Genomic DNA, 115343 nt, shown 5'->3' on the forward strand with positions numbered 1-115343 from the left:
AATAAACAATTAAAAACACTTTCTAAAGCTATTCAAGATGAGTTAGAAGGTCCTTATTTCTACACTCTAGTGGTTCTTATACTTCTTCACATGCATTTGTTTTCTATAGCTATTAATTATTCATTTAGAGCTAAAGATTTAATTGTTTCAGCATTTGGTATTGATAAATCCTTACTTAAAAAGGCAGAAAGTCTAGTAAAAAGACATGAATACGAAAATAATAGTTTAGATGAGTTTTCGTCACAAAGAAGCGAAGAAGTAGTTGTAGATTCATATGTTTTCTTAGATGAACTCATTAATAATATGGAGTATTTGGATATTCAGGATTCTGAGTCACCAAGTATATGGAGGAGTTTAATTGAAGAAGATCGTATCAAGGAAGAAAAGCAACTAGAGGACTTTCTTAATCATTACGTAAATATAGATTCTTAAATTAAGAGTACTTCGTAAAATGCACCCGTCATTACCGATTCGTTCAAATCTCGTAAAAACAGGAACATATATGCAAACTGAAAGGAAAAGAAAATATAGAAGAACAAAAAATGACCAACTAAAAAGGTTAGATAATAATGAAGCTTAAGAATACTCTTATTTTAAGGTCCAACTAATAAGGTAAGAAGTTTAAAGATGCTTTAGGGATAGTATAAAGAACTTAAACATAGAATTAAAGATAGAGAGAATAAAAATGTGCTAAAAAGACAATATAGAAAGACAGAAGCAAAGCTTAAATTCAAAAAGACAATAAGTAATTAACACTAATAGAATTTGAAAAGACACAGGCAGCATATAACATAATATTCACGCTGGCGGGCATATGCCCTTGGTCCGGCATACGCCGGACACATCCGACTACGTCGAACGTCGTGAATACGGGAACGTTATATGCAATTGGGGCAAATACTATTTTGAAAGGTGATCGATGATGAGTAAGTACACACAACCAAACTTCAATAAATGTGCGGTTATTACAATTGATACTCAGAATGATTTTAGCCTACCAGGAGCTGTTGCTGAAATAACCGGAACATTAAACGTAATACCGCAAATGAAGCTAATACTAGATGCTTGTAGAAATCGACAAATCCCAATTTTGCATGTGATTCGGATATATAAGGAAGATGGATCGAATGTAGATGTCTGCCGAAGAGAACTGATAGAAACAGGTGTTCAGATTGTAACACCAGGATCGGTTGGAGCAGACTTAGTCGAAACAATTAAGCCGAAGAATGCAGAAAAGCTTAACTATGAAGGACTGATTGAAGGCTCTATACAAATTATTGGAGATAATGAATGGGTCATGTATAAACCAAGATGGGGTGCATTCTATCAAACCCATTTAGAAGAGTTTTTGAGGAATAAGAATATCGACACTCTGATTTTTATCGGATGTAATTTTCCGAATTGCCCAAGAACAAGTATATATCAAGCAAGTGAAAGAGACTTCAAGGTGGTCATGGTCGAGGATGCAATATCAGGAGTTTATGATAAGGGAATTCATGAGATCCAGAGTATTGGGGTTAAAGTATTTAGAACAGAGGAACTCATAACACAACTAGCAAGCAAATTCGAGGAAGGCCCCAACAGCATATAACACCATATTCACGCTTCGGCAGACAAGCTGCCTCGGTCCGGCACGAAGTAAGAAGAGAATATGGAGAGGCATTTCAGTAGCGAGGAAGTATAATCAGCCGGACACATCCGCACCACCTAACCGCATCGCGGCCGTCCTTCGGGCTTAAGGTGGGGGACGTCGTGAATACAAGAACGTTATCAGAAATTAATGCCAGTAGAATATGTTTTGAATGATAGCTCGGGGGTGTGAAATGAAAAGAAAACTTGCAGATCGATTGGATTGGAATCGTGTATTACATCGAAAATTTATAAGCAAGTTTGTTGATGAAGTCGATTTTAAAGGACATATAACTTTAATAAGTATTTATCAAGTAAAGGAATCACTTAGAAGAAATATTAATGGTCAGGAAATTTGTTTAGTCGACGATGGTTATTTTTGGATGCAACACTTTCCATCAGATTCAAATTACTGTGTTACAACAATGTTTAACGAGAAGAAGGAAGTAGTTCAATGGTACTTTGATATTTCTAAGTGTGTTGGGGTGACTGAACAAGGAATACCATTCTGGGATGATTTATACCTAGATATAGTCGTTTCCCCTACTGGGGATTTTTATATTAAAGATGAAGATGAGCTTGAAGAGGCTTTACTTAAAAAATATATAAAAGAAGATGACTATAGACTGGCAAAGAGTATAATGACTGACTTAATAAAAGAAATTGAAAGAATGGAAAACAATATTATAAAGAATAGCACAAATCATTTTGAATACATTTTGATGGAATCTCAAGGAAGGCATTAACATCCGATAACACCATATTCACGCATCGGGCTTTCGCCCTCGGCCCCAGAAGCGGCTTCAAGGAAGGCGTTGCTGTGGACACACCCGGCATTCACCGGGCGTCGTGAATATACGAAACGTTACATGAAATCAATGCTGTTTATTTTGGAGGATCATTCAATGAAGGTTTATTTAGAAGCATTATCAGAACAAGATTTTACAACGATCATAGAATGGATAAATCAAAAAGATGAAGATTTCATCGTACAATGGGCAGGTTTAACTTATTCCTATCCATTAACCATAGAACAATTGAAAGCACATTACAGTAAAGGAATAAATACGATTGAATCGGATGTTTTTATATATAGGATCAAAGAGGCAGAGCAATTTGTTGGAACAATACAACTATGCAGGTTTAATAAAGAACTTGAAGAAGCTGCAATTGGAAGATTTTTAATTGGTGAAACGCAAAATCGAGGAAGAGGAATTGGAAGCAAGGCATTAAAGGAAATTGTAAAGATTGGATTTGAACAATTCAGATTAAAGGCAATAAATTTAAACGTATTTGATTTTAATGTATCGGCAATAAGATGTTACGAGAATATTGGTTTTAAGAAGATGAATCGTATGGAGAATGTATATCAAGATAAAGCAGGACGCACGTGGAATAATATCGAAATGAAATTAATCAAAGATCATTTTGTGGGCTAATTCGAGAGGGCATTGACATCATGTAACATAATATTCACGCATCGGAGCCTGGTGGCTCCTCGGTCCGTGAGATGTGATCGGCAGAGGAGTAGATTCAGCGGACACATCCGCACCGACTACCCGCATCACGGCCGGACACTGGGGGGGCCTTAAGTCGGTGGGACGTCGTGAATACGGGAACGTTATTTGAAATCAGCCTAAATACACAGAGGAGAATGTGAATGATAATTCGTGAAGCTGAAACAAATGACGCCGAAGCTATTGAACGACTATATAAAGAGTTGCTTCCAAACAACCCAAAAATAAAAGTGTTGGAAGATAGAATAGAAGAAATTAAACAAAATCCTAATAGTTTCTTGTTCATTTGCGAAGTAGACCAAGAGATCGTTGCAACTGCACATCTGCATCTATGTTTAGATGCATTGATAGAGTCACAACCTTTTGGGGTTGTAGAACGTGTAATTGTATCTGGAAACAGACAAGGTCAAGGTTATGGATCGCTCATTATGAAGCATATTGAAGATCTGTGTATTTCAAGGGATTGTGTTAAGGTCTTTTTAACCAGCGGAGCTTCGAGGAAGCAAGCACACGAGTTCTATACAAAGTTAGGTTATGACGGTGATTCGAGTAAAGCCTTTAAGAAGTACTTATAATTTTTGAAAGTTTTTCGAAGATGAGGCAGACATCACATAACACTATATTCCCGCAGCGGGGCGTTCGCCCCTTGGTCCGCCAAGAGCGAAGGGATTTCACTGCGAAGCGAATTCAGAGGTACAGGGAAGCGTTGGCGGACAACCCTGCGAACCTAACCGCGCCGCGGCCGGCCCTTCGGGCCTTAAGGTTCTCGGGTTCGGGAATACATAAACGTTATGTGAAATCAGCTTAAATAAAAAAGAGAAAGAGTGGGGTAGATGATTCAAAGTAGATATTTATTTGTATCTAGTGAAGGCAAGGTTGTAAAGATTGCTCGGCCTAAAGATCATAAGTATAAATCTGTCCCTCAATTGGCAGGTGAAGATGTACTTGAAGTGATCTTGTATTACAGGAATAAAGACAGGAAACCGCATCAATTACTCATGGTAGAATTTGATAGATTCCATTTGGATTCTCACGGAAATTATGAACAGACAGAAGAAGATAGAAAAAGAGCTTTTCATAATTTTCTTTCTTTTGGGATGGCTAATTTGCTTGAAGGAATAGAAGTAGAAGATAAGCCGCTACCTATACCTGTTGCTCCGATAATTCCGACAACTGCTGAGAAAAGATCATTATACAATTGAGAAATTACCCAGTTTTTCAGATGATGCTCCCTACGTAGTAGAAAGTAAAATTAAAGCTTCTAGAGAGAAGTATGAAGAGTTTAAAAGCATGGCAAAGAAATCAAAAAAGCTGCCTAAGTAGTTCGAAGAAGAAGCTGACATCACATAACATAATATTCACGCTGCGGACATTCGTCCTTGGTCCGGCAGTCGCCGGACACTCAGCATGCGCTGAGTCGTGAATACGGGAACGTTAGGCGAAATTAATCCAGAAGGGATCGAAAAACAATGATTCAAAGAATTACTGCAGTAATACCAGTATCAATGCCATTAATGAATATTGGTAAGTTTAATAGGAAAGATATTGGATTGAAAACACTCAATCTTATAGTGGAAAGAAACAAATTACATTGTTTTGATTTAAACGAATACGGACAAGTCTTTCCGATTTTCAGTATCGAAGAAATTTCAGATGAGATAAAAGACATAGTAAGGATTCCAATTTCTTTAAGTCTCAAAAAATTGTTATGTATTACTGCGGAGGTAGAACTCCCTGAAGATATTGAAGATTTTAAGAGTAATGGTGATTTGCCTGAGTTAACTTCTAAAGATATGTTGGAATTTCACAAATCAATTGTTAGTTCAATATTCAAAAAAAGAATTTATGATTATGCAATTGCTTTGAATATGTGTGGGGAGCACTATCTATGTTTATGTGAGGGCATCATAAAGTTTGATAATTGTAATTATCTTTATAGAACAACTAATCTTAATCCTGATTTTATTTTTGAGGCTATTACAATGTCAGAACAAATTAACTGGCCCCAATTTAAAAGTGTAACAATAGATCAGGTACTTAAGTGGTTAAATAATCAACAAGGATTTTTGGATGGTTTCGGTGGTGGTAAAGTTGGAAGGGCATTAAATGCAATTGTAAATATTTCTTTTAAACATGAAACGTCTTCTCCAGAATCTTTATTCTGGGCAATGATTGGTCTTGAGAGTATTTATACATCGGGGAAGAGTGGACTACTGGAGCAGGTGCGGGATAAAAGCCAGACTCTACTAGGAAAGCAAGATAAATTTAAGAAGATACTAAATAGAATGTATGATATTAGATCTAGGTTTGTCCATGGTGACTTGGATTTTGCGACTCCTAATTACTTATACGATAGTGATGAGTTAGAGAAGTATCAATCTGATATTTGTGAAGCACAGCAAATAGCAGTTGCTGTGCTTCTCTGTACCATCCAAGAACTAGTTATCCAAAATTGGAATGGGGTTAGTTTTAATTATTCTGTAGCGGATTCGCAAGAAATGGACAAACTCTACTCTACCTAACAACAGATTCAATCATCGGTCATAAGCCTTCGGTCCGGACCGGAACTGTAGTCGATATGAATGAAACGAACTCAAAACAAGGAAGCGGAATCAGCCGGACACATCCAACCAACTAACCGTATCGCGGCTGATCCTTTAGACCTTAGGGGAGTTGGGAGTCGAGAATACAAGATAGTTAGGTAAAAATAATCGATTGGAGAAGACTGACTATGGCATTTTCAGAGAAGGTAAAATTAGAAGCAAAAAGGCGAGCTTGTTTTAGATGTGTTATTTGTCAAGAACCATTTGTTGAAATACACCACATTCTTCCACAAGCTCATGGTGGCAAAGATACAATTGAGAACACCGCCCCACTTTGTGCTTCCTGCCATGATCTATATGGAGGTAATCCAGAAAAGCGTAAACAAATACGAGAAATGAGAGACCATTGGTTTGAACTAATGGAGAAAAGGTCAAATGGAGAAATTAATATTTTAGAACCTATTCCCAATAATAAACATTATAAAAACATGCTAAAGAATAAAGGTATTGCTATTTATCATAGCGTTTATAAACACGAAGATTTTACAGAATCAGCTAACATATTAGTGAAATTACTTCAAAATGCACAGAGTCAGTTTCCAAACCAAAAACGTTTTTTATATTTAGACATTGAAGATCATCGAAATAATTCAGGTGGTTTCGATCACGATATGTTTGAATTACAAACTGATTTTGCGCTTGGGTTTTTAATGCAGTTTCTTACAACAATTCATATGCCGCTAGGTAGTGTTAATAATAACAAACTTCAAAGTAATGATGTGCCGAAGGAGTTTGAAGTCTTTAGAAATGAAAAATTGTTGTTGAAGAAGATTAGAAAGGAATCCAAGAGTAAGCATTTTATATTATATCCTAACGAAGTCGATTAACATCACCTAACATTATATTCACGCATCGGTTCTATCGTCCCTCGGTCCGCGAGAAGCAATGGCAGGGAAGTAGATTCAGCGGACACATCTGCACCGACTAACTGCGCAAGCGCAGCCGGCCTTCTGGCGGAGCCTTAAGTCGGTGTGACGTCGTGAATACGGGAACGTTAGATGAAATCTCTGCAATATTTATTTTAAGTAATTCTAAGTAGAGAGGGTAAGAATCTATGATAAATATTTCTCATTTAGCATTAACAGAACCAATTAAAATCATTATAGGTGCTTCATCGCAGAACTATGAAGGATGGATACAAACACAAGAGGATGAACTGGATTTACTAAGATTAGAAGATTGGGAACAAAGTTTCAAAGATCGCAGAATTGAAGCAATACTATCAGAGCACGTTTGGGAGCATTTGACTTACGAAGAAGGAGTTCAAGCTGCAAAGATTTGTTACAAGTATTTGAATACGGGAGGTTATATTCGTTGTGCAGTTCCTGATGGATATTTTCCAAATGAAGAGTATCAGAACATAGTCAAGATTGGTGGGCCAGGACCTCTAGATCACCCGGCAGCAAGTCATAAGATAGTACATAATTATAAGACTATAACTACTATGTTTGCGGAAGCAGGCTTTGAAGTAGAGTTATTAGAATATTGTGATGAAGATGGGGAGTTTTATTTTAAAGACTGGAATCCAGAGAATGGATTTATCTATAGGTCTAAGAGATTTGACCATCGAAACCAGAACGGAAATTTGGGATTTGTATCGTTAATTATTGATGCAAAAAAGAAATAATTGGATAGTATCTCGAAAAAGGCAGAGACATCATCTAACATAATATTCACGCTGCGGGGATTACCCCTTAGGTTGCTCGATGTATAATAATGGAAGATAACTCAGACGACACACGAGCCGACCTAAGATAGGAGCTATCTAAGTTCGGTTCGCGTCGTGAATACGGGAACGTTATAGGAAATCAGCGCAAATCATAAAAAACTTTAACAATAATAGTAAGTTCTATTCTTGCAGATATTTAACTAACGGGCAGTTTAACTTAATGACTGATTCAGTTTTATCCTAAGACATAAATATCCTTATTGTGGTAATATGGGTTCGAGAGATAAAAGGATTTGGAGGTGTTGTATTTCATGAAATTTGGTGGAATTACCTTATTTGTTTGTGGAATTTTTCTGTTGGGTTTATTTCAAAATAATTTTATTTGGTTGACCGGATTGCAAACACCCTGTAAAATTTTGTAAAGTTTTTACTTTAAGGTAATGAACTTACTTAAAGGTAAGGGGATGATTTATCAATGATTCATCAGCTTGAATGTCCAGTGGAGACAATCATTCATGTTCTAGGTGGCAAATGGAAACCAATGATTTTATGGCATTTGATACAATCCAATAAGCGATTCAACGATCTGGAAAAGCTTATACCTGATGTTTCTCAAAAAATGCTTTCACAACATCTACGGGACTTGGAACGAGAGGGCATAATCGATAGAACGGTCTACCCGACCGTCCCTCCTAAAGTAGAATATTCCCTTAGTGAATATGGAAAAACATTGATTCCTGTAGCAGAAGTCATGTGTACTTGGGGAGAAAACCATAATAAGCGGAAATATGAAGAACCTGCTTCTTAAAGATGGTTCAATTAATTTGTACACTAATTCAAGCACTCATAACAAAAGCTGCCACGGGATTTGACCTGGCAGCTTTTTCTCATTTACAGTCAGCATTCCTATCCTTTTCTGCTTATGCTTACTTTTAAGTAAGTACCCTACATTAAAGTGGGTTCTTATCAAGATTTTGAAACGATGCTACGCTTGAGTCAATCCAAAGATGAAATTTGGGAGCATTTATAAAAGGAGGAAAAAATGATGAAAATTATTGTTTTCGGAGCAACGGGAAATACAGGGAGAAGAGCGCTGGAGCAAGGGGGTAAAATGGGACATGAAATGACAGCATTCGTGCGAAACTCTGAGAAGTTTTATGAACAGCAAGGCGAGCGTTCCGCAAAACATGTGAAGGTGATCGTGGACGATATCATAAACCCAGTAAGCGTCGGCGAGGCGCTCTCGCATCAAGACGCCGCTATTATTTCTGCCGGCCATGCAGGTCAAGGAGATGAGTTCATTCGTCTCGTTGATAACATTATAAGCCAATGTGAAGTCCACCCTTGTTTTTCTGGGAGGGTATGGGTAATGGGAGGTGCCGGCCTGCTGGATATTCCATATACTGATCTCATTGGCAACAATCTGCCCGGCTTCCCATCCGCGTATAAAAATCACAACCGGAATTTTGAACGACTGCTGCAGTCTGAGCTCGATTGGTCAATTATGTGTCCGGGAACTATGATTGATTCGATAGAGCCTCCGGCGTCGGTTCATCTAAATGTGACAACGGAAACCTTACCCATATCAATTCCGAAGACGATTAAGGAATTTTCCGAGGCAGATATAGCCGGTTACTTGTTCAGCCGGCTTCAAGAGCTGGATGTTGCTTATGATGATGTCGTGAAATGCATGCTGGACCATATCGAGCTCGGAGGGCCTTTTAAGAGAAAAAGGGTCGGTCTCGCCTATCAAAGCGATATTCCGGTGCGCTAAGAGCAAGAAGGAGATGATCAGTTTGTTTGGATGGCTCCTCGTTTTGCATATATTGGCTTCTATCGCGGTAATCGGTCCCTCTTTCGTGGTACCCGTCATTCGAAGGTCCGCTAGAACCACCGGCCAGTTGCGCTTTGCTTTTGATGTAACGAACAAGCTTGCCATCCTGCCTAAAATTGGCGGAGCCGTACTTATTATTACTGGGGTTTGGCTAATGATCATAACCCAGATGGGGTTGTCCCAAATGTGGCTAAATATATCGGTCCTTTTATCGCTACTCATGGTCGCCACGATCGACGGATTGATCGGGCCGCGCATTAAAAAGATCATGCAGATTGCATCTATAAGTCAAGGCAAAGGTGATGAAGTACCCGCCGAGCTCGGTCGATTGATGAAAAAGATCGTACCAATCGAGACGGCGTCACAGCTGCTGATGATTGCCATAACCGTGCTTATGGTCCTTAAGCCATTCTAAAGAAGCCGTCAAGCCTTTTAACAATCGGCCCGTGATTTATGTTGTAACTACGGAGATCTTGAGGGTGAACAGTTTACCGGGGATACTTGGACCGTACCCGTTAGAATTACAAGTCAGATTGAAGGAACATGGCAAACATATGCGGATGTACGATTTTTAGTCGATGATGCGCCTTGGGGAGATCTTGTCAGTGGGTACACCTTTAGATTATGGGCAGGAAGAGAGATTGCCACGGTAAAGGTTCTATAGTTCGCACAAGAGGTTACGCTCCCTCGATATGATTCAGTTTCCTCACCCAGACTCATGAATTCGCAGGATTTCACCCTAGATTATGATGAGAGAAGAAGACATGGAGGAGCTTGTGGCTGGATTGAAATGAAAAGGGGCATGCACAAATAAAGGTGAGTCACACTTCACCCATATTGTTCCATTTATGCACGTCTCCACTTCGCCTTAGCGATTCTAGCTCCCATATCTCAACGGGTCTATGCCCTTTCATTCCTTCGTCACATCTAACTAAGGGGTGGAGGTCGGTCTTTCTAACGGAACGGGTCCGAGCCCTTTTGCGTAACGTCTCCCGATACTCCGTGCTTCTTTTCATCCTGCGAATGCATGAGTCGGTGAGGATCAACTGGTTTTATGCGGCCTGAGGGAAAACTTTAGACGAGTCGTAAGCTTCGCTACTTTTAGCCAGACCGACAAGCATACGCGCAACTTTACCACATAATTTCATAATAGATTTCATCCTTTTTAATTTTTTTCCCTCAACATTGTAGTGGTGTAAAGCCCGAACTTCTGGGTTAGTCATCACCATACACATCGTCATGAGATAGAGAAAATGACGCAGACGTGGACGACTGCGTTTGCGGAGTACCATTTTCCTCGCCATTTCCCTGAACTGGCCTCAGCTAGATTCAACCCGGCATGCCGCAGCAGAGCATTTCCATGCGAATAGCCACTTAGATCACCGGCATCACCGAGTACGCCAGCTAGACTCGTTGCATTGACGCCTCGTATTTCAAGCAGCTTTTGTGCGTAAGGAATACGTTCAAGAATGAGATGGAGCTCGTGCTCAATCTGTTCAAGTTGGCGCTTCGCCAAGTCATATTTTTCAAGCAATTGCCCAAGATGAAGCTTGTAAGCGTGGAGTGCCTGGGTGGTTCCAACACTGGATTTTGCAAGTGAAATGAGGAGCTCAGCGCGTTTAACCCCAGCATGACGCTTCACATATTGCTTCCAACCGTCGAGGACCTGTTCCGTGTTTAACCGACTGATTTCTCTCGGTAGAGGAAAGGTTCTGAGTGTTGCGATGGCACTCGTGCAGGTAAGGATTTTAAAGACCTGACGGAGCTCGGGAAAGACAATGTCTACCCAGCGATGAATCTGATTAACCGCACTGTTGAGGCGCTTGGTAACCGTCTCTCGGTTAGCCATGAGAATGCGCAGTTCCTCGTATGCTTCTGGATGAAAACGAACAGGGGAGTAGTACCCGTTTTTGATCATATCTGCAATGACAAGGGCGTCCTTACGATCGCTTTTAGACGGTGTATTGTCCCGGTTTTCCTTGTTCTTTTTGACGAGATGAGGATTAACCAGGACAGCTTCAATGCCTTGAGCGACAAGCCAACGTGCTAGGCTGAACCAGTAGTGGCCGGTGGGTTCCATTCCAACCATGACGCTGCTCAGTTTGTAGGTTTTGAGCAGATCCTGTATCCAACGTTCGAACAGCTTGAACCCTTCACGATGGTTACCGAATTCGAGCGGAGTTCCCAGAGCAATGCCTCGAAAGTTGACGGCGCGGGCCACATGGACTTCCTGGGCGATGTCTACGCCGACGACCAAGTGATGAACGGTAATGTTTTCAATGAGTTGATTTTGCTTGTCCTGTGCCTTAAACTTCATAGTAGAGCGACCTCCTGATGGGCTTTTTGAGGCAATGACCTCGTGCGTAACCCCATCTTACAGAGGCGCTCGTTTTTGTTCAAACTCCAAATTATTCGTATTACAGGAATTCTAACGGGTAACGATAGTTCAAGAAAACTGATGAAGATATTTCAAAGAAGACGCTGACATCCTATAACAATGTGTTCACGCATCTGAGCTATCGCCCCTCGGTTGTCAGATGTATAATCAAGGAAGAAGCTCAGACAACACACGACCCAGCCTAGGATAGGAGCTATCTAAGGCTGGGTCGCGTCGTGAACACGGAACGTTATATGAAACCACCAGAAGAATAGAAAGGAATCTAAATAGACTCAAAAAATCTTTAAAAATTAATTGGCTTTAAGAACTTCGCTTTTCTAAGTCATAAAGGCACTAAGCAGGTAATTATGGATGGCGTATAATATATTGAAGACTTGCAAAAGGGAGAATTACAATGAAGAAAATACTAAGTAAAACAGGCACATCAACAGTATGTGTCATCCTACTTATCGTGATAATTACTACTATAGTTTGTTGGGATGAACTTGGGAGTTTAGTAAGGACAGGGAGTTATGATAATACGGATAATATGGTGAAAACCATAATGTCCAAAACGGCCACTCCAGGAGTAGCAGCGGTAATGTTAAAGCAGGGCAAGACAGAATATAACAATTACGGATATGCAGATGTTAAAAATAAGAAGAGGGTAACTGAAGAATCATTGTTTGAATTGGGATCGACTACAAAGGCATTTACGGCTTTGGCCGTTATTTTATTAGAAAATGAGGGATACTTATCTTACTCAGATTCTATTACAGATTATATTCCTACGTTTGAGCCAACCATTAAGGGTGAGAAAGTTAATATTACTATTAATCAGTTGTTAGCTCATACAAGTGGAATTCCACCTAGGAGTATTCAGTTAATTCCTGAAGGTACAACGGAGGATATACTTGAAAAAACGATACATAATGTTTCAGACATTGCATTAGATGCGAATCCTGGGACAGCATATAATTATGCTACCGTTAATTATGATATTTTAGCGATGATTATTGAAAAAGTTACAGGCAAACGTTATCAGGATTACATAACTGAAAAAATACTGGTTCCTTTAGGAATGACTGATAGTTATTTTTCAACAGGTCAGGAAAAGGAATCTGATAAACTTACCAAAGGATATCGTGTATTATTTGGCAAGGACTTAGAATATGATGCCCCTAGATATTATGGGAATATTGCTGCGGGATATTTGGTAACGAATTCAAAAGATTTAGAACGCTGGATTAATGCCCAAATGGGGATAGGCGATATACCTGATAATTTATTGAATGCTATACAACAGTCTCATCAAGTCGACATCAAAACGGCTGGATATGGGGATGCAAATCAATACTATTCATTCGGATGGAGTATTGATACTAAAAATAAAGTTGTTAGCCATAGTGGTGCTAATCCTAATTATTCCTCACAGGTAATTATTAATCTAGAAAAGCAGCAGGCCATTTTTGTACTGGCTAATATAAATTCAACTGCACCATCGCAAATTGCTAATAATATATATGAAAATATGAATGGCAATCCTATGAAGAAATTTAATTATGATGACGTTTATGTATTAATTGACTTGATATTTTCATTCTTAGTAATAGTAGCAGTCGTTAACTTATGTCGTAAGGCAATAAAACTAGTTAGAGGAATAAAACTAAACATTAAAGATGAAAAGACAAGAGTCAGGAAGTTAATTGGAAGTAGTGTCAGACTTATCTTAAGCATTATATTTTTGGCATTGGTATTTAGTTGGCCTAATCTATCCAACTATAATTATTATATGATAAAGGTGTGGATGTCGTATTCAATATTTATTTGGATGGGTCTTGCTGCTATCAATTGCATTTTATCGATTATTATTAATATTAAAAGAATAGTAATAATTAGAGGAAGTTTATAAAAAAATTAGGGATCGTTTCGTGATTAACTGAACGTTATCGGAAATCAAGGCTTTTATTTTTAAATGCATTAAACCAAAAAGTCATAGTTTCTCTTGCTATGTAAAATTCTCTGAATTTCCACATAATCAGGCATAGCAACATAAAATATAGGTGGTATCATCTAACACCGTATCTACATTTTGGGCCATTCGGCCCTTGGTTCGCAAGATGAGGTATGCAAGAGAAGCGAATTCAGCTCACAACCCTGCGAGGCTAAGTCCGGCGGACCCGGCGCGTATGCGCCTTAAACCACTCGGGTTCGTAGATACAGAAACGTTAACAGAAATCAACAAAAGTTGTATTTAAGATTCACATAGATGCCTATCTCAATCAATAGGATAAGCCTTCTTAATATTGGTTCTGTTCAGAAGATAGTCTGTACTGGTTTGATGGAAATCGGCAAGTTTAATCAATATTGTTGTGGGGATGTCAACTTCACCACGTTCATAATTGCTATAGATTCGTTGACTACAGTTTAAATATGCAGCAATCTGTGACTGAGTCAAGTCTTTATCTTCACGTAGGCTTCTGATTCTTTGGTACATGCATAACACCTCCATATCAAAGATACTCTAGCGAAATATTCGCTATTGAGTTTAGCGATAAAATCGCTAAAATATTCTGTAACGAACTTATTGGAGGGAGAGGCAGGGAATGAGCAATATATTGGAACAGTTATATGTTGGAGAAATTAGACCTGAAGAAGTGATTGTACCAAAGAATCCTGAATACAGAACTCTAAATAACAAAATTTCCAATTCGAAGGAACAACTAAAGATGAAGCTTTCAGAAACAGATATGGAACTACTTGAAGAAACGTTTGATTTACTTAGCAGATCTTCCTCAATGTATTCAACCGAGGTTTTCATTTATGGTTTTAAAATGGTGCTTTAATGATTAACGAAGTCTTTGCTAATAGAGGATAGTTCAAGTGATTTTTTAAAGTATCTCAATAAAGTGTAAAGATTTTTTCAAGTTCAAGGATATAGTTTTTCGGAGAGGTCGTCGACTTCAGTTAACACCGTATTCACGCATTAGGGCTATCGCCCCTTGGTTATCAGATGTATAATCGTGGAAGAAGCTCAGATAACAAACGCCCCAGCCTAAGATAAGAGCTAACTAAGGCTGGGGCGTTTCGTGAATACAACAACGTTATCTGAAAGGGCCGCCATTGTATTAAAACCATATTTAGAATCGAAAATCCAAAGTCATAATAAGAACGCTTGTACGCAGATGTAAATAAAGGTAAAATATAACTACAATTGAATCTTGGGTGGTCATGGTTTCCCTTCGAAAGGAGGTGAAGCCATGGAAGTGAAAGATGCACTAACGATTATGTTCCTATTTGGATCATTCATTCTTGCACTTTTAACTTACATTAATAATAACAACAAGAGAAAGTAAAAACCCACCCTAAGGTTGACCGCCGAAGGTGGGTTTCCGATCGCAAATGACTATCAGTGAATCGAGTAAGATTTCTAAAGAATTATGCATAATTTAACACCATCCAGTTCATTTGATTTTGCGAATAAAAGTTTAACTTATTGAATATAATCTTACTATATCGAACATTCAAGTCAAGACATGTTGAAGATGTTTTTGATAAAGAAAATATACTTTCATATAATTAAAGAAAAATTCACTTCGCGTTTGAAAGGAATATCAGATGATTAGTTACAAACCTTTTCAAAAGTTATTGATCGACAGGGAAATTAAGAAGCAGGATTTACTTAAAATGACGGGGATTTCATCTGCTACAATGGCGAAGCTCAATACGAATGAATATGTTTCGCTAGAAGTAATTGATAAACTATGTACAGTTTTAGGTTGTCAGCCAGGAGATTTATTGGAACATATAGCAGAGCAATGACAGATTGGGATCAAGAATGAATGTTGGTTAATCTAAGAGTAATTCCGTCGTATAACATATAATATTCAAGCTGCGGCTCCTAACGGAGCCTCGGTCTGCCAGATGGATTTCGAAAAGGGAATCCAACAGACAACCCCTTGCGGGGTTCATTGAATACAGACACGTTATATGAAACCTCGGTATTGTATGAAAGAAGGAAAAACAAATGAATAAGGAACAGTATTTTGAAGATCTTCAAGATATAATAAACGATTTAATTTATATCGGTTCCTCTGAAGCTGATCTTCAAGAAGAAATTGAAACAAATATGTGGAGAATCTCGATTTCTCCTGATCTGATTAATCAAATTACAACTGACGATTTCGATGAATTTATAAATAAAGTTCTACAGAATCGGAAAGATCAAATAGAACGCTCTAGTTCAAATCTAGGTATGTATTTTTATTTATGGTTTGATATTATGGCAAGTCAATTAAGATTCAATCTGATATCTGACATAAACAAGAAATTACCATTTAGCTGTGAAATACAAATATTGAATAATCCAAGAGAAATACTTGATGATTTTTTAGGGTCCCCATTTCATAATGGGTTACTAATAGAAGGACATAATGATGACTCAGAAGATAAAGAATATATATTAAAGATTTATAAATTGCATTTAAAAAAGGACTAATATGAAAGTAAATCAAAGATGACTGAGGCATCACATAACATAATATTCACGCTACGGGGCTTACACCCCTTGGTCGCCAGATGTATATAATCGAAGAAGATAACTCGGACGACACACGAGCCGACCTAAGATAGGAGCTATCTAAGGCCGGCTCGCGTCGTGAATACGGCAACGTTATGAGAAAGTGATGTATTTATAAAACATTGTATAGTGGGAGATTATTCTAGATGATTCGAAATACAGTAAGAGCACTGATTATTCAGGATGATAAGCTTTTATTAATTAAGAAAAAGAGACCGAATATTGGTCTTTATTATGCACTACCTGGAGGAGCTCAAGAATCGAACGAAACATTAGAACAGGCACTAATTCGTGAATGTATAGAAGAACTAGGTATTGAAATATCGAGTAGTAATTTAATTTGTGTAAGGGAATACATATCTCGCAATCATGAATACTCTTTCATAATGAAGGAAGTTCATTCTATTGATTTTATTTATGAGTGCAACACTCAATTCCTTAATAATGAATTAAGAAGCTTACAAGCTGATATTGGACAGGTCGGGATTGAATGGTTACCAATTAATGAAATTAAGAAGACAGTATATGAATCAGAAGAATCATTAAAGTCATATAAATTCCCTAGAACAACCTATGAATTCTTTAAAGAATATTTTTCAGATCAATTAATAAAACTATATTCTGGTAAGATATTTGAGAGTATCCCATAGAAGACATCACCATCTCATAACATCGCATTCACACCGCGTCGCCTGACGGCTCCTTGATCTGCCCGAGGAATTTCGGAGATGTGGAACCAGGCAGATAACCCTGCAAGGCTAAGTGGCGGAGCCACCCGGCGCATACGCGCCTTAAGCCTTTCGGGTTCGTAGATACAGGAACGTTAACGGAAATTACCTGTAAATATTATTATAAGGAGTTATATTGATGAAGAAGTATTATTTTGAAGAGCACGAAAAGACCTATCAAGAAATAAAGAGAGACAATTTATGTGCATGGGATCAATATCATGACCCTAAGCAATATAATTTTGATAATTTTATGATGAGACCATTCTTAGAGAGAGCATTAGATCTGATCAATGTTAATTTTGCAGAGTCTAATGTGTTTGAGTATGGATGCGGAACGGGCACAGGAGCATGTTTTTTCAAACAAGGATTATCAAAAAAGGGGCCTCCAACGTGAAACAAAATAGCGACAAGGTAAATGTCATTGTAAACGGAAAGCAAATCAAAGACGGTAAGCTTGAAAATGGTGTAACCTATGTCCCTCTGCGGGCCGTTGGTGAGGCGCTAGGGGCAACAATTGGTTGGGATAACACATCCAAAGCAGCTACAGTTACGACATAGCCATAATACCCTTAGGTACACAGTATCAGGAATACGAATATAATGGATCTGAGTACATTTTTCCTTAATGGACATGCACTCGCTTCAACTTGATTCATGACGAGCCAAGACCCTGTCAGCTATGCGCTGGTGGGTCTTTTTTTTATTCATATGGACATTCGCCTTGTCAATAATTAAGAAACTGAATACCTTATGACATATAACCACAATAAAGGAGGAAAACCCTTGAGTGAAGTTGTAAGACACGGTCATCATGGTCATCATTGTCATCACGGTCATCACGGTCATGGTATTGGTGCAATCTTGGTCCTTTTTATCTTGTTGGTGATAATCACTAGTGCTTTCTGTAGTTGGATATAATTCTCTAATGATGACGTAATTAATGCTGATGTCACGCAGAAAAAGACCCTACCGGCTAAGTGTGAAGTGAAGTGCACCCCTTAGAATGGACATTGGAATAAACCCCTGGTTTATCCGATGAAATTCTAGGGGGTGCATTTTTGTATGGCAATTAAGGGACAAAAGTATAAAACGTATTCGGAAGAGATCAAGAAAGAGGCAGTTCGTCTGCATGTTATCGAGGGATGGACTTACTGAAAGATTAATGAACACTTGGGAATTAATGATCCTCAACGGATGAAGAAATGGATGCGGAAATTTCGGGAACAGGGCGAGTTTGGACTGGTGGATCAACGAGGTCGACGGGAAGCATACATCGACGAAGATCGGTATGTTCAAAAGCTCAAGCGGGAAAACGAAATGCTAAAAAAGTGCTTGGATATCTGGATGCAGGAGGTGAAGAACAGAAGTATAAAGTCATTGAAATAGCTGCCTCTAGCTACCCCGTCAGCAGCCTGTGCAAACTCTTCAAGGTCTCTCGTAGCGGCTACTACGCCTATCTAAAGCGCAAGCATATGGACCGGGACAAGGAAGCTGCATTGCTCATTCGTCAGGTGTATGCGCGCTACGAAGGGAAATACGGCTACCGCCAAATCCAGTTGTTTTTGTGGCAGGATGAGGGCATATGGATGAACCACAAGAAAGTATTGCGTCTGATGCAAAAGCTCGGACTTCAAGCCAACATTCGCCGCAAACGTCGTTTTAACACGGCGTACCAAGCGGGGGAACGCGTGGCGGAGAATCTGTTGAAGCGAAATTTCACAGCAGAAAAACCGAACCAGAAATGGGTAACAGATGTGACGCAATACCGGGTAGGTGAGCGATGGCTGTATCTTTCGGCAATCAAAGATTTATTCAACAACGAGATTGTGGCCTACCAGCTTAGCGAACGCAACGACAACGAACTGGTACTAAAAACGTTCGCCAAAGCGTTTGCCAAGCAAAAAGACGTGACCGGATTGGTCGTTCACAGCGACCAAGGGTTCCAGTACACGTCTCATGCTTACCACGACATGCTGCCAAAGGTTAGCGCCCAAATCAGCATGTCTCGTCGGGGCAATTGCCTAGACAATGCCTCCATGGAGAGCTTCTTCTCGCATCTCAAAACGGAAGGGCTCTACCCTTATAATATCCGAAATCTGGCAGAGGCACAAAGCCGAATTGAAAAATACATACGATTTTACAACCAGAGACGGCCGCAGCGTAAACTAAATAAACTGACGCCGGTAGAGTGCCGACGCCAGTTTGCAGCTTAGGTGTTTTTCCAATGTCCACAAAATGGGGTCTTGACCAAGTGCTGGCAGGGTCTTTTTTTTATTGGGAAGATTGAACGACTGGCAGTAGATTCCGTTACACGTCTGCAAATCAACCAGGATCATATTTGATACCTTATATAAATACCGGTGACAAAGAAATCTCCTTTGATGGGACAATTTCTGTCCTTATAAATGATTCTGATAAAAAAGAATCTCTGATGGGCCCAGTACAAGTAAAAGGTACCGTCGTCGACAATTTTCATGATAGTGTCCGGCCGTATTCACTGGAAATGGCTCATTATAAAAATTTCCTCAACAGTTTTGATTTCAAAAAAATCTCCTCTTTGCGAGGAGATTCAAGAGATCAGATTAAGGCAAGCGCGAGCAGCGTGAACAGGCTTAATGTTAAAATGGAGTTGCGAGTCTCCAAGAACACGTTATCACGATCCACTCTTAGGATTCTTCCTTCGTGTATACATCCGTCTCTTGTCCAAATGCGGACTCTCTGGTTCATGCATCGCATGCAGTTATGATAGGCGTCCATCTCTTCACCCCTTTCTTTGAAAATATCATATGAACGCGTTGGACAAAAGGTCACGGCAGTTATACCCTCAACAATGAATGTGATTGACGTTTGTGATAGTAATGAAGCAGTTACGCGTACAGGCTAACGCGCTTTACTACAAGTTATGCAAAGAGGGAAAAGATTTGTCTGTATACACAAAGTAATATTTTGTAAAATAAACACAACATATAGGGACGCACAGTGGTGCAATCCGATGGCATCGGTAAAAAGAACCTCGCTGGCTTAGGCTGGCGAGGCTCTTTTTTTTGTTAAAGCATATTGGCCCTGGCATTGCATGAGATTTTGAATATTTTATATTGATAACGTAGAAAAGGAGGAGACCTCATGGGCGAAGTTGGTTACGATGGAGGATACGGCGGTAAAAACTCAGTCGGAGCGGTTCTTGTTCTCTTTATCTTGTTGGTCATCATTTTAAGTTCTTTCTGGGTTTAATTTCTCCAGTTTAACAAAGACCCTACCGGTTAATGCTGGTAGGGTCTTTGTTATCTTTACGATTTTTAATCCAATCGAATAAGGTTCGTGATTGTTCTTGAGTGTAGAAATTCTTGAAGAATTCTATACTGATAATCATTTGATGACGATCTAAGAACTCTCGTAATAGATCCTCTGTAACATAAAAACAAAATTCTCCATATGCGTTAAACGTGGTGAACCGAATCTCTTCCATTATCTTGTTCCTTCCAAGGCGTCTTTACACTTATTCTACCGCATAGTTGCTTATATCCAGGTCTAGATAATTCCGCATAAGTCGTGCAAGACAGCTACGATCAATACGAAGGTATAAATCATTGTTGAACCATAAATGTCACGTTGGTTATAAGAGCAAAGACCCCACTGGCTTAGGCTGTCGGGGATCTTTTTATCGTTCGTATTTAATATACAGGGTTTTCACTAATGTCACGGGAACGTCGTGAATACAAGAACGTTATATGACAGTGCAGAAGAATAATCATACAATGAGGTGTTTTTAATGAAGAATGTAAAACATACAAAGATTGGTTATCATGATGCTACAATACTGGCTGGGCGTATCATTATTGAATTTTATGGAGATAGCTCCTCCGATTACGATTATTTAAATGATTTTATTGAGGATAATTTCGATGAAATAATAGTGAAATTTGTTTAGCCTCAAAAATTTACTGTTCTTCATATGCTTATAAAATATTATGATGATTTAATCTATTATGACGGTATCAGAGAGATTTTGAAGAATATAGATTGGGATGATTATGAAATATTCCTTGAATATATGAGTAATATGGTTACAAATACAGGAGTTGACATAGGAATTAGGTTTCCTGATTTTAAAATAATTAATGAAGCAGAAGAATTAGATGAGTGTGATGAGTTCCATTATGTCGATAATTATGTTAATACTTTGGAAGTTAAGCGCATTGAGGCTCAATCAATACTTGTTCATTCAACTTTTCATGTTTTAATGATTAATAAAATATTTTTACGTGATTTAAATGAATTTTTTGCGACATACTTACAGAAGCACATGGATAGGGACCTCTTGAATTCTAGATAAAGATAGAAAACTATTAAGAAATTCTTATTGGAATTCATGGTTGAAGAGGGGGATTTTCTTTAGAGATAAAGGAGTTTGTACCCTGTGCAGAAAGGACCTAACAGGTAGTTATAATCTAGGGATTAATTTTGAGATAGATCATATAGTCCCGTTATCTAAATATGGGAATAATGATCCTTCTAACTTACAAATACTCTGTAACGAATGCAATTTATTAAAATTAAACCGTAGCAGTGAAACTTCACAATATGATATACCTTTATGGAATATGGTAAATGATTAAAAAACTTTTTTAGGATTACTCAAAGACACCGTCATATAACAAAGTATCTACGCTGCGGACTACGCCCTTGGTTCGCAAGAAGGGAAAGGCAGAGGAGTGGATCCAGCTCACAACCCTGCGAGGCTAAGTCCGTCGGACCCGGCGCATTCGCCCCTTAAGCCTCTCGGGTTCGCAGATACACAAACGTTATAAGAAATCGGTGAAAATGATAAGGAGCAGAAAACATGAAATGCCCTCACTGTAACAACGAATTAAATGAACTTCCTTTATGTTACGGAATTGAAGCACCATATTATTTTTACACTGTACCAGAGGAGAAAAGAACAGAATTAATTAGAGATTTTTGTGTAATTGATGAACAACATTTTTTTATTAGAGGACATATTGAAATACCAATAATTGATAATAAAGAGAGATTTATATGGAGTGTTTGGATTACTCTTAGTGAGGAAAACTTTTTGAAATCTAATGAATTATTGCACGTTGAAGGAAGAGAGAATGAAAAACCTTATTTTGGATGGCTATCGACTGAACTTTCAATATATCCATTAACTACATTATCGTTAAAAACAATGGTACATACGCAAGAAGTTGGTGCTGTTCCGTTAATAGAATTAGAACAAACGAATCATCCACTTGCGGTTGAACAAAGAGAAGGAATTACAATGGAGAGAGTTAAAGAAATTGCTCATTTAATAAATCATAGTTAGTAATAAGAAGAATTTGAAAGTATAGTCGAAGAAGCCACCAACATCTTATAACAAAGTATTCACGCTGTGGTCGCTCCGCTCCCTTGGTCTGCCCGAGGCATTTCGAGGAGAGGGTCAGGCAGACAATCTCTACGAACCTGACCGCGTCGCGGCCGGGACTCTGTCCCTTAAGGTTCTCGGCTTCGTGATACAAGAACGTTATATGAAATATCTGCAATATTTAATTAGATGAAAGAAAGGAACTGACAATGGAGGGATATACTGAAGTATCTTTTTATTTGCCGTTTTTTGATTTGATTGATGATACAGATGAGGCATCTAGTTTAGAAAAATTAATTAGACAATTTAATATCAAACTCGATATAACGGAATTATATAGTAAATATTTATCATACGGCGAAGGAACTTATAGTGTTGGCAAGGGGGACGTTATTGTATTTTTTAAGAGAAATGATACGGAAAGTTTTATATTAATAGATTTGTTTCATGATTTTACCGATCAGCATAATATGGTGAAATTAGGAGTACGCAGTTCAATTGAAGATTTTGGGGCAATAAAGGATGTAATATATAGTATCCACAGAAGGGCAGAAATTAAAAGTGAAATAAATAAAAGTATTGATTTACTGAAACAGGAGATATCAGAGTATCCCATAGAGATTCGATATGGAGATCTAACGTACATAAAAAACATCTTTTATGATACTATTTAAGCATTTTCAAGAAGGCAGATACATCATATAACAATGTATCTACGCTGTGGGCTGCGCCCTTGGTTCGCAAGGAGTAGTAGGCAGAGAAGTTATTCAGCTCACAACCCTGCGAGGCTAAGTCCGTCGGACCCGGTCGCGTTCGCTCCCTTAAGCCTCTCGGGTTCCTAGATACAGAAACGTTAGACGACATTACTTGAATGGAGATTACTATGAAAAGCTTAAAGGAATATTGGAATCATTCATTTCAAAGACCAAACATGAAGCCCACCTATGATAATTGGCTTGATAAATATTCAAAAGAATTCAATGAAGCTAATATGCGGATTATTGATTTAGGATGTGGTATAGGGAATAACAGCCTTTATTTATCAGAGAGAGGATTTAATCCAATAGCATGTGATATCTCTGAGGCAGCACTGAGAAAACTTAAGGGATCAATTCCTGATTGTGCGACGCATTGCTTTGACATGAGTGAGGCGATACCCTTTGATAAAGGATCCATAGACATATTAATAGCGGATCTCAGTCTGCATTATTTTGATGAAGATACGACCAATAAAATAATAAATAACATACATAGTGCGTTAAATACGAAAGGACTATTGTTGTGTAGATTAAACTCGACAAAAGAAATAGTAAATAAAGGTGAAGTTCAACAAAGCCAGGACAAGTATCTATACAAGAATGAAGGGATTAATAGAAGATTCTTTGATCAGAGTGAGATAGAGCGGTTTTTCAGCAAAGATAAGTGGGAGTACATGTACATAGAAGAATATGAACTTTTAAGGTACCAGAATAAGAAGGTCATGTGGGAAATCGCTCTGAAGCCAAGTAACGTCTTCTAACATTATATTCACGCATCGGGCCATTCGGCCCTTGGTCCGCGAGAAGCATTTGGCTGTGGAGCTGATTCAACGGACACATCCGCACCGACTAACCGCATCGCGGCCGGCTGCTGACGCAGCCTTAAGTCGGTGGGACATCGTGAATACGAGAACGTTATACGAAATCCTTGTAAATCATTAAGAGAAGGAGATTAAATGAGACATTTAATAGTATTAATAATTTTATTTTCTCTTATTACAGTTGGCTGTAACAATAATATTGATTTTAATCAATTAGTAGATTCATTAGTTAAAGCGGAGAAGACCATGAATAGTAAAGAGCTAGTTACTACTACTGCAACGAGTTCGAGTTCAAGTGATGGTATGATCAATATTAGAATTATGGTAGAAGATAGATTAACAAATGAACAAGCAAAAGAACTAGTCTTTGATTTCTATGATGAAATAGAAAGAGGAATTACAGATTTAAACTTGTTTAGAAAAAGCTATCAAATTAATTTTGATATAAAGTCAGAAAAAGATGGAGATATATTATATAAAGGGCAAAGAAATAAAGGTGATGAGCAGATTTGGTGGCAGTTCTAGAAGACAAGGACATCGTATAACAATATATTCACGCTTCGGCAGAAAAGCTGCCTCGGTCCGGCATGAAGTTAGAAGTGGATTCCGTGAGGCATTTCAGTTGCAGGGAAATGCAATCTCCGCACCGACTAAGCGCATCGCGCCCGGCGACATTCGTCCCCTTAAGTCGGTGGGACGTCGTGAATACGGAAACGTTAGGTGAAATACCCGAAAGACCATTAAATTATATAAAGGACATTGAAATATGAACAATATAGAAAATCAAATTCAGTTATTAAGGGCTGAAGAGCAGGATAAATCAGTGATTAGAAATTTAATGCAATATTATCAATATGATACTACCGAATATAATAATGATGACCCAAGTTCGTTTGGTTTGTTTGATTATAAGTATCTTGATCATTACTGGACTGATTATGGGAAAGAAATTGAAGGTCGAGTTGCTTATATTATCAAGATAAGTGACAGCTTAGCTGGATTTGCATTGGTTAATAATTATAGTGTTTTTAATAAAGATTCTAACACAAAGACCATAGCTGAGTTTTTTATTATGCGGAAGTGGAGGAAGAAAGGAATAGGTAAGGATATAGCGTTTAGAATACTTGATACTCATGAGGGATTATGGGAAGTAAAGCAGGAGAAGGAAAACATTATTGCTCAGAAATTTTGGGAGTCTGTAGTAAATCAATATACCGATGGAAGATATAGAAAGCATGAATCTCATCAACCTGAATGGGACGGACCAATAATATATTTTAACAAACAGATAGAAGGACATTCTTAAGTTAATCGAAGAAGCCGGGTACATCACCTAACATAGTATTCACGCAGCGGGGCTTACGCCCCTTGGTTGTCAGATGTATAATCATGAAGAAGCTCGGACAACACACGACCCAGCCTAAGATAGGAGCCATCTAAGGCTGGGTCGCGTCGTGAATACAAGAACGTTATCGGAAATCAGCGCAAAGAATTAAATGGTTTTAAGAACTATGTCTTTCTAAGCCATAACGGCACAAAGTAGGTATTTGTGGATGGTGTTTAATTATATAGTTTGGTCCATTATTTTTTTAGAAGACTTACAATTGGGAGAACCACAATGAAGAAAACACTAAGTAAAACAGGCACATCAACAACAATGTGTGTCATCCTACTTATCACAATCATTACTACTATAGCGTGTTGGGATGAACTTGGGAGTTTGGTAAGGACAGGAAATTATGATAATACGGATAATATGGTGGAAATCATAATGGCCAAATCAGCGACTCCAGGGGTGGTTACGGTAGTATCAGAGCAGGGCAAGACGGAATATAAGAATTACGGATATGCAGATGCTAAAAATAAGAAGAGGGTAACTGAAGAGTCATTATTTGAGTTGGGATCGACTACAAAGGCATTTACGGCTTTGTGCGTTATTTTATTAGAAAATGAGGGCTACTTATCTCTTTCAGATTCTGTTACAGATTATATTCCATCGTTTGAGCCAACCATTAAGGGTGAGAAAGTTAATATTATGATTCATCAGTTGTTAGCTCATACAAGTGGAATTCCACCTTGGAGTATTCGGTTAATTCCTGAAGGTACCACGGAGGATATGCTTGAAAAAACGATACATAATGTGTCAGACATTGCATTAGATACGTATCCTGGGACAGCATATAATTATGCAACAGTTAATTATGATATTTTAGCGATGATTATTGAAAAAGTTACAGGCAAACGTTATCAGGATTACATGACTGAAAACATACTGGTTCCTTTAGGAATGACTGATAGTTATTTTTCAACAGGTAAGGAAAAGGAATCTGATAAGCTTACCAAAGGATATCGTGTATTTTTTGGAAGGAGCTTAGAATATGATGCCCCTAGATATTATGGGAATATCGCTGCAGGATATTTGGTAACGAATTCAAAAGATTTAGAACGCTGGATTAATGCACAAATGGGGATAGGCGATATACCAGATAATTTATTGAAAGCGATACAACAATCTCATCAAGTCGACATCAAAATGGCGGGATACGAAGGTGAAAATCAATACTATTCATTCGGATGGAGTATTGATACGAAAAATAGAGTTGTTAGTCATAATGGATCAAATCCTAATTACTCCTCACAGGTTCTTATTGATTTAGAAAAGCAGCAAGCCATTTTTGTTCTGGCTAATTTGAATTCAACTGCACCATCGCTAATTGCTAATAATATTTATGAGAATATGAATGAGAATCATATGAATAAATTTAATTATGATGACGTGTATCTATTAATTGATTTAGTATTTTCATTCTTAGTAATAATAGCCGTGGTTATCTTATGTGTCCAAGCAATTAAACTCGTTAGAGGAATACAACTAAATATTAAAGATGAAAAGACAAGGTTCAGAAAAATGACAGATAGTAGTATCGCACTAATCTTAAGCATTATGCTTTTGGTATTGGTAATGATCTGGCCTTATATATTAGATTATAATTATTTAATGATAAGGGTGTGGATGTCGTATTCAATATTTATTTGGATGGGGGTTACTTCTATCAATTGTATTTTAACGATAATAATTAATATTAAAAAAATCGGAATTATTAGAAGCAGTTTATAAAAAAATAGAGGTAAAATGTGAAAATCAAATTGTTTGTCTGATCTTGATTTCTCAGATCTTTAAAGAAGATTAGGTGTATTTCGAAGAAGGCGCTGACATCCGATAACAAAGCATTTCTACAGCGGGCATTCGCCCTTGATCGCTAAGAAGGATTTCCAAGGAGTTTATTCAAGCGATACATTCAACCAGCTAAGTCTGACGACACGTTTCCTACGATCACTTATGCTGTTTGAACGTCAGGAATGCCAAACGTTATCCGAAACCTCCGATTAGCAAAGGAATAACCTTAATTAAAGGAGGCTTACATGAAGCTAATACAAGCATTAAGTATAGTAGTTATAATTATCCTTTCAGGTTGCAATGCAGATAATAATAAAACTTACCATTCGTCAATTCCATCGTCTTTCTTTTCTGACGTTGAGGGGAAGTATTACATCACGGCAATTGGTACCACTGATGAACAAAATCTTGAATTTCAAGAAGTGTTTGACCAAAACATAAGGATTCTTAGTGGTTATTATCAAACCGGAAGTCCAGATGATAAGGAACTACAAATGTTAAACATTGATGATGTACCAAAGTATATTGTTTTTGATACAAAAAAAGAATTATATCGAACAGACAATTTAAATGAACTTAATCAATTTCTTTCGAATCAAAGAACAAAGTAATAATCAAATTCAAAAGAACGAAAAGGATACTAAAGACTAAAATTGAAAATGAATAAAGACGATAAAGGACGAATTGTGTAGGTATATCAAAGAAGTCGGAGGCATCGGATAACAAAGTATTCACGCATCGGGCCATTCGGCCCTCGGTCCAGCAGAAGTTAGAAGTGGAATCGGCGAGGCATTTCATCTGCAGGGAAGTGAATTCAACCGGACACATCCGCACCGACTAACCGCATCGCGGCCGGCTCCTGGCGGAGCCTTAAGTCGGTGGGACGTCGTGAATACGGGAACGTTATTTGAAATCAGCCTAAATACACAGAGGAGAATGTGAATGATAATTCGTGAAGCTGAAACAAATGACGCCGAAGCTATTGAACGACTATATAAAGAGTTGCTTCCAAACAACCCAAAAATAAAAGTGTTGGAAGATAGAATAGAAGAAATTAAACAAAAATCGTTGCAACTGCACATCTGCATCTATGTTTAGATGCATTGATAGAGTCACAACCTTTTGGGGTTGTAGAACGTGTAATTGTATCTGGAAACAGACAAGGTCAAGGTTATGGATCGCTCATTATGAAGCATATTGAAGATCTGTGTATTTCAAGGGATTGTGTTAAGGTCTTTTTAACCAGCGGAGCTTCGAGGAAGCAAGCACACGAGTTCTATACAAAGTTAGGTTATGACGGTGATTCGAGTAAAGCCTTTAAGAAGTACTTATAATTTTTGAAGATTTTTCGAAGATGAGGCAGACATCACATAACACTATATTCCCGCAGCGGGGCGTTCGCCCCTTGGTCCGCCAAGAGCGAAGGGATTTCACTGCGGAGCGAATTCAGAGGTACAGGGAAGCGTTGGCGGACAACCCTGCGAACCTAACCGCGCCGCGGCCGGCCCTTCGGGCCTTAAGGTTCTCGGGTTCGGGAATACATAAACACGTTATATGAAACCACACGAAAGATATTTATTTTGAAGGTGATATCATGGGAGTCTTTAAGAAAATCGATAACCTTATCTCTCTCGTTACAATAAAAAATGGATCTGCGGAAGATATTGTTGGTGAAGTATGTACGAATCTCTATAAAGAAGAAGGTTCTAAAGTTAAAGAAGATTTTAATTCTTTACCTATTTGGCTGCAAGATATTATTTTACTTATTGAGTTCGATACTGAATTAGCGATGAGTGGAATAGTTGGATTTCTAGAGAATTCTACAGGATTAATGTTAGATGAAACAATTGATACTCTTAAACGCATCAATGCAATTGATGATTATAGGGTAATGAATAAAATTAAAGAGATATTGAAGAAGAATGGAATCGAAATAAAAGTACTTAGAGAAAATATTAATAGAAGAAGTGAATATGAAGTCTTAAAAAGCCAAGAAGTACATGAATTGAATTTTGAAGAAATAATAAATGAAGAAACGAATTTATATCTATATCAAGATCGAAATATATTTGAATACTTATTTGAGTACATAGATTTAAACCGAACTGAATTATTAACATACATAAGGAATTTGTAAGTTTGGCTTCGGAGTCGTGTGGCATCATTTAACACCATTTTCACGCTGCGGGAGCTAAAACTCCTTTGGTCCGGCGAGGAATTTCACAGAAGCAGAGTCAGCCGGACAACCCTGCGAGCCTAAGTCTGGCGACCCGTTCCCTGCGGTCACTTAAGCCTCTCGGGTTCGTGAACACAACAACGTTATGCGCCATTACCGGTAAATACTAAAGATAATATTTAAGGAGATAATTTATGAAGGGTAAAATACTCTTATTATTCTTTATTACGTTAGTGTTTTCATCTTGTCAAAATATTAGTCAATCGACTACCTTGAACAGCGAAACTAAATCAACAATGAATTCTGAACTGCCCCCTGATGTAGCGAGTACAGGTAATGGAACAGATTCGAAAGAAATAACTGAAGTTCGATCAGATCATTCTAACAATGAAGTGTTATCCATGAGCATTGGGAACTATGAGTTGAAAGGAGAATTCTATGATGAAATGCTTCGAAATCCTATAGATCATGATTATGAAGTGGATTTTAATGAATTTCAGAATTCCAAAGAGATTATAACAACATTGGCATGGGGGGCGTTGGAAGGCAAATATACAGAGATTTGGGATAAAGAGTTGAACCAAATATATAAAAAACTTCTTTCTAAGTTGGATAGAGAACCAAGAGAAGCACTAATTGAATCGCAGAAAGAATGGTTACAGTATCACTTAAGGGAAACAAAATTTGTAGAGAAGACATTTATTAGTAATGGTTACCTTGGATCACAAGGATCGGTAAGTCTAGGCAGGGTTATAAAGGAGAGAATTAGGGAAAGAACAATGCAATTATTTGAATATCGATATTTGCTAGATGGTGAAGTTGAGTTTTTATACCAAAGCAAAAAATAGAGTTGGAATCTTGACCAAAAGTTTTTAGGTGATGCTTCGAAGACAGTAACCGCGCATAACACTGTATTCACGCTGCGGGAGCTTAAGCTCCCTTGGTCCGGGCCGAGGAACTTCGGAGAAGCAGAGTCAGCCGGACAACCCTGCGAGCCTAAGTCTGACGACCCGTTCCCTGCGGTCACTTAAGGCTCTCGGGTTCGTGAATACAACAACGTTATGCGAAACCCTTGCAACATGATATTGAGAGGATGATTTTAATTGACAACAATGACAAATGAAGAAAATTTACATTTTGCTTGTTACAACCAAAATAAAGAGTTGGTACAAAGGCTTTTGATTAACGTAAAGCCTAGTGCACTCAATAAAAAGCTTACTGACTATTCAAACCCAATTCAAGGGACTCCTTTACAAATATCCTGTAGAAATGGAAATCTGGATATTGTGAAACTTTTAATTGAAGCAGGAGTAGACAAGGAAATTAAAGATGTTGCAAAACAAAGTCCGTTATCAATTGCTGTTACTAACAATCACTACGACGTTACCAAATACTTAGTTGAAGTTGGAGCAGACATCTATTCAAAAGGTTCAAACAATCTGCAACCTATTCATTTTGCTTGCGCACACGGAAGTAGGAAGATAATTGAATTACTATTATTCATGGGGGTTGATATAAATCAAGTTGATGGTCTGAAAAGCTCACTACTTGACTTTACAACGAATCTTGATGGCGGAAATTTAGAAGCAACTAAAACATTAGTAGAAAACGGAATTGATAAGATATATTTTTCAACAGCGTTCAAATGGGCTTGTTGGAGAAACAACATAAAAATTGCCGAATACTTATTAGAGAATGGGGCGGATTTCAAAAGTGAAACAACCCCTAAATCAGAGTTATTGTTCTGGATTTGCGGTTTAGGATATAAGGAGATAGTTAAACTATTATTAGGACTAGGTGTTGACTTTAAAACTCACGTGAAATTCAAAGGGAAAGTATTATCTTATAATGGAAGTCCTTTGGACAGAGCTATTGAAACAAATCAAACCGAAATCGTAGAACTGATTAATGCTAATTAAAATCAGGAGCTTATATAGTAGTGATGCTGGTTTTTTCGGTTGTTAGAGATAATCAATTGAATATATGTAAGTTAATCAATGAGGGAAAGGGCATCGCATAACACCATATTCACGCATCGGGCCATTCGGCCCTCGGTCCACCGCGGCGACTATTCGAGGAAGCTAATTCAGGCGGACACATCCGCACCGACTAAGCCCATCACGCCCGGCGACTTCGTCGTCTTAAGTCGGTGGGACGTCGTGAACACAAAACGTTATCGGAAATCAGCACAATACAAATCTATGGGGGATAATCTGTGAAGTTAGTTAGTCAAGTTCAAGAGGAATTAGTAATAGCAGAGTTTTTATTTGCAGAGTTTAACTCTGATAGATTTAAGAACGGAATAATAGATGCTCTTGGTGATCATGATTCAAGTTTAATAATTAAACCTAATTTGAATGATAAAACTGAGAACCAATTAAGAAGAGATATTCTAGGACAGACAAGAGGATTTGGCTGCAATACAGATTTGTTTGAGAATTTTCCTACAGAAGTTAAATGGTATAAAGCGGTTTTTCAGAAGCAAGATCTAAGCGAAGTAATGTATATTAACTATAGTTATTGGAATGAATTGTCAAGTGGTACTAGACTTCCTTTGTATGCATCGAAGAATATCATTAATCAAATTGAAGTTTTTGGAGTTAGTAACCAGGGATTTATTGATATCTCTTTAGCGATCAAGAAAGGAATAGCGTTTCCAAGACTAATCTTTGTGTCAATGAATGAAAAGTCGAAAGTAGTTGTACTTGAAGGCCACGCTCGGTTGACAGCTTATTTTATTGATAGTGAATATTTACCCGATGAAATAGAAGTATTAATTGGGTACTCTGAGAAGTTTAGTGAATGGGATTTATATTAAGAACATTGTGTAGGTTGTGCATAGAAGGTAATTACATCATATAACACTATATTCACGCTTCGGATCGGCTGTGCCGACCCTCGGTCCGCGAGAAGCGATCGGCAGGGAAGATGATTCTGCGGACACATCCGAACCGACTTTACCCTGGCGGATCCTTAAGTCGGTGGGACGTCGTTTGAATACACGTTATAGGAAATCAGCGCAAATCGTTCAAATCATTCAATAACTTAAATTTGAGTAGAAGGAGAATAATTCATGAAAGTTGAACTGAAATCTCCAACATATGAAGAGAAGGAAGTCTTAAAGAATTTGCTTGAACTTTATCTTTATGAATTAAGTTGCTATTCAGAACAAATCGAGTTGAATAAGTTTGGTCTGTACGGATATCGATATTTGGATCATTATTGGACAGATGAAGATAGACAAGCATTTTTGATTTTTTCGGAAGATAATTTGGCAGGATTAGCACTGGTTAGAAAATTTGATTACAGCGGGAATGATAAAGATTATAGATGGTTAATGTCTGAATTTTTTGTCTTGAGGAAATATCAGAATAAAGGAATTGGTAGATTGGCTGCTCATCAACTTTTCAGCCGGTTTTCAGGTCCATGGATTGTCGCACAAATGGAGAATAACATCCCATCGCGTAGATTTTGGGAGAAGGTCATTTACGAGTATACGAGTGGTGAATATAAACAATCTAAGTTAGGGAATCAACCTGCACAGGAGTTTATTTCTGAAGGTAATGTCACCGGGAATGAAAGTAGATATATAATCTAAATAATTCGGGGGACTTCAAGAAGGCACTGACATCCTATAACACCGTATCTACACCGCGTCGCTAACGCTCTTTGGTCTGCCAGATGCTTTTTCGAAGAAGTGGAGTCAGGCAGACAACCCTGCACCACCTAACCGCGTTGCGGCCAGTCGCTATCGCTCCTTTAAGGGTGGTGAGGGTTCGTAGATACAAGAACGTTATGAGAAATCAGCGGACAAGAAATAACAGAGGTGAATACAATGAAGGTCATAACACTATGTGGATCAACAAAATTCAAGAAAGAATTTGAACAAGCGAATAGATACTTAACCCTTAAAGGTAATATTGTTATTAGTTTAGCTTTTTTTGAGCAAAGCGAAGGAATTGAGATTACCAAGGAACAGGCAGAATTATTTGGAAAAATCCATTTTTGTAAAATTGATATGTCAGATGAAATATTTGTAATCGATGTTGGTGGTTACATTGGCAGTAGTACAAGAAAAGAAATTGAATATGCAATTGAAAATAGGAAGATAGTTAAGTTCTATTCAAAAAGCGAATTAGTAAAACACGATAAGACAAACGACTTAATTCTGGAATAATATTGGTGGTAGTTCAAAGAAGTCGCTGACATCTCATAACATGTATCTACGCTGCGGTCCGTTCGGCCCTTGGTCTGCAAGATGTGATTCGGGGAAGTAAATTCAACAGACAACCCTGCGAGGTTAAATCCGTTGGACCCGGCGCGTTCGCGCCTTAAGCCTCTCGGGTTCGTAGATACAAAAACCGTTAAGTGAAATTACTACAGACAACATTACAGACCTTATATAAATAAAAAACAATCAATAAAACCTATAAAAGCGTTATAAATTGAGTTATACTGAGGTAAGAATAAGTAAGGAGCCGTGCTGGAACACGACTCCTTAGCACAATAACTGGATAAAGAGCAGTCGGCCACAGGAGTTAGGTCGAGAAATAGACCGTTACCTTAGCGAGGGCGGTCTATTTCTTTTTCATGTAGGTGAGCAATGCCAGAATGAACATGCCGAACATGAACATTAAGGAAAGTGCATCTTTGACCTCCATGGGCATCACCTCCCTTCTGGGAGATTAGCCGACCGCCCTTAAAGCCGTATATTGTACTAGAAAATTATAACATATAAGACATGATGAAATACCATTAAAATACCATAAATAACTAGAATACATAAGAAACAATATATATCTGTAAAACATTTATGAGAATGTAAATACAGAGAAGGCAGTAACATCACTTAACAATGCATCTAAGCTGCGGGTCATTCGCCCCTTGGTTGTCAGAAGCAAGCTCATAGTCGTAAATTCAGACAACACACGACCCGGCCTAAGATAAGAGCTATCTAAGGCCGGGTCGCGTCATAGATGCGATAACGTTATGTGAAAGCCAGGCATACGATTAACTGAAAGCAGGTGCAGAAATGCAGTTAGAGGAAATTTTTGAACCATTTCCGGTATTAGAAACTGAACGAACCCGATTAAGGAAAATAACTTATGAAGATCAGAATGATATGTTTAGTTACTGTAAGAATCCAGAAGTCTCAAAGTACACAGTTTGGGATGTTCATCAGTCGCTAGATGATACTAATCATTTCATTGATTTTGTACATAGCCGGTACGAGAGTCAAAAAGTCGGCCCTTGGGGAATCGAAGATAAACTTACTAATAAGCTTATTGGCAGTTGCAGCTTTGTAAGTTGGGACAATCGAAACCAAAAAGCAGAGCTAGGATATGTATTATCCTATGATTATTGGAACAAGGGATATATGAGTGAAGTTATCAGAAGAATCATTCTTTTTGGCTTCCATGATATTGGACTGGTTAGAATCGAAGCTCGCTGCCATCCCTTGAATTTAGGGTCGGCGAGAGTTATGGAGAAGTCTGGAATGCAATATGAGGGTCTGCTTAGAAGACATATATTTGCTAAGGGCGATTTTCAAGATGTTAAGATTTATTCAATCATACGAGATGATTTTGTAAGTTAAGTCGAAGAGGGACTATCCATCATATAACACCGAAATCACGCCTCAGGTCTGTCGCCCCTCGGTCCGCGAGAAGCATTACCTAAAGTAGCTGAGTCAGCGGACAACCCTGCACCGACCAACCGCGTCGCGGCCGTTCCCTTCGCTCACTTAAGCCGGTGAGGGTTCGTGAATGCCGAAACGTTATATGAAAGGAATGCATATTTGGAGGTGTTACCTTGAAGCAATATCCTTTTGATTGCATTACTCAACTAGTATTTGTAAAAGAAGAAGAGCTATTACCGGCAGATGTCATCCTTGTTCCCGGAGGAAGTCATACAAAGCCGATGAAGATTGCATGTGATTTATATAAATCTGGATTAGCACCATATATACTTCCATCCGGTGGTAATAATCCTAAGTTAACAATCACTGAATGGGAATTTCAAAGAGACATCGGTTTGTCACTTGGAATTCCTAAAGAGGCAATTCTTAAAGAGGATCAAGCTAAGAACACATTCGATAATGCAAGAAACTCATGGCAAGTCTTAAAAGAACATAACATTATGGTCACTCGAGCTATTATAGTTTGTAAATCATTTTTCTCAAGACGTGCATTAATGACTTATCAAACAGTATTCCCGTCAAATATAGTTTTCCAAGTAAAGCAAGATGATTTTAGAATAAGCAAGAATAACTGGTTTTTAAATGACCAAGGTATCAAGTATGTATTAACAGAAGCTGAGAAGATTACTAAATACTTTGGTCATCACATACCAAATTGGGTAAAGCAATTGTCTTAAACTCGAAGAAGGCATTCCCATCATATAACACTGCATTCACGCTGCGGGCCAGAAATCTGCCCCATGGTCGCCGAGAGGCATTTCAGGGAAGTGGAACCAGGCGACAACCCTGCACCGACAACCGCATCGCGGCCGCTCCCGTTGGTAGCTTAAGTCGGTGAGGGTTCGTCAATGCGGGCACATTATATAACATACTTGCTTAGATAAAATTCATTATTATGATACAAATGGTATACCCATAATTGTGGGCTAAAATAATTAACTATCTAGGTACACGGAGGGGAAATATGCTATACGGACAACGAGTAACATTACGACCTGTTGTTGAAGAAGATTGGGAACTACGATATGAATGGCTGTCCGATCCTGTAGTTAACCGAACGTTACCATCAGGAAGTGGTATGCCCCTAACACCGGAAGTGGTCAGAGAACGTACACGGAGGTACGCGCAAACAGATTCATCAGCTGTCTATTTTACCATAATAAAAGAAGACGGCATCCCGATTGGCAGTACCCAATTGTTTAAGATCCATCCTTGGTCCAAGCATGCTGAATTTGGTATTTGGATTGGGAACAAAATGGTATGGGGGCAAGGTTATGCAACAGAAGTGACAAGTGTTGTCCTGAATTTTGCGTTCGAGCGTTTAAACCTTCATAAAGTGTATTTGACGGTAGATGCTGATAATCCTGGTGCTATTCGGAGTTATGAAAAGGCTGGTTTCAAGAAGGATGGCATACTAAGAGACGAGGTCTATAAAAATGGTCAATATGTCGATCGTATAATGATGAGTATTTTGAAACATGAATATTTTAAAGAAATCCAATTTTTCCCAATAACATAGGGGAGAGTAGCTAATTGTGAGGAGATTCTACTTATTTTTACTTATCATGGTTATTTTGTTTTTGTCGGCTTGTCAATCATCAGAGCAATTAAAGCCGATAAAAGAAGAAACAATTGATTTCGACATAAACACTGCAATTGAAATGGTTGAGAAGAAAGAAAAAATGATCATTGATTTAGCATTGAGAGAAAAGGTGTCAAAACTGGAGTATAAGGAATTAGAGAAATCTTTTACTGAAGAGTTTGGAGTCCATGCTAAGGATATTCTATCTATATTATTTATCAATAATATGGATTCCGATCCCGAGTCAGATATATATGTACAACAGACTACATTATACCCAACTGTCTTTCATAAAGGAATAACTATAACAAATGCGGTCATTTATAAGAGTTACTTCGAGCATGAGTTTTTTAATCAGAGGATTTCCGAAAAAGTGGATTCAGCAGACAACCCTGCGAGGCTAAGTCTTCAACCCGGCGCTACGCGCCTTAGGCCTCTCGGGTTCGTGAACACAAGAAACCTTATAGGAAATCAGCGCAAGAAATTAATTGATGAATTAACCTAAAGGGCAGTTATGCTTAGTGTAAATGAGTAAAAGCAGCCTATCCTCTGACGAGGAACGAGCTGCTTTTTACTTTTCTATCTCTTTTTCCATCTTGGAAGTACCGATTCCCTCAAAATAGAGGTTTTTGCAGGGCTCTCTATTCAGGTGCGAAAAATTATTGCCAATACGGTATTAGGTTCTCGTTTTAACGGCTAACCCACTAAACGATATCGGCCCAACAACATCGGCTCTTGTATTTGCAGTAAGATTTTCTGCTGTGACTGTGTAAACATGGGTACCAGCTAATACATTTCTATCTTCCGCCTGGAACGTAACAGCATAATTTTGTTCAGAGCCAGCAGATTCGATACCTTGTTGTGTGTTGAAAATCTCTCTTCCATCGCGGAAGATTCTAAAGAGTATTTGTGCAATACCAGTGACACCTCGAACACCCACGGTTGCTACCAAATCTACCCGATTACGTTGAGAATTTACTGGAATCCGTATAGTGATTGTTGCAAGGCGAGATCTTGCTGGTGAACGACGGATAATAAATGAGTTTGCTAAGTTGAATCTACGGCGCGGCTGGACGGCAGCTTTATCGAGAATACGTACCAAAATATCAACTCCTTTTATTTGATATCTCCAAGATATGTTGAACAAAAAGAGAATGATTGGACAATTATGTAAGATGCTTTAATTTGATTCAAATAGACTATGAACAATGGTAAAGAGCATATTACAGGTGGTGGTGAATAAGGGACGTACAAGAAATCCTAACCATTCAACGTATTTCACGACTGTAATGTTACTAACTAAATAATTGTTATCCACCAGGAGCGCCTCAGCAGACACGGAATCAGTTGCGTTAACGGGAAGCGATAGTTAAGAAACAAAGATTTTGTATTTCGAAGAAGACGCTGACATCCTATAACACAATATTCGCGCTGCGGGCCGTTGGCCCTTGATCTGCCAGGAGTTTTTTCGAAGAAGAGGAGACAGACAGATACATCCATTCCCCTAAGATAGGAGCTTTCTAAGGGAAATGGACGTCGCTACTACGAGAACGTTATCAGAAATCAGCGTAAAGAAGGTGAAGATATGAAAAGCGGCAGGACAAAAGGGCAACAACTAACAAAGAGAAGGTTATCTCAGTCTGCCTCTTTTATATAATGCATCCCCACTTAAAAACTTGGCTATACAAAGCACCCGGATATATATATCCGGGTGCTTTGTCATGCTATTCATAAATTCACAACTTGAAAATCGCTATCAGGATTTGGGCCAATCCGATGATGTTTTTTCGATTTTGTGCGGCGGAAAGTACGGTAATACGTATTCTCCTAGTTCTTGGATCACCTCATCAGCCGGACGCTGACTATCAAAAAGAGCAAAGAAAAGGTGATTTACACCAATATTTTTATAGAGTTCAAGCAATCCTAACAATTCATTGCGCCCAATTCGAAAACCAAGGCGAATCGGTTTAGCTTTTTCATGTGGATCTTCTGCAAAGTCGAGATGCATCGGCATGGAAAATGGACCGAATTGAGTGTGATTTTGACGTAGGGCTCACTCTTGCCATGCGTTTATCGGCGAGCTCTTTATTTCCGGAAATAGATCGAAATTGAAAAGGAAACTGGTGAAAAGGGACAAGGAGCCGTTGTGGTTTTCTCTGAACTAGGCATTTGCACAGTCATTTAGTTATTCGCCTACGTATTATATATGGGAAAACGAAAGAGCTTGGAAGAAAAAACGCAATTGTACAAACAAATCTCTTTTATAAGGAGTGAAGTCAAATGTCATTAGTGCCACAATCTCCTCCCCCTACATTCATCCCAGAAAAACCTGCTGTATCTTATATAGTTGACTGCTTATTTCAATACACTTATGTTTGGCTATTGAACGGGGAGAGATTTTGGTTTTACCCAACCCGGCTTGAATACGGTGAAGCTTCAGGTTATCGATGGAATGGGGCATATTGGACTTATTATGGATTTGATCCAAGATTTATTGATGCTGTTTCATGTCAAATTCCTACACTATTCTAAAATATAAAATGCCATGGTTGCTTCCAATTAAAGTTGGTAATTAAATTGAGTTATAAATTTGGTGATGGATGGATAGTAGGTCGATAAGGTGCGGTTTGTTGTACAGGGTCACCAGTCAGAGCGGTCTGCGACCGTCATTTGGGGTTCCGTCGAGACTTTAAGCTGCTCATCGGTGATGTGGAACGCGTTTCCCCTACACCCCTTTGAAGGACAAGGTAAGAATCGAACTTCTAAGAGAGAGGATTTGGATTGGGGAATAACTATTCTGCAGCTTGTCATCGATCTTTTCCCCGGTATGAAAGTGGTGTCCGTAGGGAAGAAGGCTAAATCCTCATGCCGGAAACTTCGAATCAAAACGATCGCGCATCTCAACCATCCGCACCGGGCTGATATATTCCGGGAGCAGTTTGACTTTCTGTTTCCAAATAGGTATGGAGATCATGAAACTACATTCGGTCCTGGAGCAACATAACGATGATCGCCCTTCTTTTTCCAACGAAGCTGACTTTAAGGACGCCTCTGATCTGATGCGAACAGATGTATGGCGTAAATTGAAGTTTTGCCGCCTATAAGGCGGCGTTTTTATTTTTAGGATAATCGTACTTTTTACTTTATTTGTTGTTTTATTGCATGATTTATTTAACAACTAACGCTACATATGTTCTAGTGGATTTGTTGAAACCATGGAACTTACTAAATATCTTATAAGAAATTCTTGAAATTTCAGAAATTTATCCGATAGGGGGGTGCTATTATACAACTACAAATAAAGATGAGGTGATGATATGCAAGCAAAATTGGCAGCGGACGCCATTCCCCTCTCCAAAAAGCGGAAGTCATGGATAAGAACGCTACAAAAGTATAAAGTGATGTATGCTCTCTTATTGCCGGCATTAGTTTACTTTGCCGTATTCAAATACATTCCTATGGCGGGAATCATGATTGCGTTTAAAAACTATAACCTGGCTTTGGGACTATGGGATAGTCCGTGGGTGGGATTTAAAAATTTTACGGATTTTATGAACGGCGTTTATTTCTGGGACATCATGGGAAATACGATTATCATATCGCTGTATAAGCTATTGTTCGGTTTCTCCGCTCCCATCGTACTTGCTTTACTCCTCAATGAAGTTTATAGCCAATGGTTTAAGAAAATCGTACAAACGATCACTTATTTGCCTCATTTTCTGTCATGGGTCATTGTTTATGGAATCTTGGTGGCATTATTAGCCCCAGGGGATGGTCTCTTTAACATGATTTTGAAGGAAATTGGGGTTGAACCCATCTCATTTCTAACGGAACCTGCCTGGGGCAGACTGCTGATCATCTTATCTGAAGTATGGAAGGATATTGGATGGGGAGCGATATTGTACCTTGCAGCATTAGCAGGAATCGATCCAAGCTTATATGAAGCAGCTCGAATGGATGGCGCTTCCAAATGGAGACAGCTCTGGCATATCACTTTACCCGGCATTCGAGGAGTCATTATTCTGATGCTGATCCTTAAATTAAGCCACATTCTGGATGCTGGCTTTGACCAAATATTCATGTTTGCCAACACCTTTAACCAGGAGAAGATCGACATTATCGACACATGGGTATACCGTGAAGGGTTGGAGCGTCTTAAGATTGGCTTGGCTACTGCTGTAGGATTGTTTAAAGCTGTCATCGGATTTGTTTTAGTGTTGGCAGCGAATAAGCTCGCCAAAAAATTCGATGGGCAAATTTGGTGAGGTGGTTTTTAAAATGATCAATTTGACAATCGGGGAAAAAGTCTGGCAAGCCGTCGTTTATTTGATTCTTATTTGTCTATCCCTACTTTGCTTACTACCTTTTCTATATGTGGTTGCTGTCTCAGTGACGCCAGAATCGGAAGTGTTAAGAAAAGGGATTGTTATTATACCAGAATCCTTTACCTTTATAGCCTATAAAGAAGTATTCATTTCTCATGGTATCGGGCAGGCGTATAAAATTACATTGTTTCGAACGATTGTAGGCACTGCGTTAAATGTATTTTTTACGGTAATCGCGGCGTACCCGTTATCCAAAAAATATTTGCCGGGTCGCAGTCCGTTTTTACTATTCATTGTGTTTACCATGATGTTCAGTGGGGGGTTAATTCCAACTTATTTACTAATCCGCTCTCTCGGATTGCTAGACAGTCCGTGGGTATTGATTATTCCAAATCTCATTAGTGCATTTAATCTGGTGATTATTAAAGGCTTTTTCGAGCAATTGCCTGGCGAAATCGAGGAATCAGCGAGGGTTGACGGTGCAAGTGAGCTTCAGTCGTTATGGCGGATCATTTTACCCCTGTCTTTGCCCGTCCTTGCCACCATTTCCTTGTTTTACGCCGTCGGCCATTGGAACAGTTATTTCGATGCTATTGTTTACATCAATGATTCGAACCTCATGCCACTTCAAGTTGTCTTGCGCAACATTCTGCTTAACGTCGCCACACAAAGCGCTGATTCGATTGCCAATTCCGGAGCAGTTAGCACATTCGCTGTGCAAATGGCCGCTGTCGTCGTGACTACGGTTCCGATTTTGATGGTTTATCCATTTATGCAGAAGCATTTTACCAAAGGTGTGCTCTTGGGATCAGTTAAAGGTTAAAAGGAATTGCAACCTAAGTTATTACGGGGAAACCGTGATAATATATAAGCAAAAGGAGAGGTCAATATGCAGCGTAAAAAGATTTCATTTGCTATTCTGACGGCAATAGTTGGTTTAGGAACGGTATTGTCAGGATGTGGGGAACAGGGAGAAGTTACCTCGACAACTTCGAGTAATTCGCAAGGTCAGTCCAGCCAATTTGAAACCAAAATGAAAATTTCAATGTTTAACCAAGGTACTTTCAATGCTGCTGCTCCGATACCCCCACGTGATGAAGATATTCAACGCCAAATGTTAGAAAAAGAGATGAACATCGACTTGGATATGATGATTCCTCAAGCTGGGCAGGCAACAACCAAACTGAATACGCTCATTGCAGGCGGGGATATTCCAGATTTGATCTTCTTGAAGAGCCGTGCTGATCTCGCACAATATTATGACCAAGGCGTTCTTGCGGATTTGACACCGTATCTGGATCAATTTCCTGAATTACAGAAACGTTTTAGCGACGACTCCTGGGAGGCGATGTCCTATCAAGGAAAAACCATTGGAGTTCCAGGCTATGATAATGTAAACGGTATCAGTCGAAGCTTCTTCATCCGCAACGATTGGCTGAAAAAGCTGAATATGGAAGTGCCAACGACACCTGACGAGCTGTTTGAAGTTATGAAAGCCTTTACAGAGAAAGACCCGGACGGTAATGGCAAGAACGATACGTACGGATTTATCGGCGGTATGAATAAAGAAGGCAATCTGCAAACCTACGGCTTCGATAGCTTGATGTGGATGTTTGGCGTCAATCCTCCTTCAGCCGTTGAAGTGAAAGATAATGAACCGGTATTCCTATTTATCGATCCCAAAATGAAAGAGGCGCTTGCTTACATTAATAAAATGATGGCAGCCAATGTGGTAGACCCAGACTGGGTGACGATGAATTCGCCTGAGTTGTTGGACCAGAAGTTATTTAAGGGTAAAGTTGGCTTCATGATCAGAGATGCCCGGAGGCTGGAGCCGGATTATCAGCAGAAAATGAAAGAAATCAGTGGAGAGGTGCCGGAATGGATCGTCATTCCTCCGATGAAAGGTCCTTACGGTGATCAAATTGTAGAGAGAAAATCGTTCCAAGGCAATTCATGGGCCATATCCGCGAAAGCGGATAAGGACAAAATCATTCGGATCTTGTCCATGCTGAATTATCTCTTTACGGACGAAGAAGCCTATCCGAACTTTGCATACGGAATTAAAGGGATTCATTGGGATGTGGTGGACGGCAAGATCAAAAATAAAACCTCCGAATTATCGAAGGAAATGAAGGAAAAGTACCTGTGGGTCGATCATTATAGAATGCCGCGCCGTGGTGATGATGCTGAATACTTCAGCTTCCAGAATCCGAAGACGGCGGAAGCTTTCAAGAACAACCAGAAATATGTGGGGCCAACGTTGCCCGGAAATTTATTGACCCCAGACCCCAGCGATACCTTGGATGCTGACCGCCAACGTTTCATTAATGAAAGCTTGGTCAAATTTATGACGGGCAAAGAGCCTCTTTCGAGCTGGGACAATTTCCTCCAAACGCTGGATACCAAGTTTGACATGCAGAAATATAAGGATTCAGCAATCAAGCAATTTAAAGAAGCCGGCCTTATCAAGTAAAATATAAACGAAGAGAGTGGCTATTCGTAGCCCTCTCTTTATTGTCATATGCTATTCTTAGTTTACTATGGAAGTAAAAGGAAGATGATCGATGCGAAGAAGATTCAGCTTGCCTTTAAAATTATTTTTTATCGTATTTGCATTTGTATTAAGCTGCATCATCTTGATAAGTCAATTGTCTTATCGCTATGTCCAAAAGGAAATACGAACCAATGACCTTTATTACACCAACCAAATACTTGACAAGGTAGACCAGTATTTCACCGTTAATTTTTCCTCCTTCCAGACGATCCTGTTCTCGGTCGAAACATCGGTAAAAGCCAACATTGATAATACAGAAGTGATTAAAAAGCAATTAAGAGAGCTGTATGAACTCAACAGTAATTACGTCAGTAATATTTATTTGATCAAAAGCGATTTATCCATTCTAGGGGGAAGTACACCTACCCGAATATTCGATGAACCCTTATCGGAAAGAGAGCCTTTGTTTGATGCGGCTGACAAGAACAGAAGGACTACCTTTGTTAGTGATCCTTACAAATCCAAGTATTCAGGCTGGACAGTTACAATGGTTCGATATCTGAACGGAGCTCCGTTTCCTATGGCTATTGCGGTAGATTTGGATCTAAATGCCATTGAAGAGACTTTGTTCAAGATTAATAAACAGGAACAAATGAATCTGGCTCTGATCACCGCATCGGGTCAAATTATTGCCGGATTTTCTGAGAATAAAGGACTGCTGAATATTCAAGATCATACGTTTTCAATCGGAGAAACGTCAGCGGAACAAATTCTGGATACGACAGAAACAAGTCTTCAACTGCATACCAAGGATGGCATTCCGGTCTACCTTCTGAAAAAACCGACGGAGAAATTCAACTGGACCATGATCTCGATCAACGATGAATCACGCTTGAAAGCAGCTTTGTCCAGACTGGAAACCTATTATATCGAGCTGCTAGCTGCAGGTCTTCTCTTAAGTTTGTTCATTTCTTTTTTTATTGCCAAGTATATTAGGAATCCACTCTATGCGCTCAAAACAAAAATGAAGCGGGTGGAGCAAGGCTTCCTCACAACGACCATAACGATTAACCGAAACGATGAATTTGGTGATCTTTCCCGAGCCTTCGATCGGATGCTGCAGCAAATTGTGGAACTGATTCGGCGAGCGGAGCTTCATAATGAGCTTGAGCGGAAGCTGGAGATCCAAGTGCTGCAGTCTCAAATAAACCCTCATTTTCTGTATAACACGCTTGGTTCGATCAGCAATGTTATACGTCTCGGACAAATAGAGAAAGTAGATGTTGTGATTGGGTCGCTCATTTCATTATTGGAATACGGAATAGATGACGCTTCAGAGAAGGTTTCCCTACGCCAGGAATTACGAAATGTAGCGGACTATATCGAGATCCAGAACATCCGGTATAACAGAAACTTCCACTTGATTGAACATATCGAAGCAGGGTTAATGGATTTTCCGGTTTTTCGAATGCTGCTGCAGCCCCTTGTGGAGAATAGTATCTTCCATGGTTATAACGGAGGGGGGATCGAAGGCCCGATTACAATTCATGCGTACAAGGAGGGCGGCATCGTCATCATAGAAGTCGTTGATCAAGGCGAGGGAATTCCAGCTGATCAAATAAAGCATATTTTAATTTCAGAACCGAGTGATGTGGAAGTAAAAAGGAAAAGAATCGGGTTAAATAATATTCATGGCCGAATAAGACTTCACTACGGAGAGCAATTCGGGCTCCAAATCATTAGCATACCTAAGGAAATAACCCGTGTACGCGCCTTATTCCCGGCAGACTTGCAAAAAGGAGATGCATAATGGTGAGAGACTATACCTGCTTCATTGTTGACGATGAAGACCTAATCATTCAAAGATTGGAATTGTTTTTTAATGAGCTCTCCCATAGGGATAGGCGATTTGTTCTAGTGGGAAAAGCGAATAATGGGCTGAATGGGATCGAGGAGATTTTAAAACTTAAGCCGGATATCGTCATATCCGATATCGTTATGCCGCGAATGGATGGAATCTCCATGATTGAGCAGCTAAAGGTGGAGCTCCCCCATACCCAATACATACTTTTGACCGCCTATTCGTCCTTTGAATACGCCCAGCGAGCTATTCATGCCAATGTATTGGAGTACATTGTAAAGGTTCCGCTAAAGGAAGTGGATTTGGATCGAGCTTTAGATAAGGCAGCCGGAATTTTAAATGAGTTTAAGAAAAAAGAAGCTGAATTTCAATCGTTAAACGTATCCGTGCTTGAAAATAAATATAGAGTCCGCAAGCAATTTTTTAACGAGCTGATCAGAGGCGAAATTCCTTCTCATCGGGCATCGGATTTTGCCAATCGCATGCAGTTTCATTTCTTTCAAGCCAACTATTGCTGCTTCATCGTTGAAATGAATACGTATGAAAGTTTCCGAAACGAATACTCAGCCGCAGATCAAAACATCTTGAAATATGCGATTACGAATATAATCGAAGAAACGGTGATGAATGGTGGCAGTGGCGTAGCTGCGGATCTGTCCGATAATCGTTTTATTGGCTTTTTATCCTGGGAAAATAACCGCAGTGATATGGAAACGGAATATGCTTGCCAATCCTTGGGAGGGCAGATCGTCTCTCATTTGCATCAATATTTGAATCAAAGGGTATCCGTCGCTTTTGGAGGTCCGTACCGAGGCTGGGAATCGATCAAACAAGCGTACACGGAAGCTAAAAATGTGAGTGACGATTTCTATTATCATACAGAGAAAGTAGTAAAAACACCCATGCATCGGTTCCAATATCATAATGACAAAAAATCAGACTTTCAGCAGAAGCTGGCTGATTTTCTGATATGTTTGAAAAGAAAGATTTCCAAGGAAGAGCTGGACAATGCACTCGCCGATCTGAACCAATTCGTAACGGACCATAAAATCCACAAATCCATCATGGCGCCAATGATCAGAGACTTGTACAGAGACATTACCAAGAAGTTTAAATCAGGGAACAAGCTGCCCACGGAAGCAGCAGAATTCCCCATGGAATTTATGGCATTTCAGGAGCAGCTTGCCTATATTGGCGACTTCACATTCGAGTACGTACACGCTGGTCAACTATTACATCGTGCAGAAATCATGAGTGCTATGCATTTTATAGAGAAAAACCTGAAACAGCGTTTAACGCTCGAGGCGATTGCCGAGGAAGTGAATCTAGCTCCATCGTATTTTAGCAGCTTATTCAAAAAAACAATGAATGAAGGCGTGATCAGCTATATCAACCGAAAAAAAATCCAATTAGCTCTCGAACTTTTACAAGTTCAGGATTATTCTTTATTGGAATTGTGCGAGGAAGTAGGCATCGTCAATGAAGGTTACTTTTGCAAACTATTTAAAGAATATACGGGTGATACCCCTAAGCAGTACCGGATAAAAATGACACGCTACGAAACCAAATAAGGATGCTAAAAATGTATGATTTTTTCGCGAAATCATGTAAAAAAAAGGGGACCAAAACAATTACCATGATAGAAGCATCTAATCATGGAGGTTATCAAAATGGAGCTTATAAAAGCAGATGTAACCGTCGTAGGCGGAGGTATTGCGGGATTATGCGCTGCCATTGCTGCCGCACGCCAAGGGCTGCAGGTTTCACTTATTAATGATCGGCCGGTTCTTGGGGGAAATGCGAGCAGCGAGGTCAGGGTTCATATCAACGGGTCGGCATATCTCGGAAACAGTCCATCCTATTATGCTCGCGAGGGCGGGTTGGTAGAAGAACTCAAGCTGAAGATCTTTCATTATAATCCGTTATACAACAAGAAGCTTATGCTTTCGCTTTCGGATACGGTCTTGCTCGACATGGTTTATGATGAGCCTAACATTTCTCTATTCCTGAATACATGCGTGCATGAAACGGGCATGGAGAACGGCAGAATTAAATGGGTGGAGGGCCTTCAATTAGCTTCCGAAAGAAAATTTCGTTTTGAAAGCCCAACCTACATCGATTGCTCCGGCGATGGAATTGTTGGATACCAAGCAGGTGCTCACTTCCGATGGGGAAGAGAGGCGAAGCATGAATATAAGGAGGAGTTGGCTCCAGAAGTGGCGGATCATTACACCATGGGCGATACGATTCTGTTTCAAGCCCGTGACGTAGACTATCCCGTTCCTTACAAAAGACCAGGCTTTGCGTATGACATTACGAAGTTGGCCTTTTTCGATAGTATCAGAAAAGGCTTAAACCATCGGTCTTTTCCGAGGAAAATCAACGGGCTTGGCGGATTATGGTGGCTGGAATACGGCGGACATATGGATATTATCAAGAATAATGAAGACATCGCCTTGGAACTGCGAAAATTGGTGTACGGGATTTGGGATTATATCAAAAATAGCGGCGAGTTTGATGATGTGGACAATCTCATCTTGGATTATGTATGCCCGATTCCGGGAAAGCGGGAGTCTAGAAGGTTTATCGGGGAGCACATGCTGTCTCAGAACGATCTTACAGCAAAGCCACATTTCAAAGATGCGGTATCCGTCGGAGGCTGGTATATGGATCTGCATGCGAACAAAGGCATCTACGATGAGGGGCCGGCTACAGCGTGGAATTTCGTGCCGGGATTGTATAATATCCCTTTCCGCAGCTTATTTTCACGAAATATTCCTAATCTCATGTTCGCTGGGCGCAATATAAGCGCTACCCATGTGGCTTTCGGATCTACAAGGGTCATGGCAACCTGCGGTTGTATGGGGCAGGCCGTAGGAACGGCAGCTGCGTTATGCTTAAAATACGAGGCCGACCCTGCAGCCATAGTCAAATCCCATATGGGTGAGCTTCAAGCGCAGCTGCTTCGAGACGGGCAAACGATTGTAGGGCTTCAAGAGGAGTTGGATCCTTATTTTGCTGACGGATTAACGATGCGTGCCTCGTCTCAGCGCAGCTATGATAATCTTCATCCAACCGAAGAGATTTCCTTGGAGAAAGCGTTATGTTTGGTCTTGCCGATTCAGACATCCGTGGCTGAAAGTGTGCGAATCAAAATTAAAAATAGATCCGAGCATTCGGAAAATTTGCAAGTGAAGCTGTTTGGCGGGGAGCGGAAGGAAAACTATATTCCCACAAGCGGGCTGAAAGACTATCACTTGGTTGTTTCAGGTGGTCACGATGACTGGATTACGCTGGACTTGGGCTGCAAGAAGCCAGCTGACGACAAAATCTACATCGTATTGGAAGGCACGGCGAGCCTTGCCGTACACGGCAATGAAGAGAAAATAACAGGGGCAGTCAGCTTCCATTATAGGCCGGAAGAGCCGTCCAGGCTGAAGAAGCTTAATAAGAACATTTGCTTCAAAGACCTATTGCCATCTCAAAATATGTATAGCCCTGAGAATGTCGTCAACGGTTTCTCTAGACCTTATGGTCTGCCAAACATCTGGATTTCTGAACGTACGGAAGGGCAGGAATGGTTGGAATTCAGTTTTGCAAGCCCCAAGAATCTGGATGAAATCCATCTTGTGTTCAATTCGCAGCTGAATTTGGAGCATTTCGATGATCCGATCGAGCCACTTATCCAAGATTATGATGTGACCTTAACCTTAGAGAACGGAACCGAGAGAGAAATTAATATCCGTGGGAATTATCTTTCGTTGAATAAACATCAGGTGCATGCAAAAGGGGTAACCCGAATCCGGTTTGATTTCTGTGCAACGTATGGTTCGCCTTATTATGAAGTGTTTGCTGTAAAATTTTTTGCTCCTAAAACGCTAAGTGAGGCCAGGTGAAGTTGCGATGAAGGAATTTTTCCCTCGAAGAGGGCTGCCTAATGTCATTCAGAAGTTGGAAAATGGGGAAACCGTGACCATCGTTTATTTTGGCGGCAGTAATACGCGTTCTGAAGGATACAGGGTCATGACGGCGGATTGGCTTCGAGGACAATATCCCAATGCGGATATCCGCTCTGTAAATGCAGGCATTGATGGGACAGGATCGGACCTGGGCTGCGCCCGTTTGGAGACTGATGTACTGCGTCATCAGCCTGATCTCGTGTTTGTTGAATTTGTTGGTAACGATGGCGGAGTTCCGGAGTCCAAGGCGCGGATCGAAGGAATTGTCCGACAGATCCGCAAGCGGAGCCGGTTTACCGATATCCTGTTCGTATATACGCTGAAGGAGCGAGATGTGGCCCTATTTCAGTCCGGAGAATACCAGAAGGGAGCTATTATGCAAGAGGAAGTCGCGGACTATTACGGCATTCCTTCGATTCATCTGGGCGTAGCGGTCAGTCAATTGGTTTCGGATGGAAAGCTCATTTTCACCTCAAGGGCAGACGTGTCCATTCCCGGAGCCGTTATTTTTACGCATGATTCGATCCATCCGACGATTCCCGAAGGACACCAGATTTACACGGATACAATCACCCGGTCGTTTGAGAAAATGAGCGAACTTCGAGATCACGTGGGAAAGGTCGAACACCACTTGCCACAGGACACTTTGGTCCCGGCCAATCCTTGGGAGTATGCAACCATGCTGCCACTGGATATTTTTACTCATTTTTCCGCAGGGTGGACTTACATGACCCCCGATGATTTCTCTTTAGTGCGCGAGTATGATTGGTTATTTCCCGGTCTATGGCGAGCAGTCGATCCCGGAGAGACGATCACAGTGGAGTTTGAGGGGACCCACATCGGATTATTCGATATCGGGGGGCCGGATTCAGGCAGACTGAAGGTGTCGGTGGATGGAGGGGAACCCTTCCTTATCGATCGATTCACACCATATAACGACCATAATCGAAATCAGTATGTTTTCTTGCCTGAGCTACCGAATGGGAAACATACGGTTCGCTTCGAAGTTGATCACAAGAAGACAGACAAAGCGGCCGTGTTTGAGGCAAGCGGCAATGAAAGAAGTATGGAGCATGTTCGGCAGCATCCAGCTTGGTATGATCAAACGGTCATTCAGATTGGAAAGCTGCTATTGGTGCAGCCGCCATTATAATTGATTTTTCCACTTGGAAGACCTACATTCTATCTGATTGCAATTGGGCGATCAATTCGAATGTAGGTTTCTTTTTTTACTTAAAATCTTATAAGAAATTCTTGAAATGAAAGAAATTTCACGGTGATATGGCATGCTAATATAAAAACGACAGAGCGGGATTAGCCAGAAGGATAAGGTTAATTGCATTTTTGCGATCTTCGAACAAAGGAGGGCATTATTATTTTGAAAGCGTTATCAATTTAAGGGAGGCTGTGAGTTGTATGGTCAAAAGGAAGCTGTTTTTCTTCATCGTTTTCATGTTGACGATAGTAGTTCCTTTCAGCCTGATCGGAATAAGGGCCGCTTATGCGGAGACCTTACCTTATCAGACGATTATCATTGATGACGGGAGCATCACGATCAATGATGTTGTGACACCTGATGCGGGTAACGCCAATAACGGGTTCTCCGCTCCTTATTGGACCACAAGCGCAGGAGTGAAGGGATACAATAATTCCAGTTCAAAATATACGGATGCCGTAGGTAGAAGCATCACATGGAATCCACGCTTGGAAGCAGGGACGGCGAGAATATCGTTCTATAAGCTTGACTGGGCGGATAAAGCAGATAGTAATGTGAAGATTGAAATTGTTCATAACGGGATTACGGATGTTAAGTTTATGGATCTTAGACCTTCGTCGGGGCCATCGGTCGGATGGGTTGATTTGGGGGAGTATGAATTTAGTGGTAATGATTCTGAATTTGTCAGGCTGACTCGTACGCAACCTACGACGGGCACGATTATTACTCGGGCCGATGCAGTCAAGTTCGAAGGAAATATCAGGCAGCAAGCACCGCCGTTGCCCCCGCTGCGGAGCCGTACACTAGCGAATCTCAGTTACACGGAAAAGGGCAGCATCGAAAATGATAACTATAAGGCGACCTTCTATGAAGCAGCATGGGATGGAGGCAAATCCATCGTTCGTGACATGTTCTACAGGAACACGGACACAGGAAACTGGATGCCAATAAATAATGTGTCGGAAAGACTTGAGGAGCAATGGGTTTTATTGGATGGGAATGCAGGGAGCCGAACCAATTACTACGATACGATGAACAAACGCTGGATTACATTCGACGGGATCACTTTTCCCGACAGCCGCACGGCGGTATTAACCGATTCTATGAATGGAAGTGATTACGATTTTGAAGTGAACTGGTCCATGGCAGGGGATAAACCTGATGTTTCCTTCGCCTTTACGCCTCGCCGCGATGGCAATTATGTGATTGGATATCAGTCCTTCACAACAGAGGTAGTCTCTGGCATCAATGAAGTGTTAAATGGATTCAGGTCGCATGCAAAAATGGTAGGTACGGTAGAATCAACAAGCTTGAGGGAACTGAGCGCTCCAATGAGTCTGGTTGAGAAGAATGACAGTTCGGGGAATCCATTGACGTATGGAGTATTTGTACCTTCGCAAGAGCTTCCGGTTGAGTTTGAACCGACGGGAGGCGTTACGAAACAACGGCTTGGCATGAGCCTAGTCAACAATGAAGGCAACGTGCAGCCCATCCTGTATGCTCCTCAATTAGGGACTTATTCGCAAATGACCGCAGAAAACACCTATCAATTTCATATGGGGTTAATCGCTCAAAAAAGCAATCTTTATGAGTCCTATGCGGATATTCTTCGCAACGAGTACGGTTATTCGGCATACCGGGAAAATGTCTCAGACCAGTCGCTTACTGACGCGATGTTCAATATGATCGATCTACTTAAGATTGACCCGCAAGGGGACGACTCTGTTCAGTATGTCCCGTCACCCAGCGGGTGGTGGAGCCGTGCCAAGGGCTTTATTGATATCGAGAACGAGGATAGTGTTCGAACAAGCTCGAATGCGGTTCTTCTGGGGGCTTATTATTTGACCGGGGATGACCAGCTTTACGATACGAGAGCATTGCCCTCCGTCCAGTATGGCGTATCGCGAAATGGTATAGGTTGGTCGCCAACGCAGAAGAAAGTATACGGCGTGCCTTCGTTATGGAAAATGGCCACCCTGCCATTCGATGTTTCAAGCGTCGCCGCTGTTAATCAGATGATGGGCACTTCGGCAGGAATTGGGGCGCTGGCACAGGAAGAGTACCTCGTGCGTGATCCTGACCAGAAAGACCGCGGTCCTGTCATTCAGCCCCTGATGATGTATCGTATGACAGGAGATGCGCAGTATTTGCAGGCTGCCAAGGATGCAGCCGACAGCTATATCATGCAACATATCGATACGCCTGCATCCGTGAATGTGAGTAAAAATGAGTTCATATATTATTATAGCAAGCTGTGGATGGAGATCTTGGAGCTTTACGAGGAAACTCAGGATCCCAAATACTTGAATGCTGCATATAAGGAAGCCAAACGTTATGCAACCATGTTCGTTGCTCGTCCGGTTCCTGAAGGTACCGTTACAATTCCGCAGCCCGAGACGTATAATTACGCGGAATCGTTCCATTGGCCAGAAAGCGGTAAATACCAGTATCCTAGAACCAAGCTCCCAGAAGATATAGCCGGAGGCGTACAAGCGGATCGTTGGCTTGTTTCACCGAGCGGATTGACGTTTGAGGCGGGAAGTACAACCGGCTATTATCGGATGAATGCCCAGGAAGCCCCATTCATGCTGAGGTTGTCGCTCTATACAGGGGATAAACTGCTGCAGGACATTGCTCATAATGCGATTATTGGTCGATATTCCAGTTATCCAGGTTATTACTATAAAGGCTTCGCCGTTAGCCAACTTGAACCGGACTTTCCTCTAGAAGGCCCAAGCGGGGCTACATCCATCTATTATCACCATATCCCGGGGCAGCTCGGGCAAACCATGGATTATTTGATCAGCGAGCAATCATTGAAGTCGAATGGGAGTATTTCATTTCCTTCGGTATTCGAAACAAATTTTTTATGGTTCAAATATCACCTCTATGGGAATAAACCGGGCCAATTTTATGGTAATTCGGACGTTTGGCTCTGGATGCCCAAGGGGATTATTAAGACTAATCATCCTCAATTGAACTGGATAACGGGTGAGAGCGGGGATAAATTCTACATCGGGCTGAGCAACGTATCGTCAGATGAAGTTCAGACTCCGATCGAATTGAATAAACAAATCATTGGATTCAACCCGGCACAAGATTATACCGTAACGATCATCCGCGATAATGGCACACCAGAACAAGCGGTTATGAGTGGCGGAATCATTCAAGCCACGGTTTCAAGCAAGGGAATAACTGCTATCATTGTAGAAGGACTCAACATTGATGTGCCGCTGCACCAGGTCAGAACTGCTGATACATCGGATGCAAGCTATTTCTTCGATATTCACAGTCCAATCGATGCAGTTAAAGGTATGCTGATCGTCAAGCCTGACGAAACGGTTTATGATGCTTATGTGCAGGCCAAAACGACGAAACCAGCGACAATTCATTATTCCTTGGATGGCGGGGCTACGTATACAACCATCCCAGATACGATATATCCGATGGAATGGTCGATACGGGTGAACGATTTATCTCAAACCTTCACGTATTATGTGGAATCGGAAGGGAAACAGACCCGCAAGCGGACACTTTATCTGCCTGATCAGGTAACGGAAACTCCAGTCCAACCCGATGATGGGCAGGATGGTTCATCTATCATTGTGGATAATACGGAGGCGGAGGCAGAAGGCGTCTGGATAAGGGATACGACGGCTAACGACTATTACTATGAGAACTATGTGTATGCCAAATCGACGGCCGGCACAGCGACAAGCAAAATGAGATGGCGGCCTGATCTTCCAGAAAGTGTCACTTACAGTGTGTATTACAAGCTTCCGCAAATAACCGCTGCGAGTGAAAACTGGGCAACGAATGCCTCATTTACCGTTTATTATAGCGGGGGCTCCGAGACGGTTACCGTTGATGAGACAACGGCGAATGGAACTTGGGTGCACCTAGGTGATTATCCTTTTGCTGCAGGCGATAGCGGGTACGTGGAATTAACCAATAAGGCCAACAAGTCAAGGGTAGTTGCGGATGCGATCATGTGGGTGGACCCGAACAGGATACCGCAATTGGAGTCTGCGGTGATCCTGTCCGATCGGAACGAGCTGCAGATGACTCAAACCGCACAACTGAGTGTAACCGGTTATTTGGATAACGGTTTGATCGGTGATCTGACACAGGCCACTGTGCAGTATTTCGTGGATCGTACGGATCTGGCTGAAGTGGATAGCAGCGGTCGGTTGACCCTTCTAAATCTCGATGGGGAAACGGATCAGATTGAGGTATGGGCCACCGTAACGATTGACGGAGTGTCCTTGACAACGCCGCCATTGACCATAACGATCAAGGACCTAACGGTTATCGTCGACAGTACAGATACAACGGGGTTATACACGACAGAAGGGTCTTGGAGCCAAAGCAATTTAGCCGGATACAAAATTGGGGTTAAGTCCCGTTACACTACAGTTCGAGGATCATCAGCAACGTGGAAAGGCCAGTTTCCAGAGGGGAAATATACGGTCTCCATCTACAAGCTCGTCCATACGACGGCAAACGATAATCATGTCAAAGTGGAAGTGAAACATCAGACGGGTACCGAGGTGACGTATATCGATGCAACGGTCGGCTCATCGGGTTGGGTTAATCTAGGAACGTTCGACTTTACGGGAGACGGTAGCGAGTATGTTCGTTTAACCAGGGAGACTCCAACAACGGTAGATCCGCCAACGCTTCCTGCCGATATGATCTATACGAGGGCTGATGCAGTCAAGTTCGAACGGCATTCCGTTAGTCCGGAGCTGCTTGCAAATGAGTCGCCAGGTAAACCAACACTTTCCGAATAATAGCGGTGTTGAGATGAATCCCGGCAAACCTGTGTTGTCCAGCGACAAATGGGATCTTGGTGGGAACTATACCAAGTGCTCTATCGGCCATTACACAAATTTCTGGGAGATCTCCTGGCATTTATTAATATCGCAGTGAGTATATGAATGGAAGTAGAACAACGGTACGTGATGTTATACAAATTATTGTAAAATAACCCTAAGCGCTGAGTGGATGAGAACGATCCATTCGGCTTCTTTATTTCTTGGAATTTAGTATTGAACTATGCAAAATGCTTGTAAAACGATGATGTAAGAAGACAGCGCATTTTTGGAACAAATGCCGGAGCATCCGACCGTGTTTAATCTAATCTTTCAAGGCTCACAACTGGGTGATATTTACACTGAAATATTGATCTGTTTCTGAAGAAAGTTGATTGTATTCGGTATGATGCTCTAAGAGTTCAGTGTAGAGTAATTCCAAACGTATCCTTATGAGTGGTTCTGCTAATGAATCTAATGTATTAACCATATGTCAGCCTCCTATTTAACTCTACAGAGCTATTATATAACTCTACAGATCTATTGTATAACTCTATAAGATTAATCACAAGGTGAATATTTGGCTTTATAGAGTTAAATATTCGCTTTTTGTTGATGATTGCTGGTATGGGAGATAAGATAGAGTTATGGAGGGGAAAAAATGAACATTATCAAGTGTAATATAAGAGAACTTATGGCAGAACATCGAATAGATGATATAACCGAATTAATGGCGAAATCAGGATTAAGTCGGAATTCAATTAACAAGTTATACAGGGAAACCAATATAGAAACAACAAAATTGGAAACCCTATTCAAGCTATGCGATACATTTAACTGCAAATTATCTGATCTGATTGATTATGTACCTGGAGAAGATGCGTAGTGAAGGTCGATTCATGAAGAGATTCCGTCGTATAACATAATATTCAAGCAGCGGCTCCTAGCGGAGCCTTGGTCTGCTGGATGGATTACGGGGAAGCAGATTCAGCAGACACATCCGACTTCGTCGGAAGTCGTGAATACGAGAACGTTATAAGAAATCGGTGAAAATGATAAGGAGCAGAAAACATGAAATGCCCTCACTGTAACAACGAATTAAATGAACTTCCTTTATGTTACGGAATTGAAGCACCATATTATTTTTACACTGTACCAGAGGAGAAAAGAACAGAATTAATTAGAGATTTTTGTGTAATTGATGAACAACATTTTTTTATTAGAGGACATATTGAAATACCAATAATTGATAATAAAGAGAAATTTATATGGAGTGTTTGGGTTACTCTTAGTGAAGAAAACTTTTTGAAATCTAATGAATTATTGCACGTTGAAGGAAGAGAGAATGAAAAACCTTATTTTGGATGGCTATCGACTGAACTTTCAATATATCCATTAACTACATTATCGTTAAAGACAATGGTACATACGCAAGAAGTTGGTGCTGTTCCGTTAATAGAATTAGAACAAACGAATCATCCACTTGCGGTTGAACAAAGAGAAGGAATTACAATGGAGAGAGTTAAAGAAATTGCTCATTTAATAAATCATAGTTAGTAATAAGAAGAATTTGAAAGTATAGTCGAAGAAGCCGCCAACATCTTATAACAAAGTATTCACGCTGTGGTCGCTCCGCTCCCTTGGTTTGTCCGAGGCATTTCGAGGAGAGGGTCAGGCAGACAATCTCTGCGAACCTAACCGCGTCGCGGCCGGGACTCTGTCCCTTAAGGTTCTCGGCTTCGTGAATACAAGAACGTTATAAGAAATCCCCGCAAACCATACAAAAACTCAATATCTGAAGGGAGAAAGAAAAATTAAAAAATATCTTTTAATTCATTTAATTCTTCTCTTTCTAGTTGGATGTAGTGAAGAAGTAGTCAAAACAGAAAATAAGGAAAATGGAGAAACAATTGATTCTGAACAATTGGTTGAAGTAAGCAAAACAATCGAATTCATTAATGAAGACCATGATATTCATATTACTGGAAAATTATCTGAACATGGTGATAAGATTTCAGATTTTATTTATTAGGAATAATGAGGGTGAAGTCGGACCCTTTCAATGGAATCAAAGTTCTTTGAGAGATCCAATAATTTACTATGAGGATATTAATCAAGATAATCAAAATGAGATTGTCTTTATCAACATTTTTGATCATGGAACTGGAATTATTCTTTCGGAAGCGCATGTAATAGCAATCAATTCGACCGAAGTCATCGTTGAACCTATACAAGAAATCATCAAAGAGAACATAAGATTTTCAGGAAAACAAGTATATCTAGAGGATAGATTGATATATGAAACATCAAAGTATGGTGACTTAAAGGCATATTATGACGACTGGATAAATTATAAGGTGGTCAATGGGAAATTAATTGGCGGCGTGAGAATTGGAGATGGAAGAACAGAGCAGTATGCTGGTTATTTAGAGGTAGAGTATGCTTTTTATGAAGGGAAATATGTTGTAAAAGAAATTAGACATATTGAAGACGACGAGATGCAAACTGAAGGATTACCTTTGCCATTGACTATACGAAAGAAATATTGAGTAACGCTTCGAAAGCGGGGACATCTTATAACACAATATTCACGCATCGGGCATTCGCCCTCGGCCCGGCACGAAGTTAGAAGTGGAATCAGAGAGGCATTTCAGTAGCAGAGAAGCGGATTCAGCCGGACACACCCGCACCACCTAACCGCATTGCGGCCGTCCCTTACGGGACTTAAGGTGGTGGGGCGTCTTGAACACAATAACGTTATAGGAAATTCCTGCAAAGCCTAAAAATGAAAGGAGAATTCAATGAAGGTAAAACTCGACCCAGTAGATATTGAGAGCAAGTCTTTAAGTTGGCTATGTATAAAGCCAATGTTGTTAGCTGTTCGGGGGAAGGACATCTCAGCCAAGTCCGAAATGTATAACCAATTAAACGAAGGACAAAAGGGACTCTACTTATTTTATTCTTTTCATAACCACACTAAGACTTTAGAGGAGTTTTATTGGTTTTCTGCTTACTACATAAATGAACTGAAATCTTGGAATGGAATAAAAAAAGGATTGAATTATTTTAAAGATGTTACTCTGCCCAATTTATTAGACGATATAGAGATACTCATTATAGAACGAAATAAACTGAAAAAAACAGTGAGTCCAACAGATTTAGAAAATGACAAAGAGTTAATGAATGATGTGAAAAATCTGTATGAACAATACATTAAATACTCAGAAACTTCAATAAATAGAATGAACGACTGGATTAAAGCGAATAGAACAGAATTCATTGAAACTGATTTGTGAGTATTTCAGGATGGCAGGAACCTCACCTAACATTATATTCACGCATCGGGCATACGCCCTCGATCCGGCAGAGGGATTTCGGAGAAGCAGGGGCAGCAATCAGGAGAGCCCCATCAATTTGATGCTTTTTATGAATTTGATGTAGTCGGAACCAAGCATAGAGTTGCTATTGAATGTAAGAACGAGTTTGTAAAATAAATTGTGTAAACTCCCAAATCTATTAAAATGGAAGTGATAGAAAGGTTGGGGAGAAGGAGAATAAGCTGGTCACGGCTCAAGATGCGCAAAATGCCTTGAAAGAGCTGTTTGCCGAAACATTGCAGGAGATGTTGGAAGCCGAATTAGACACGCATTTGGGCTATGAGAAGCATGAGGTCAAGGCCAAGATGACACCGCATAGTCGTAATGGCAAAAGCTAGAACCGTGGTCACAGAGTACGGGGAGCAAGAAATCACGGTTCCACGGGATCGACTGGGAGAGTTTGAACCGTTCGTTGTCCAGAAGCATCAAAAGAACGTAACCGGCATCGAGGATCAGATTATCGCTTTGTATGCCAAGGGTGTGAGTACCCGCGAGATCCAGGATCATCTGCAGAACCTGTACGGGATCGAAGTGTCACCTACCCTTATCTCCAATGTCACCAACAAAATCTTGCCACTCATTAAAGAATGGCAGAATCGGCCACTGCAGGGCGTATATGCCGTCGTTTATATGGATGCTATTCACTTTAAAGTGAAGCAGGATGGGGCCATTGTGAATAAAGCCGCCTACATGGTCATTGGCATTGATTTGGATGGGAACAAAGATGTGCTGGGCATGTGGATCGGCGAAAACGAATCTTGCAAGTTCTACTGTATGCAGAGGTCTGACACCGTAGACTTGGAAAACTCCATGCCACAGAGTTCGTCGTTAATCTGAGTAACTTTGCGAGTGGAGACCCCGTTGATAACCATCTCCATAAGGGAGATGGTTAAGTCCCCATGATAACGAGATCTTTTCCGTTTGATTAAGACAGTGTTATTTCCACGTTATTCTCATGAAAGATGATATTATCGATGATTAAGTTTGCGAATTAATTCTCGTGTAATATACTTAGTATATTAATATTATGATGTCAGGGTGGTTTTGTGGAATTGCATTTATACGAGCAGATATATATCTATATTGTACAAGAGATTAAAGAAGGCCGATTAAAAGAAGGAGATCGAGTCTCTTCTGAAAAAGAGTTGGCTGAAAAATTTGGCGTCAGTCGTATTACATCTAAAAAGGCTCTGGAGAAATTGGCGGATTCTGGGGTTATCAAACGAATACAAGGAAAAGGCTCTTATGTGGCCGATGGTATAATTGGAGGACAAGAACCGAAGCACTATTCAGAGGTAAGAACGACCTTGGTTTCTGAGGATGATAAGCGGTTGATCGGGTTTATTATACCGAATTTTTCTGACGAGTTCGGCCTACAACTTCTTAGATCGATGGAAAAACGGAGTGCTGAGCACAATTATCAACTCATTATCAAGCGAACTTGCGGGGATCGGGATGAGGAAAAACGCGCGATCGACTTATTTATTCGTTTAGGCATCAAAGGATTAATCGTGACCCCCATTCATGGTCAACACTATAATTCGGAGCTGCTTCGCCTTGTATTGGATCGGTTTCCAATTGTTTTGGTCGATAGATATCTAAAAGGAATTCCGGTTTGTTCGGTTTACACAGACAATAAGAAAGCAGCCATGGATCTTACGCGCCATCTGATTAACAAAGGCCATAAAAAAATTGCCTTTTTATCTCCGCCGGAAGAGAACACTTCAACATTGGAGGAAAGGCTGCTCGGATATACGTTTGCCTTCACCCAAGAAGGAATGAACTTGAACAAAGATTATTTATTGACGAACTTGAAGGGCACCCTTCCCATGAACATAAACGGAACAGCGATTGAAAGTGATAAAGAAACAGTAAAGCATTTTTTGAAACAACACCCTGATGTAAAGGCGTTTGTCGCGTCGGAATTTCTAATAGCTACCATGCTGGCTCAGGTCATCAACTCGATGGGGAAATCTCTGGAGGAATTCGAGATTGTTTGTTTCGACTCCTTGAACGATCACCTGGGTCAACCCATCTTCACTCATATTGAGCAGGATGAGAAGCAGATGGGTGAATTAGCCGTGGATATGCTAATCTCTCAGTTGCATGGAACAGCAGTTCCCGAGCTGAACATCATTGAACATCGTATGATCGTGAAAAATAACGGATAGGGTAATAGAACTGCAATTCAACAAAAGCAAGGATATCGCTTGTTCAATGTGCCGAGAAGTCCCCGGGGGCTTTTCGGCACTTTTTTAAGTTATCAATAAACTTCGAAGCATGGACCTTCCTGATATCGCAAGAAAAACTTCCGCTATATGCGGTCTGTCTTCTGAGAAAATACGTCGATAGACGTTTTTCTTATGGTAAAGCTTGTTCCACATCAGGGAATTGGTTAGGAGATCGGAGATTAACGAACCTCGAAAAGTCGATTTATATCTAATTATAGCCATGCATCATGAATTTTCATGTCGTAATATTGCAATTGACACATCACATGATGTCATATTAACATACTTAGTATAACCAGTAGATTCCTTATAACAAATTCACTTCGTTCCTCATTTTCTGTTTTTAATAGTACATATCACCAATCATGTTAACGCTTACATATATCTAAATTTGACTATGTTTCTATTATGTACATGTAAATGTGAATCAGAAAAATGAAGTGAGTATTATAGGAATTCAAGGTAAACTAATTAATTTAACTAAGGGGGACTTTGAATGAGGAGATCCAAAAAATTCGCATTTCCAATTCTTGTTTACTTTCTGGCTATGTTATTACTTGTAACCGCTTGCTCAACGAAGGGAGGCTCAAGCGATCAGGCGGGAGAGGGGATTACAACGGTTACGATGTGGCATGGTCTTACCTCAATTGATTTAGATAATATGAATAAAGTCGTGAAGGCATTTGAGGAGAAAAACCCTACCATCAAAATGAAATTGGTTTATACAGAATCCAGCGAGGGATCCGATCAGAAGCTGCTAACTGCAGTCGCAGGCGGCAATCCTCCTGACGTTGCACTTTTCGACCGGTTTAAGGTCGGTACTTGGGCTGCGCAAGGTTCTCTGACTGACTTATCCTCGATGGCAGCAGAATCCGGAATTCGTAAGGAAATGTATTATCCATTTGCTTGGGAGGAGTCCAGTTATCAAGGAAAGCTTTATGCAATGCCGATGGATACGGACTCTCGCCTGCTATTTTACAATAAGGATCATTTCAAAGAAGTAGGGCTGGATCCCAACAAACCACCACAAACGATCGCCGAGCTTGAAGCGGCCGCCGAAAAGTTAACCATCAAGGAAGGTAAACGTTTCAAACGGATCGGGTTCATCCCATGGTATTCGCAAGGCTGGCTGTATACTTGGGGATGGGCATTTGGAGGAGAATTCCAGGATGCTGGCACCGGCAAAATTACTGCAAATGATCCTAAAGTAGTTGAAGCGCTACAATGGATGACCGACTTCGGCAAAAAATACAATGTCGAGGATATTGCCGGATTCACAAGCGCAGCTGGCTCGGAGGAAATGGATCCGTTCATTTCCGGTCAAATCAGCATGAAGATAAGTGGAAACTTCACGGTGAAGGGTATCGAAAAATTTAAGCCGGATTTAAATTACGGTGTTGCACCAATACCGACCCCAACAGGTACTAATTTTACGACATGGTCGGGAGGAGGGTCCGCTATTATCCCTAAAGGCGCCAAGAACGTCGCTGCTGCTTGGAAATTCCTCGAATTCTTAGGGAAAGAAGAGGGGCAAACGTTATTAAACGCTGACTCTCAAATTTCGATTATCGATTCGGTTAACGACAAATACGGTTACAAGGACGATCCGATTATGAAAGAATTTATCAATATTTTACCCAATTCACATAACCGCCCAGTTATTCCTGAAGGACAACTGCTGTGGAATGAGTTAGCTTCCGCAACGGAAAAGGCTACCCGCGGTAACGGTACTCCGAAAGAGAACCTGGATAGAGTAACAGAGACTGTTAATAAGGCTTTAGAAAAATACGACAAATAGGGTGCTCGGTAGGCAGGGAGCGAACCTTTCTCTCCTTGCCTATTAATGAATGACAATTGGAAGGAGAATGCACATGGCGAAACTGGCCGATTCAGTTCAAGTAAACGCAATTCCATCGGCAAGGAAACGAGCACTCCGCAGAACTAACGTGATTGGGTGGCTGTTTGCTTCACCTTGGGCTATAGGGCTGCTATGCTTTTATGCAATTCCGATGCTAATGTCCATCTACTTCAGCTTCACTACTTACAGCATTCTGCAGCCTGGTGAATTTGTCGGAATGAATAATTATAGAGATCTTTTCCATGATCCTTTGTTTTGGAAATCCATATACAACACGATTTATTTTACCGTATTTTTTGTTCCATTAAGTATATTTATTGGTGTGGCACTCGCTATGATGCTGAATATGAAGGTCAAAGGGATGGCTGTATTCAGAACGATCTTTTTCCTACCTACACTTGTGCCACAAGTGGCTTTGGCTGTTCTGTGGATGTGGTTGTTACATCCAAACTTCGGATTGGTAAATGGGATGTTAGCGCATTTCGGTATCGATGGGCCTCCTTGGCTTGGTGGTGAAGCTTGGTCCAAGCCTTCACTCATCTTGATGTCGCTTTGGGGTATTGGGCAAGCCGTCGTCATCTACCTTGCTGGATTAGGAGACATCCCTGATGAGTACTATGAAGCGGCGCAAATCGATGGAGCTAACTGGTTTCAGAAAACGAGAAAGGTAACCCTGCCTTTGCTCACTCCCGTTATTTTCTACAACCTGGTCATGGGAATGATCGGTGCATTCCAACAGTTCACTCTTCCCTATACGTTGACCAAAGGGCAAGGAACTCCTGCAAATTCCATGACTTTTTACGTCATGTATTTATATGAGAACGGATTCAGGTATTTCAAAATGGGTTATGCCTCCGCAATGGCCTGGATCTTATTTATTATAGTTATGGTATTAACCGGAATTATTTTTATTACGTCTAAACGCTGGGTTCATTATCAAGGGAAATAAGGAGGAGGAAGTAAGGGATGAATCCTATCGCTATCAAAAGAATCAATCGTGCGTTAGCCTATTTATGTCTAATTGTTGCTTCTGCATTTTTCATTATTCCGTTCATTTGGCTGCTTTCGACTTCTCTTAAACCACTCACACAAGTCTTTACATTCCCACCAGAGTGGATTCCGCATCCAATTCTGTGGAGTAATTATTCCCGTGCCGTTGAGTATATCCCTTTCTGGACATATCTGAAAAACACGGCGATTATAACAATCGTTAGTACGCTTGGTGTGATCATATCCTGTCCCTTGGTTGCATATAGTTTTGCCAAGTTAGAGTACCGTGGGAGAGGCATACTTTTCTTTGTTACCCTCGCTGTTATGATGATTCCCGGACAGGTGACGATGATTCCTCTATTCCTGTTGTTTACTAAATTAGGTTGGGTAGGAACATCTCTTCCACTGATTGTACCCCAATTTTTTGGAGTGCCAATTTACATTTTTCTATTGAGACAGTTTTTCATGGGACTGCCTGATGCCCTGCGCGAAGCGGCCCGCTTAGACGGCGCTAGTGAGTTCCGCATATATTTACAGATCATGTTTCCACTAGCCAAATCCGCCGTTTTAGCCGTGGCATTGTTTCAATTTATGGGGAGCTGGACTGATTTCATGGGCCCCTTGCTCTATTTAACCAATGAACCATCTTACACGGTTTCGCTTGGATTGCAGCAATTTCAGAGTCAAAAGGGATCCGAATGGGGTCTATTAATGGCCGTATCCACCTTGATGACATTACCTATTATTGTATTGTTCTTTTTTCTTCAAAAGACGTTTATTAGCGGCATTACATTTAGCGGTATAAAAGGTTGAACATCATTTGTATGAATTAAGCTCCAGCGATGCGGAACCCCAGGGATGTTAGGACGGACCAAAGGCAGAAATGGGAGGCTGAATTTGATTAAACGCAAGGGTGTGCATTCCGTGAATGTGCATCTTTTTTTGTTACGTCCCGGTATGGGTCATTGGTATAAGAATAGGAGTTTAACGTCCCTTATTCACGATGGCCGGAAGTTAGATTGATTACTTCTGGCCTATGCTTTTTTTTAGGAAAATACGGCTCAAGCCAGACCCTCCATTTAAAACTTGCGATATAATTAAAAAATAGGTATGAATAACTCGAAAACTAGCGTATACACATGGTTGACGCAGCAGTGAACCATCATGGACGAAAGAATGGAAAAGGAATGGAAGGGAATCATGAACGCTGTAAAAACGAAAACCGGAGCCGGGCTGCTTTTGTTTTTGCCTTGCTGTTGGCGGGGATTCAAGCAGGTCCACGCGGATGCAAATGGACCCATTAAGGTGGCCGTGGATGCGAAATAGGTGTCCCTGTCGGTCGATCCGGTGCTTGACGGCGGAACCACGCTGGTGTAAATGCGTTTAAATCGATGGGCATCTTCCTGAAATGGGACCAAAAAACCAGACGATTACGGGGTAAAAGGCCTCCATGTCATTCACCTTAAAGGTGGACAGCTCGAAAGCGGTTCTGAACGGGAAATAAATTAAGCTGGATAAGCCGGCCCGGACCATTCATGGCAATACGCTGGTGAAGGACCCGCCAGGAATGGGGCAAACGGGAAGCGGCGATGAAGAAACGGCTCCGGCTGCGCCGGTTCATCTCGATAAGCTTCAGGGAATGTATGTCGGATTGCGGCTCGATCCGAGCGGACGAATGCGGTGGAGCATGCTGGGATTACTACACCTTCCTTCCCGGACAAAAAAACGTTGTCAGTGAGCCTGTCTCCGGCGGACCCGAAACGATCTATTGCGGAAAACAAGCTTGCAGCACATACAGCATAAAAAATAATCGTTTAACATTAAATAACGGCAAATCCTATTCTATTCGGGTGTCGGCCAAAAGGAAATCTGTTCATCGAGGATATACAGCTAACGCCAATTACGCCCGTCGCGGGGAATCTCAAGCTCAGCGGCAGCTACGTGTATAGGGGATATTCCGGAATGATCGGCATAGATTCGTTCTCCTCGGCTTGGGAGGAATGGATTATGTTCCAAACCGATGGCACATTCAAAAGTGATAATCTCACCATAGGGACGCTGGGGGGGTCAGGAACGACGAACTCTAGGCTGCGCGGGAACATACAGCATTTGCGGAAATACGATCATGCTCAAATTTGCGGACGGCAAAACGGAGCGGTTCGTGATCTTCATCCATCCGGGGAAGGATGGAAATCCGAATTCGCAGGATATCCAAATTGGCGACCGCTATTTTTATGTGGATAACGATGGACAGGTTTCGTTCCGAAAGATGCCAAGCTACAATCTCGTTATTGTATAAATCCTGAATGACAGACAGGTACATAAATTGTATAAATTGTTCTACAGCACGAATATAGGTAATATCTGTGACCAGTTTAGTTCGAGGCGTATCTCTCCTGCACTGTGTACATCGTCTTGCTTGAAGCGTTCGATAACGTCCATGACCCCAGCAACGTCAGGCTGAACCGCGAAAGCGGCGGACTTCTGGAGGCTGCCCCCAGTACTCGACGTAGGATAAGGACTTGGGACGTACAAAGTCGCGGTTCTGTACGTCAACGACTACCTGTTGACTTTCTTCACACAGGCCGGAGCACAGGTGTCGAGATAAGCCAGGGTTTAGTTGATATTAAAAGAAATATGCAGTTGAATTTGGTGCGAATGTTGATTTCTAACAAGGAAACGCATCTGATATTCCTTGCGCTGATGAAATGTTTGATCTCTGATTATAGATATGAGCCGGGCAGCAATCTCTGATGATACAAAGCGAAGTCATCAAGTCGGGTATGAAAGGTTTTGACCGCTGGTTTGTCAAATTTGCATTCAAGACATTTCTTCGGCTAAGCACGTATACAATGGAGGACTTTGAAGAACTGATTAAACAGACAACATTTTATCGTCATGAAATATAAAAAGATGGTATCAGTTTATTTGTTTTGCTTCCAAGAAAGGGTTAAAATATGGTATATTCTCTGATATATTAAGCTAACTGGAAAAGATAGTTGAACAAAGCGAGAAAATGAAAGGGCCATCCCAATAAAGGATGGCCCTAAAACTTGCCGTTACAGACAGCGCGAAGTTGATGGGTCGACGCTTAGCAAGCCCGGTTTGGATATGATCCTGCGGCAGCATTTAAGTATTAGCTCGCGTGTTTTTATTTTCTCTTAATATCAATGTTAGGGATGATATCAGGAGTACTAGTATACTACCCAATAACACCCAAACGACATTTTTAAAAACAACTAAAGTGTGGGCTTGGTCTAGGCCACTAGTTAAATTTTTAGTATATAGCAAGGTGATTAAAGCTGTGCCTATTGATGCTCCAATTCGCTGCAGCATGTTTAGGATAGGTGAAGAATCAGGTATTTGATCGGGAGCAACCGTGGTTAAACCAGCAGTCATAGCTGGAACAGTGGCTAGTGCTGTACCTAATCCCCAGATGAAAAAAACGAGGGCAACCCAAGTTGTGCCTGCATTTACTTCAATAAAAATTAGCGAAAGCATAGATATCATCATTATGATACCACCTGTAAATATAAGTCTTCCAGCTCCATATCGGTCTGTAAAACGACCCGCAAGCGGAAAACCAACAGCTGTGCCAATAACTTGAGGCAAGATTAGTTGACTTGCAGTAAGAAGACTCAAGTGGCGGACATCTGTTAAGTAATGGGGGAGAAGCAGCTGTGCTCCGAAGTTTATTGCACCACCCAAAAACATAACGACAGCAGCTACTGAAAACACCCCATTACCAAAAAGTCTTAGTTGTAATATAGGTTTATCACGTTTTAATGACCTTAAAATAAAGCCAATGATAAGAACGGCTCCTATAATGATAGTGCCAATCGGAACTGCGTTTGCGGTGTTTCCAATGGAGGTTACACCATAAATGAGCAGGGGTACGCCACTTAATACGAATAAAAAGCCAATCCAATCAAATTTACCAGCCTCAGAAACCTCGATTTTTGGAAGCCACTTCAAACCAGCAAAGAACGCTGCTATACCAAGAGGGATGTTGATCCAGAATAGCCAAGGCCAGCTTAAACTACTAAGAATTGCACTGCTTAAGGTGGTACCTAACGTTGGAGCAACAACAACGGCTATGCCGACGATGCTCACCACTCTACCAAGACGCTTCGGACCTGCTGCTATGCTTGTGATAATTTGCCCGGCAGGTACAAGCAAACCACCTGATAAGCCCTGCAGAACTCTACAGATGATAAGCATATAAATCCCTTTTGATTCAGCACACAATATTGAAAAAACCATGAACAAAACCAGGCTAATTAGCCAGAGTTTGGTTGGTCCAAGTTTACGGGATAACCAGGCACTGAGGGGGACACCTGCAGCTAGAGATAGAAAGTATCCTGTAGCTATCCATTGTGCAATGGAACTTGAAGTATGCAGACTTGCTGCGATTGAGGGTAGGGCTGTGTTAAGCATTGTAGAAGACAACATAGATGTAAATGCACCAAGAACAATAATTATGGCTTGCCCCCATAATATAAAGGGTATAGGGGCAAGTTTAGCAGATTGCTTACCAGAGCTAGTCATTACGAGTTTCCCCCCAAGTGATCAATGTGTTTAGTAACAACGGGTTAAGAAGTTGGGATTTCATGTCTGTTGCATTGAGGCAAGTAACCACCCCTCTGTCAGGGGTGTTAATTCTGTTCGGTGATCACGGAGTTCCACAAGTTCCCCATCAGGACCAAAAACATCACCAACTGTCTTGTTAGTCATAGAGTTTGTAAGTTTGAATAGTCGGTGTCTAAGCCTTTCAATGGGGAGTCTTTTGCCATAAACACCATGGGTTGATATGACCGGGTATTTTCCAGGCGCAGCCGGGCATAATACATCGGCAAATACGATTATGCTGTCGTCCATTTCGATGGGCAATCGATTTGCACGTATTCAGCAGGTTTTAATTTCATTGTGGTAGCTCCTCTCGATAAAAATAACAAAAACCTATCGGTGATAGATTCATGAACAATTTGATCATAATCTATCACTGATAGGTTTGTCAATATGATATACTAGATCATTGATAGTTTTTAATACGGAAATAAGGAGAATTTTTAAATATGGCAAAGATAAAACGTGAAGATGTTATAGAGGAGGCGCTTGAACTTCTTAAAGAGGGTGGATTAGAGGCGATTACAACAAGGCGTTTAGCACAGAGATTGGGAGTTGAATCAGCATCACTTTATTGGCATGTAAAAGATAAGGCAACGCTGCTTGGTGAGATGGCTTCTACAATAATCGCCAGATATCACACCATTAAGACGCCGCATGATACGGGACAATGGGAGAAATGGTTCATAGATCATGCTTACAGCTTTAGAAATGCTTTATTAGCTTATCCAGATGGAGCGATGCTTCATGCCGGCTCAATTCCCACTTTTAATGATCTTGTTCAATTAGCGCCAAAAACTGAATATTTAGTACGAGCAGGTTTCTCGGAGAGAGAAGCTCAAATGGCCATGCTGACCATGGGCCAATTTACTTTGGGATCTGTAATGGAAGAACAAACACGAAATAAAAGGAGAATATTAAAATCATCTCCTATAGAGAAGGTTAAAGGGTCTCAACGCAATGCAGATGTGGATACATTAACTTCCGATGTAATGAATACGATTGAGAACGAGGCGGAAAATGCCTTTGAATTCGGAATACAACTTATCGTTAAAGGATTGAAGAAATAGAGTGGCCGAAGGGAACTGTGTCGAATGTTCGCGGTGAACGTCCATCGTCGTAATTTTCTTGTCGGGCACGGATTTGTCCTTTTAAAGATGAGTGATGACGATACGCCCAATACCAACCCATGAGATTAAGAGTAGACATGCTGGCCCTTGAGATGAGAATGCTGAAACGAGGTTCCTTGAATCGCGTGTGTGTAGCCTGTGACGAAGGCTACACACACGGAATCATCCAGTATTACAAAAATGGGGTTATAGTCTCGCTGAGCACACGCTTTAATTTGCTGAAAAGCGACACGTTGAATGGTGCGTTTCAGGTCAGACGTGTTCCAGTTTCGTGGGCTAAGAAATGACTCAGGATAATACAGCGGAAGTTTCCACTCTTCGAACCGATTGTTCCAATGATTTTGTTGTGATAAAGTATACGTATGAGACATATCTTATTCTCCTCTGCGTGGGGTGGTTGGTGGTAATTCTATTTTACGCAGAGAGCCAAGCGTGTCTCTTTTTTCATTTCATGGAATCGATTTTGAGCAAGTACAGTTGTTATTTTGTAGTTGCCGCCATTTATCCATTATCATTTATATTTTTCTGTTATACACTTTAACTGTTATTGGTGCAACAATCAAAACAAGAAGTATGCCGATAAGGATGGTCATTGATGCACTAGAAGTAAACTGTCCATGGTTTGCTAAATCTTTAAAAGCAGTGACCAAATAAGTAACAGGATTATACTCAGCTACTTTTTGTAAAAAAGTTGGCAAAGTATTCGTAGGCACGAATGCATTGGATAAAAACGACATCAACATGGTGACCATTGTTGAAACGCTGGAGATCGTTGCTGCGGATTTGGATAGCAAACCAATTAATGCAAACACCCAACTGATTGCGCATGCACCAAAAATAGCCAAAAGCGAAGCGATAATTAGCCAACCCACCCCGGCTTCCGGGCGCCATCCAAGTATGAAGCCCGTGCCAATTGAGAAAAAAGCTGCCATGATATATCGCAAAATATCCGATACCACTAAACCAGCTAGTGGAGCAATCCGTACAATGGGTAATGATTTAAACCGATCAAATACCCCCGTATCCAAATCTTCACGTAATTGTGTACCTGTTGCCGATGACGACATGACCAGCGTTTGAATTAGAATTCCCGGCACGATTATTGGCAAGTATCCTTTTACACCACCAGCAATTGCACCTCCAAACAAATAAGAAAAGACGATCATGAAGAAGATGGGTATCACGGTTACATCAATCAATTTATCGGGATTGTGTCTAATTTTCAGGATATTTCTTTTGGCCATTACTAAAATATCAACCAAGGTACTCTTTAGGTTGTTTTGTTTACTTATTATGGATTCCATTTTCATTTCTCCTCGCATAGCATTAATTTTTAGTTAATTCCAAAAATACCTCATCAAGCGTTGGTTTTCTAACCGAAAACTCTTTGATTTCTATATCTCGCTGAGTCAAACATAAAAGTAATTTCGTCATGATTTTTGTGTCAGCAAGCTTAACGGTTAATTTGGTTCCTTCAGGTGAGCTCATGGCTTCTTGAGCGATTTCTGTCTTGATTAGTTTTTTGCTTCTTTCTACATCCTTCATGTGCTCCAGAGTAATTTCAAATTGAGTCTCACTTAACAAAGACTTCAATTCATTTGGAGTTCCTTGGGAAATAATTTTTCCATGATTTATAATGGCCAGTCGATCAGCTAATTGATCCGCTTCCTCCAAATACTGGGTTGTTAGCAAGATCGTTGCTCCATCATTTGCTAAGTTACGGATCACTTCCCACATTTCTCCTCGTGTACGTGGATCTAAGCCCGTTGTCGGTTCATCAAGAAAAATGAGGGGGGGCTTCACAATTAAACTCACCGATAAATCCAACCGTCTACGCATCCCACCCGAAAATTCACGAATCGGTCGATCCTTTGCTTCAGTTAATGAAAACTGATTGAGAAGTTCTACGGCCCTCGCTTTGGATTGTCTCGCTGATAAACCATTCAATTGTCCAAAAAGCTTCAAGTTCTCCATCGCGGTCAATTCCTCATCAACGGTTGCATACTGACCCGTTAAGCCAATCAAGCTTCGAACTCCTCGAGCATCTTTTGTTACGTCTTTGCCAAAAATCATTGCTTCCCCATTTGAAACTTTAGTAATCGTTGCAAGCATCCGTAAGAAAGTTGTTTTTCCTGCACCATTCGGACCTAGAATACCGAAAATCTCTCCTTTTTTTATATCTAAAGAAATACCATCGACTGCTCGTTTGTTAGGAAACTCTTTAACGAGCTCTTTAGTTGAAACGGCTAGCTCTGTCATTCTGTTTTCTCCTTCGTATATTTAATAAGGGTGCCTTACTATTAAGATAAGGTACCCTTATTAATTTGTCAAGAACATGATTTGAATTACTTCGGTGACCTGATAAAATAGAGGGAGACTGAGAATAGATAAGGAGAAATTGTTGTGGATGAAAAGCAATTAAATATCGAAATAACCGCTAATTTTATGAAATTTAATGATTTACTTACAGCGTTTTTAAAAGAAAACCTATTTAAAGGCAGCGTGTTTACTGCTCCTAATCGAGGACAAGGAAAAATATTGAGTATCCTTCATCAAACACCCAATATTTCTCAAAAGGAATTAGTCAGTCAATTAGATATGCGCCCACAATCTGCTTCTGAAATGATTAAAAAGCTTGAAAAAAAGGGGTTCATCGAGCGGTATAAATCTGAAGAGGATCAGCGTGTGATGATGATTACTCTAACTAAAGCCGGTAGAGTAGTATTAAATCAAACTGGAGATTTTCAGCCTGTATTTTTAAATGTTCTAACGATGGATGAAAAACAACAATTCAATCATACACTCGAAAAACTTGTATCCGAGATTGAAACCGAAGTCGCGAAAGTTCGAAACAAACATTAAAAGAGCCATTCTACTGGATAAGGCCATCGATTCCGGGATTTAAGCAGCTTACGTAATTATGGAGAGCTGGTTATAACAATGAACAGGCATATGTGGTATCCACATTACTTAAGGAATAAACTTACCAAACTTAAGTTTCGTATAAAAGGTCATCTAATGACCGTCTCGGACCGCTTTTTTTAGTCATAATTATCGCATAACTGAAGATCGCCAATAGTCCACAGAAGACGTTGAAGAAGTTAAATAGTCCCAACCTGATTCTCGGTAGGGTTGATTTTCCTTGAGCATTCGGTAAATCATTCAGAAGATTAGATGTGCCGTCGCTACGGTAGCCTTTTTCTGTTCTCGTCGTTTCTATATACGGTAAAATCGAAGTGCAAGCCGATCATCATGCGATGATGTTTCTTCATTCGCCCATTTAGAGCTTCAAGCAACTCGGGAACTTTACGCTTAAGGGATGTATTTACTTTTTCTTTGATTTGCTCCGCCTCTAAGACTTCACCATTAATAACGGACTCAATTAATGCACGACCGGATACACCGAAGATATCAGTGATATACGTAGTGAGCTTCAAATTAGTACAATCCAGGCTGCATCCGCAACATCGGTCTGGGTTTACTATCTCTGAACTTAATTCAGGGGATATTGAGGCAGAATGTGAACACACGCGAGCTTATCTTGTATCTAAAGTAGTAACTTTTGCCCTCTTAAGATATCGCTTGTTATAAGAGATACATGCAATTTACGAATGCACAAAAAGAAACAAATTCTTGCATTATTCCTTATAAGCAATTTTGAATTTCAACTTACCTTTATGTAATCTGCATTTTATCTTTATCAGGTATGAATATAATTTTTACAGTAATTCTTCATACAAAAAGAATGTCCACTACGAGGGCATTTGTCTAGTTTTTGAAAACATGTTAGGCATGCCGGTGATTCAAATAGTTTGAAGGCAAGCGTACCTAGAAAAACGTTGAGAGGTTGTCCTATGTCAAGAACAATACTGATTGTAGAAGATGAGCCTGTTTTGCGGGAAATCATGAAAGATTATTTGCTGGAAGAAGGATATGAAGTGCTTGAAGCGGGCGATGGAAAAAATGCTCTGACGTTATTTCAAGAACATAAGCTGGATCTGATCATACTGGATATCATGCTCCCTGAATTAGACGGATGGTCTGTATGCAAACGTATCCGAAAGATATCGAATGTTCCGATTATCATGTTGACCGCCCGTTCGGATGAAGATGATACATTGCTGGGTTTTGAACTAGGTGCCGACGACTATATAACCAAACCGTACAGTCCTCCAATCCTGCTGGCACGGGCGAAACGGCTTTTAGAAACAAGGCAGATCCGGGATCAAGAGGAAGATACGTTGTCCAGCTGTGGTATCTCGATTCATTTCCCATCTCGAATCGTTACGATCGATGGGGAACAGTGCAGTCTGACGCATACCGAATTAGAAATACTGGCGTATTTGATGAAGAACAAAGGAATTATCGTCACCCGGGATCAGCTGATTACAAAAATCTGGGGATATGATTTCGTCGGCGACGATCGGACCGTTAACAGCCATATTCGCAATTTGCGTTCCAAGTTGGGGGAGCATGCCAAGTGTATTGTCACGATCGTTCGATCTGGTTATAAGTTCGAGGAGAAGTTATGAAAAAAGGCATTGTTCTTAAGCTGTTCCTATTAACGACGGGATTATGCTTTTTCACCCTTGCCGTTACTATTACCTTGCAAACCGTATTTTTCAAACAGTTTTATGTTCATCAAAAAGTGAAGGACGTCAACGCGGCGCTTCAGGCTTATGAACAAGACTACCTGAATCATGCCTCGAACACCCAGGAGATGGCAAAGCTGGAGCAAGACTTTTTTCAAAAGCATAACACCTGGATCACGGCTTTGGACACCCGCGGTAATTTAAAGTATGCCGACGATTTCTTCCTGGAGATTAAGCTGGATAGTTCGGAAGAATCTGCGCTTTCCGATAAAACGATAACCTTACCTCTATACAGTTTTATCAACGTAGAGGACTTCAGCAGCGATAATTCGTTCCTCGCTCCTTGGATTCAAGAAGGGGAATGGATCGCGATTGAAGGCTTGATCATGAACAACCAGCCGGTTATCCAGCGGATGGGGAGGAGCAGATCCAATCTGAGAGATGAAAGCCGGCTGGAAAATCATCAGATGGTGAGCAAAGAGTACGAGGTCGTCAATCGATCGAACGTGATCCAATATCGTGAAAAATATTCCACATTTCTGGTCGAAGGAACCATTACGAAAGTTCGGATACCGGAAGGGGCGGGAGTCTCGCGTTACACCAATCACTTGTTTCTGGACCGTATCAAATCTTTCCAAGCGGATCTATTGTACGGCGACCTTAAGGATGCCACGAACGCAAATCAGATCGTAGATTATGAAGAAAATCACGCGAACTACAAAATTTTCGTGGACCGCATCCAAGATCGCGACGGAAATCCGACATACCTGTTCGCGATGACGTCACTTCAGCCGGTCAATGAAGCCGCAGGGATGATCAAAGATTACTATGTGTACATCATTATTGCCACTTTGTTTCTCGTGCTGCTGGCATCATTTTATTTTTCTCGCCAGATTGCCAGGCCGCTACTACGTATCAACCGTACGACGCAGCAAATGGCAGGGCTCGATTTTTCGGAAAAAATCCCTATCACTACGAAGGATGAAATCGGCGACTTGTCGCGAAATATTAATGAACTTTCCGAGCGGCTGCACTCCTATATTCTTAGGCTCCAGCAGGACATCGAGAAAGAAAAGCAGCTTGAGTATACACGAAAAGAATTTATATCCGGCGTATCCCATGAGCTGAAGACTCCGTTAAGCATCATTCAGAGTTGCCTTGCTATTTTGAAGGACGGGGTGGCAAGTCATAAACGGGATTATTATTTTAAGGCTATGGAGGACGAAGTCAAAAGGATGGATCTGCTAATCGTGGATATGTTGGAATTGGCAAAATATGAATCCGGAACGTATACACTGGATATGGATTCCTTTTATGTCGACGCCGTTATCGAGCGGGTATGCGCAAAATTGGCTTCGGATATCAAGGCCAAGCAATTACATCTTAATACGTCACTGAAACCTGCTGAAGTGGTGGCGAATGAGCGGCGAATTGAGCAGGTCGTCGTCAATTTCCTCAACAACGCGATTCGTTATACGCCGGAGCGGGAGTCCATTCTCATAACCACCTCGGAAGATCAGGACGCCGTTAAAATTTGTATCGAAAATAAAGGAGCTTCCATTCCGGACGAACAACTTGAGAAGATCTGGGATCGGTTTTATCGCGGCGAACCATCTCGCGGGCGGTCGACCGGAGGCACCGGGCTCGGCCTCGCCATTTGCAAAAAGATTCTGGAGATGCACGGGGTGGCTTACGGCGTTACCAATACCTCCGATGGAGTTTTGTTTTATTTTCAATTGAATAAAAAAGCGTAGGAATACGGAAGAAAGCGCAGACCTCGGTTCTGCGCTTTTTCTTTTTTTAAATTGCGTTGATTTCATCTGCACTTTTTCTGCATCTCTCCCTGTTATTCTTTCTATTTGAGAGAGAGGGGGTGGATTGAAAATGACAGCAGGACCAAACCTTGGTCGGGGTCTGAGAGAAAGAAAGCACAGAGCAAAGAGGCGCAGACGGCAAGCCATTTTTCTTGCAGCCGTTGGCCTGCTTTGTTTTTGCCTGATGAGATTGATACCACTCGATAGGGCCGCGATTGCGGAGCAGCATGGAGAACAGTCTGTGTACCAACATTCTACGAGGAATGTCAGTGAGGCTAATGCGGAAGGCGAGGATGCCAGGCCGAAAGGGAAGATCGTATATTTAACGTTTGACGACGGTCCTAGCGACTTGACGGGGAAATTTCTCGACGTGTTACGGCAACATGGCGTCAAGGCCACTTTTTTCATGCAAGGAAGCCAATTGCAGCGAAAAAGTTTACAAAGCGACGTGAAGCGTACTGTACGCGAGGGGCATTATGTCGGAGGACATAGCATGAGCCATCAATATAAAAAGCTGTACGAAGAAGGGGAATTCGTGTCCGAAATGAAAGAAAACTTGGCGCTCATCCATGACATCACAGGCGAGAATCCACATTTGGTGCGTCCACCTTACGGCTCGGTCCCCGGGTTAAACGAAAAGAAGATCCGCGATCAAATCGCAAAAGAAGGAATGAAGATTTGGGATTGGACCATCGAATCGAACGACTGGAATCTGAAAGACCATCCGGAACAAATTGTCGAGAACATTAAAAAAGCGACGAAAGTCGATCTGGAGGTGGTATTGATGCATGAAAAACCGCAAACGTTGCAGGTTCTTCCGGAAATTATCGCGTTTTATCAGAAAAAAGGTTACCGGTTTGGCGTTTATACGGATGCCGCACATTTTCACCTCAATTTTCAGAAGGATGATCGTTTATAGCCACAGCGCGGCACTGAATCAGATTTCTAGAAGAAGGAGCTGTCCCGAGGTCTTCGCACATCTCGGTTGGACGGCTCCTTTTTTATCCTATTGCACTCTGATTCTTTAAATCAATTTGATATGATCTGCACTTTATCTTTATCTCGGGCGATTACTCTCTATATTGTAAGGAGGAGAGAGAGAATGAGGAGAGAGAGAATGAAGAGAGTGAGAATGAGGAAAGCCGTACTGACGGTCTCATTCTTGTTGTCCGCGGTGCTGATCGTTTTGCTGTACAGCATCAATTCGGGGTATGGGGCCGGAAGCCGCAGCAAGACTCAACAAAATCATCGGATGATGGACCTATTAAGCGGAAACAGTAATTCACCTCATCAGCTGGGGACGCCGTACAAAATCGTCATTGATCCCGGGCATGGTGGAAAAGACCACGGGGCGACAGGGGCCAGCGGAAGCTTCGAGAAGGATTTTACGCTGAAGCTGGCGCACAAGGTGGAGGAATTGGCGAAGCAAGAACCGCGAATCCAGGTGTATATGACCCGGACGGACGACCGGTTTATATCCTCGGTGGACCGGGAAAGGCCGAAATTCGCCAATGATCTGGGTGCGGATCTGTTTATATCCATTCACGGCAATACGTACGAGGACCCTGGCGTGTCGGGTACGGAAACGTACTATTACCATGAGAATTCGCGATCCTTGGCCGATATCATGCAACGACAAGTCGTTCAGGCAAGCGCGTTTCGGGACCGGGGAGCGAAGAAACAAGATTATTTTGTCCTAAAGGATACGGAAATGCCGGCTGTCTTGATCGAGATGGGATATTTAACGAATCCGCAGGAAGAGAAAGCAATGCTGACAGAAGATGTTCAAAACCGAATAGCTGCTTCCATTCTGGAAGGCATAAAGGAGTACCTAAATTTAAATTAAGAGAGGACAATGATCCCATGTATAAAAAAGTCATTTCAACACTATTTATAGGCAGCATCGCACTTACCTTGGCAGCATGTGGGGATGGGCAATATACGATAAACAAGACGCCTATGGCAGAAGTCAATGAAACAGCACCCATGGAGAAGTCAAACAATACTTCCTATAAAACGATTTTTCAACACAGTGTATTTCTGGGGGATTCGATTACAGAGGCGCTATCATACCATGACATTTTGGACGAGTTCAATGTAGTGGCAGGTGCCGGAACGACTACCGAGCTAGCTCTGGAGGCTGGATATGTCGATAAGCTGGCAGAGAGGAATCCGCAGCATGTATTTATCATGCTGGGATCCGATGATATCCTATTGCCGCCCCAAGTTACCGATAACCCCAAGCAGTATTCGCTAAAGTTTTACGCCAAATTGATTGACAGCATCAAGGAGAAACTTCCGGATGCAGCCATAACGGTTTTACCGGTTACTCCGGTTACGCCGGAAGCTGAAAAAGTGGAACCACGCTACAAAAATATCAACGATTACAACCAAGGCTTAAAAGAGCTGGCGAGCAAGGAGCAGGTCGGATTTGTCGATTTATCCTCCATATTTGCGGACAGCCAAAATTTGTACAGTTCGGACGGCGTTCATTTTAAACCGGAGTTTTATACACGTATGCTGGATTTGCTCAAAGATCAGGTGAAATAACATGCAACTAGGTCAAAAACTGGAGGTGACGGGGATTGGTCTTTAGCAGCCTTATATTTCTATTCCTCTTTCTGCCGGTCACCATTCTGATCTACTATATATCGCCCATGAGGATTAGAAATGCCATTCTGCTCGTCGCAAGCCTGATCTTCTATGCATGGGGCGAGCCTGTCTATATTTTTATCATGATCTTCTCGACGGTATTCGACTATGTGAACGGGATCCTGATCGAAAAATACAGGCACCGTAAGGCGATTGCGCGGGGAGTTTTGATCGTATCCATGATTGGAAGCCTGGGAATTCTGGGCTTCTTTAAATACGCGGGTTTCGTCTTCGACAATATCAATTCGTTGTTTAACCTGCACTTGCAGGCAGCAGATCTTCCGCTTCCGGTGGGAATATCCTTCTACACGTTCCAAACGATGTCTTACATTATTGACGTTTATCGGAGAAAGGTGCCTGTTCAGAAGAACCTGATCTCCTTCAGCGCTTATGTGACAATGTTTCCGCAGCTTGTAGCGGGACCGATCGTGAAATATGAAGATATTGCGGAGCAACTTGCTAATCGTAAAGTGACGTTGGATCGCTTTGGTGAAGGAGCGGAACTATTTATTAGGGGGCTTGCTAAAAAAGTATTGCTTGCTAACAATATCGGTTTGCTGTGGACAAGTGTCAAAGTGGTGCCTGCGGGAGAACTATCGGTACTTTCTGCATGGCTCGGCATTGTCGCGTTCACGTTTCAAATCTATTTCGATTTTAGCGGGTATTCGGATATGGCACGTGGTCTAGGTAGAATGTTCGGGTTCGAATTTATGGAGAACTTTAACTATCCTTATATTTCCAAGAGCATTACAGAATTTTGGCGGAGATGGCATATTTCGCTCGGTGCCTGGTTCCGTGAGTATATCTATATCCCGCTCGGTGGGAACCGAGCAGGTATGCTAAAGCAGCTGCGAAACTTGGCGATTGTATGGTTTGTAACGGGATTATGGCATGGAGCAAGCTGGAATTTTATCATTTGGGGCTTATATTTCGGTCTTTTTGTCACAATCGAGAAGCTATTTCTCTTGAAATGGTTTCAGCGCTTGCCAGCCTTTGTAAGCCATGTCTACACCCTGATTATCGTGATCATCGGCTGGGTATTTTTCGAAGTTGAACATTTGCCCGCAGCCATGACATTCATCGGAACGATGTTTGGCGTTGGAGCAAATGGGCTCATGGACAACCGGTCACTCTACGATCTGTCGACGAACGCCCTGCTGCTGCTGCTCTTGGTGGTTTGTGCCACGCCGCTTCCCAGTAAAGCACTGACAATCATCAGAACCAAGTTCGCCCGAATCGGATCGATTGCCGCTTCCGCCATCTACTTCATCTTTATGGTGGCGTCAACAGCTTACCTGGTCAATGCAACGTACAATCCATTCTTATACTTTCGTTTTTAATGGAGGTGATCGATTTGAAGAAGTACGACCAGGTATATTATCGCGTACTCGCCATTTTACTGCTGATGTTTACCGGAGCGGTATTGCTTATCAACTTTCTGACCCCTAGTAAAGAATTTTCCGAATCAGAGAACCGAATGCTGCAGAAGCTCCCGAAATTCTCGCTTGAAACATTAGTTTCAGGCAAGTTCACTTCAGAATTTGAATCGTATATATCGGATCAGTTTATGGAGAGGGACTTTTGGATTGGACTAAAATCCGATGCGGACCAGGGAATGGGGAAAAAAGAGAGCAATGGGGTTTACATCGGCAAGGACGGGTACCTGATTCAAAAATTTCCTCCTCCAGAAAAAGGAGATTTGGAAGACAAGGTGAAAGCTGTTCAAGCATTTGATAAGGCCTCGCCTGGTCTACGCAAATATATGATGTTGGTGCCGACGGCCGCTGCCGTGCTTGAGGATAAATTGCCGCCTTATGCTTCCGGTGGTGATGAGATGGTCTATTGGGAAAAGATAAAGGATTCTCATCTCGGGGACATTCGATGTATCGATGTTTCCCCCGCGCTAGAGGCGAACAAGGAGCAACCGATCTATTACAAAACAGACCATCACTGGACGACCAAAGGCGCTTTCCTTGCCTATCGGGAGTTGGGCGCGCCAATGAGTTTCACACCCAAGAACGAAGATGATTTCAACATTCGTCAAGTCACCAGTCAGTTCTATGGATCTTTGTATTCGAAAAGCGGGTTTAGGCACATACAACCGGATTCCATTGAGCTTTATTATCCAAAAACACCGGGGACCATTTCCGTGGATTATGTAGACGAACAGCAAAGTGCGGATTCGATGTACGTCATGGAGAATCTCGCCAAGAAAGATAAATACACTGTATTTTTTAATGGAAATCATGGCTTGATCCGAATAACAACTGACAATACGGAAGGAAGAAGGCTGCTTATTGTTAAAGATTCGTATGCAAACAGCTTGATCCCTTTTTTAACATCGCATTTTAGCGAAATTGATGTGATAGACCTCAGATATTATGATGGGGATATACTGAAACTTACGGAAGAGCGGCAAATCCACGACATGTTGATTTTGTATAATATTACTACATTTTTTGAAGATCCATCCATTAAATCATTAGCGGATTCCGTGGAATAATGCAAAAAGGAGGTCAGTAACGATGCTTACTGGAAAGAAAATTAAATACTTGTTTATCCTGTCTGCCGTCATGATCTTATGTGGCATTTTGATCGGGTGTTCCGGCAAGAACGAAGACGCCAAGGACGTTCCTGTCGATACAATTGAGGAACGTATCAAGCAAGTGGCATCTATGGAAGATATGGAAAAAGGGGATATGAACAGGCTTAAGAAGCTATATCATCTCAATGCAGATGAAGTTCAGGATTTTGTGCTGTATACGGCAGAATCGAACGTGGAAGCGAATGAACTGGCCGTGATCAAAGTGAAACAAGAGAATCAAGCGGAAAGCGTTAAGGAAAAAATCATGAAAAGAATCGAGGCTCAAGAGGTCAAGTTGAAAGACTACCGTCCCGAGCAATTTTACCTCGTCGAAAATCATGTATTAAAGGTCAAAGGTCTATATATTTTGTTTACGGTCTCCAAGGATGCCGAGAAAATCGAAAGTGCGTTTAGCGAAGCTCTTAAATAACAAGAGATAGTCCAATCCTCTATTTACGACGTTATTGGGAGCTAAAGGGACCGCATTGTTCATTAGCAGAATATCGGATGGGCAAAACAACAACAGTAAGCAGCTGATCACTACTTATGATCAACTGGAGGTAACATGCTTATCGTTACTGGAGCAAATGGAAAATTAGGCAGAGGCGTGGTAGAGCAATTGATTAAACGTATCCCTGCTGAACAGATTGGGGTCAGTGTCCGGGAAGTGAGCAAGGCACAGGATTTAAAGGATCGTGGGGTCCGTGTGCGTCGTGGCGATTTCGATGATGCGGAAAGCTTGCTTGATGCTTTTGAAGGAGCGTCACAGGTTCTTCTTGTTTCGTCCGGTATTTTGGGAGAGGCGGGTATCCGTCAGAATAAAACGGCAATTCACGCAGCAAAGAAGTCCGGCGCCGGCAGGGTGCTGTACACGAGTCATATGGGCTCTTCGCACGCATCGTATTTTCCGCCAATGATTCATCATGCGGCGACAGAAGCATTGCTTAAAGAATCGGGTATGCCCTACACGTCTCTTCGCAACGGTTTTTACGCCTCCTCATTGGTTGGATTAATCGGCGAAGCCATCAAAACAGGAGTATTGGTTGTTCCCGAGGACGGTCCGGTTGCTTGGACAACGCATTCGGATTTGGCGCAAGCCGCGGCAGTCATTCTAACTGAGCAGGGCGGGGACGGCCCGTCCCCGAATCTAACGGCCTCTGAAGCGATTGATATGGATGAGGTTGCAGCGATGCTTTCGGATCTCGTCGGCCGACCGATCTATCCAAAAGTCGTGCCAGACGAAGCGTATAGGGAATATCTGATCGCTCAGGGTTTTTCGACACCGCGCATTGAGATAACCATGGGTTTATTTCGTGCCAGACGCAATGGGGACTTCGCGCAAGCGACCAATGCTTTATCTGATTTAATCGGTCGACCTCCGATGAAGCTAAGGGATTTTCTGAAGGAGTCTATATCTCTATAAATGGTGTTCGCTGAGTAACCGTTAGGGTGTTCATGGGTACGATAATTGAAAGTAGTAATCAACTTCAGGGCCCTCCCGCAAAGGATGGCCCTGAAGCTTGCCGTTTCAGACAGCACGGTCAACCGTATCATCGGTAGTGGTAAAGCAGAGGATGAGCTACCCTCGACTGGCGGAAAAGCCGAATCAAATGGGCTGCTGCATTTTTCTTGTAGGTACAGATAAAGGGAAGGGCCGGTTCAGTTCCTTGTCTTTTTTGACTATACAGGATGGACAGCATCCAGAAAAGTGATCAAGACAACTAGGCTATACCGGAGGCTAGGGTCACTTTTTTGTTCTTTCCGCCAGCTTCGTAATTGATTCAATGTCTTGCTCGGTTAATTGATCCAGGAAATATTTGCGTATTGCCATTGAGACGATGGGTAGGGCCTCATCCAAAGTTGCTTTTCCGGCAGAAGTAATGATAACCTGAACACCACGATCTGCGTCTAATGGACTCCTTTTAACAAGGCCCCGTTTTTCCATCCGTGTCAAATGATGGGATAATCTGCTCTTATCCCAGTTCATCGAGTCGGCTAGTTCCTGTTGGCGAAGCTTGCCATCTCCGAGTTGGACTAACCGATCTAGTATTCCAAAGTCTCCTTCTGATAGTCCTGTATGTTCAGAAAGTTCCTTAACAACGCGACCAAAGATTCGCTTAAAGGAGCCTTTCCACATATTCCATATTCGCATTTCATCTTCGCTTACTTTGTTAGTATCCATGAAAGTATAATATCATGGTTGACACATCAACCGAAAGGTGTTAGCCTATATTCAGGTTGACGTATCAATCTCAGAGAAATCTGTCGAGTGCCAAGTTGATGTATTAACCTTAATTTGCAATACAAAATTGAGCAGTAAATCCACGAGAAAGGAGTTATTTCTTATGCAGGATAAACCTGTGGCCTTGGTCACCGGGGCCAATAAAGGAATCGGTCTTCAAATCGCGAAAGATCTCGCGGCGCACGGCTTCACTGTACTCGTCGGTTCGCGCAATCTCGAGAAAGGGGAGACGGCCGCGAAGAGCGTCGGAGCGGATGCCCGCGTCCTCCAACTCGACGTTTCAAATCAGGATTCCATCTCCGCGGCGGCGGAGTGCATCCGCAGCGAGCTCGGTCGTCTCGATGTGCTCGTGAACAACGCGGGTATATCGCACGCGGGTCAGCCGGGCAGGCCTCTCGAGGAGGTCGGGAAGTCGGGGCGCCCAAGCGTAGCCTCTCTAGACGAGGTGCGAGCAGTGTTCGAGACGAACGTGTTCGGCGTCATCGCCGTCACGCAAGCGATGCTGCCGCTCCTTCGTGAAGCGCCGGCAGCACGTATCGTCAACGTATCAAGCGGTTCGGGCTCGCTGACGTTGAACGCGGATCCGACTAATTCGCATCGCGAGATGTTCGGCGCCGTTTACAGCCCTTCGAAGACGGCTCTCAATGCGATTACGCTCGCCTTCGCCATCGAACTCGAGTCGACAGGCATTAAGGTCAATGCGGTATGCCCGGGCTTCACCGCGACGGATCTCAACAACTTTGAGGGCACGGGCACCGTCGAGCAAGCCGCGCGACATCCCGTGCGCCTTGCGCTCCTGGACAAGGACGGTCCGACGGGCACATTCTCTAACGAAAGACGCCAACTCCCGTGGTGATGTAGTCTCGAGCACTGGCACACCTAGATTTGTGTAGACAACCTGAAGGCGTGAATGCCTTCCCAATATCCTTAAGGAGTGTGTTATCACATGGAATATGTAAAACTTGGACACAGCGGCTTAGAGGTTTCAAAGCTAAGTCTTGGAACCATGAGCTTCGGAGTACCTGAACGCGGCAATGCCCCATGGTCTCTGGATGAGGAGCAAAGCAGACCGATTATTAAGAAGGCACTCGAATCGGGCATCAACTTTTTCAGTACCGCCAACATGTATTCCGACGGAACAAGCGAAGAAATTCTCGGACGTGCCTTAAAGGACTTCGCTCATCGTGACGAAGTCGTCATAGCAACAAAGGTATTTGTTCCAATGCGCAAAGGTCCGAATGCTATGGGACTTTCCCGTAAAGCTATCATGACCGAAATTGATAACAGTCTAAGACGACTCGGAACAGACTATGTCGATTTGTACCAAATTCATCGATGGGATCCTAATACGCCAATTGAGGAGACCATGGAGGCTCTTCACGATTTAGTTAAGGAGGGCAAGGTCAGATACATCGGAGCATCCTCCATGCTGGCATGGCAGTTTGCGAAAGCTCAGCATGTCGCAGAGCGCAACGGCTGGACAAGGTTCGTTTCCATGGAGAATAGATTAAACCTGCTCTATCGGGAAGAAGAACGAGAAATGCTCCCCCTTTGCAGAGACGAGGGAGTTGGCGTTACTCCTTACCTGCCTTTGGCAGCAGGCCGGTTAACACGGGATTGGAATGAGCAGACCGCGCGATCAGAGAAGGACCAGGTAGCAAAGGCCTTGTTTAGTAAAACGGAAGAGGCAGATCGCAAAGTCGCGGAAAGAGTTGGGGAAATTGCTGCTAACCGGGGAATTTCGCGTGCACAAATTGCACTCGCATGGTTGCTACAAAAAGAAGAGGTCACCGCGCCGATTGTGGGTTCGACGAAGATCAGCCATCTGGAAGATGCGGTTTCGGCGTTGTCGGTTAAATTGACTTCTGAAGAAATTACCCGTTTAGAAGAACTTTATATACCACATCCACTAGTATAAACTGTTTGCACAACAACTCTTCGGACCTACTCTTGGAATCGCGCTCTTATCTAAATCCGACGCCAGGTGGAGCAGTTCCGGGAGTATAGACGATTCCTGGCGAAGGATTTGAAATCCCAAATAGATTATTGGGTTCCAGCTGTCTCAGCGCTCAACAGGCAGCCCAGCTCGACTTGCCGTTTGCTTTTGCAATGCATGCTTCTCTGCACTATTTGCTTTCTGCGCTTGAACTGTACCACCCGCAAATTTCCGGCCATCTAAATCGTTGGATCGATCGTATGTATAATGATCGCGGTGAACACCATTGTTGCAGCAACAGATAAAGAAGCTGATCGCTTGGCTACGTCATGAACAGCAGTTTTTGGATCACATTCTCGGAACGGCTGGAAGTTACAGCCGCCAGTCGCGACAATAGATGGGCGATGGAACAAACAGGAGAAAGACCTTATTCGTGATAGCCCGGATACAGTAAAAAATATACTGGATGAGATGATTAATGAGATAAGAGCCGACGAAGTAATCGTAGTCACTCAGGTGTAATGATCTGCATTCAATCGAATTGCTGGAGGAGGCCATGAACCTGTGTCAATTTCATTTGCCTTTGGAATAGTGGAGAGTCATCACTCAGGTATACTTCGACCTCTTGAATAGCACAAGAAAAAACAAACCTAATAATAATAAAATCAAGGTGGAGAAACATGATAATTTTGGTGACCGGAGCAACTGGACGATTGGGATCATTGGTGGTAGACAGACTGTTGGAATTGCTGCCTGCCTCCAACCTGGCTGTAAGTGTGCGTGACGTTGACAAAGCAAAGTATTTCAGTGAAAAAGGGGTAGACGTACGGCAAGGTGACTTCAACAATCCGGAAACACTAGAAGTCGCTTTTGCGGGCGTAGACCGTATTCTTATCGTTTCTGCAACAACGGAAGGAGATCGCGTCGAGAAACATCGAGCGGCGGTAAATGCAGCTCAAAAAGTAGGGGTAAAGCATATTGTTTACACAAGTGTAGTAAATGCCCAAGACAGTAAAGCCGACATTGCCAACGATCATCGCGCCACAGAAGATATCATCCGAGAATCGGGGATTCCTTACACCTTTCTTCGGAACAACTGGTATATCGAGAATGAAGCAGGAAATATTCAGGCTGCTCTGAAAGACGCGCCTTGGGTTCATACATTAGCTTCAGCGAAAGTCGGTTGGGCGACACGACGGGACTATGCGCATGCAGCTGCAGCAGTACTGGCTGGAGAGGGTCATGAAAATAAAATTTATGAACTGTCTGGAGAGCTTCGTACTGTGGAGGAAGTAGTTGAGATTTTAAACGAGGCGTTAGGGAAGAAAGTTCCTCTGAAAAATGTAAGTGATGACGCTTACGCCGAGGTTCTGCGTAGCGCTAAACTTTCAGACACTAAAGTACTGAAGCTCGTCAATATGTTAAAATCGATTCGCGAAGGAGCTATGGCGGTGGAGAGCGACGATTTGGAAACATTGCTTGGACGTGAACAGCAACCTTTAAGTGAGGCGGTTCAGGCGATAGCCGCTGGAAAATGATACAGACGAAGTGGTGCTAAGCGTTAAATGAAGGTCGTCTGAAATACCAAGATTCATCATAAAACGCTATCCTTTCATTAATCAATCTAATGAAAGAATAGCGTTTTTTCGTTTTGGGGACTTAGCTTGATGGGCATGTGGCGGGACCCGGTAACTCTGTAACCAGGTCGAATGGCGTAAATAATTTAAGACTCCACTTGTTCCGAAATATTCTTACTTGATGGCGATCTCTTTGTTATACCTTTCCCCCCAGTCTCTCATAAGCATAATAATTGGTTCTAATGTAAGGCCGAACTCAGTTAACGAATATTCTACCTTTGGCGGAACTTCTCTATAGATTTCTCTGTGCACTATTCCATCTTTTTCCAATTCACGAAGCTGAAGAGTCAACATCCGCTGTGTGATGTCAGGCATTAGTCCGCGAAATTCATTAAAACGCTTTGTTCCTGAAAGTAAATGATATAAAATAACTCCTTTCCATTTCCCCCCGATTACTTCTAGCGTTGCTTCCACGGGGCATCCGTAGGGGTTAGGACAAGCTGAGTATTGGTTATTGTGATTTTTCATTTGTATACCTCCATCAAGCAATAGTATAAAAAAGAATACTATGCAACAAAATTGTGCGTTCTTACGAAAAATAATCCTTTGAACTATTATAACAAATATAACGGCATGAAAACCATCGACTCTCTTTTTGATGCCGGTTAAAAAATTTTACGAAAGGATGAAATAATCATGTCAACTATAAAAGCTGTGGGTTTGTATCGTTATCTACCCATTGAAAATTCAGAAAGCTTGTTAGATTTACAGCTGGAAAAGCCAAGTGCTACGGGTCGGGATTTACTCGTTCGCGTAAAAGCTGTGGCAGTTAATCCAGTTGATTATAAGGTTCGATCACCCAAAGAAAAGGTAGAGGCCAACCCAAAAATTTTAGGCTGGGACGTAGCAGGAATTGTTGAAGAAGTTGGACCAGATTGCACGTTATTTCAACCAGGTGATGAGGTCTATTACGCTGGTGACATCACTCGGCAAGGTGGTAATAGTGAATTTCATCTTGTTGACGAAAGGATCGTAGGAAAAAAACCAAGATCTTTGGATTTTGCACAAGCTGCTGCTCTACCATTAACAACAATTACTGCCTATGAAGCACTATTTGATCGTATGAATATTAGTCGTGATTCAAACGAAAATAAGAATAAAACGCTTTTAATTATTGGTGCTGCAGGGGGGGTTGGCTCCATAGCTATTCAATTAGCAAAAAAGGTGGGGTTGACTGTTATTGGTACTGCCTCCAGACCTGAATCGATTGCTTGGGCAAAAGAACATGGGGCTGACCATACCATTAATCATTTTGAGGAGTTCGTTCCACAATTAAAACAGGTGGGGTTTGAAACAGTCCATTACATTCTCTGTCTTAACGCAACAGAGAAGCATTGGGCAAATATGGCAAAAGCTATTGCTCCCCAAGGAAAAATTTGCTCAATTGTCGAAACAGACGTGCCTCTTCATCTAACATTACTAAAAAACAAAAGTGTAACCTTTGTTTGGGAGTTGATGTTTACAAGACCCATGTTTCAGACGGAAGATATGATCGAACAACATAAGCTCTTAAACGAAGTTGCTGATTTAATTGATAGAAAAATAATAAAAACTACACTAAACAAACGTCTCTCACCTATCAATGCTGAGAATTTGCGAAAAGCTCATTCATTACTAGAGACTGGCAAATCTATTGGAAAAATTGTCGTAGAAGATTTTTAATGTAAGGGGTACTGCCAGACAAACGCGGATTTTGTACGCTAAGCCTTTTAAACCATAAAAAGGCCGGAATCCCGAAGACTAAGGCTTACCGGCTTCAATTTTTCTTGTGGTAAGTGGCAACAGTGAGTCTAGCTTTGCACTCTGTTTCTGATCGAATGTGTACTCATCAAGGAAGTTAGATGTGCTCCTATCACAATGGAGAGATATGACTTATCAGATTTTCCAAAAGCAATTCTTTTTGCTTTGTATTTTAAGTGTTTAGTTGCTTCTGTAAGATAGACCGTATTCCAGAGACGAGAAGGGCTACCTGATCGTCTCTGGCGTAGATGGCAAAGCGCGCTATGTCGCGCTGCCGGGCAAGACAGAGCTGGAGTAATAAACCCGACCGGTGGTGGAAGTCAAATGCGCTGCTGCCATTCGCTTGGCGGACAAGACCGTAGCGGCATTGGCCACCGATGGTATCTACTGGACTGACCATCATTGCAAATTTGAGAGTTGCTCCGGAACAGGGCTGACTCTTCATAACGGCTGTTGACTCTCGCATTGATATATCGGTAATTTCCGATATTGACATATCGGTAAATTTCGATATAATCAGGTTAAGGAGGTCATGGAGATTATGGAATTGCTCGAAATATTCAAAGCCCTCTCAAACCATACACGCCTTGAAATCTTGAAAGGTTTGAAGGATCCCGCGAATAACTTCCCTCCGCAGGATGAAGGTGACGTTCTTACGGTGGGAGTCTGCGTCAGTAGTATTCAAGAAGGCGTCGGACTGTCGCAGTCAACGGTGTCTGATTATCTTGCAATTCTGCAACGAGCGGGGTTGGTCGAAGTCAGGCGCATCGGTCAGTGGACCTACTACAAGCGGAACGAAGCAACCATCAGTGCTCTAGCCGAGATCATAGGGAAAGAATTGTAATTCAATTCTTTCCACATTGAATCGGAAATTCCCGATATTCCTATTTATCGAAAAGAGGAGGATTTACAATGAAAGCGATAATACTTAAATCATTTGGCGGCCCGGAATCGTTCGAACTTTGCGACGTGCCCAAGCCTGTGCCGCACACGGGACAAGTCCTGGTCCGGGTGCATGCAACCTCCATCAATCCGTTGGATTACCAGGTCCGACGTGGCGATTATCCCGATTTGGTGCAACTGCCGGCCATTACCGGACACGACGTATCTGGCGTTGTCGAAGAAGTCGGACCGGGTGTGACGAACTTTTCTCCAGGAGACGAAGTCTGGTACACCCCGCAAATATTTGACGGACCAGGAAGTTATGCCGAGTACCACGTTGCTGCCGAAAGCATTATTGGGAAGAAGCCTGCCTCGCTGAGCCATCTTGAGGCGGCAAGCCTGTCCTTGGTTGGCGGGACGGTGTGGGAAGCACTGATCGAGCGTGCAGCGCTAAGAGTGGGGGAAAGCATTCTAGTACACGGCGGCGCGGGAGGAGTCGGTCATGTGGCGATCCAGCTCGCAAAAGCCATGGGAGCAAGGGTGTTCACGACCGTGCGCGAAGCAAACTTTGAGTTCGCACGAAGTTTGGGTGCCGATGTGGTCATCGACTACAAAAAGGAGGATTATGTCGACGCCATCATGCGGGAAACGGGTGGCCGCGGAGTCGATGTCGTGTTCGACACCATCGGCGGCAACACATTGTCGCGCAGCCCCGACACGCTCGCACAACTTGGCCGCGTTGTCACGATCGTGGACATTGCACAGCCACAAAACCTCATTGAGGCCTGGGGCAAGAACGCGAGTTATCACTTCGTTTTTACAAGACAAAACCGCGGCAAGCTTGATGAGTTGAGCGCATTGATAGAGCGTGGCCAGCTGCGGCCACACGTTGGCGCCGTCTATTCGCTTGCCGACATTCCGCTCGCCCATGCCCGGCTGGAGAGTCCCAACAACGGTGTTCAAGGAAAAATCGCGATTGAAGTCGGGCCGTCGGCTCATTTTAAAGGAACGCCATGATTTATGAGATCGCTCTACTCCCCGTTCACAATGAACACATTGAAACGTTCAGACGTGCATTTGCCGAGGTCGCTCCTTTGCTCAGTCGTGCAAAGGGTTACGGCGGTCACTTCCTTGCGCAAGGAATCGAAACACCCCAGCTATTCCATCTAATCGTACGATGGCAATCACTCGAGGATCACACGCCGGGCTTCGAAGCGAGTGAAGACCATCGTATGTTCATGATGGGCTTGCAGGAATATTTTTCGGAAGAACCAAGGGTCTATCATATTGAAGGGGCAGCTTTTGCTACAGGAGAACATGATGATCCGCCGTTGGAATGGGAATCAGCTTAATCAGTTCATGAGCGGACGGGGTCATTTTGGAACTACGTCATCTCGTTGCTTCCTGGCCGTAGCTGAGGAGCTCCACTTCGCCCGTGCAGCCGAGCGGCTTCACATCGAGCAATCGCCACTATCGCGCGCCATCAAGGAGCTGGAGGAACAACTGTGCGTGGTGCTGTTCGCCCGCACCACGCGCAGCACCCGGCTGACAAGAGCGGGCAAGCTGTTCCTGGGGTACTGCCAACAATATGTGGATTTTGTACGCTAAGCTCTGATTGACAGAAAAATTGGTGGAGGAAGAGCTGAGCGGTGATATCATCGAATACCGGATCGTTCTCGATGAGCAGGACGTAATTATCGCTGCGTTGATCGAGCTTACGGATTATTATCAAGTGGACCTTGTCCCCACGACAGGCGGTACGGAGATATTAAGACGGGGGCGACCAAGCGGGTCATCGAACGCGAAGCGAGATTATTGCTGACGATGCGCCCGCTAAGAAACTCTATTCGGGTGGGATAATAAATAACGATAGGTGAATGTCGAGAGACAAAATATTGTATGGTTTATGGATCAACTGCATATTAACAAAGCTCATGTGATTGGATATGGCATGGGTGGAGGGGTTGCACTCCATTTAGCCGTCAGTCATCAACATAGAAATGCATCCTTGACATCGATTGGTCAATGCGGCTTTGTCGCTTCCAGAGGATTGGAACAGTTTGAACCGGAATGGCTTGTGCAGAACGGTCGCCATAAAATCCATGATGGAAAGGCATTTGGATGCCCATCAAGGCAATTGGCAGCAATTTCTGCGGCAGAAGGTTAAAGATTGGCGGACATATCTGCAACTGAGCGATAAAGAGTTAAGCAGCATCATCTGTCCTGCTCTCTTTATTGCCGGACAATTTGACGTGCTCGGGCCTGAGGAAGATCTCAAGCGGGCGACTGCTCTGATCCGTAATTCTAGTTATGTGATTGTACCAGATTGTAGCCATAGACCCCATATGAGTGGTGAGAATCCGGTGTTTGTCAACGATACGATATTGAATTTCATAGAAACTCAGCACTTATAAAGGAGTAAACACGTGCCATACGTACAGGTAAATGACTTAGAGATGTTTTACGAGCAGATGGGTGTTGGGGAAACTGTAGTTTTTTTGCATAGCGGCTATTCCAGAAGCATCTTGGCTTTCGCCAGTCAATTGTTAGACTTCCAAAAGAAATACACCTGTTACTTTCCCGACTTCAGAGGGCATGGCAGAACAAAATGTGAAAGTCTGGAGTGGTCTACTCCTGCAATTGCCGATGATATTGTCGAATTTATGGATAGAATGGATATCCCCAAAGCTCATCTGGTTGGTTACAGCCTGGGGGCAAGTGTTGGACTTTATATGGCCGTAAATAACTCCGAAAGAGTGGCTACCCTTACCACGATTGGCTGTAGCGGATTTTGTGATCCTACCGGCGTTGAAAATTTCGAACCGGAATGGCTTATTGCCAAAGGCAAACAGGACACAATTAATCAAATGATGGAAAGACACATGGAAGCACATCGAGGCAATTGGGAAGAACATATGAAACAAGCCGCACAAGATTGGCGTCAATATCCGCGGCTATCAGAGGAACAACTCAGCAGCATTACATGTCCAGCGTTATTTATGACAGGTGAACATGACTCATTTGTCGGCGAGGAAAAAATCAAATACTTGAGCTCGCTTGTTGCAGGATCGAGTTACTTCGTTGTTCCTGATGGGAGCCATCGCCCCCATATGCTTAGGGAATACCCGACTTTAGTTAATGATAAGATTTTTACGTTTTTGGAGACTTATCCAGTTACGAAGGAAAACTAACGGAACGTTTTCACAATAAAAGCAAGGGCAGTCAATGACTTTTTACCACTACCAATGCTCGCTGAAATTTCGGTTTAGGGTCAGTTTGCACGCATTTAGAAGACTACTGTTTTCAATATGTCAAAGGGAGGTTTGTGAGGTAATGCATACGACGAAAGACTTGAGGTCAGAGGATTTTACAATTACTGTGGACGGAAGTAATGCTGTTTGGGAGGATATTTTCCCGGTATTTCATAAGCACGACCGTCTGGGTATCGTTGTAAAGCAACCAGGAGGAGCTATTGGGGCAAGCGGACTGATTTTGGCATATGTTACCCGGTTCTACGACTTCTATCGCGACCAGTTGGGAAATGCACCTGATCGATTGAGAATTTATCCGGAGATATTTGTGTTCCATGTCGGATCTCGGATGATGGACCATTCCTCATTGGATGTTTGGCCACCCCACAAAGAGGTTATCGTGCATAATGAACCGGAGCAGGTTCTGGAGGCTATTAATGATCGTGGCATAACTAGGCTTTTAGTCGAAGACATGCTTCCGTTACCGGCAAATTTTTTGCGTGAGACGGTCAGCAGTGCGATGCAGAGAATTGTTAGTGCGATGGCGTATTCCTCGAAAGGATGTGTCAATCATGCAGACATCAGCATCAGCAGCAGTCCAGCTGCAGAAAAATATGTAATGGCATCGATTAACGCGTCTGGGGAGTTGTCCGAAATGATAAGGGAAAAGCTGCGGTTAGGTCAAAAAGCTCGTAGTACGGATTGTATCGTGACTGATACCTATCGTAGAATTCAAATTTCAGATGCAATCCATATGCTGAGTCATTCAAATATGTAAATGTAGCGGCAGCCGACTGAATCAGGGGGGAGACTATTTGACGATTACCGTCATGCCGAACTCACTGAAAGCACATTTACCATTTTAATCCACACGTATGCGGTGGTGTCAGTTATGTTACTACTACCCCGAGGAGGCTTCGACATACTGTAAACAATTCCATCTACTTTGCACTAATGACAGCTACGCTGGTACTATACCGTGATACTGTTCACCGTAAATTATCCTTAACAGACAAACATAAAATCGAAAATTCCCGATATTCCTATTTATCGAAAAGAGGAGGATTTACAATGAAAGCGATAATACTTAAATCATTTGGCGGCCCGGAATCGTTCGAACTTTGCGACGTGCCCAAGCCTGTGCCGCACACGGGACAAGTCCTGGTCCGGGTGCATGCAACCTCCATCAATCCGTTGGATTACCAGGTCCGACGTGGCGATTATCCCGATTTGGTGCAACTGCCGGCCATTACCGGACACGACGTATCTGGCGTTGTCGAAGAAGTCGGACCGGGTGTGACGAACTTTTCTCCAGGAGACGAAGTCTGGTACACCCCGCAAATATTTGACGGACCAGGAAGTTATGCCGAGTACCACGTTGCTGCCGAAAGCATTATTGGGAAGAAGCCTGCCTCGCTGAGCCATCTTGAGGCGGCAAGCCTGTCCTTGGTTGGCGGGACGGTGTGGGAAGCACTGATCGAGCGTGCGGCGCTAAGAGTGGGGGAAAGCATTCTAATACACGGCGGCGCGGGAGGAGTCGGTCATGTGGCGATCCAGCTCGCAAAAGCCATGGGAGCAAGGGTGTTCACGACCGTGCGCGAAGCAAACTTTGAGTTCGCACGAAGTTTGGGTGCCGATGTGGTCATCGACTACAAAAAGGAGGATTATGTCGACGCCATCATGCGGGAAACGGGTGGCCGCGGAGTCGATGTCGTGTTCGACACCATCGGCGGCAACACATTGTCGCGCAGCCCCGACACGCTCGCACAACTTGGCCGCGTTGTCACGATCGTGGACATTGCACAGCCACAAAACGTCATTGAGGCCTGGGGCAAGAACGCGAGTTATCACTTCGTTTTCACAAGACAAAACCGCGGCAAGCTTGATGAGTTGAGCGCATTGATAGAGCGTGGTCAGCTTCGGCCACACGTTGGCGCCGTCTATTCGCTTGCGGACATTCCGCTCGCCCATGCCCGGCTGGAGAGCCCTAACAACGGTGTTCAAGGAAAAATCGCGATTGCTGTCGGGCCGTCGGCTCATTTGAGAGGAACGCCATGATTTATGAGATCGCTCTACTCCCCGTTCACAATGAACACATTGAAACGTTCAGACGTGCATTTGCCGAGGTCGCTCCTTTGCTCAGCCGCGCAAAGGGTTACGGCGGTCACTTCCTCGCGCAAGGGATCGAAACACCCCAGCTATTCCATCTAATCGTGCGATGGCAATCACTCGAGGATCACACGCCGGGCTTCGAAGCGAGTGAAGACCATCGGATGTTCATGATGGGCTTACAGGAATATTTTTCGGAAGAACCAAGGGTTTATCATATTGAAGGGGCAGCTTTTGCTACAGGAGAACATGATGATCCGCCGTTGGCATGGGAATGCTAGCTCCTTAAGGAGTTTGTGGCTTTAAAGCAATTGGGCCGTTGTTGGGGTGTTTTTGTGCCTAACGGAATCTGTGCCGACATCGGTCATTGTCAAGCTAGTTGTCGCATTTAACAGGGCTAACGCATTAGACTTGTTGAAGTCCAGCGTAGAGTACCCTAAGCAGATATTCGTTTTTCCGGCCACATAATTTGCGTTCGGATTTAATGCGGAGCTTAACGGTCTTTTCTTGCTTGAGTAGGTTCAGGGCCATACGCCGCAGAATGGCTGCATTTTCAGCAGGGTTCTGGATTCGCATGCGCTGCTTATCTTCCCGAAATGCAATATCCAAAACCCAATGCTGGCCATTCTCAATACTCCAATGTTCTCGAACAGCCTGCGCAAATTGGGTTACCTGCTCCGTTAGCGAAGTGATATAATACCGGTGCTCCAGGGTAATCGTCCCGCCCACATGCCTTTCAGACTCCACCATGCTGACACTGTGTAGATCCTTCCAATCCTGTCCCGGACGCAACGCTTCCGATGCAGGGCTGAGCTAGTATCTGCGAATTTCGACGAGACCGTGCCCTTTTTCTACCGTTTTGTAGTATTCATGAGGCGTATCTTCAAAAAGCGGTCTGCAAAAAATAGCGTTACGTCCTCATATAACGAAGGCTGGTTGCCTTTCACCGCAATGACGTAATTCACTTCTTGCTTTCTAATGCGTTAGCCCTGCCGGCCTTTCACGTTTGGATTGAAAAGGGGCAGGACTTGCGCTATACATATGTTTGTGTGGCTATATACATATTGGGGCGATAAAACAAACATAGATTGTTTTTATAACTATATGAAAATCAAGAAAGGGAGATACTTTGGAAATGAACAAAAAATTGACAATACAATATATTGTCGGATCACTCTTGATCACTTGGTTGCTGTGGGGTGCAATTATTGTGGTGCAACAGTTTGGCTATCTCAAATATGGAACCCCACTTTTTATGGTGTTGTTTATTTTGGGAACATGTACACCGCCGATTGTTGCTGTAACGCTTTTGCTAAAATATGAGATAATACCGGCGAAAAAATTGTTAAAAACAATTTTTTCAGTTAAACAACCTATATTAATGTACATAGTAACATTAGGGTTTGCGGCGTTATTCTTCGCTGTCGGTACGTTTGTGGGATTCGTTGAATACGTCTCGCCTATTTATGTTTCCATACTAACAATACCGATGATGATTTTCGGCGGTGGGCTAGAGGAAATCGGTTGGCGTTTTCTTCTACAACCGGAGTTGGAAAAGAAACTGCCGTTTGGGGTTTCAACCTCTATTACCGCAATTGTCTGGGCTATATGGCACTTTCCTCTGTTTTGGATAGAAGGAACATCGCAGTATCATCACAGTTTCGGAGTATTTACAATCCAATGTTTTGGAATGGCATTTTTACTTGCTGCAATTTATCGCTTAAGCAAAAGTGTGTGGCTCTGCATTTTCTTTCACGCGCTCACTAACAGTTTGTATAGCTCGTTTACATGGCATATTGAAAATTTCAGCGAAAATTCCATACCGGCTGTCATTTTAACGATTGTTATGGTAGCTGTTTCATATTTAACGGTTATAGTTACTAAAAAGATACAAAAACAAAGTGAGCTATAAAAAACATACAGCATGGTTCACTTTCGCCACTAAAGGCTATAGAACGTAAACAAGCAAAACAAGTACAAAGACGTGCATACATATATGGTGCAAAAATCCGCGCCGTTGGGTAATAGGGCTAACGCATTAGACTTGTTGAAGTCCAGCGTAGAGTACCTTAAGCAGATATTCGTTTTTCCAGCCACATAATTTGCGTTTGGATTTAATGCCGAGCTTAACGGTTTTTTCTTGCTTGAGTAGGTTCAGGGCCATACGCCGCAGAATGGCTGCATTTTCAGCAGCGTTCTGGATTCGCATGCGCTGTTCATCTTCCCGAAATGCAATATCCAAAACCCAATGCTGGCCATTCTCAATACTCCAATGTTCTCGAACAGCCTGCGCAAATTGGGTTACCTGCTCCGTTAGCGAAGTGATATAAGTTGGCCTTGGAAGATATTGACGCCGCTTCCCATGCTCGGGCGAAGACAGAATTGCAAGACATTACTCCGGTCGAGACATTCGTACTTGATGTGCGTGACCGTGAAGCCTACGCGTCCACTGCAGAGGCAGTGGAACGCGCACTGGGACCGGTTACTAATGTTAACAGGAACGCTAGTTAAATGAAAGAATAAAAACACACATTATGAAGCAAACCTAGATTTAATTAGGTCTAATGGGGGGGAATATACGCCCAACTGAGCGGAGAACACTGACGAGAACTTTACCTCGGTTCTTTTAGCATAATCTGTATTATTGAATAACGGTGGTATGCTCTTAAGACCGCCGTTACCCAACTAAGGGGCAGATTAGTTTTAAATTAATAATACCCCCGCCTGTATTTGCTTCCATGAAATAAGGTATCTTCACTTTGTTACGTCATAGTTTCATTGCGACCGATGTTAGTTTATTTCCCAAGGATCCAAAAAATCCGAACAAGCTCGGTCCACAGTTCTAATTATTGGCTCTTCGGAAAATATGAGAGGTGCCCACCCAGGGTACCTCCCCGAATCCACGGATATCTCCATGGTGGTTATATTATTTGAAACATTTCTACGAGGAATTTCCACGCAAGCCCGGGACGGTGTTCCATACGAGGGCATTGATGCTGCTATAACTCAACTGATGAGCGTCTGGGATGCATTATCTATTGAACCAGGTAAATTGTTTTAGGTAAGGGCTACTCTTTTGAAGCCCTACGAGCCAATATACTCTATACAGAAGGACTTCAAAAGGATCGCAGACCCAAGTATAAAATGTGTCTGGATGACTACGAACTTCGAGAGTATAACTAACCAATGTTCGAAAAATTTTCCTAACGGAGTTGTTCATGAGCGTGGTGAGCTTCTTGGTATCGATATTTCCAAGGTTGAAAGATCGATACCCAGCAGATTTTTTTTCCTATGGTTCACGAATAAGGTCCGAAAGATTAAGAATATTCATATAGGTCCCTTTTTTTCAAAATAGACAATCACTTTTCGGTACTCGACCGCCAAGTGATCTCTGATTTTCTTGAATGAATACGTGCCTTATCAGACTCAAATCTCTCTCGTATACATGTTCTGATCCTGCAATTTAATCAGTACTTTGCCAAAACGTCCACCCTCTTGGATGACTACTTTGTCGGACGGATATGCTTTCTCCAAATAGTCAGCAATTATTTTTCGATTCCATTCATCTACAGGTAGACTGTGACGGCGAAGCCAAATCAGCGCTTCCTGCAATGCCGCTTCTCTGGAGACTTCTGTCGTTTTCGTTTCCCGAGTGATTAGCGATTCGTATGCATAACCTTTAAGATACAGCAGATGCAACAAATATCCCATTTCCGTATCTTTCGTATGGAAGGGCTGACTGGTGACGAGTGGCCAGATTTCATTCACTAGGCTGTGCTCTGGAAGACTTGCCGGCATACTGATATAACAGAACTTACGAACGCAATGAAGCACCTTTTCAACGCTCTCCCAATTGTGAATGACCGGGGCCATCGAGACAAAGACTAGATCGAATGCTTGACCCCAGCCTTTGGCCTGCACGTCAATATCTTCAAAAGGTTCGGATACAATCTTCACCTGGTCTTCGGCGAACTTTGAGATGTTTTCTTCCAATAATTCAACTAGTGGAGGAGAGGTCTCTACGGAGGTTACACGAGCCCCTCGCTCCGCAAATGGTACCGAGAATACTCCCGAAGCGGCACCAATATCAAGGACGGAGGCGTTTTCGAATCGAATTCCTTGTCCTTCAAGCCAGTTAATGATTCGTTTGGTTCGTTTTCTTCCCACTTCGTTAAAGGATTGTTCATTAAAAGTCTTCGCCTTATGGTCAAAAGATCTGGTAGGATCGATTCCGGCCCTTTTCATCATTTTTACTATAGTATCGGAATCGTCTTTCCACGCTTCTTCCCAAATGGCTGCATTGAAAAAATCGTTCATGATTATTTCTCACTCTTTCCTTAATGGTTTATGGGTTTCCCTAAACGAACGGCCTGTTTCATCCTACCGTCTGCTCATGCACTGGCCATTTCTCTTTACGGAGAAAGAGACCGAGTTCGAGTGCAACGATGAAGCCGAACCAGGATACAATCTGCGAGTCCATTGGCGATTTCCGCCGGATACCTGCTCCGGTGTATTCAAAATCGCTGTCCCGTGCGGGTGCAGATGGCTTGGCAGTTGGTTAAGGACAGCTGTCTGTGCGGGCTGATGACAAGCGCGATGCTGGTTATCAGCGCGATGTGAGCGGCGACGAGGAAGGTTAAACAGGGTTTGAATGTCATTACCATGAGGATGCCTTGCATAAACATCGGAAGTATGATGGCCGATGAGGAAAATTTCATCATAAGCACAAACAGCAGCGGCAAATGTGCCCATCGAAGCCGCAGCTATGGCCTGATGCAATCGCGATGCTGAATCCCCGGCGCTATAAACGCACGGAATTCTCGTTTTTCCAATTTCATCGACGGCGATAGCCCCTGCTTCCGTGATTCCGCAGCCGATCATTCGCGGCAAGTTCGACCCGTAAACAGTTCCGGTTTGAAAAAGATCCTCCTGCATGGAACGGTCGTCCCATCTTCAAGAACGACCTGCCGAACGATCCCATCGATAGAGTCGATGTACCGGATCGGCGGGTCGAATAGAGGTATTTGATTCCGCCGGAAGTCCTCGTGCTCGGTATCTGTCAGTTCATCCGAGCCATTCGTACAGACGGTAAAAAGGTTCGTCCATCCGGAAATGAGCGGAGCGAAATGCATTCGCTCAGCCCCTTTATATGATGGCGAGCGGCTGATCCCTTAACTCCCAACCGTCGCAATACGGGCAGACGAAGGCGTTTTCCCATATACCTCCGACAGTCCCTGAATGCCTAACGGCTGCTCCTCCATACCGACGGTAAACAATATTTTTTTACTTGCAAAAGTTTGTCCCTGATCAGTCTCGATTTGAAACCGACCGTCCGTTCCCGCAATCGACATCGCCGCCACGAAAAGATACAGAGGGATAGGCGCCGATCTTTTCCTTCGCAATTCGCCGAAACTCGCTCGGACTGATCCCGTCGCGGGAAAGAACCCGAGGGCCTCACGCGTCATAGCGTTGCGGTGACGACCTTCATCGGATCACCGGAACTTTACCGGTCTGCAGCCAATAATTGTCACATCAAAATTATTTTTTTACCGTTAAACATCACCTCTATAGATCTTTAATATCTATAATTAAGGTGCAAGAAATGTATCACTTCTTGCTTGCCTCATGGTCGCGACGCTTGAACGCCTTATCCAATACCGACTGAATCGTATGTTCCTGCAAGTATTGGTGCAGATGCTGTTCCGCGCCGTTCATAACTTTCTCAACCAAACATTCGTTTATTTCTGGACTTTTTTGATCCCGCTGGTTAGCCTCCTCTTCCGCTAACAACCGATGCTGCCGCGAAACCGAATTATAACATTCGAATAGCTGCTGCCTTCCTTCAATCACTTGAATCACATCAAGAAACGTGATCCGATCCGCCGGTCGTGCAAGCTCGTATCCGCCATTCACCCCAGGCACAGCACGTACGATACCATCTTGCCTCAGCTTGGACATGATTTTGGATAAATAGCTTTCGGAAACGCCAAGTGTACTAGATAATTCCTTGATCCCGATGATGTTGCAACGCTCCGAGTGTCCCAGATGGATTAAGGCGTGTAGGGCATAATTTGTACTTTTGGAGAACTGCAAGTATCCCTCCTCCCTTCTATCAAGATTATTATTAATGTAGACCTGCAGTATCCATAATAAATGATTCAACTCCAAGTTGCAATGACTTTCTTGATCTTAACTTCGCTTCTAATGGAGTGTGAATCTGAAACGCATATTGGTGTTGAACCCCTTGCTAATCAAAGTGATTTCCTCACCAACGCGATTCGTTACACGCCGGAGACGGAGTCCATTCTCGTTAGCACCTCGAAAGATCAGGATACCTTTAAAATTAGCATCGATATAAAGGGGCCTGCATTCCAGATGAACAACTTGAGAAGATCTAGGATCGATTTTATCGCGGCAAACCTTCCCGCCAACGGTCGACTTGAGGTACCGGGCTAGGCTTGCCATTTCCAAAAAAATTCTAGAGACGCATGGCGTGCCATATGGGCAACCAATAATGATGCGGACAGTGTGATGATTTTATTTCTTTATACCTCTACATCGAATGTGAGAGCGGATGAATCAAGCCGAGAACGTCAAAGAGAAAATAAAGCAACGAATCGATGCACATAAAATAAAATTCAAAGATTATAGTCCAAACGAATATTTTCTAGTCGAAAATCATGTGTTAAAGACGAAGGGACCATTTGTTTTCTTCGCAGTTTCTAAAGAGGACGATCAAATGGAACATGTGTTTGATGACGCATCTTAACATATTCAATAGCATTATTAACGGTGGCATTCATTGGTTAGTCTGTTAACTATATTTCAGCGGATTATTCATCCGTAGTGTATTTCTTGTACGATTCGCTGCCCTTGGTTACGTATATACCACTGCATGATGAGATTTGACTTATCCGATTTTGAAGCTAGATGTTACGAGGTACTTCATGAGAGACCTGAGAGTTTGTTCGGATGCGAAATTCGATTTTGAGCAGACCGCTCGAAGGCAATCATAACCAACCTGTTGCGTAAGGTCTCCATTCGACAGGGGTGGAGCTTCTCGGCGACCCTATAAGGATTTTGTATGAATCCTTGACATTTATACATAATAAAGATATCGTGGATGTATAGAGTCCATGATTTGGATTCGATTGATACTACGAAGGAGGGGATCTTCATAAAGATATCTTTAATACCAGAACAGTGAGGAAGGATCACGAGGCTCGGGTCCACGATCGGAGTATTCTTCAGCAAAGTGGTAAGCGCCGACAAGTCTGTCATCAAAATTTCTTAGTTGTAAGAGGTTGAAAATGATTGAGGGCAAAGATCTGGTAAGTCGCATGAGGAATGAACACAAACTTCAGTAGAAAGACGCTCCAATCGTAAGTGGTAAGGGTCATCCCCTTCTCGCGATTCTGCGGCGATCCCAAAAAATCAAGTGCTTTTTGTGATTAACGAATAAATTCTTGAACTTTTGCCAGAATAAATAGGGGATTAACTGAAAAAACCTCCTACCGAAGGAGGATGTCGAAATGGTGGGTTCGAGAAAACCCTTGTCCCATCTGCCTCGGCGAATGCCGAAAGCTATTATATTTTTAGGGAGGATTTTAAATGTCAACTATAAAATTGATTTCAGAACAAGAAGCTCAAGGCGAAATTAAAGAGATGTTTGAACAGGCTAAACAAATGTTTGGGGAATTGCCAGAATCTATCCAAGCAATGGCAAATCATCCTGAATACATGAAAATAGTAGCTCAGAAGGCGCAAAACTTTATGAATTCACAAGAACTTGATTTTAACACAAAGCTTGTAATAGCTTTTACAGTATCAATAATGAATAACTGCGAGATGTGTATCGCAAGTTATACAAAACACCTAAAGAATGTTGGCTTTACTGATAAACAGATAGTTGAAATAATATCTGTAATTGATTTTGCAGGTTCTATGAATCATTTCAATAATGCAACATTAATAAAACCGTAAAAAATTTTAAATTATGATTGTTTTGGTATGACATCCGAAGAGCGGGTATAGCCGTGGATGTTCCACCGATTTGTCCTGAGAGTCTTAGCCGTTCATACGACTAAAGACTCTTTTTTAATATCGCCTTAGTCTCACTTGTATTATTATACGTCTTCTGTTAATTTAAACCATTAAGATGTGGTATCCGAACGATTGATTCAACTGAATTCCGTTATTGTTCGTCTTTTACCTAAAGATCACGCCAGCAGCTCGTGTCGGCTGTCCAAGAACGGGGGGAGCTGCTGAGAATAAAGACGAACATTAATATGTTATCAGGGATACGGATAACCACTTATTGTTAATCAAACACTTTGAAGACACGCCCTAATAAAATAAAAAGTAAGAATCATTAAGAACCGATGACTCTTACTTTTTATTTTTCGAAAATTTCAACTAGCTGAACTTGAACTTTCTTCAAATCCGCTTTAGTTAACGAGGGTTGTATTTTTCTCTGTTCGCTCAACTCCACCGATATAAGAAAAGTGAATTCCGGCTTTTTTCGCCAAGCTCTTTCTGTGATAAGCCAGATCGTTTTACCCAAGGATCCAAAAAATCCGAACAAGCTCGATCCACAGTTTTAATTATTTTGCATTCGCAAAATATCGGCCAGTCGGAGGACACCCAAATAACCGTGCATATTCGCGACTGAATTGAGATGGACTTTCATAGCCGACATGAAAAGCGGTATTTGCGACGTTGTAGTTTTCAGTCATTAAAAGGCGCCGCCCTTCTTGCAATCGCAGCTGTTTCTGATACTGTACGGGAGTCATTGCAGTGACCTGCTTGAAATAACGATTTAGAGACGAAGAACTTATATTAGCAATTTGAGCTAATTCTTTAACGCGTAGTGGTTTGTTGAAGTTCGTTTTAATCCGGTCGACTACCTCTGCAATCTTTGCAAAATGACTACCGTTTGTGGCAGTTTGCTTGAAAACATCTCCTTCTTTTTCATTAAGTAACCTATATAGGATTTCTTTAATTATTAATGGCGCTAATGCTGAAGTATCTTTTGGAGTTTCCAATAGCCTCACTAGCCGAATTACCGCATCCAGAAGAATATTATTCATTTTTCCAACAAATAAACTTTTTGGATAATTTTCTATACTCTCAGGAAAAAGATTATTCTCCTTCATGACTTCAAAGATCTCACTTGCGTCCAGGTCAAGTCGGATTGACAAAAAGGGTTCTTCCGATGAAGGCTTGATCGCCTGTCCGGATATCGGTACATCCAAAGAAACAGCCAAATAATCACAAACACCGTAAGTATAACTCTCTTTGCCTAAAATGACTATTTTTTCTCCTTGAGCAACTATGCATAAGGAAGGCTTTTGAATTCTGCATATCGGTATCGTGGCATTGGAATCTTGGATGAGATGGAGTGAAGGAATTAATGTGTTATGGTCCCCATCTTTTTCAGTGAACTTTTTAATGAGTCCCGCTAACTCTTTCTGTTGCAAAGAGATTTTGCTCATACGGAAACCACCAGTTCCAACCTAATTTTTTGATGAATTTTATGTTTTAACTATAAAGTAAATCATACTGTTTGTTAATAGTGTGACAGGAATAGGCATGAAGTTGATTGTTTTCTTATACCAATGGGAATAGATATTTGTACATAATGTAGACAGGTTGACTGAAAGGATAAGATATAAATGCTGAATAAAAAAGTATGGTATGTTACAGGGGCTTCGAAAGGTCTTGGACTTGCACTTGTGAAAAAGTTGCTAGATAACAATTACCGGGTCGCCGCGACGTCAAGAAACTTAGAGGAGCTGAAACGAGCTGTTGGTCAGGTTTCAGAAGAACGTTTTTTGCCGCTTCAAGTTGATTTAAAAAGTTCCGATTCCATTGCTCAATCCATGAAATTGGCATATGAGCATTTTGGACAAATAGATGTAGCGGTCAATAACGCGGGATACGGAATTGGTGGAGCTATAGAGGAACTTTCCAAACAGGAGATCATGTCAAGCTTTGAAGTTAATGTGTTTGGCAGCATTTACGTGGTTCAAAGTGTTCTGCCATACATGAGGGCGAAACGCTATGTCCACATCATTAATATTTCATCCATCGCTGGACTTGCTCCGCACACGGGATGGAGTATTTATGCTGCCACTAAATCGGTTATTATTGGGATGTCAGATGCTTTAGCCCAAGATGTTAAATCGATGGGAATCAATGTAACGGTTGTTGCGCCGGGGGGATTTAGAACAGAGTTTAATACAGCTGAATCCCTTGTTTTAGCGGATCATAAAATCGCCGATTATCTTCCTCTCCATGAGGAAATTAAAAAATTTGAAGCGAATCATGGCAAGCAACTTGGTGATCCAGAAAAGGCTGCCGAAGTTTTTATCGAGTTGGTAGAGTCTGACAACCCGCCGACCTGCTTATTTTTAGGATCTGACGCTTACCGGTGGGCAAACCAAAAGTTAAATAAACTACTCGAAGATATGCAGGTAAATAAGAAATTAAGTGAACAAACAGATAGTAACTAAACTTTGATATCAATGTCTGGTTACCGTCGGTAATAAGGTGGATGCTCATTAATGTGTTCATAGAATAATAATGTTTCAGACTGAGACAATAAAGTTGTCGACTAATTAGGGGATGAAGCTGACAGAAATAAGCAGGCCAAGACTGTATTGTTCCAGTTTTGGACTGCTTTTTGTGATGCTCCCTCAAAAATACATTGAATACGTGTACTAGTTTAAATAACGTTAAAATGTTGGCGGGACCCCTAGTAAAGACATGTTAGTTTGTCTCGAATTCGTACTTCATCATTTGAACATGTTCAACCGATCTCTTATTGTAACAACATCGGAAATAGTCAAACGACCGCCGCTTTGCGAGACACGGAATGCCACCTCAAAACCTCTGTATACATTCTTACGACCGCCGCTAACCTTCTCCGGTGTCATATCGACACTAACTCCATACCAGGATCCTTCAACCTGATTGGAAGCGAGGAAACAATCGAATCCACCGCCGCTACCAAGGTCCAATATCACTTTTCCCGTTGCAATACGGCAAATAGCTTGCGGATTAACACAACCAAGTCCAAGGTTTACGTCTGTGTAAAGGACCTTGCCGGATGCCTAGAAGCGTGAATATGGTGTTAGATGAAGTATTGAGCTCTCTTAATATAATTCCATTGACCATAGTCTAATTAGACTGTATAATATTTTCAAGATTAGACCATAATAGTGATGGAAAGGAATGAAGAGTAAATGATAAAGTCATTCTTAATGTTGGGGCAGTCGAATATGGCGGGTCGAGGATTTTTGCATGAAGTCGATCCTATCTATAATGAAAAAATAAAAATGCTGCGCAATGGACAGTGGCAGATGATGACAGAGCCGATTAATTACGACCGTCCGGTTTCCGGTGTAAGCCTGGCGGCGTCTTTTGCCGATGCCTGGTCGAAAGCCAATCCCGATGAAGAAATTGGTTTGATTCCTTGTGCGGAAGGCGGCAGTTCCTTGGATGACTGGCATCCGGAAGGCATCCTTTTTCAGCATGCTTTGTCCGAAGCCCGCTTCGCCCTGCGGTCCAGTCAAATCCAAGGAATCCTTTGGCACCAGGGTGAGAGCGATAGTTATGGTTCACTACATGAAACTTATTACGAGAAATTAACCCTTATCATCGAGATCCTAAGAAACGAATTGAATCTTAATGAGGTACCTTTGATCATTGGCGGACTTGGTGATTTCCTTGGGATGACCGGTTTTGGACAGCACGCGACAGAGTATCGACAGGTCAATGAACAATTACAGCGTTTCGCCAATGAACAGCGAAATTGTTATTTTGTAACAGCGGCAGATTTGACCGCGAATCCTGATGGCATTCATTTAGACGCTGTTTCGCAACGCAAATTCGGCTACCGCTATTTCGAGGCTTTTTCGAAAAAGTGTCATGTCATGGAACCCATCCCTGGGGAGGAGCAGTCGCTGAAAGTGAAGCGAAACTATTCGAAAACAGAACAGATTTACCTTCATAGCATGGATTTGGCTTCGGATAAAATCACGTACGCAGAATTCGAGGCGCTGATGGCGAAGGTGATGCATCCTTGATTCCCTTACTCATCCTTGGCTTGCTCATCCAAAACCCCGGCGCTCACGGCTATGAACTGCTGGCCTTAATGGAAAAACGCCATTACAAATACATTGTAAATTTCACAAAAGGCTCGTTTTATTACAATCTGCAGCAACTTGAAGAAAAAGGTTGGATTGAACAGATTCAGCAGAATTCTTCAACCAGTCGGCGCGAAACTCGGAACTTTAAAATCACCGAATCGGGAATGGCTGAATTCGAAAAATTAATGGTCAAATACGGCACCAAATTGGAATATGTGAACCTGCAATTTTATGGGGCGCTGCTCTTTGCTGATGAATTCGACAAAAACAAATTGCTGGAACTGATCCAATGGCAAATCGACCAGACTAAAACCCGAATCGCCCTCCTTGATGAATACCTGTCCAACACACAAGAACTTCCCGGCACAATCGATTACTACCGCCGAATGAACGAAAATTCCCGTTCCCATCACTTGGTTAACTTAGAGTGGTTTGAACAATTGAGAGCAGAAATAGAGGGACATATTGCATAATTAAAAAAAAAGAAGCTTTGGTGTAAGCGCGAACGTTTGGACGTACAAGCTCAGATCGATACAGCCCAAACCAAGCGTTTGAGGCTTGAGATCGAGCACAGAATCCAGAACGACCCGGAGTATGTTTGAATCGCTCCGGTAACTTTATCGCGTCAGCAATCTGTTCAGGTCGAACAACTGGAGTCTCCTTTTTAGCAATAAGAAAACCGCCTTTGTAAAAAGGCGGTCTATTACGCTATCGTACTTCGTTCTTTACTCACATAATCGCTTTTTAATCACCTTGATACCTTTTAAAGTAAACTCATTTTCTGGTTCAATAAAAAAGGACGCTCCCGCGCCATCGCTTGGGTTGCAACCTCTACATAATATTCCATTTCCAATTATTGATTAAAGAACATACGCGGGTAGCATACAGTGCTTTTAAAAAAACTTGTCTTAGAATAAACACTAAGAAAATACTTTATTTTCACTGAACAGTTAAGAGCTTGCACGACCGGAGGATCAGATTACGTTCCTTGATGTAATTCAAGTAGTAAAAGTGATACGCTTTTTATGCTTTAATTATGGATAATATAGATCGCTTATGGGGGATAAGGGTTATGGAAATGGAAAATCAACTTTTAGATGTGACCATTATTGGCGGCGGACAAGCTGGGTTGAACGCCGCCTTGGTGCTCGGGAGGGCAACGAGAAAAAGGTGATGATCATCGATGAAGGTCGTCCACGCAACGCGGTAACTCGTGAGGTCCACGATTTCTTACCCGCGACGGAATTACACCGCGTGGGTTTCGGCGAATTGCGAAGGAATAGATTAGTGCCTATCACTCGTATCATTCGTAGCGGACACCGCGGTGGCGATCACGGGAACCGACGGTCAGTATCAGATTGAGACTGCGTAAGGGTAAAAAAGTTCTGTTTGCTAATGGCATGAAAGATGAACCGCTCGGCATTCCGGAACTAGAGAAGGTATATGGAAAAGCGCCTTTGTCTGCCCGTATTGCGACAGCTGGGAGTTAAGGAATCAGTCGCTTGTCATCATTAATAAGGGGGCTGAGTTCATGCATTTCGCTCCGCTCATATCCGGTTGGACGAACCGTTTACTGTCTGTACGAATGGCCCTGATGAACTGACGGGTCAGCGACGGGATCGTGCAGCAAGTCGTTCTTGAAGACGGGACGACTATCCTATGCACGCGGATCTTTTTCAAACCGGAACTGGTTACTGGATCGAAATTGCCGCGAACGATCGGATGCCAAATCACGGAATGGGGGGCGGTCGTCGTCGAAGATTGTGGAAAAAAGTACTAGACTCAGGTGTGCCATTAACGGGTAGTTTAGCGTAATTAATGACGAATACTTGCGCACAGTACGTGGGATGATTATTCTGAGGAATACCGTGAAAGATAAAAAACCACTCTGAGAGCGGTTTTTCAAAATTAGGCTCAGATCTTAACTGAACCAATTTTTTTATTATAAATAGCATAACCCAAAATTCCACATAGCATTAACGCTGCACTGAAGTTAAACATCCCACTATATCCAAATGAAGTTGCAATAGCTCCACCAATCAATGGTCCAAATCCCTGTCCTATATTAGCACCAATAAAGTACGTACTTGATGCTAATCCTTTTCTTTCGCTACCTATGATGCGAATGGACTCCGCTTGTATAGAAGGCAGTGCGGTCCCTTGCCCGAAAGATGTAATAACCGCAGCCAAGATAATCATCCAGATTGCATATGCATGACCTAATATCAGTGCTTCTGCACAGCCGCATAATAACGCGGGATACAAAATAATTTTGAGTCCTTTTTTATCATATAGCTTTCCAGAAAGCGGTCTTGTAAACAGAAGCATTAGCGCGAATACTATGAAATAGATACTTACTCCACTTATATTACGATTTTCCCCAAGTAAAACCATATATGAGCTGGCAAGTCCATTTCCCATTTGAAATAAGGCGGCAATAAAGGAAAGTGGCAATATTTGAAAAGCAATGATATCCTTTAACCCAATTTTACTTTTTGTAGCAGCCTTATTTTCGCTCGATTCCTGTTTAATATTTGATACAAAAAACATACATAATGCTGCTAAAATATACAATGATGCTGCAAACACGAAGGTAATAGAAGTTCCCAAATGGCTCGATGAACTGATACCGATTGCTGGACCAATGGCTGTAGCTAAAATTTGACTGATGCCAAAATATCCAATGCCTTCCCCCATCTTTTTCTTTGGAATAAAATCGGTAGTCCAAGCAAGAATAATTACGTTGGTAACGCTAATACTGGCTCCATGTAACATACGGAAGAAAATCATGACCTCAACATTTGGTGCAATACTGTAGCCCAAAGTAGCAATACCATTAATGACAGTAGCAACAATCATCACATATTTTTTATTGGTTCTGTCCGTTAGTATTCCACCAAACGGACCAACAAATAGAGCTGTAATCGCAAATATTCCTACAATTACCCCCGCTAAACTAACGGACGCTCCTAGTTCTACAGCATAATTTGCAATAAGAGGACTAGCGAGAGTAAATGCCAAATAACTTAACGCACCAATCGCCAATAGCATGATATAATTTTTGTTCCATAACTTACCTAATTTTGCTTCTATTGCTGTGCTGGTACCCATTAAAAAATCCCCTTCTGTTTAGTTTTTAATCGTCCTGAGTAATATTATGAATGGTATAAACGTAAGGAAGTAGATCGTTCGTGCATAAATATTGCCTAAATGTGCAAATTAAATAGTTTTCTGCTATGCAGGCTTCTTTAATGTATTTATAATATATAGACAGAATGGGGGATAAAAGGTATGCCGAAAAAAAGAAAAACCGCCAGTACAACTGGCGGAAGAATTGTATCCGTTCATAAGAAGACACTGGATCTACTCATTGCCATGACAGATCAAATAGCCTAAACTGAAGGGCGAACGCAAACTAAAGTGCCGTTCTTGTCGATTGTTAGACGCAGCTGTGATACTTCGCGGAACCAAGGCATATTGTCTCCTTCAATTTGTCTAATCCTCCAGGGGGCAAAAAACCTTTATCTTGGTCAAGATATCTTTTATTATGAAGCCGGGGATTATATGACGTCCCTGATTGATATCCCTGCTTCCTCTCAAGTCGTTGGGGCTACTGAGCATTCGCCATATATAGCATTGCGGATCGATTTTACGGCTCAGGAAATAGCTTCCGTAGTGATGGAGGCAGAAATCAACACGGAATGTAAGGATACTAATCGGGTAACTGGGGCCTTCATAGGTAAACCGGATGCCGATCTGCTGGATATCTTTTACCGTTTATTGAAATTAAACAGCAAGCCCAAAGAAGTTCGTTTTTTATCTGGACTACTCAAAAAAGAAATGTTTTTTAACTTGCTATCAAGCGATTTTGGGCACTTATTTTTGCAGAAGGCGTTGTTTGATCAAAGAGCAGATGAGGTCGGGAAGGCGATCCAATGGATCAGGGAAAATTACGCTAGTTCTTTAAACGTCGAGGAGTTAGCAAAGTCCTTAAATATAAGCAAATCCGGATTACATCACAAATTTAAAGCGATCACAATGATGGGGCCTTTGCAGTATCAAAAGCACTTGCGCTTGCAAGAAGCCAGGCGCTTAATGTTAAGCGGTCCCATAGGGGCTACTACGGCTGCATTGACTGTAGGCTACGAAAGTCCGTCACAATTTAATCGTGAATATCGAAGACTGTTTGGTCGACCACCATTGCAGGACATAAAAACAATGCGGGTATCTTCTGATGCCAAGGGATATGATGATATTTAAGTTCAACCACACTCATTTATCATCTTTAGCGGTTGAACTAACTGGGAACGTTAGTTGAATGACAACAGCGAAAGTATAATACTTTATTTTTCAAGTCTTGGTTCGCCGCTGTTTCTTTTAATGGAACAGTCTAAAACTTATTTTTCAAAAGCTGACAATTCATCAATTCAAAACCCCCTTTAAATCAACGACTCCAGTCTAATACTATATTTTCAAACAAATCGAATGATCATCACGGCCTCTTGTCGACACATGCGGTATAAAGTGCTCATCCAGTGTTCAGGAGAAGATTGAGATCAGTGTTTATCGTCATCTCGACTATTCACAGGTTGTTGTCCGTTCTCTGCGTTATCGTCTTTTTGGAAATTCTACATAAGGCTAACGCATGTTGGATGAATTCGAATTCGAATCCCATTCGAGCAGCTTATCGACCTGAAAGGGAATGTTTTTGTGTACCGTCGCTTGCTGTACCAATTCCGCATGATCGAGGATAAATTGCATCGTTAACATGTTTAATCCCAGTTCCTTTGTCCGTAATAATATAAAAGGCGCCCTCATCCTTTGGGATGAGGAGCGCTTGCTCGCAGTGCCGCCCAACTTGACCGGACTGCATAAGCAAAGCCATCTTCTTGGTTCCGCGGTAACGGACGGAAAGCCGGTAAACTTGTGGAGAATGGCGAGACCCTTCTCCGATCGAAAACGCCTCACAGTTGAGATGAACATCATCAACGCAATAGACCAGCATATTAGTCAATTGATGGCTAGGCGACAAAAACCGATCAGTACACCCGCGCCAACCACACTAAGAAATATGGAAGATCTTATCGAATTTAGTGCAATCGAAGTGTGGCTAGTGCATACCGCTCATTTGGACTGGGCAAAGAGAAGTTGCGGCTTTCTTTTTCCGACGATCATGGAAAATGTAATTGTGTTTGCGACCGAATATTACTGGAACTTACATAACGGAAAATCAGCGTCTGGGATTATTGCAGAATGACGGAAAGGCTGATGGAATGCGTAGATGTGGTAAGGTTTGATCTTGGTAAATACAAATACCCACGCAAGTAGTTGAATAAAGATAAAAGTTCCACACTAGCGATCAGATGAGAACTTTTTTACACTTATTTGAGAAAATATACTGTTTTATGCCAATAGCGGTCGCGCCTATCCGAGACCTGACCGCTATTGTTACCCGACCACAGTAGCCAAGTTAGTCCGCGTGTGCGACGGCACTAATTTCAATCAATTGCTCAGGGAACGCAAGATATGTCACGCCTATGAGACTGCCTGCAGGCCGGTGTTGCCCTACGTATTCCTTGAACAGCTGGATGACTGGCTCGGAATGTTCTTGAGCGTTTGTCAAATAGATCTCCACATAAGCGAGGTTCGACCTCGTGACATTAAATCCCGCCAGCACGCGATCAAGATTTTCGAGCGTCTGCCGAGTCTGTGCCTCGATATCGTCTTTGCCAACGAACGTGCCCTCTGTGTTGTGGGAAAATTGTCCTGAAATGTAGATGGTTCCGTTTGCGGAGTATCCCTGGGTAATTCCGTGATCCCAAAGATCGTGATTGTAGGTTTTGACATTAGTCATTTCGTTCTCTCCTTTACTTAAAGTAAGGTTAGTATAGAATGAAAGCATATAAAAAAATAGTACGCACTTTATTGATAGGTACTACCAGAAAGGATAGTGTAAATATGAGTATGTCCGAATACAAAGGTAAAGTTAAGAATATTAAAGATACACCCTTTGGTTATGCATTATCAGTTATTGGTGGTAAATGGAAAATGGTTATTATTTACCTCCTCGCAGAAAACCAACCGGTTCGCTTTAATGAGCTGAAAAGACAGATAGGGGCAATTACTTATAATACATTGAGTTTACAACTCAAAGAATTGGAAGCAGATGGTATGGTGGAACGAAAAGAGTATCCCCAAGTTCCCCCTAAAGTCGAGTACAGTCTCACAGATAAAGCGGAAACACTATTACCCGTTTTGGAAGAGTTATGTGAATGGGGAGTAAAAAATCAAAATAATTAAATTAAATCCAGTTTTGGAAGTAAGCTAACAGCCCCCACCATGCGAGACACAAGAAGGTGAGACATTGAGTGATGCTGTGAATGATGCATTTGTAATTGCGATTGATCGAGTACCTTCTTAGGAAGAAAATGATCAGGTATTATCAGGGATTCAAAAGATGTAAAACTCTTAGCTGATCAATGGGGATGGAGAAATGTAGAGGTAATGGATAAGCTGCAAATCTGGATACGATATTTGGCTCGCTTATTGGCTGCACTGCATTTGAACATCCACCAAGGTGCCGCGAAAGACCATCTTGGTTATGGGATTCCTGAGGAACCAGTGGAGAACAAAACAGAGAAAATGAAAAGACGTCCTTTGCGGAGGAGCTACTGCTTTAGCAGTACTTTCTCCAGGGCGTCTTCCTTCATGGTCACGGTCAGTATGGCATACTTTCATTAGTAGCGACAGCGGTAGGGAATTAACCGTGGTGAGGAGCGAACCTTTGCGGACACTATCAAGGCAGAACTACCCGAGGAGGCCATTCTGGCCATCGGATAACGCTAGGATCGGGTAGAGACCACATGAAGATTGTTGTTACATTTCTGAAAGCGATAGAATCACCGATTGGGCCTACTAAAGGGCTTTTTTCAAAGAGCGGATGACCTTGCACGGATTGCCGACAGCCAAACTATCTGGCGGAATGTCCTTCGTAACGACACTGCCGGCTCCAATCACGCTGTTCGCTCCGATCGTCACGCCTGGCAGGACTATAGCGCCTGCACAGATCCATACATTATCACCGATATTGACTGGATGTGTGTATTCTAATCCCGCTAACCGTTGCTCTACATCCATAGCATGTTCTTCCGTTATAAGGCAGACGTTGGGTGCAATAAATACGTTGTTACCAATTGTAATTTTCCCGCTGTCCATGAGCTTGCAGTTAACATTGAGAAAAAAATTATCTCCTACCGTGGTATTATACCCATAAGTACAGAAAAGCGGCTGCTCTACAACGCAATTATCTCCGGTCTTTCCCAGCAGCCCGCGAATGGCGATCTGTCGTGCTTCGCGGTCCAGCGGGTGTATATTGTTATATTCGTATAGCTTTTTCACGGTATCAGCACGGTCTGCGACAAGCTCAGGATCGCCAGGTTGGTATAACATACCAGCATGCGATTTTTCTTTTTCGTTCATAACATCAACTCCTATATTCATAACAGTAACGGCATTATAATATAAGGGATGATAAGATTCAACTATAAAATTGCGCCATTGGCATCATCGAGTCGGGAGACAGAGATGGCCGGATGTGGCTCCGATATATGCTTCTACTTGATGGTGGAGAATGCGTGAAGACGTTGGATGGCCTCGAACTCAACGGACAACTGGTCATCGCTTAATTTAATCGTTTCATGGAATTCTTCAAATTGCACAATGAGGCATGTAAAAACTCCTCTCATTATGAGAATTTTTTTGTGGAAAAAATGGTGTTTGCAAAATTAAAAAAATCGTTAAAGCTATTTATAATTAGGTCTTTTCTCACTCTTACTGTTTAAGAAGCTAGGGCTATATTGCTTCTAATATATTCAATAAGTCAAACAAAGTCATACAGTATATTGATTTAAATAACCACAAAATCGTGTATATTGTATTAATAAGTATGAATTCTCTGCCTGATTGATCACTGAAAAGAAATTGATTGAGAATTTCAACGCCAGTATTTTTGATTTTGAGTTAAGCAGGAATGGAAAGAAAATTATTGCTGCCCATGATTCAAAAACTAACTCTTACACTCTCTTCTGACATGGGGGTGCTAATTTTTACTGTGCTCATTAATCTACGCCTTATCCGTTTTCTTCTCAACGTATTCATCTCCACTTTCTCCATAAATGAAGGTCGTAATAATGTTCATTTTCAATTTTTTCTGTGTCTGTTAATAAAACGTTCAACATTATATATGTAAATCTTGAATTTGGCTCTTTAAAACCGCACTACTTCAACTCAACTTTGATATTTCGTTTTGTAGACCGCTTAAGACCTTAGCCGTTGTGCATTTCCTTATTAGG

The 115343-nt window shown here is 42.0% G+C and carries 114 protein-coding genes and 10 pseudogenes (1 of these 124 cut by a window edge); 100 read left to right on the forward strand and 24 right to left on the reverse strand.

The genetic code is table 11. The features are described 5' to 3' along the window. From MHH48_RS13685 to MHH48_RS13740, 12 genes are all read left to right on the forward strand, one after another. A protein-coding gene (locus MHH48_RS13685) for a hypothetical protein (protein ID WP_076326729.1) crosses the window boundary here: on the forward strand, positions 1-432 show its 3' portion. 477 nt of this gene lie to the left of the window's left edge; the window shows 432 of its 909 coding nt (coding positions 478-909); its start codon lies beyond the left edge, outside the window; it ends in the stop codon at positions 430-432. Positions 433-919: 487 nt separating this feature from the next. Beyond that, a complete protein-coding gene (locus MHH48_RS13690; protein ID WP_083659883.1) occupies positions 920-1591 on the forward strand; it encodes an isochorismatase family cysteine hydrolase in 672 nt (223 codons plus the stop codon). Between the two features lie 232 nt (positions 1592-1823). Beyond that, positions 1824-2375, forward strand: coding sequence for a DUF402 domain-containing protein (locus MHH48_RS13695; protein ID WP_076326731.1), 552 nt, complete (start codon positions 1824-1826; stop codon positions 2373-2375). Between the two features lie 159 nt (positions 2376-2534). Further along, positions 2535-3068 (forward strand): GNAT family protein, encoded by a 534-nt coding sequence (locus MHH48_RS13700; protein ID WP_076321277.1) that lies wholly within the window; start codon positions 2535-2537, stop codon positions 3066-3068. A gap of 221 nt (positions 3069-3289) precedes the next feature. Continuing rightward, on the forward strand, positions 3290-3721 hold the full coding sequence (locus tag MHH48_RS13705) for a GNAT family N-acetyltransferase (protein WP_215164297.1): 432 nt from the start codon (positions 3290-3292) through the stop codon (positions 3719-3721). 258 nt (positions 3722-3979) lie between these two features. Further along, positions 3980-4348: a hypothetical protein gene (locus MHH48_RS13710; RefSeq protein ID WP_256720885.1), complete on the forward strand. Its 369-nt coding sequence runs from the start codon at positions 3980-3982 to the stop codon at positions 4346-4348. Between the two features lie 267 nt (positions 4349-4615). Beyond that, positions 4616-5668, forward strand: a complete 1053-nt coding sequence (locus MHH48_RS13715) for a HEPN domain-containing protein (protein ID WP_076326655.1) — start codon at positions 4616-4618, stop codon at positions 5666-5668. 209 nt (positions 5669-5877) lie between these two features. Further along, entirely contained in the window at positions 5878-6576 is a 699-nt protein-coding gene (locus MHH48_RS13720; protein ID WP_076326654.1) for an HNH endonuclease signature motif containing protein, read from the forward strand. A gap of 227 nt (positions 6577-6803) precedes the next feature. Further along, positions 6804-7376, forward strand: coding sequence for a protein distantly related to SAM-dependent methyltransferase (locus MHH48_RS13725; RefSeq protein ID WP_076326653.1), 573 nt, complete (start codon positions 6804-6806; stop codon positions 7374-7376). Between the two features lie 517 nt (positions 7377-7893). Further along, a complete protein-coding gene (locus MHH48_RS13730) occupies positions 7894-8226 on the forward strand; it encodes a helix-turn-helix domain-containing protein (RefSeq protein WP_076326652.1) in 333 nt (110 codons plus the stop codon). A 237-nt stretch (positions 8227-8463) separates the two neighbouring features. Beyond that, positions 8464-9192, forward strand: coding sequence for an NAD(P)H-binding protein (locus MHH48_RS13735; RefSeq protein ID WP_076326651.1), 729 nt, complete (start codon positions 8464-8466; stop codon positions 9190-9192). A 13-nt stretch (positions 9193-9205) separates the two neighbouring features. Next, a complete protein-coding gene (locus MHH48_RS13740) occupies positions 9206-9667 on the forward strand; it encodes a DUF2269 family protein (protein ID WP_076326650.1) in 462 nt (153 codons plus the stop codon). A 637-nt stretch (positions 9668-10304) separates the two neighbouring features. On the opposite strand, the pseudogene MHH48_RS13745 reads toward MHH48_RS13740, so the two are convergent. Continuing rightward, positions 10305-11569, reverse strand: a pseudogene (locus MHH48_RS13745) (IS110 family transposase). Between the two features lie 475 nt (positions 11570-12044). Between MHH48_RS13745 and MHH48_RS13750 the strand changes: the two are divergent. Then, positions 12045-13541 (forward strand): serine hydrolase domain-containing protein, encoded by a 1497-nt coding sequence (locus tag MHH48_RS13750; protein WP_076326649.1) that lies wholly within the window; start codon positions 12045-12047, stop codon positions 13539-13541. Positions 13542-13907: 366 nt separating this feature from the next. On the opposite strand, the gene MHH48_RS13755 is transcribed toward MHH48_RS13750, so the two are convergent. Beyond that, positions 13908-14126 (reverse strand): helix-turn-helix transcriptional regulator, encoded by a 219-nt coding sequence (locus MHH48_RS13755; RefSeq protein WP_076326648.1) that lies wholly within the window; start codon positions 14124-14126, stop codon positions 13908-13910. 109 nt (positions 14127-14235) lie between these two features. Between MHH48_RS13755 and MHH48_RS13760 the strand changes: the two genes are divergently transcribed. From MHH48_RS13760 to MHH48_RS13800, 9 genes are all read left to right on the forward strand, one after another. Further along, a complete protein-coding gene (locus MHH48_RS13760) occupies positions 14236-14475 on the forward strand; it encodes a DUF6809 family protein (protein ID WP_144023546.1) in 240 nt (79 codons plus the stop codon). A 414-nt stretch (positions 14476-14889) separates the two neighbouring features. Then, entirely contained in the window at positions 14890-14985 is a 96-nt protein-coding gene (locus tag MHH48_RS13765; protein WP_227011709.1) for a putative holin-like toxin, read from the forward strand. A 262-nt stretch (positions 14986-15247) separates the two neighbouring features. Further along, entirely contained in the window at positions 15248-15451 is a 204-nt protein-coding gene (locus MHH48_RS13770) for a helix-turn-helix transcriptional regulator (RefSeq protein ID WP_076326647.1), read from the forward strand. A gap of 205 nt (positions 15452-15656) precedes the next feature. Further along, entirely contained in the window at positions 15657-16127 is a 471-nt protein-coding gene (locus tag MHH48_RS13775; RefSeq protein ID WP_076326646.1) for a hypothetical protein, read from the forward strand. 227 nt (positions 16128-16354) lie between these two features. Beyond that, positions 16355-16858 (forward strand): NUDIX domain-containing protein, encoded by a 504-nt coding sequence (locus MHH48_RS13780; protein WP_076326645.1) that lies wholly within the window; start codon positions 16355-16357, stop codon positions 16856-16858. A 217-nt stretch (positions 16859-17075) separates the two neighbouring features. Next, positions 17076-17333 (forward strand): hypothetical protein, encoded by a 258-nt coding sequence (locus MHH48_RS13785; protein ID WP_144023545.1) that lies wholly within the window; start codon positions 17076-17078, stop codon positions 17331-17333. Next, complete coding sequence (locus tag MHH48_RS13790; protein WP_256720883.1) at positions 17330-17497, forward strand: stalk domain-containing protein; 168 nt, start codon at positions 17330-17332, stop codon at positions 17495-17497. Before MHH48_RS13785 ends, MHH48_RS13790 begins: the two co-directional genes overlap by 4 nt. Before the next feature lie 192 nt (positions 17498-17689). Next, positions 17690-17857 (forward strand): YjcZ family sporulation protein, encoded by a 168-nt coding sequence (locus MHH48_RS13795; RefSeq protein ID WP_144023544.1) that lies wholly within the window; start codon positions 17690-17692, stop codon positions 17855-17857. A 296-nt stretch (positions 17858-18153) separates the two neighbouring features. Further along, positions 18154-19152, forward strand: coding sequence for an IS3 family transposase (locus MHH48_RS13800; protein WP_256720886.1), 999 nt, complete (start codon positions 18154-18156; stop codon positions 19150-19152). 364 nt (positions 19153-19516) lie between these two features. Here MHH48_RS13800 and MHH48_RS13805 read toward each other — a convergent pair whose 3' ends face one another. Further along, complete coding sequence (locus MHH48_RS13805; RefSeq protein WP_076326643.1) at positions 19517-19696, reverse strand: hypothetical protein; 180 nt, start codon at positions 19694-19696, stop codon at positions 19517-19519. A gap of 366 nt (positions 19697-20062) precedes the next feature. Between MHH48_RS13805 and MHH48_RS13810 the strand changes: the two genes are divergently transcribed. The 18 genes from MHH48_RS13810 to MHH48_RS13895 all read left to right on the forward strand — a co-directional run bounded on the left by MHH48_RS13810 (position 20063) and on the right by MHH48_RS13895 (position 33414). Next, on the forward strand, positions 20063-20170 hold the full coding sequence (locus MHH48_RS13810) for a YjcZ family sporulation protein (RefSeq protein WP_218641297.1): 108 nt from the start codon (positions 20063-20065) through the stop codon (positions 20168-20170). A gap of 538 nt (positions 20171-20708) precedes the next feature. Further along, on the forward strand, positions 20709-20867 hold the full coding sequence (locus MHH48_RS13815; protein WP_179090756.1) for a hypothetical protein: 159 nt from the start codon (positions 20709-20711) through the stop codon (positions 20865-20867). A gap of 78 nt (positions 20868-20945) precedes the next feature. Beyond that, complete coding sequence (locus MHH48_RS13820; protein WP_144023542.1) at positions 20946-21272, forward strand: hypothetical protein; 327 nt, start codon at positions 20946-20948, stop codon at positions 21270-21272. A 507-nt stretch (positions 21273-21779) separates the two neighbouring features. Next, the gene (locus tag MHH48_RS13825) at positions 21780-22265 is read left to right on the forward strand and encodes a DUF2199 domain-containing protein (protein ID WP_076326639.1); all 486 of its coding nucleotides are present in this window, start codon (positions 21780-21782) and stop codon (positions 22263-22265) included. 248 nt (positions 22266-22513) lie between these two features. After that, complete coding sequence (locus MHH48_RS13830; protein WP_076326744.1) at positions 22514-22978, forward strand: hypothetical protein; 465 nt, start codon at positions 22514-22516, stop codon at positions 22976-22978. A gap of 209 nt (positions 22979-23187) precedes the next feature. Beyond that, positions 23188-23823 carry a class I SAM-dependent methyltransferase gene (locus MHH48_RS13835; RefSeq protein ID WP_076326743.1) on the forward strand — a complete coding sequence of 212 codons (636 nt, stop codon included), beginning with the start codon at positions 23188-23190 and terminating at the stop codon, positions 23821-23823. A 195-nt stretch (positions 23824-24018) separates the two neighbouring features. Then, positions 24019-24408: a hypothetical protein gene (locus tag MHH48_RS13840; protein ID WP_076326742.1), complete on the forward strand. Its 390-nt coding sequence runs from the start codon at positions 24019-24021 to the stop codon at positions 24406-24408. 241 nt (positions 24409-24649) lie between these two features. Beyond that, on the forward strand, positions 24650-25189 hold the full coding sequence (locus MHH48_RS13845; RefSeq protein ID WP_076326741.1) for a GNAT family N-acetyltransferase: 540 nt from the start codon (positions 24650-24652) through the stop codon (positions 25187-25189). A gap of 312 nt (positions 25190-25501) precedes the next feature. Further along, on the forward strand, positions 25502-27001 hold the full coding sequence (locus MHH48_RS13850) for a serine hydrolase domain-containing protein (protein WP_076326740.1): 1500 nt from the start codon (positions 25502-25504) through the stop codon (positions 26999-27001). Between the two features lie 305 nt (positions 27002-27306). Beyond that, a complete protein-coding gene (locus tag MHH48_RS13855; protein WP_076326739.1) occupies positions 27307-27672 on the forward strand; it encodes a hypothetical protein in 366 nt (121 codons plus the stop codon). Positions 27673-28003: 331 nt separating this feature from the next. Continuing rightward, entirely contained in the window at positions 28004-28159 is a 156-nt protein-coding gene (locus MHH48_RS13860; RefSeq protein WP_340390674.1) for a hypothetical protein, read from the forward strand. Positions 28160-28164: 5 nt separating this feature from the next. Continuing rightward, complete coding sequence (locus MHH48_RS13865) at positions 28165-28395, forward strand: GNAT family N-acetyltransferase (protein ID WP_340390675.1); 231 nt, start codon at positions 28165-28167, stop codon at positions 28393-28395. 260 nt (positions 28396-28655) lie between these two features. Continuing rightward, positions 28656-29198 carry a DUF4375 domain-containing protein gene (locus tag MHH48_RS13870; protein WP_076326633.1) on the forward strand — a complete coding sequence of 181 codons (543 nt, stop codon included), beginning with the start codon at positions 28656-28658 and terminating at the stop codon, positions 29196-29198. Between the two features lie 233 nt (positions 29199-29431). After that, entirely contained in the window at positions 29432-30085 is a 654-nt protein-coding gene (locus MHH48_RS13875) for a lysozyme inhibitor LprI family protein (protein WP_076326632.1), read from the forward strand. 264 nt (positions 30086-30349) lie between these two features. Beyond that, positions 30350-31156 carry an ankyrin repeat domain-containing protein gene (locus MHH48_RS13880; protein ID WP_256720882.1) on the forward strand — a complete coding sequence of 269 codons (807 nt, stop codon included), beginning with the start codon at positions 30350-30352 and terminating at the stop codon, positions 31154-31156. 296 nt (positions 31157-31452) lie between these two features. Continuing rightward, positions 31453-32055 carry a hypothetical protein gene (locus MHH48_RS13885; protein WP_076326630.1) on the forward strand — a complete coding sequence of 201 codons (603 nt, stop codon included), beginning with the start codon at positions 31453-31455 and terminating at the stop codon, positions 32053-32055. Between the two features lie 255 nt (positions 32056-32310). Next, on the forward strand, positions 32311-32835 hold the full coding sequence (locus tag MHH48_RS13890; protein WP_076326629.1) for a GNAT family N-acetyltransferase: 525 nt from the start codon (positions 32311-32313) through the stop codon (positions 32833-32835). A 237-nt stretch (positions 32836-33072) separates the two neighbouring features. Continuing rightward, positions 33073-33414 carry a hypothetical protein gene (locus MHH48_RS13895; RefSeq protein ID WP_076326628.1) on the forward strand — a complete coding sequence of 114 codons (342 nt, stop codon included), beginning with the start codon at positions 33073-33075 and terminating at the stop codon, positions 33412-33414. Between the two features lie 400 nt (positions 33415-33814). Here the strand turns inward: MHH48_RS13895 and MHH48_RS13900 are convergent, their stop codons facing one another. After that, positions 33815-33898, reverse strand: a complete 84-nt coding sequence (locus MHH48_RS13900; RefSeq protein ID WP_220687457.1) for a putative holin-like toxin — start codon at positions 33896-33898, stop codon at positions 33815-33817. A gap of 371 nt (positions 33899-34269) precedes the next feature. Here MHH48_RS13900 and MHH48_RS13905 point away from each other — a divergent pair, with 371 nt between their 5' ends. The 4 genes from MHH48_RS13905 to MHH48_RS13920 all read left to right on the forward strand — a co-directional run bounded on the left by MHH48_RS13905 (position 34270) and on the right by MHH48_RS13920 (position 37022). Further along, complete coding sequence (locus MHH48_RS13905; RefSeq protein WP_076326627.1) at positions 34270-34833, forward strand: GNAT family protein; 564 nt, start codon at positions 34270-34272, stop codon at positions 34831-34833. Positions 34834-35048: 215 nt separating this feature from the next. Next, entirely contained in the window at positions 35049-35612 is a 564-nt protein-coding gene (locus MHH48_RS13910) for a YdcF family protein (RefSeq protein WP_076326626.1), read from the forward strand. Between the two features lie 287 nt (positions 35613-35899). Next, positions 35900-36454: a GNAT family protein gene (locus MHH48_RS13915; RefSeq protein WP_076326625.1), complete on the forward strand. Its 555-nt coding sequence runs from the start codon at positions 35900-35902 to the stop codon at positions 36452-36454. Positions 36455-36470: 16 nt separating this feature from the next. Continuing rightward, positions 36471-37022, forward strand: a complete 552-nt coding sequence (locus MHH48_RS13920; RefSeq protein WP_256720881.1) for a hypothetical protein — start codon at positions 36471-36473, stop codon at positions 37020-37022. Between the two features lie 171 nt (positions 37023-37193). On the opposite strand, the gene MHH48_RS13925 is transcribed toward MHH48_RS13920, so the two are convergent. Beyond that, a complete protein-coding gene (locus MHH48_RS13925; protein ID WP_076326624.1) occupies positions 37194-37619 on the reverse strand; it encodes an exosporium protein C in 426 nt (141 codons plus the stop codon). A 654-nt stretch (positions 37620-38273) separates the two neighbouring features. Then, positions 38274-38546, reverse strand: a pseudogene (locus MHH48_RS13930) (hypothetical protein); the annotation flags it as partial. Between the two features lie 1288 nt (positions 38547-39834). On the opposite strand from MHH48_RS13930, the gene MHH48_RS13935 reads away from it, so the two are divergent. The 8 genes from MHH48_RS13935 (at position 39835) to MHH48_RS13970 (ending at position 55168) form a co-directional block, all read left to right on the forward strand. After that, positions 39835-40782, forward strand: coding sequence for an ABC transporter permease subunit (locus MHH48_RS13935; protein WP_076326621.1), 948 nt, complete (start codon positions 39835-39837; stop codon positions 40780-40782). A 13-nt stretch (positions 40783-40795) separates the two neighbouring features. Next, positions 40796-41665, forward strand: a complete 870-nt coding sequence (locus MHH48_RS13940) for a carbohydrate ABC transporter permease (protein ID WP_076326620.1) — start codon at positions 40796-40798, stop codon at positions 41663-41665. Between the two features lie 66 nt (positions 41666-41731). Next, positions 41732-43318, forward strand: coding sequence for an extracellular solute-binding protein (locus MHH48_RS13945; protein ID WP_076326619.1), 1587 nt, complete (start codon positions 41732-41734; stop codon positions 43316-43318). Positions 43319-43409: 91 nt separating this feature from the next. Next, the gene (locus MHH48_RS13950; RefSeq protein WP_076326618.1) at positions 43410-45149 is read left to right on the forward strand and encodes a histidine kinase; all 1740 of its coding nucleotides are present in this window, start codon (positions 43410-43412) and stop codon (positions 45147-45149) included. Continuing rightward, complete coding sequence (locus MHH48_RS13955) at positions 45149-46771, forward strand: response regulator (RefSeq protein ID WP_076326617.1); 1623 nt, start codon at positions 45149-45151, stop codon at positions 46769-46771. The genes MHH48_RS13950 and MHH48_RS13955 overlap by 1 nt, the downstream gene beginning before the upstream one ends. Positions 46772-46870: 99 nt before the next feature. Continuing rightward, complete coding sequence (locus tag MHH48_RS13960) at positions 46871-49096, forward strand: FAD-dependent oxidoreductase (protein ID WP_256720880.1); 2226 nt, start codon at positions 46871-46873, stop codon at positions 49094-49096. 7 nt (positions 49097-49103) lie between these two features. Continuing rightward, positions 49104-50312, forward strand: coding sequence for an SGNH/GDSL hydrolase family protein (locus MHH48_RS13965; protein ID WP_076326615.1), 1209 nt, complete (start codon positions 49104-49106; stop codon positions 50310-50312). 263 nt (positions 50313-50575) lie between these two features. Continuing rightward, positions 50576-55168 carry a hypothetical protein gene (locus MHH48_RS13970; RefSeq protein ID WP_076326614.1) on the forward strand — a complete coding sequence of 1531 codons (4593 nt, stop codon included), beginning with the start codon at positions 50576-50578 and terminating at the stop codon, positions 55166-55168. Positions 55169-55529: 361 nt separating this feature from the next. Here MHH48_RS13970 and MHH48_RS13975 read toward each other — a convergent pair whose 3' ends face one another. Next, complete coding sequence (locus MHH48_RS13975) at positions 55530-55679, reverse strand: hypothetical protein (RefSeq protein WP_179090754.1); 150 nt, start codon at positions 55677-55679, stop codon at positions 55530-55532. Between the two features lie 171 nt (positions 55680-55850). Here MHH48_RS13975 and MHH48_RS13980 point away from each other — a divergent pair, with 171 nt between their 5' ends. The 5 genes and pseudogenes from MHH48_RS13980 to MHH48_RS14000 form a co-directional block, all read left to right on the forward strand. Then, the gene (locus MHH48_RS13980) at positions 55851-56075 is read left to right on the forward strand and encodes a helix-turn-helix transcriptional regulator (RefSeq protein WP_179090755.1); all 225 of its coding nucleotides are present in this window, start codon (positions 55851-55853) and stop codon (positions 56073-56075) included. A 185-nt stretch (positions 56076-56260) separates the two neighbouring features. Continuing rightward, positions 56261-56746 (forward strand): DUF2199 domain-containing protein, encoded by a 486-nt coding sequence (locus tag MHH48_RS13985; RefSeq protein ID WP_340390676.1) that lies wholly within the window; start codon positions 56261-56263, stop codon positions 56744-56746. Positions 56747-57189: 443 nt separating this feature from the next. Further along, positions 57190-57738, forward strand: coding sequence for a hypothetical protein (locus tag MHH48_RS13990; RefSeq protein ID WP_144023541.1), 549 nt, complete (start codon positions 57190-57192; stop codon positions 57736-57738). Positions 57739-57990: 252 nt separating this feature from the next. Beyond that, entirely contained in the window at positions 57991-58485 is a 495-nt protein-coding gene (locus MHH48_RS13995; protein WP_076326637.1) for a hypothetical protein, read from the forward strand. A 263-nt stretch (positions 58486-58748) separates the two neighbouring features. Further along, positions 58749-59337, forward strand: a pseudogene (locus MHH48_RS14000) (IS256 family transposase); the annotation flags it as partial. 5 nt (positions 59338-59342) lie between these two features. Here the strand turns inward: MHH48_RS14000 and MHH48_RS14005 are convergent. Then, a pseudogene (locus tag MHH48_RS14005) lies at positions 59343-59459 on the reverse strand (transposase); the annotation flags it as partial. Positions 59460-59612: 153 nt separating this feature from the next. Here MHH48_RS14005 and MHH48_RS14010 point away from each other — a divergent pair. From MHH48_RS14010 to MHH48_RS14040, 7 genes are all read left to right on the forward strand, one after another. Then, on the forward strand, positions 59613-60737 hold the full coding sequence (locus MHH48_RS14010; RefSeq protein ID WP_076326636.1) for a GntR family transcriptional regulator: 1125 nt from the start codon (positions 59613-59615) through the stop codon (positions 60735-60737). A gap of 556 nt (positions 60738-61293) precedes the next feature. After that, a complete protein-coding gene (locus MHH48_RS14015; RefSeq protein WP_076326635.1) occupies positions 61294-62595 on the forward strand; it encodes an ABC transporter substrate-binding protein in 1302 nt (433 codons plus the stop codon). A 73-nt stretch (positions 62596-62668) separates the two neighbouring features. Beyond that, positions 62669-63604, forward strand: coding sequence for a sugar ABC transporter permease (locus MHH48_RS14020; protein WP_213644858.1), 936 nt, complete (start codon positions 62669-62671; stop codon positions 63602-63604). Between the two features lie 17 nt (positions 63605-63621). Continuing rightward, complete coding sequence (locus MHH48_RS14025; protein ID WP_076326400.1) at positions 63622-64458, forward strand: carbohydrate ABC transporter permease; 837 nt, start codon at positions 63622-63624, stop codon at positions 64456-64458. Between the two features lie 351 nt (positions 64459-64809). Beyond that, positions 64810-64971, forward strand: a complete 162-nt coding sequence (locus MHH48_RS14030; RefSeq protein ID WP_179090757.1) for a hypothetical protein — start codon at positions 64810-64812, stop codon at positions 64969-64971. Between the two features lie 263 nt (positions 64972-65234). Further along, complete coding sequence (locus MHH48_RS14035) at positions 65235-65594, forward strand: hypothetical protein (RefSeq protein ID WP_144023547.1); 360 nt, start codon at positions 65235-65237, stop codon at positions 65592-65594. Between the two features lie 176 nt (positions 65595-65770). Then, a complete protein-coding gene (locus MHH48_RS14040; protein ID WP_179090758.1) occupies positions 65771-65944 on the forward strand; it encodes a hypothetical protein in 174 nt (57 codons plus the stop codon). On the opposite strand, the pseudogene MHH48_RS14045 reads toward MHH48_RS14040, so the two are convergent. Both MHH48_RS14045 and MHH48_RS14050 read right to left on the reverse strand, forming a co-directional pair. Then, positions 65900-66022 (reverse strand): annotated as a pseudogene (locus MHH48_RS14045) (IS3 family transposase); the annotation flags it as partial. The gene MHH48_RS14040 and the pseudogene MHH48_RS14045 sit on opposite strands and share 45 nt — an antisense overlap. Positions 66023-66774: 752 nt before the next feature. Next, positions 66775-68193, reverse strand: a complete 1419-nt coding sequence (locus tag MHH48_RS14050) for a DHA2 family efflux MFS transporter permease subunit (RefSeq protein ID WP_076326658.1) — start codon at positions 68191-68193, stop codon at positions 66775-66777. A 527-nt stretch (positions 68194-68720) separates the two neighbouring features. Here MHH48_RS14050 and MHH48_RS14055 point away from each other — a divergent pair. Further along, positions 68721-69341, forward strand: a complete 621-nt coding sequence (locus MHH48_RS14055) for a TetR/AcrR family transcriptional regulator C-terminal domain-containing protein (RefSeq protein ID WP_076326659.1) — start codon at positions 68721-68723, stop codon at positions 69339-69341. Positions 69342-69916: 575 nt separating this feature from the next. On the opposite strand, the gene MHH48_RS14060 is transcribed toward MHH48_RS14055, so the two are convergent. Together MHH48_RS14060 and MHH48_RS14065 are read right to left on the reverse strand one after the other, a co-directional pair. Then, positions 69917-70705, reverse strand: a complete 789-nt coding sequence (locus MHH48_RS14060; RefSeq protein WP_076326661.1) for an ABC transporter permease — start codon at positions 70703-70705, stop codon at positions 69917-69919. A 22-nt stretch (positions 70706-70727) separates the two neighbouring features. Then, positions 70728-71660: an ATP-binding cassette domain-containing protein gene (locus MHH48_RS14065; protein ID WP_076326662.1), complete on the reverse strand. Its 933-nt coding sequence runs from the start codon at positions 71658-71660 to the stop codon at positions 70728-70730. A gap of 144 nt (positions 71661-71804) precedes the next feature. Here MHH48_RS14065 and MHH48_RS14070 point away from each other — a divergent pair, with 144 nt between their 5' ends. From MHH48_RS14070 to MHH48_RS14115, 10 genes are all read left to right on the forward strand, one after another. Continuing rightward, positions 71805-72263 (forward strand): MarR family transcriptional regulator, encoded by a 459-nt coding sequence (locus MHH48_RS14070; RefSeq protein WP_076326663.1) that lies wholly within the window; start codon positions 71805-71807, stop codon positions 72261-72263. A 992-nt stretch (positions 72264-73255) separates the two neighbouring features. Further along, positions 73256-73933, forward strand: a complete 678-nt coding sequence (locus MHH48_RS14075; RefSeq protein ID WP_076326665.1) for a response regulator transcription factor — start codon at positions 73256-73258, stop codon at positions 73931-73933. After that, positions 73930-75747, forward strand: coding sequence for a HAMP domain-containing sensor histidine kinase (locus MHH48_RS14080; protein WP_076326666.1), 1818 nt, complete (start codon positions 73930-73932; stop codon positions 75745-75747). Before MHH48_RS14075 ends, MHH48_RS14080 begins: the two co-directional genes overlap by 4 nt. A gap of 130 nt (positions 75748-75877) precedes the next feature. Continuing rightward, positions 75878-76726, forward strand: coding sequence for a polysaccharide deacetylase family protein (locus MHH48_RS14085; protein WP_076326667.1), 849 nt, complete (start codon positions 75878-75880; stop codon positions 76724-76726). A gap of 198 nt (positions 76727-76924) precedes the next feature. Next, positions 76925-77653 (forward strand): N-acetylmuramoyl-L-alanine amidase, encoded by a 729-nt coding sequence (locus tag MHH48_RS14090; protein WP_256720887.1) that lies wholly within the window; start codon positions 76925-76927, stop codon positions 77651-77653. A gap of 17 nt (positions 77654-77670) precedes the next feature. Then, entirely contained in the window at positions 77671-78357 is a 687-nt protein-coding gene (locus tag MHH48_RS14095) for a GDSL-type esterase/lipase family protein (RefSeq protein WP_076326669.1), read from the forward strand. Positions 78358-78392: 35 nt separating this feature from the next. Beyond that, positions 78393-79799 carry an MBOAT family protein gene (locus MHH48_RS14100; RefSeq protein ID WP_076326670.1) on the forward strand — a complete coding sequence of 469 codons (1407 nt, stop codon included), beginning with the start codon at positions 78393-78395 and terminating at the stop codon, positions 79797-79799. 5 nt (positions 79800-79804) lie between these two features. Then, entirely contained in the window at positions 79805-80962 is a 1158-nt protein-coding gene (locus MHH48_RS14105) for a DHHW family protein (protein WP_306024483.1), read from the forward strand. A gap of 22 nt (positions 80963-80984) precedes the next feature. After that, positions 80985-81473: a DUF4358 domain-containing protein gene (locus tag MHH48_RS14110; protein WP_076326672.1), complete on the forward strand. Its 489-nt coding sequence runs from the start codon at positions 80985-80987 to the stop codon at positions 81471-81473. 135 nt (positions 81474-81608) lie between these two features. Beyond that, entirely contained in the window at positions 81609-82466 is an 858-nt protein-coding gene (locus MHH48_RS14115; protein ID WP_076326673.1) for an SDR family oxidoreductase, read from the forward strand. 321 nt (positions 82467-82787) lie between these two features. Here the strand turns inward: MHH48_RS14115 and MHH48_RS14120 are convergent, their stop codons facing one another. Next, a complete protein-coding gene (locus MHH48_RS14120) occupies positions 82788-83225 on the reverse strand; it encodes a MarR family transcriptional regulator (protein ID WP_076326674.1) in 438 nt (145 codons plus the stop codon). A gap of 163 nt (positions 83226-83388) precedes the next feature. Between MHH48_RS14120 and MHH48_RS14125 the strand changes: the two genes are divergently transcribed. From MHH48_RS14125 to MHH48_RS14135, 3 genes are all read left to right on the forward strand, one after another. After that, positions 83389-84141 (forward strand): SDR family oxidoreductase, encoded by a 753-nt coding sequence (locus MHH48_RS14125; protein WP_076326675.1) that lies wholly within the window; start codon positions 83389-83391, stop codon positions 84139-84141. Positions 84142-84231: 90 nt separating this feature from the next. Next, positions 84232-85203, forward strand: coding sequence for an aldo/keto reductase (locus tag MHH48_RS14130; protein ID WP_076326676.1), 972 nt, complete (start codon positions 84232-84234; stop codon positions 85201-85203). Between the two features lie 698 nt (positions 85204-85901). Beyond that, complete coding sequence (locus tag MHH48_RS14135; protein WP_076326677.1) at positions 85902-86759, forward strand: SDR family oxidoreductase; 858 nt, start codon at positions 85902-85904, stop codon at positions 86757-86759. A 213-nt stretch (positions 86760-86972) separates the two neighbouring features. Here the strand turns inward: MHH48_RS14135 and MHH48_RS14140 are convergent, their stop codons facing one another. Next, entirely contained in the window at positions 86973-87326 is a 354-nt protein-coding gene (locus MHH48_RS14140; RefSeq protein ID WP_340390677.1) for a helix-turn-helix domain-containing protein, read from the reverse strand. A 168-nt stretch (positions 87327-87494) separates the two neighbouring features. Here MHH48_RS14140 and MHH48_RS14145 point away from each other — a divergent pair, with 168 nt between their 5' ends. From MHH48_RS14145 to MHH48_RS14195, 11 genes and pseudogenes are all read left to right on the forward strand, one after another. Continuing rightward, positions 87495-88520: a zinc-binding alcohol dehydrogenase family protein gene (locus tag MHH48_RS14145; RefSeq protein ID WP_340390678.1), complete on the forward strand. Its 1026-nt coding sequence runs from the start codon at positions 87495-87497 to the stop codon at positions 88518-88520. A 619-nt stretch (positions 88521-89139) separates the two neighbouring features. Further along, on the forward strand, positions 89140-89442 hold the full coding sequence (locus MHH48_RS14150; protein WP_076326761.1) for a metalloregulator ArsR/SmtB family transcription factor: 303 nt from the start codon (positions 89140-89142) through the stop codon (positions 89440-89442). Between the two features lie 68 nt (positions 89443-89510). After that, positions 89511-90497, forward strand: coding sequence for a zinc-dependent alcohol dehydrogenase family protein (locus MHH48_RS14155; protein WP_340390679.1), 987 nt, complete (start codon positions 89511-89513; stop codon positions 90495-90497). Beyond that, the gene (locus MHH48_RS14160) at positions 90494-90832 is read left to right on the forward strand and encodes an antibiotic biosynthesis monooxygenase (protein WP_340390680.1); all 339 of its coding nucleotides are present in this window, start codon (positions 90494-90496) and stop codon (positions 90830-90832) included. The genes MHH48_RS14155 and MHH48_RS14160 overlap by 4 nt, the downstream gene beginning before the upstream one ends. A 26-nt stretch (positions 90833-90858) precedes the next feature. Further along, positions 90859-91052, forward strand: a pseudogene (locus MHH48_RS14165) (LysR family transcriptional regulator); the annotation flags it as partial. A gap of 52 nt (positions 91053-91104) precedes the next feature. Then, positions 91105-91286 (forward strand): annotated as a pseudogene (locus MHH48_RS14170) (molybdenum cofactor biosynthesis protein); the annotation flags it as partial. Positions 91287-91540: 254 nt separating this feature from the next. Continuing rightward, a complete protein-coding gene (locus tag MHH48_RS14175; RefSeq protein ID WP_256720894.1) occupies positions 91541-91894 on the forward strand; it encodes an alpha/beta hydrolase in 354 nt (117 codons plus the stop codon). Positions 91895-91906: 12 nt separating this feature from the next. Beyond that, on the forward strand, positions 91907-92671 hold the full coding sequence (locus tag MHH48_RS14180; protein WP_256720893.1) for an alpha/beta hydrolase: 765 nt from the start codon (positions 91907-91909) through the stop codon (positions 92669-92671). Positions 92672-92813: 142 nt separating this feature from the next. Continuing rightward, a complete protein-coding gene (locus MHH48_RS14185) occupies positions 92814-93509 on the forward strand; it encodes a hypothetical protein (protein WP_076326750.1) in 696 nt (231 codons plus the stop codon). A 293-nt stretch (positions 93510-93802) separates the two neighbouring features. After that, complete coding sequence (locus tag MHH48_RS14190) at positions 93803-94789, forward strand: zinc-dependent alcohol dehydrogenase family protein (protein WP_340390681.1); 987 nt, start codon at positions 93803-93805, stop codon at positions 94787-94789. Next, positions 94786-95121 (forward strand): antibiotic biosynthesis monooxygenase, encoded by a 336-nt coding sequence (locus MHH48_RS14195; RefSeq protein ID WP_340390682.1) that lies wholly within the window; start codon positions 94786-94788, stop codon positions 95119-95121. The genes MHH48_RS14190 and MHH48_RS14195 overlap by 4 nt, the downstream gene beginning before the upstream one ends. Before the next feature lie 124 nt (positions 95122-95245). Here MHH48_RS14195 and MHH48_RS14200 read toward each other — a convergent pair whose 3' ends face one another. After that, positions 95246-95590 (reverse strand): ISAs1 family transposase, encoded by a 345-nt coding sequence (locus MHH48_RS14200; RefSeq protein ID WP_083659888.1) that lies wholly within the window; start codon positions 95588-95590, stop codon positions 95246-95248. A 385-nt stretch (positions 95591-95975) separates the two neighbouring features. On the opposite strand from MHH48_RS14200, the gene MHH48_RS14205 reads away from it, so the two are divergent. After that, positions 95976-96752 carry a type II CAAX endopeptidase family protein gene (locus MHH48_RS14205; protein ID WP_076326755.1) on the forward strand — a complete coding sequence of 259 codons (777 nt, stop codon included), beginning with the start codon at positions 95976-95978 and terminating at the stop codon, positions 96750-96752. 126 nt (positions 96753-96878) lie between these two features. Here the strand turns inward: MHH48_RS14205 and MHH48_RS14210 are convergent, their stop codons facing one another. The 4 genes and pseudogenes from MHH48_RS14210 to MHH48_RS14225 form a co-directional block, all read right to left on the reverse strand. Then, complete coding sequence (locus tag MHH48_RS14210) at positions 96879-97223, reverse strand: ISAs1 family transposase (RefSeq protein WP_340390702.1); 345 nt, start codon at positions 97221-97223, stop codon at positions 96879-96881. Between the two features lie 1043 nt (positions 97224-98266). Continuing rightward, on the reverse strand, positions 98267-99157 hold the full coding sequence (locus tag MHH48_RS14215) for a class I SAM-dependent methyltransferase (RefSeq protein ID WP_076326314.1): 891 nt from the start codon (positions 99155-99157) through the stop codon (positions 98267-98269). 414 nt (positions 99158-99571) lie between these two features. Next, positions 99572-100329 (reverse strand): annotated as a pseudogene (locus MHH48_RS14220) (NAD(P)/FAD-dependent oxidoreductase); the annotation flags it as partial. A 118-nt stretch (positions 100330-100447) separates the two neighbouring features. Continuing rightward, positions 100448-100933: an Rrf2 family transcriptional regulator gene (locus MHH48_RS14225; protein WP_076326315.1), complete on the reverse strand. Its 486-nt coding sequence runs from the start codon at positions 100931-100933 to the stop codon at positions 100448-100450. A gap of 165 nt (positions 100934-101098) precedes the next feature. Between MHH48_RS14225 and MHH48_RS14230 the strand changes: the two are divergent. From MHH48_RS14230 to MHH48_RS14240, 3 genes and pseudogenes are all read left to right on the forward strand, one after another. Next, positions 101099-101372: pseudogene (locus tag MHH48_RS14230) on the forward strand (ATP-binding protein); the annotation flags it as partial. A 42-nt stretch (positions 101373-101414) separates the two neighbouring features. Beyond that, complete coding sequence (locus tag MHH48_RS14235; RefSeq protein ID WP_076326317.1) at positions 101415-101609, forward strand: DUF4358 domain-containing protein; 195 nt, start codon at positions 101415-101417, stop codon at positions 101607-101609. Between the two features lie 842 nt (positions 101610-102451). Further along, the gene (locus MHH48_RS14240) at positions 102452-102823 is read left to right on the forward strand and encodes a carboxymuconolactone decarboxylase family protein (protein WP_076326318.1); all 372 of its coding nucleotides are present in this window, start codon (positions 102452-102454) and stop codon (positions 102821-102823) included. Between the two features lie 620 nt (positions 102824-103443). Here the strand turns inward: MHH48_RS14240 and MHH48_RS14245 are convergent. Then, entirely contained in the window at positions 103444-104334 is an 891-nt protein-coding gene (locus tag MHH48_RS14245) for an AraC family transcriptional regulator (RefSeq protein ID WP_076326319.1), read from the reverse strand. A 180-nt stretch (positions 104335-104514) separates the two neighbouring features. Between MHH48_RS14245 and MHH48_RS14250 the strand changes: the two genes are divergently transcribed. From MHH48_RS14250 to MHH48_RS14265, 4 genes and pseudogenes are all read left to right on the forward strand, one after another. Beyond that, positions 104515-105354, forward strand: a complete 840-nt coding sequence (locus tag MHH48_RS14250) for an SDR family NAD(P)-dependent oxidoreductase (protein ID WP_076326320.1) — start codon at positions 104515-104517, stop codon at positions 105352-105354. 732 nt (positions 105355-106086) lie between these two features. Continuing rightward, positions 106087-106929 (forward strand): sialate O-acetylesterase, encoded by an 843-nt coding sequence (locus tag MHH48_RS14255; protein ID WP_340390683.1) that lies wholly within the window; start codon positions 106087-106089, stop codon positions 106927-106929. Beyond that, positions 106926-107465: a helix-turn-helix transcriptional regulator gene (locus tag MHH48_RS14260; RefSeq protein WP_076326321.1), complete on the forward strand. Its 540-nt coding sequence runs from the start codon at positions 106926-106928 to the stop codon at positions 107463-107465. The genes MHH48_RS14255 and MHH48_RS14260 overlap by 4 nt, the downstream gene beginning before the upstream one ends. Before the next feature lie 605 nt (positions 107466-108070). After that, positions 108071-108763: pseudogene (locus MHH48_RS14265) on the forward strand (NAD(P)/FAD-dependent oxidoreductase); the annotation flags it as partial. A gap of 143 nt (positions 108764-108906) precedes the next feature. On the opposite strand, the gene MHH48_RS14270 reads toward MHH48_RS14265, so the two are convergent. Further along, positions 108907-110103 carry an MFS transporter gene (locus tag MHH48_RS14270; protein WP_076326322.1) on the reverse strand — a complete coding sequence of 399 codons (1197 nt, stop codon included), beginning with the start codon at positions 110101-110103 and terminating at the stop codon, positions 108907-108909. A gap of 366 nt (positions 110104-110469) precedes the next feature. On the opposite strand from MHH48_RS14270, the gene MHH48_RS14275 reads away from it, so the two are divergent. Further along, on the forward strand, positions 110470-111252 hold the full coding sequence (locus tag MHH48_RS14275) for an AraC family transcriptional regulator (RefSeq protein WP_340390684.1): 783 nt from the start codon (positions 110470-110472) through the stop codon (positions 111250-111252). A gap of 378 nt (positions 111253-111630) precedes the next feature. On the opposite strand, the gene MHH48_RS14280 is transcribed toward MHH48_RS14275, so the two are convergent. Beyond that, positions 111631-111762, reverse strand: a complete 132-nt coding sequence (locus MHH48_RS14280; RefSeq protein ID WP_256720858.1) for a hypothetical protein — start codon at positions 111760-111762, stop codon at positions 111631-111633. A 67-nt stretch (positions 111763-111829) separates the two neighbouring features. On the opposite strand from MHH48_RS14280, the gene MHH48_RS14285 reads away from it, so the two are divergent. Beyond that, the gene (locus MHH48_RS14285) at positions 111830-112249 is read left to right on the forward strand and encodes a hypothetical protein (RefSeq protein WP_144023525.1); all 420 of its coding nucleotides are present in this window, start codon (positions 111830-111832) and stop codon (positions 112247-112249) included. Between the two features lie 213 nt (positions 112250-112462). On the opposite strand, the gene MHH48_RS14290 is transcribed toward MHH48_RS14285, so the two are convergent. After that, on the reverse strand, positions 112463-112846 hold the full coding sequence (locus MHH48_RS14290; protein WP_076326324.1) for a RidA family protein: 384 nt from the start codon (positions 112844-112846) through the stop codon (positions 112463-112465). 104 nt (positions 112847-112950) lie between these two features. Here MHH48_RS14290 and MHH48_RS14295 point away from each other — a divergent pair, with 104 nt between their 5' ends. Next, on the forward strand, positions 112951-113292 hold the full coding sequence (locus tag MHH48_RS14295) for a helix-turn-helix domain-containing protein (protein WP_076326325.1): 342 nt from the start codon (positions 112951-112953) through the stop codon (positions 113290-113292). A gap of 615 nt (positions 113293-113907) precedes the next feature. On the opposite strand, the gene MHH48_RS14300 is transcribed toward MHH48_RS14295, so the two are convergent. Beyond that, positions 113908-114471 (reverse strand): sugar O-acetyltransferase, encoded by a 564-nt coding sequence (locus MHH48_RS14300; protein WP_076326327.1) that lies wholly within the window; start codon positions 114469-114471, stop codon positions 113908-113910. Positions 114472-115343 lie beyond the last annotated feature (872 nt).

The sequence above is a fragment of the Paenibacillus sp. FSL F4-0100 genome (genome assembly GCF_037993005.1).
Lineage (GTDB): Bacteria > Bacillota > Bacilli > Paenibacillales > Paenibacillaceae > Paenibacillus_AQ.

Bases quoted from the DNA above. Each gene is read 5' to 3' on its own strand.
- MHH48_RS13690 (WP_083659883.1), top strand. From the start codon at position 920: ATGATGAGTAAGTACACACAACCAAACTTCAATAAATGTGCGGTTATT.
- MHH48_RS13695 (WP_076326731.1), top strand. From the start codon at position 1,824: ATGAAAAGAAAACTTGCAGATCGATTGGATTGGAATCGTGTATTACAT.
- MHH48_RS13700 (WP_076321277.1), top strand. From the start codon at position 2,535: ATGAAGGTTTATTTAGAAGCATTATCAGAACAAGATTTTACAACGATC.
- MHH48_RS13705 (WP_215164297.1), top strand. From the start codon at position 3,290: ATGATAATTCGTGAAGCTGAAACAAATGACGCCGAAGCTATTGAACGA.
- MHH48_RS13710 (WP_256720885.1), top strand. From the start codon at position 3,980: ATGATTCAAAGTAGATATTTATTTGTATCTAGTGAAGGCAAGGTTGTA.
- MHH48_RS13715 (WP_076326655.1), top strand. From the start codon at position 4,616: ATGATTCAAAGAATTACTGCAGTAATACCAGTATCAATGCCATTAATG.
- MHH48_RS13720 (WP_076326654.1), top strand. From the start codon at position 5,878: ATGGCATTTTCAGAGAAGGTAAAATTAGAAGCAAAAAGGCGAGCTTGT.
- MHH48_RS13725 (WP_076326653.1), top strand. From the start codon at position 6,804: ATGATAAATATTTCTCATTTAGCATTAACAGAACCAATTAAAATCATT.
- MHH48_RS13730 (WP_076326652.1), top strand. From the start codon at position 7,894: ATGATTCATCAGCTTGAATGTCCAGTGGAGACAATCATTCATGTTCTA.
- MHH48_RS13735 (WP_076326651.1), top strand. From the start codon at position 8,464: ATGAAAATTATTGTTTTCGGAGCAACGGGAAATACAGGGAGAAGAGCG.
- MHH48_RS13740 (WP_076326650.1), top strand. From the start codon at position 9,206: ATGATCAGTTTGTTTGGATGGCTCCTCGTTTTGCATATATTGGCTTCT.
- MHH48_RS13750 (WP_076326649.1), top strand. From the start codon at position 12,045: ATGAAGAAAATACTAAGTAAAACAGGCACATCAACAGTATGTGTCATC.
- MHH48_RS13755 (WP_076326648.1), bottom strand. From the start codon at position 14,126: ATGTACCAAAGAATCAGAAGCCTACGTGAAGATAAAGACTTGACTCAG.
- MHH48_RS13760 (WP_144023546.1), top strand. From the start codon at position 14,236: ATGAGCAATATATTGGAACAGTTATATGTTGGAGAAATTAGACCTGAA.
- MHH48_RS13765 (WP_227011709.1), top strand. From the start codon at position 14,890: ATGGAAGTGAAAGATGCACTAACGATTATGTTCCTATTTGGATCATTC.
- MHH48_RS13770 (WP_076326647.1), top strand. From the start codon at position 15,248: ATGATTAGTTACAAACCTTTTCAAAAGTTATTGATCGACAGGGAAATT.
- MHH48_RS13775 (WP_076326646.1), top strand. From the start codon at position 15,657: ATGAATAAGGAACAGTATTTTGAAGATCTTCAAGATATAATAAACGAT.
- MHH48_RS13780 (WP_076326645.1), top strand. From the start codon at position 16,355: ATGATTCGAAATACAGTAAGAGCACTGATTATTCAGGATGATAAGCTT.
- MHH48_RS13785 (WP_144023545.1), top strand. From the start codon at position 17,076: ATGAAGAAGTATTATTTTGAAGAGCACGAAAAGACCTATCAAGAAATA.
- MHH48_RS13795 (WP_144023544.1), top strand. From the start codon at position 17,690: ATGACATATAACCACAATAAAGGAGGAAAACCCTTGAGTGAAGTTGTA.
- MHH48_RS13805 (WP_076326643.1), bottom strand. From the start codon at position 19,696: ATGGACGCCTATCATAACTGCATGCGATGCATGAACCAGAGAGTCCGC.
- MHH48_RS13810 (WP_218641297.1), top strand. From the start codon at position 20,063: ATGGGCGAAGTTGGTTACGATGGAGGATACGGCGGTAAAAACTCAGTC.
- MHH48_RS13815 (WP_179090756.1), top strand. From the start codon at position 20,709: ATGAAGAATGTAAAACATACAAAGATTGGTTATCATGATGCTACAATA.
- MHH48_RS13825 (WP_076326639.1), top strand. From the start codon at position 21,780: ATGAAATGCCCTCACTGTAACAACGAATTAAATGAACTTCCTTTATGT.
- MHH48_RS13830 (WP_076326744.1), top strand. From the start codon at position 22,514: ATGGAGGGATATACTGAAGTATCTTTTTATTTGCCGTTTTTTGATTTG.
- MHH48_RS13835 (WP_076326743.1), top strand. From the start codon at position 23,188: ATGAAAAGCTTAAAGGAATATTGGAATCATTCATTTCAAAGACCAAAC.
- MHH48_RS13840 (WP_076326742.1), top strand. From the start codon at position 24,019: ATGAGACATTTAATAGTATTAATAATTTTATTTTCTCTTATTACAGTT.
- MHH48_RS13845 (WP_076326741.1), top strand. From the start codon at position 24,650: ATGAACAATATAGAAAATCAAATTCAGTTATTAAGGGCTGAAGAGCAG.
- MHH48_RS13850 (WP_076326740.1), top strand. From the start codon at position 25,502: ATGAAGAAAACACTAAGTAAAACAGGCACATCAACAACAATGTGTGTC.
- MHH48_RS13855 (WP_076326739.1), top strand. From the start codon at position 27,307: ATGAAGCTAATACAAGCATTAAGTATAGTAGTTATAATTATCCTTTCA.
- MHH48_RS13860 (WP_340390674.1), top strand. From the start codon at position 28,004: ATGATAATTCGTGAAGCTGAAACAAATGACGCCGAAGCTATTGAACGA.
- MHH48_RS13870 (WP_076326633.1), top strand. From the start codon at position 28,656: ATGGGAGTCTTTAAGAAAATCGATAACCTTATCTCTCTCGTTACAATA.
- MHH48_RS13875 (WP_076326632.1), top strand. From the start codon at position 29,432: ATGAAGGGTAAAATACTCTTATTATTCTTTATTACGTTAGTGTTTTCA.
- MHH48_RS13880 (WP_256720882.1), top strand. From the start codon at position 30,350: ATGACAAATGAAGAAAATTTACATTTTGCTTGTTACAACCAAAATAAA.
- MHH48_RS13890 (WP_076326629.1), top strand. From the start codon at position 32,311: ATGAAAGTTGAACTGAAATCTCCAACATATGAAGAGAAGGAAGTCTTA.
- MHH48_RS13895 (WP_076326628.1), top strand. From the start codon at position 33,073: ATGAAGGTCATAACACTATGTGGATCAACAAAATTCAAGAAAGAATTT.
- MHH48_RS13900 (WP_220687457.1), bottom strand. From the start codon at position 33,898: ATGGAGGTCAAAGATGCACTTTCCTTAATGTTCATGTTCGGCATGTTC.
- MHH48_RS13905 (WP_076326627.1), top strand. From the start codon at position 34,270: ATGCAGTTAGAGGAAATTTTTGAACCATTTCCGGTATTAGAAACTGAA.
- MHH48_RS13915 (WP_076326625.1), top strand. From the start codon at position 35,900: ATGCTATACGGACAACGAGTAACATTACGACCTGTTGTTGAAGAAGAT.
- MHH48_RS13935 (WP_076326621.1), top strand. From the start codon at position 39,835: ATGCAAGCAAAATTGGCAGCGGACGCCATTCCCCTCTCCAAAAAGCGG.
- MHH48_RS13940 (WP_076326620.1), top strand. From the start codon at position 40,796: ATGATCAATTTGACAATCGGGGAAAAAGTCTGGCAAGCCGTCGTTTAT.
- MHH48_RS13945 (WP_076326619.1), top strand. From the start codon at position 41,732: ATGCAGCGTAAAAAGATTTCATTTGCTATTCTGACGGCAATAGTTGGT.
- MHH48_RS13950 (WP_076326618.1), top strand. From the start codon at position 43,410: ATGCGAAGAAGATTCAGCTTGCCTTTAAAATTATTTTTTATCGTATTT.
- MHH48_RS13955 (WP_076326617.1), top strand. From the start codon at position 45,149: ATGGTGAGAGACTATACCTGCTTCATTGTTGACGATGAAGACCTAATC.
- MHH48_RS13960 (WP_256720880.1), top strand. From the start codon at position 46,871: ATGGAGCTTATAAAAGCAGATGTAACCGTCGTAGGCGGAGGTATTGCG.
- MHH48_RS13965 (WP_076326615.1), top strand. From the start codon at position 49,104: ATGAAGGAATTTTTCCCTCGAAGAGGGCTGCCTAATGTCATTCAGAAG.
- MHH48_RS13970 (WP_076326614.1), top strand. From the start codon at position 50,576: ATGGTCAAAAGGAAGCTGTTTTTCTTCATCGTTTTCATGTTGACGATA.
- MHH48_RS13975 (WP_179090754.1), bottom strand. From the start codon at position 55,679: ATGGTTAATACATTAGATTCATTAGCAGAACCACTCATAAGGATACGT.
- MHH48_RS13980 (WP_179090755.1), top strand. From the start codon at position 55,851: ATGAACATTATCAAGTGTAATATAAGAGAACTTATGGCAGAACATCGA.
- MHH48_RS13985 (WP_340390676.1), top strand. From the start codon at position 56,261: ATGAAATGCCCTCACTGTAACAACGAATTAAATGAACTTCCTTTATGT.
- MHH48_RS13990 (WP_144023541.1), top strand. From the start codon at position 57,190: ATGGTGATAAGATTTCAGATTTTATTTATTAGGAATAATGAGGGTGAA.
- MHH48_RS13995 (WP_076326637.1), top strand. From the start codon at position 57,991: ATGAAGGTAAAACTCGACCCAGTAGATATTGAGAGCAAGTCTTTAAGT.
- MHH48_RS14015 (WP_076326635.1), top strand. From the start codon at position 61,294: ATGAGGAGATCCAAAAAATTCGCATTTCCAATTCTTGTTTACTTTCTG.
- MHH48_RS14020 (WP_213644858.1), top strand. From the start codon at position 62,669: ATGGCGAAACTGGCCGATTCAGTTCAAGTAAACGCAATTCCATCGGCA.
- MHH48_RS14025 (WP_076326400.1), top strand. From the start codon at position 63,622: ATGAATCCTATCGCTATCAAAAGAATCAATCGTGCGTTAGCCTATTTA.
- MHH48_RS14030 (WP_179090757.1), top strand. From the start codon at position 64,810: ATGGACGAAAGAATGGAAAAGGAATGGAAGGGAATCATGAACGCTGTA.
- MHH48_RS14035 (WP_144023547.1), top strand. From the start codon at position 65,235: ATGAAGAAACGGCTCCGGCTGCGCCGGTTCATCTCGATAAGCTTCAGG.
- MHH48_RS14040 (WP_179090758.1), top strand. From the start codon at position 65,771: ATGCTCAAATTTGCGGACGGCAAAACGGAGCGGTTCGTGATCTTCATC.
- MHH48_RS14050 (WP_076326658.1), bottom strand. From the start codon at position 68,193: ATGACTAGCTCTGGTAAGCAATCTGCTAAACTTGCCCCTATACCCTTT.
- MHH48_RS14055 (WP_076326659.1), top strand. From the start codon at position 68,721: ATGGCAAAGATAAAACGTGAAGATGTTATAGAGGAGGCGCTTGAACTT.
- MHH48_RS14060 (WP_076326661.1), bottom strand. From the start codon at position 70,705: ATGGAATCCATAATAAGTAAACAAAACAACCTAAAGAGTACCTTGGTT.
- MHH48_RS14065 (WP_076326662.1), bottom strand. From the start codon at position 71,660: ATGACAGAGCTAGCCGTTTCAACTAAAGAGCTCGTTAAAGAGTTTCCT.
- MHH48_RS14075 (WP_076326665.1), top strand. From the start codon at position 73,256: ATGTCAAGAACAATACTGATTGTAGAAGATGAGCCTGTTTTGCGGGAA.
- MHH48_RS14080 (WP_076326666.1), top strand. From the start codon at position 73,930: ATGAAAAAAGGCATTGTTCTTAAGCTGTTCCTATTAACGACGGGATTA.
- MHH48_RS14085 (WP_076326667.1), top strand. From the start codon at position 75,878: ATGACAGCAGGACCAAACCTTGGTCGGGGTCTGAGAGAAAGAAAGCAC.
- MHH48_RS14090 (WP_256720887.1), top strand. From the start codon at position 76,925: ATGAAGAGAGTGAGAATGAGGAAAGCCGTACTGACGGTCTCATTCTTG.
- MHH48_RS14095 (WP_076326669.1), top strand. From the start codon at position 77,671: ATGTATAAAAAAGTCATTTCAACACTATTTATAGGCAGCATCGCACTT.
- MHH48_RS14110 (WP_076326672.1), top strand. From the start codon at position 80,985: ATGCTTACTGGAAAGAAAATTAAATACTTGTTTATCCTGTCTGCCGTC.
- MHH48_RS14115 (WP_076326673.1), top strand. From the start codon at position 81,609: ATGCTTATCGTTACTGGAGCAAATGGAAAATTAGGCAGAGGCGTGGTA.
- MHH48_RS14120 (WP_076326674.1), bottom strand. From the start codon at position 83,225: ATGGATACTAACAAAGTAAGCGAAGATGAAATGCGAATATGGAATATG.
- MHH48_RS14125 (WP_076326675.1), top strand. From the start codon at position 83,389: ATGCAGGATAAACCTGTGGCCTTGGTCACCGGGGCCAATAAAGGAATC.
- MHH48_RS14130 (WP_076326676.1), top strand. From the start codon at position 84,232: ATGGAATATGTAAAACTTGGACACAGCGGCTTAGAGGTTTCAAAGCTA.
- MHH48_RS14135 (WP_076326677.1), top strand. From the start codon at position 85,902: ATGATAATTTTGGTGACCGGAGCAACTGGACGATTGGGATCATTGGTG.
- MHH48_RS14140 (WP_340390677.1), bottom strand. From the start codon at position 87,326: ATGAAAAATCACAATAACCAATACTCAGCTTGTCCTAACCCCTACGGA.
- MHH48_RS14145 (WP_340390678.1), top strand. From the start codon at position 87,495: ATGTCAACTATAAAAGCTGTGGGTTTGTATCGTTATCTACCCATTGAA.
- MHH48_RS14150 (WP_076326761.1), top strand. From the start codon at position 89,140: ATGGAATTGCTCGAAATATTCAAAGCCCTCTCAAACCATACACGCCTT.
- MHH48_RS14155 (WP_340390679.1), top strand. From the start codon at position 89,511: ATGAAAGCGATAATACTTAAATCATTTGGCGGCCCGGAATCGTTCGAA.
- MHH48_RS14160 (WP_340390680.1), top strand. From the start codon at position 90,494: ATGATTTATGAGATCGCTCTACTCCCCGTTCACAATGAACACATTGAA.
- MHH48_RS14185 (WP_076326750.1), top strand. From the start codon at position 92,814: ATGCATACGACGAAAGACTTGAGGTCAGAGGATTTTACAATTACTGTG.
- MHH48_RS14190 (WP_340390681.1), top strand. From the start codon at position 93,803: ATGAAAGCGATAATACTTAAATCATTTGGCGGCCCGGAATCGTTCGAA.
- MHH48_RS14195 (WP_340390682.1), top strand. From the start codon at position 94,786: ATGATTTATGAGATCGCTCTACTCCCCGTTCACAATGAACACATTGAA.
- MHH48_RS14200 (WP_083659888.1), bottom strand. From the start codon at position 95,590: ATGGTGGAGTCTGAAAGGCATGTGGGCGGGACGATTACCCTGGAGCAC.
- MHH48_RS14205 (WP_076326755.1), top strand. From the start codon at position 95,976: ATGAACAAAAAATTGACAATACAATATATTGTCGGATCACTCTTGATC.
- MHH48_RS14215 (WP_076326314.1), bottom strand. From the start codon at position 99,157: ATGAACGATTTTTTCAATGCAGCCATTTGGGAAGAAGCGTGGAAAGAC.
- MHH48_RS14235 (WP_076326317.1), top strand. From the start codon at position 101,415: ATGAATCAAGCCGAGAACGTCAAAGAGAAAATAAAGCAACGAATCGAT.
- MHH48_RS14240 (WP_076326318.1), top strand. From the start codon at position 102,452: ATGTCAACTATAAAATTGATTTCAGAACAAGAAGCTCAAGGCGAAATT.
- MHH48_RS14245 (WP_076326319.1), bottom strand. From the start codon at position 104,334: ATGAGCAAAATCTCTTTGCAACAGAAAGAGTTAGCGGGACTCATTAAA.
- MHH48_RS14250 (WP_076326320.1), top strand. From the start codon at position 104,515: ATGCTGAATAAAAAAGTATGGTATGTTACAGGGGCTTCGAAAGGTCTT.
- MHH48_RS14255 (WP_340390683.1), top strand. From the start codon at position 106,087: ATGATAAAGTCATTCTTAATGTTGGGGCAGTCGAATATGGCGGGTCGA.
- MHH48_RS14270 (WP_076326322.1), bottom strand. From the start codon at position 110,103: ATGGGTACCAGCACAGCAATAGAAGCAAAATTAGGTAAGTTATGGAAC.
- MHH48_RS14280 (WP_256720858.1), bottom strand. From the start codon at position 111,762: ATGTTAACGATGCAATTTATCCTCGATCATGCGGAATTGGTACAGCAA.
- MHH48_RS14290 (WP_076326324.1), bottom strand. From the start codon at position 112,846: ATGACTAATGTCAAAACCTACAATCACGATCTTTGGGATCACGGAATT.
- MHH48_RS14295 (WP_076326325.1), top strand. From the start codon at position 112,951: ATGAGTATGTCCGAATACAAAGGTAAAGTTAAGAATATTAAAGATACA.
- MHH48_RS14300 (WP_076326327.1), bottom strand. From the start codon at position 114,471: ATGAACGAAAAAGAAAAATCGCATGCTGGTATGTTATACCAACCTGGC.